107 protein-coding genes, 3 tRNA genes, 1 rRNA gene, 1 other RNA gene and 1 pseudogene are annotated in these 113,213 nt (G+C 60.4%); 78 read left to right on the top strand and 35 right to left on the bottom strand.

Annotated features, from left to right (window positions below; all coding sequences use genetic code 11):
- From rrf to HNR38_RS15720, 13 genes are all read left to right on the top strand, one after another.
- Positions 1–86: ribosomal RNA gene (gene rrf, locus HNR38_RS15660) — 5S ribosomal RNA — on the top strand; the annotation flags it as partial.
- A gap of 148 nt (positions 87–234) precedes the next feature.
- Positions 235–1,785, top strand: a complete 1,551-nt coding sequence (locus HNR38_RS15665) for a 2-isopropylmalate synthase (protein WP_183706056.1) — start codon at positions 235–237, stop codon at positions 1,783–1,785.
- A gap of 12 nt (positions 1,786–1,797) precedes the next feature.
- On the top strand, positions 1,798–2,592 hold the full coding sequence (locus tag HNR38_RS15670; protein WP_183706058.1) for a hypothetical protein: 795 nt from the start codon (positions 1,798–1,800) through the stop codon (positions 2,590–2,592).
- Positions 2,589–3,068, top strand: a complete 480-nt coding sequence (gene rimI, locus HNR38_RS15675) for a ribosomal protein S18-alanine N-acetyltransferase (protein ID WP_183706060.1) — start codon at positions 2,589–2,591, stop codon at positions 3,066–3,068. Before HNR38_RS15670 ends, rimI begins: the two co-directional genes overlap by 4 nt.
- Positions 3,069–3,126: 58 nt before the next feature.
- Complete coding sequence (prfC, locus tag HNR38_RS15680) at positions 3,127–4,707, top strand: peptide chain release factor 3 (RefSeq protein WP_183706062.1); 1,581 nt, start codon at positions 3,127–3,129, stop codon at positions 4,705–4,707.
- 20 nt (positions 4,708–4,727) lie between these two features.
- Complete coding sequence (locus HNR38_RS15685) at positions 4,728–5,525, top strand: TatD family hydrolase (protein WP_183706064.1); 798 nt, start codon at positions 4,728–4,730, stop codon at positions 5,523–5,525.
- Positions 5,526–5,730: 205 nt separating this feature from the next.
- Positions 5,731–6,159 (top strand): 50S ribosomal protein L13, encoded by a 429-nt coding sequence (gene rplM, locus HNR38_RS15690; RefSeq protein ID WP_183706066.1) that lies wholly within the window; start codon positions 5,731–5,733, stop codon positions 6,157–6,159.
- A gap of 12 nt (positions 6,160–6,171) precedes the next feature.
- Positions 6,172–6,564 carry a 30S ribosomal protein S9 gene (rpsI, locus tag HNR38_RS15695; protein ID WP_183706068.1) on the top strand — a complete coding sequence of 131 codons (393 nt, stop codon included), beginning with the start codon at positions 6,172–6,174 and terminating at the stop codon, positions 6,562–6,564.
- Between the two features lie 241 nt (positions 6,565–6,805).
- Entirely contained in the window at positions 6,806–7,399 is a 594-nt protein-coding gene (gene petA, locus HNR38_RS15700; protein ID WP_183706070.1) for a ubiquinol-cytochrome c reductase iron-sulfur subunit, read from the top strand.
- Positions 7,399–8,631: a cytochrome b gene (locus HNR38_RS15705; RefSeq protein ID WP_183706072.1), complete on the top strand. Its 1,233-nt coding sequence runs from the start codon at positions 7,399–7,401 to the stop codon at positions 8,629–8,631. The genes petA and HNR38_RS15705 overlap by 1 nt, the downstream gene beginning before the upstream one ends.
- Positions 8,631–9,386 carry a cytochrome c1 gene (locus HNR38_RS15710; RefSeq protein ID WP_183706074.1) on the top strand — a complete coding sequence of 252 codons (756 nt, stop codon included), beginning with the start codon at positions 8,631–8,633 and terminating at the stop codon, positions 9,384–9,386. The genes HNR38_RS15705 and HNR38_RS15710 overlap by 1 nt, the downstream gene beginning before the upstream one ends.
- Positions 9,387–9,493: 107 nt before the next feature.
- Positions 9,494–10,123: a glutathione S-transferase N-terminal domain-containing protein gene (locus HNR38_RS15715; protein ID WP_183706076.1), complete on the top strand. Its 630-nt coding sequence runs from the start codon at positions 9,494–9,496 to the stop codon at positions 10,121–10,123.
- A gap of 59 nt (positions 10,124–10,182) precedes the next feature.
- Positions 10,183–10,590: a ClpXP protease specificity-enhancing factor gene (locus HNR38_RS15720; protein ID WP_183706078.1), complete on the top strand. Its 408-nt coding sequence runs from the start codon at positions 10,183–10,185 to the stop codon at positions 10,588–10,590.
- A gap of 55 nt (positions 10,591–10,645) precedes the next feature.
- On the opposite strand, the gene HNR38_RS15725 is transcribed toward HNR38_RS15720, so the two are convergent.
- Genes HNR38_RS15725 through HNR38_RS15735 form a run of 3 tightly spaced genes read right to left on the bottom strand, consistent with a single transcriptional unit; the run spans position 10,646 to position 13,488 of the window.
- Positions 10,646–11,236 carry a D-sedoheptulose-7-phosphate isomerase gene (locus HNR38_RS15725; protein ID WP_183706081.1) on the bottom strand — a complete coding sequence of 197 codons (591 nt, stop codon included), beginning with the start codon at positions 11,234–11,236 and terminating at the stop codon, positions 10,646–10,648.
- Positions 11,237–11,245: 9 nt separating this feature from the next.
- Positions 11,246–11,611, bottom strand: coding sequence for a YraN family protein (locus tag HNR38_RS15730; RefSeq protein ID WP_183706083.1), 366 nt, complete (start codon positions 11,609–11,611; stop codon positions 11,246–11,248).
- Positions 11,612–11,628: 17 nt separating this feature from the next.
- Positions 11,629–13,488 (bottom strand): penicillin-binding protein activator, encoded by a 1,860-nt coding sequence (locus HNR38_RS15735; protein WP_183706085.1) that lies wholly within the window; start codon positions 13,486–13,488, stop codon positions 11,629–11,631.
- 145 nt (positions 13,489–13,633) lie between these two features.
- On the opposite strand from HNR38_RS15735, the gene rsmI reads away from it, so the two are divergent.
- The 18 genes and pseudogenes from rsmI (at position 13,634) to lpxC (ending at position 33,271) form a co-directional block, all read left to right on the top strand.
- The gene (rsmI, locus tag HNR38_RS15740; RefSeq protein WP_183706087.1) at positions 13,634–14,512 is read left to right on the top strand and encodes a 16S rRNA (cytidine(1402)-2'-O)-methyltransferase; all 879 of its coding nucleotides are present in this window, start codon (positions 13,634–13,636) and stop codon (positions 14,510–14,512) included.
- Between the two features lie 57 nt (positions 14,513–14,569).
- Positions 14,570–14,921: RNase P RNA component class A (gene rnpB, locus HNR38_RS15745), an RNA gene on the top strand.
- A gap of 298 nt (positions 14,922–15,219) precedes the next feature.
- Entirely contained in the window at positions 15,220–15,672 is a 453-nt protein-coding gene (mraZ, locus tag HNR38_RS15750; RefSeq protein ID WP_183706089.1) for a division/cell wall cluster transcriptional repressor MraZ, read from the top strand.
- Positions 15,669–16,628 carry a 16S rRNA (cytosine(1402)-N(4))-methyltransferase RsmH gene (rsmH, locus tag HNR38_RS15755; protein ID WP_183706091.1) on the top strand — a complete coding sequence of 320 codons (960 nt, stop codon included), beginning with the start codon at positions 15,669–15,671 and terminating at the stop codon, positions 16,626–16,628. Before mraZ ends, rsmH begins: the two co-directional genes overlap by 4 nt.
- A gap of 23 nt (positions 16,629–16,651) precedes the next feature.
- Positions 16,652–17,059: a cell division protein FtsL gene (ftsL, locus tag HNR38_RS15760; protein WP_183706093.1), complete on the top strand. Its 408-nt coding sequence runs from the start codon at positions 16,652–16,654 to the stop codon at positions 17,057–17,059.
- 25 nt (positions 17,060–17,084) lie between these two features.
- On the top strand, positions 17,085–18,827 hold the full coding sequence (locus tag HNR38_RS15765) for a peptidoglycan D,D-transpeptidase FtsI family protein (RefSeq protein ID WP_183706095.1): 1,743 nt from the start codon (positions 17,085–17,087) through the stop codon (positions 18,825–18,827).
- A gap of 4 nt (positions 18,828–18,831) precedes the next feature.
- Entirely contained in the window at positions 18,832–20,316 is a 1,485-nt protein-coding gene (locus tag HNR38_RS15770; protein WP_183706098.1) for a UDP-N-acetylmuramoyl-L-alanyl-D-glutamate--2,6-diaminopimelate ligase, read from the top strand.
- Complete coding sequence (locus HNR38_RS15775; RefSeq protein WP_183706100.1) at positions 20,313–21,710, top strand: UDP-N-acetylmuramoyl-tripeptide--D-alanyl-D-alanine ligase; 1,398 nt, start codon at positions 20,313–20,315, stop codon at positions 21,708–21,710. The genes HNR38_RS15770 and HNR38_RS15775 overlap by 4 nt, the downstream gene beginning before the upstream one ends.
- Entirely contained in the window at positions 21,695–22,780 is a 1,086-nt protein-coding gene (gene mraY / locus HNR38_RS15780) for a phospho-N-acetylmuramoyl-pentapeptide-transferase (RefSeq protein ID WP_183706102.1), read from the top strand. Before HNR38_RS15775 ends, mraY begins: the two co-directional genes overlap by 16 nt.
- A gap of 15 nt (positions 22,781–22,795) precedes the next feature.
- Positions 22,796–24,136, top strand: coding sequence for a UDP-N-acetylmuramoyl-L-alanine--D-glutamate ligase (murD, locus tag HNR38_RS15785; RefSeq protein WP_183706104.1), 1,341 nt, complete (start codon positions 22,796–22,798; stop codon positions 24,134–24,136).
- Positions 24,136–25,323, top strand: a complete 1,188-nt coding sequence (ftsW, locus tag HNR38_RS15790; RefSeq protein ID WP_183706106.1) for a putative lipid II flippase FtsW — start codon at positions 24,136–24,138, stop codon at positions 25,321–25,323. The genes murD and ftsW overlap by 1 nt, the downstream gene beginning before the upstream one ends.
- Entirely contained in the window at positions 25,320–26,405 is a 1,086-nt protein-coding gene (gene murG, locus HNR38_RS15795) for an undecaprenyldiphospho-muramoylpentapeptide beta-N-acetylglucosaminyltransferase (RefSeq protein WP_183706109.1), read from the top strand. The genes ftsW and murG overlap by 4 nt, the downstream gene beginning before the upstream one ends.
- Complete coding sequence (gene murC / locus HNR38_RS15800) at positions 26,398–27,843, top strand: UDP-N-acetylmuramate--L-alanine ligase (RefSeq protein ID WP_183706111.1); 1,446 nt, start codon at positions 26,398–26,400, stop codon at positions 27,841–27,843. The genes murG and murC overlap by 8 nt, the downstream gene beginning before the upstream one ends.
- A complete protein-coding gene (locus HNR38_RS15805; RefSeq protein WP_281380429.1) occupies positions 27,836–28,813 on the top strand; it encodes a D-alanine--D-alanine ligase in 978 nt (325 codons plus the stop codon). Before murC ends, HNR38_RS15805 begins: the two co-directional genes overlap by 8 nt.
- Entirely contained in the window at positions 28,806–29,645 is an 840-nt protein-coding gene (locus HNR38_RS15810; protein ID WP_183706113.1) for a cell division protein FtsQ/DivIB, read from the top strand. The genes HNR38_RS15805 and HNR38_RS15810 overlap by 8 nt, the downstream gene beginning before the upstream one ends.
- Positions 29,646–29,681: 36 nt before the next feature.
- A complete protein-coding gene (ftsA, locus tag HNR38_RS15815; RefSeq protein ID WP_183706115.1) occupies positions 29,682–30,917 on the top strand; it encodes a cell division protein FtsA in 1,236 nt (411 codons plus the stop codon).
- Between the two features lie 101 nt (positions 30,918–31,018).
- Positions 31,019–32,005: pseudogene (ftsZ, locus tag HNR38_RS15820) on the top strand (cell division protein FtsZ); the annotation flags it as partial.
- Positions 32,006–32,353: 348 nt separating this feature from the next.
- Positions 32,354–33,271: a UDP-3-O-acyl-N-acetylglucosamine deacetylase gene (gene lpxC, locus HNR38_RS15825; protein WP_183706119.1), complete on the top strand. Its 918-nt coding sequence runs from the start codon at positions 32,354–32,356 to the stop codon at positions 33,269–33,271.
- 11 nt (positions 33,272–33,282) lie between these two features.
- On the opposite strand, the gene HNR38_RS15830 is transcribed toward lpxC, so the two are convergent.
- Entirely contained in the window at positions 33,283–33,735 is a 453-nt protein-coding gene (locus tag HNR38_RS15830) for a DUF721 domain-containing protein (RefSeq protein ID WP_183706121.1), read from the bottom strand.
- 169 nt (positions 33,736–33,904) lie between these two features.
- Here HNR38_RS15830 and secA point away from each other — a divergent pair, with 169 nt between their 5' ends.
- The 5 genes from secA (at position 33,905) to ribA (ending at position 40,175) form a co-directional block, all read left to right on the top strand.
- Positions 33,905–36,661 carry a preprotein translocase subunit SecA gene (secA, locus tag HNR38_RS15835; protein WP_183706124.1) on the top strand — a complete coding sequence of 919 codons (2,757 nt, stop codon included), beginning with the start codon at positions 33,905–33,907 and terminating at the stop codon, positions 36,659–36,661.
- 100 nt (positions 36,662–36,761) lie between these two features.
- A complete protein-coding gene (gene argJ, locus HNR38_RS15840; RefSeq protein ID WP_183706126.1) occupies positions 36,762–37,979 on the top strand; it encodes a bifunctional glutamate N-acetyltransferase/amino-acid acetyltransferase ArgJ in 1,218 nt (405 codons plus the stop codon).
- The gene (locus HNR38_RS15845) at positions 37,960–38,949 is read left to right on the top strand and encodes a Nudix family hydrolase (RefSeq protein WP_183706128.1); all 990 of its coding nucleotides are present in this window, start codon (positions 37,960–37,962) and stop codon (positions 38,947–38,949) included. Before argJ ends, HNR38_RS15845 begins: the two co-directional genes overlap by 20 nt.
- Positions 38,950–38,985: 36 nt before the next feature.
- A complete protein-coding gene (moaC, locus tag HNR38_RS15850) occupies positions 38,986–39,468 on the top strand; it encodes a cyclic pyranopterin monophosphate synthase MoaC (protein WP_183706130.1) in 483 nt (160 codons plus the stop codon).
- A 95-nt stretch (positions 39,469–39,563) separates the two neighbouring features.
- On the top strand, positions 39,564–40,175 hold the full coding sequence (gene ribA / locus HNR38_RS15855; protein ID WP_183706132.1) for a GTP cyclohydrolase II: 612 nt from the start codon (positions 39,564–39,566) through the stop codon (positions 40,173–40,175).
- Here ribA and dxs read toward each other — a convergent pair.
- The 4 genes from dxs to HNR38_RS15875 all read right to left on the bottom strand — a co-directional run bounded on the left by dxs (position 40,154) and on the right by HNR38_RS15875 (position 44,190).
- On the bottom strand, positions 40,154–42,085 hold the full coding sequence (dxs, locus tag HNR38_RS15860) for a 1-deoxy-D-xylulose-5-phosphate synthase (RefSeq protein ID WP_183706134.1): 1,932 nt from the start codon (positions 42,083–42,085) through the stop codon (positions 40,154–40,156). The two genes, ribA and dxs, sit on opposite strands and share 22 nt — an antisense overlap.
- A 121-nt stretch (positions 42,086–42,206) precedes the next feature.
- Positions 42,207–43,103, bottom strand: coding sequence for a (2E,6E)-farnesyl diphosphate synthase (gene ispA, locus HNR38_RS15865; RefSeq protein ID WP_183706136.1), 897 nt, complete (start codon positions 43,101–43,103; stop codon positions 42,207–42,209).
- On the bottom strand, positions 43,103–43,360 hold the full coding sequence (locus HNR38_RS15870) for an exodeoxyribonuclease VII small subunit (RefSeq protein WP_183706139.1): 258 nt from the start codon (positions 43,358–43,360) through the stop codon (positions 43,103–43,105). The genes ispA and HNR38_RS15870 overlap by 1 nt, the downstream gene beginning before the upstream one ends.
- A gap of 56 nt (positions 43,361–43,416) precedes the next feature.
- Entirely contained in the window at positions 43,417–44,190 is a 774-nt protein-coding gene (locus tag HNR38_RS15875; protein ID WP_183706141.1) for an NRDE family protein, read from the bottom strand.
- A gap of 86 nt (positions 44,191–44,276) precedes the next feature.
- On the opposite strand from HNR38_RS15875, the gene HNR38_RS15880 reads away from it, so the two are divergent.
- From HNR38_RS15880 to HNR38_RS15895, 4 genes are all read left to right on the top strand, one after another.
- Positions 44,277–45,074 (top strand): sulfite exporter TauE/SafE family protein, encoded by a 798-nt coding sequence (locus tag HNR38_RS15880; RefSeq protein ID WP_183706143.1) that lies wholly within the window; start codon positions 44,277–44,279, stop codon positions 45,072–45,074.
- A 10-nt stretch (positions 45,075–45,084) separates the two neighbouring features.
- On the top strand, positions 45,085–45,870 hold the full coding sequence (lgt, locus tag HNR38_RS15885) for a prolipoprotein diacylglyceryl transferase (RefSeq protein WP_183706145.1): 786 nt from the start codon (positions 45,085–45,087) through the stop codon (positions 45,868–45,870).
- Positions 45,870–46,709, top strand: coding sequence for a thymidylate synthase (locus HNR38_RS15890; RefSeq protein ID WP_183706147.1), 840 nt, complete (start codon positions 45,870–45,872; stop codon positions 46,707–46,709). The genes lgt and HNR38_RS15890 overlap by 1 nt, the downstream gene beginning before the upstream one ends.
- A 408-nt stretch (positions 46,710–47,117) precedes the next feature.
- Positions 47,118–47,633 (top strand): dihydrofolate reductase, encoded by a 516-nt coding sequence (locus HNR38_RS15895; RefSeq protein WP_183706149.1) that lies wholly within the window; start codon positions 47,118–47,120, stop codon positions 47,631–47,633.
- A gap of 33 nt (positions 47,634–47,666) precedes the next feature.
- On the opposite strand, the gene HNR38_RS15900 is transcribed toward HNR38_RS15895, so the two are convergent.
- From HNR38_RS15900 to HNR38_RS15910, 3 genes are all read right to left on the bottom strand, one after another.
- Positions 47,667–49,175 (bottom strand): DEAD/DEAH box helicase, encoded by a 1,509-nt coding sequence (locus tag HNR38_RS15900; protein WP_183706151.1) that lies wholly within the window; start codon positions 49,173–49,175, stop codon positions 47,667–47,669.
- A 197-nt stretch (positions 49,176–49,372) separates the two neighbouring features.
- The gene (locus HNR38_RS15905) at positions 49,373–49,621 is read right to left on the bottom strand and encodes a hypothetical protein (RefSeq protein ID WP_183706153.1); all 249 of its coding nucleotides are present in this window, start codon (positions 49,619–49,621) and stop codon (positions 49,373–49,375) included.
- Between the two features lie 79 nt (positions 49,622–49,700).
- Positions 49,701–50,048, bottom strand: coding sequence for a hypothetical protein (locus tag HNR38_RS15910; RefSeq protein WP_379919272.1), 348 nt, complete (start codon positions 50,046–50,048; stop codon positions 49,701–49,703).
- Positions 50,049–50,187: 139 nt separating this feature from the next.
- On the opposite strand from HNR38_RS15910, the gene HNR38_RS15915 reads away from it, so the two are divergent.
- Positions 50,188–51,249 carry an AI-2E family transporter gene (locus HNR38_RS15915; protein ID WP_183706155.1) on the top strand — a complete coding sequence of 354 codons (1,062 nt, stop codon included), beginning with the start codon at positions 50,188–50,190 and terminating at the stop codon, positions 51,247–51,249.
- 58 nt (positions 51,250–51,307) lie between these two features.
- Here the strand turns inward: HNR38_RS15915 and ilvD are convergent, their stop codons facing one another.
- On the bottom strand, positions 51,308–53,143 hold the full coding sequence (gene ilvD, locus HNR38_RS15920) for a dihydroxy-acid dehydratase (protein ID WP_183706157.1): 1,836 nt from the start codon (positions 53,141–53,143) through the stop codon (positions 51,308–51,310).
- 145 nt (positions 53,144–53,288) lie between these two features.
- Here ilvD and HNR38_RS15925 point away from each other — a divergent pair, with 145 nt between their 5' ends.
- Positions 53,289–54,545, top strand: coding sequence for an HDOD domain-containing protein (locus HNR38_RS15925; RefSeq protein WP_183706159.1), 1,257 nt, complete (start codon positions 53,289–53,291; stop codon positions 54,543–54,545).
- Between the two features lie 24 nt (positions 54,546–54,569).
- Positions 54,570–55,163 (top strand): LON peptidase substrate-binding domain-containing protein, encoded by a 594-nt coding sequence (locus HNR38_RS15930; protein WP_183706161.1) that lies wholly within the window; start codon positions 54,570–54,572, stop codon positions 55,161–55,163.
- On the opposite strand, the gene HNR38_RS15935 is transcribed toward HNR38_RS15930, so the two are convergent.
- From HNR38_RS15935 to HNR38_RS15945, 3 genes are read right to left on the bottom strand one after another with little or no spacing between them, the layout of a single operon-like run.
- Positions 55,160–56,608 carry a bifunctional DedA family/phosphatase PAP2 family protein gene (locus tag HNR38_RS15935; RefSeq protein WP_183706163.1) on the bottom strand — a complete coding sequence of 483 codons (1,449 nt, stop codon included), beginning with the start codon at positions 56,606–56,608 and terminating at the stop codon, positions 55,160–55,162. The two genes, HNR38_RS15930 and HNR38_RS15935, sit on opposite strands and share 4 nt — an antisense overlap.
- Positions 56,605–57,603: a GGDEF domain-containing protein gene (locus HNR38_RS15940; RefSeq protein WP_183706165.1), complete on the bottom strand. Its 999-nt coding sequence runs from the start codon at positions 57,601–57,603 to the stop codon at positions 56,605–56,607. Before HNR38_RS15940 ends, HNR38_RS15935 begins: the two co-directional genes overlap by 4 nt.
- Positions 57,600–58,580: a GGDEF domain-containing protein gene (locus HNR38_RS15945; protein WP_183706167.1), complete on the bottom strand. Its 981-nt coding sequence runs from the start codon at positions 58,578–58,580 to the stop codon at positions 57,600–57,602. Before HNR38_RS15945 ends, HNR38_RS15940 begins: the two co-directional genes overlap by 4 nt.
- A gap of 131 nt (positions 58,581–58,711) precedes the next feature.
- Between HNR38_RS15945 and HNR38_RS15950 the strand changes: the two genes are divergently transcribed.
- From HNR38_RS15950 to lipB, 10 genes are all read left to right on the top strand, one after another.
- Positions 58,712–59,968, top strand: a complete 1,257-nt coding sequence (locus HNR38_RS15950) for a glutamate-5-semialdehyde dehydrogenase (protein WP_183706169.1) — start codon at positions 58,712–58,714, stop codon at positions 59,966–59,968.
- Positions 59,969–59,972: 4 nt separating this feature from the next.
- Positions 59,973–60,623 carry a nicotinate-nucleotide adenylyltransferase gene (gene nadD / locus HNR38_RS15955; protein WP_183706171.1) on the top strand — a complete coding sequence of 217 codons (651 nt, stop codon included), beginning with the start codon at positions 59,973–59,975 and terminating at the stop codon, positions 60,621–60,623.
- A 70-nt stretch (positions 60,624–60,693) separates the two neighbouring features.
- A complete protein-coding gene (gene rsfS, locus HNR38_RS15960; RefSeq protein WP_183706173.1) occupies positions 60,694–61,044 on the top strand; it encodes a ribosome silencing factor in 351 nt (116 codons plus the stop codon).
- A gap of 2 nt (positions 61,045–61,046) precedes the next feature.
- On the top strand, positions 61,047–61,517 hold the full coding sequence (gene rlmH / locus HNR38_RS15965; protein WP_183706175.1) for a 23S rRNA (pseudouridine(1915)-N(3))-methyltransferase RlmH: 471 nt from the start codon (positions 61,047–61,049) through the stop codon (positions 61,515–61,517).
- 8 nt (positions 61,518–61,525) lie between these two features.
- Positions 61,526–63,421: a penicillin-binding protein 2 gene (mrdA, locus tag HNR38_RS15970; RefSeq protein ID WP_183706176.1), complete on the top strand. Its 1,896-nt coding sequence runs from the start codon at positions 61,526–61,528 to the stop codon at positions 63,419–63,421.
- Positions 63,421–64,563, top strand: coding sequence for a rod shape-determining protein RodA (rodA, locus tag HNR38_RS15975; protein WP_183706177.1), 1,143 nt, complete (start codon positions 63,421–63,423; stop codon positions 64,561–64,563). Before mrdA ends, rodA begins: the two co-directional genes overlap by 1 nt.
- 116 nt (positions 64,564–64,679) lie before the next feature.
- Positions 64,680–65,585, top strand: coding sequence for a septal ring lytic transglycosylase RlpA family protein (locus HNR38_RS15980; RefSeq protein WP_183706178.1), 906 nt, complete (start codon positions 64,680–64,682; stop codon positions 65,583–65,585).
- A 54-nt stretch (positions 65,586–65,639) separates the two neighbouring features.
- Positions 65,640–66,803: a D-alanyl-D-alanine carboxypeptidase family protein gene (locus HNR38_RS15985; protein ID WP_183706179.1), complete on the top strand. Its 1,164-nt coding sequence runs from the start codon at positions 65,640–65,642 to the stop codon at positions 66,801–66,803.
- Between the two features lie 28 nt (positions 66,804–66,831).
- Complete coding sequence (locus tag HNR38_RS15990) at positions 66,832–67,101, top strand: HP0495 family protein (RefSeq protein ID WP_183706180.1); 270 nt, start codon at positions 66,832–66,834, stop codon at positions 67,099–67,101.
- Entirely contained in the window at positions 67,101–67,775 is a 675-nt protein-coding gene (gene lipB / locus HNR38_RS15995; RefSeq protein WP_183706181.1) for a lipoyl(octanoyl) transferase LipB, read from the top strand. Before HNR38_RS15990 ends, lipB begins: the two co-directional genes overlap by 1 nt.
- On the opposite strand, the gene HNR38_RS16000 is transcribed toward lipB, so the two are convergent.
- The gene (locus HNR38_RS16000) at positions 67,721–68,158 is read right to left on the bottom strand and encodes a YqaA family protein (RefSeq protein WP_183706182.1); all 438 of its coding nucleotides are present in this window, start codon (positions 68,156–68,158) and stop codon (positions 67,721–67,723) included. The two genes, lipB and HNR38_RS16000, sit on opposite strands and share 55 nt — an antisense overlap.
- 234 nt (positions 68,159–68,392) lie before the next feature.
- On the opposite strand from HNR38_RS16000, the gene HNR38_RS16005 reads away from it, so the two are divergent.
- Entirely contained in the window at positions 68,393–68,647 is a 255-nt protein-coding gene (locus HNR38_RS16005) for a GrxA family glutaredoxin (RefSeq protein ID WP_183706183.1), read from the top strand.
- A 66-nt stretch (positions 68,648–68,713) separates the two neighbouring features.
- Here the strand turns inward: HNR38_RS16005 and HNR38_RS16010 are convergent, their stop codons facing one another.
- Positions 68,714–69,976 (bottom strand): 6-phosphofructokinase, encoded by a 1,263-nt coding sequence (locus HNR38_RS16010; protein WP_183706185.1) that lies wholly within the window; start codon positions 69,974–69,976, stop codon positions 68,714–68,716.
- Between the two features lie 144 nt (positions 69,977–70,120).
- Between HNR38_RS16010 and mpl the strand changes: the two genes are divergently transcribed.
- Together mpl and HNR38_RS16020 are read left to right on the top strand one after the other, a co-directional pair.
- Complete coding sequence (gene mpl, locus HNR38_RS16015; RefSeq protein WP_183706187.1) at positions 70,121–71,515, top strand: UDP-N-acetylmuramate:L-alanyl-gamma-D-glutamyl-meso-diaminopimelate ligase; 1,395 nt, start codon at positions 70,121–70,123, stop codon at positions 71,513–71,515.
- Complete coding sequence (locus HNR38_RS16020; RefSeq protein ID WP_343068345.1) at positions 71,508–72,137, top strand: flavin prenyltransferase UbiX; 630 nt, start codon at positions 71,508–71,510, stop codon at positions 72,135–72,137. Before mpl ends, HNR38_RS16020 begins: the two co-directional genes overlap by 8 nt.
- A gap of 174 nt (positions 72,138–72,311) precedes the next feature.
- On the opposite strand, the gene HNR38_RS16025 is transcribed toward HNR38_RS16020, so the two are convergent.
- Positions 72,312–72,398 (bottom strand) — tRNA-Leu (locus HNR38_RS16025).
- A gap of 264 nt (positions 72,399–72,662) precedes the next feature.
- Here HNR38_RS16025 and rnr point away from each other — a divergent pair.
- From rnr to HNR38_RS16070, 9 genes are all read left to right on the top strand, one after another.
- Positions 72,663–75,134 (top strand): ribonuclease R, encoded by a 2,472-nt coding sequence (rnr, locus tag HNR38_RS16030; protein ID WP_183706188.1) that lies wholly within the window; start codon positions 72,663–72,665, stop codon positions 75,132–75,134.
- 22 nt (positions 75,135–75,156) lie between these two features.
- Entirely contained in the window at positions 75,157–75,894 is a 738-nt protein-coding gene (gene rlmB / locus HNR38_RS16035) for a 23S rRNA (guanosine(2251)-2'-O)-methyltransferase RlmB (RefSeq protein ID WP_183706190.1), read from the top strand.
- A 248-nt stretch (positions 75,895–76,142) separates the two neighbouring features.
- A complete protein-coding gene (gene rpsF, locus HNR38_RS16040; RefSeq protein WP_183706193.1) occupies positions 76,143–76,562 on the top strand; it encodes a 30S ribosomal protein S6 in 420 nt (139 codons plus the stop codon).
- 25 nt (positions 76,563–76,587) lie between these two features.
- Positions 76,588–76,818, top strand: coding sequence for a 30S ribosomal protein S18 (gene rpsR / locus HNR38_RS16045; protein WP_008937282.1), 231 nt, complete (start codon positions 76,588–76,590; stop codon positions 76,816–76,818).
- 26 nt (positions 76,819–76,844) lie between these two features.
- A complete protein-coding gene (locus HNR38_RS16050; RefSeq protein WP_183706195.1) occupies positions 76,845–77,711 on the top strand; it encodes a hypothetical protein in 867 nt (288 codons plus the stop codon).
- Positions 77,712–77,731: 20 nt separating this feature from the next.
- Positions 77,732–78,178, top strand: coding sequence for a 50S ribosomal protein L9 (gene rplI / locus HNR38_RS16055; RefSeq protein ID WP_183706197.1), 447 nt, complete (start codon positions 77,732–77,734; stop codon positions 78,176–78,178).
- Between the two features lie 187 nt (positions 78,179–78,365).
- Positions 78,366–79,772 carry a replicative DNA helicase gene (gene dnaB / locus HNR38_RS16060; protein WP_183706199.1) on the top strand — a complete coding sequence of 469 codons (1,407 nt, stop codon included), beginning with the start codon at positions 78,366–78,368 and terminating at the stop codon, positions 79,770–79,772.
- On the top strand, positions 79,772–80,845 hold the full coding sequence (gene alr / locus HNR38_RS16065) for an alanine racemase (RefSeq protein WP_183706201.1): 1,074 nt from the start codon (positions 79,772–79,774) through the stop codon (positions 80,843–80,845). Before dnaB ends, alr begins: the two co-directional genes overlap by 1 nt.
- Positions 80,846–80,884: 39 nt before the next feature.
- The gene (locus tag HNR38_RS16070) at positions 80,885–81,769 is read left to right on the top strand and encodes a sugar nucleotide-binding protein (protein ID WP_183706203.1); all 885 of its coding nucleotides are present in this window, start codon (positions 80,885–80,887) and stop codon (positions 81,767–81,769) included.
- Between the two features lie 40 nt (positions 81,770–81,809).
- On the opposite strand, the gene fnr is transcribed toward HNR38_RS16070, so the two are convergent.
- Complete coding sequence (gene fnr / locus HNR38_RS16075) at positions 81,810–82,559, bottom strand: fumarate/nitrate reduction transcriptional regulator Fnr (protein ID WP_183706205.1); 750 nt, start codon at positions 82,557–82,559, stop codon at positions 81,810–81,812.
- 220 nt (positions 82,560–82,779) lie between these two features.
- Entirely contained in the window at positions 82,780–83,658 is an 879-nt protein-coding gene (gene ylqF / locus HNR38_RS16080; RefSeq protein WP_183706207.1) for a ribosome biogenesis GTPase YlqF, read from the bottom strand.
- Positions 83,659–83,894: 236 nt separating this feature from the next.
- Between ylqF and HNR38_RS16085 the strand changes: the two genes are divergently transcribed.
- Positions 83,895–84,371, top strand: a complete 477-nt coding sequence (locus HNR38_RS16085) for a Spy/CpxP family protein refolding chaperone (protein ID WP_183706209.1) — start codon at positions 83,895–83,897, stop codon at positions 84,369–84,371.
- A 67-nt stretch (positions 84,372–84,438) separates the two neighbouring features.
- Here HNR38_RS16085 and HNR38_RS16090 read toward each other — a convergent pair whose 3' ends face one another.
- From HNR38_RS16090 to HNR38_RS16110, 5 genes are all read right to left on the bottom strand, one after another.
- Positions 84,439–86,910 carry an efflux RND transporter permease subunit gene (locus HNR38_RS16090; protein ID WP_183706211.1) on the bottom strand — a complete coding sequence of 824 codons (2,472 nt, stop codon included), beginning with the start codon at positions 86,908–86,910 and terminating at the stop codon, positions 84,439–84,441.
- Between the two features lie 46 nt (positions 86,911–86,956).
- The gene (locus tag HNR38_RS16095) at positions 86,957–88,177 is read right to left on the bottom strand and encodes a methyl-accepting chemotaxis protein (protein ID WP_183706213.1); all 1,221 of its coding nucleotides are present in this window, start codon (positions 88,175–88,177) and stop codon (positions 86,957–86,959) included.
- 8 nt (positions 88,178–88,185) lie between these two features.
- On the bottom strand, positions 88,186–89,235 hold the full coding sequence (gene lipA / locus HNR38_RS16100) for a lipoyl synthase (RefSeq protein WP_183706216.1): 1,050 nt from the start codon (positions 89,233–89,235) through the stop codon (positions 88,186–88,188).
- Positions 89,236–89,365: 130 nt separating this feature from the next.
- On the bottom strand, positions 89,366–90,643 hold the full coding sequence (locus HNR38_RS16105) for an O-acetylhomoserine aminocarboxypropyltransferase/cysteine synthase family protein (protein WP_183706218.1): 1,278 nt from the start codon (positions 90,641–90,643) through the stop codon (positions 89,366–89,368).
- A 66-nt stretch (positions 90,644–90,709) separates the two neighbouring features.
- The gene (locus HNR38_RS16110; RefSeq protein ID WP_183706220.1) at positions 90,710–91,924 is read right to left on the bottom strand and encodes a serine hydrolase domain-containing protein; all 1,215 of its coding nucleotides are present in this window, start codon (positions 91,922–91,924) and stop codon (positions 90,710–90,712) included.
- A 198-nt stretch (positions 91,925–92,122) separates the two neighbouring features.
- Between HNR38_RS16110 and HNR38_RS16115 the strand changes: the two genes are divergently transcribed.
- Positions 92,123–93,772 carry a methyl-accepting chemotaxis protein gene (locus HNR38_RS16115; protein WP_183706222.1) on the top strand — a complete coding sequence of 550 codons (1,650 nt, stop codon included), beginning with the start codon at positions 92,123–92,125 and terminating at the stop codon, positions 93,770–93,772.
- 530 nt (positions 93,773–94,302) lie between these two features.
- Here HNR38_RS16115 and HNR38_RS16125 read toward each other — a convergent pair.
- From HNR38_RS16125 to HNR38_RS16165, 9 genes are all read right to left on the bottom strand, one after another.
- Positions 94,303–94,379 (bottom strand) — tRNA-Met (locus HNR38_RS16125).
- A 104-nt stretch (positions 94,380–94,483) separates the two neighbouring features.
- Complete coding sequence (ychF, locus tag HNR38_RS16130) at positions 94,484–95,575, bottom strand: redox-regulated ATPase YchF (RefSeq protein WP_183706226.1); 1,092 nt, start codon at positions 95,573–95,575, stop codon at positions 94,484–94,486.
- A gap of 84 nt (positions 95,576–95,659) precedes the next feature.
- A complete protein-coding gene (pth, locus tag HNR38_RS16135) occupies positions 95,660–96,247 on the bottom strand; it encodes an aminoacyl-tRNA hydrolase (RefSeq protein ID WP_183706228.1) in 588 nt (195 codons plus the stop codon).
- 21 nt (positions 96,248–96,268) lie between these two features.
- Positions 96,269–96,913, bottom strand: coding sequence for a 50S ribosomal protein L25/general stress protein Ctc (locus HNR38_RS16140; protein WP_183706230.1), 645 nt, complete (start codon positions 96,911–96,913; stop codon positions 96,269–96,271).
- A 163-nt stretch (positions 96,914–97,076) separates the two neighbouring features.
- Positions 97,077–98,027, bottom strand: coding sequence for a ribose-phosphate diphosphokinase (locus tag HNR38_RS16145; RefSeq protein WP_183706232.1), 951 nt, complete (start codon positions 98,025–98,027; stop codon positions 97,077–97,079).
- A gap of 52 nt (positions 98,028–98,079) precedes the next feature.
- Positions 98,080–98,154 (bottom strand) — tRNA-Gln (locus HNR38_RS16150).
- Positions 98,155–98,173: 19 nt separating this feature from the next.
- Positions 98,174–99,037: a 4-(cytidine 5'-diphospho)-2-C-methyl-D-erythritol kinase gene (ispE, locus tag HNR38_RS16155; protein WP_183706234.1), complete on the bottom strand. Its 864-nt coding sequence runs from the start codon at positions 99,035–99,037 to the stop codon at positions 98,174–98,176.
- 3 nt (positions 99,038–99,040) lie between these two features.
- Positions 99,041–99,667: a lipoprotein insertase outer membrane protein LolB gene (gene lolB / locus HNR38_RS16160; protein WP_183706236.1), complete on the bottom strand. Its 627-nt coding sequence runs from the start codon at positions 99,665–99,667 to the stop codon at positions 99,041–99,043.
- A complete protein-coding gene (locus tag HNR38_RS16165) occupies positions 99,664–101,427 on the bottom strand; it encodes a tetratricopeptide repeat protein (RefSeq protein WP_183706238.1) in 1,764 nt (587 codons plus the stop codon). Before HNR38_RS16165 ends, lolB begins: the two co-directional genes overlap by 4 nt.
- A gap of 238 nt (positions 101,428–101,665) precedes the next feature.
- On the opposite strand from HNR38_RS16165, the gene hemA reads away from it, so the two are divergent.
- The 4 genes from hemA to HNR38_RS16185 are packed head-to-tail and all read left to right on the top strand — an operon-like array spanning position 101,666 to position 105,644.
- Positions 101,666–102,955 (top strand): glutamyl-tRNA reductase, encoded by a 1,290-nt coding sequence (gene hemA, locus HNR38_RS16170; protein ID WP_183706271.1) that lies wholly within the window; start codon positions 101,666–101,668, stop codon positions 102,953–102,955.
- Positions 102,952–104,040, top strand: coding sequence for a peptide chain release factor 1 (gene prfA, locus HNR38_RS16175; RefSeq protein WP_183706240.1), 1,089 nt, complete (start codon positions 102,952–102,954; stop codon positions 104,038–104,040). Before hemA ends, prfA begins: the two co-directional genes overlap by 4 nt.
- Positions 104,030–104,908, top strand: coding sequence for a peptide chain release factor N(5)-glutamine methyltransferase (prmC, locus tag HNR38_RS16180; RefSeq protein ID WP_183706242.1), 879 nt, complete (start codon positions 104,030–104,032; stop codon positions 104,906–104,908). The genes prfA and prmC overlap by 11 nt, the downstream gene beginning before the upstream one ends.
- On the top strand, positions 104,898–105,644 hold the full coding sequence (locus HNR38_RS16185; protein WP_183706244.1) for a molybdopterin-synthase adenylyltransferase MoeB: 747 nt from the start codon (positions 104,898–104,900) through the stop codon (positions 105,642–105,644). The genes prmC and HNR38_RS16185 overlap by 11 nt, the downstream gene beginning before the upstream one ends.
- A gap of 345 nt (positions 105,645–105,989) precedes the next feature.
- Here the strand turns inward: HNR38_RS16185 and phrB are convergent, their stop codons facing one another.
- Positions 105,990–107,387, bottom strand: a complete 1,398-nt coding sequence (phrB, locus tag HNR38_RS16190) for a deoxyribodipyrimidine photo-lyase (RefSeq protein ID WP_183706246.1) — start codon at positions 107,385–107,387, stop codon at positions 105,990–105,992.
- Between the two features lie 139 nt (positions 107,388–107,526).
- Here phrB and HNR38_RS16195 point away from each other — a divergent pair, with 139 nt between their 5' ends.
- The 7 genes from HNR38_RS16195 (at position 107,527) to HNR38_RS16225 (ending at position 113,163) form a co-directional block, all read left to right on the top strand.
- Positions 107,527–108,339 carry a hypothetical protein gene (locus tag HNR38_RS16195; protein WP_183706248.1) on the top strand — a complete coding sequence of 271 codons (813 nt, stop codon included), beginning with the start codon at positions 107,527–107,529 and terminating at the stop codon, positions 108,337–108,339.
- A 16-nt stretch (positions 108,340–108,355) separates the two neighbouring features.
- Positions 108,356–109,243 carry a mechanosensitive ion channel family protein gene (locus HNR38_RS16200; protein WP_343068346.1) on the top strand — a complete coding sequence of 296 codons (888 nt, stop codon included), beginning with the start codon at positions 108,356–108,358 and terminating at the stop codon, positions 109,241–109,243.
- Positions 109,224–109,715, top strand: a complete 492-nt coding sequence (locus HNR38_RS16205) for an ATP-dependent zinc protease family protein (RefSeq protein WP_183706250.1) — start codon at positions 109,224–109,226, stop codon at positions 109,713–109,715. The genes HNR38_RS16200 and HNR38_RS16205 overlap by 20 nt, the downstream gene beginning before the upstream one ends.
- Before the next feature lie 2 nt (positions 109,716–109,717).
- Complete coding sequence (gene rimK, locus HNR38_RS16210; RefSeq protein WP_183706252.1) at positions 109,718–110,623, top strand: 30S ribosomal protein S6--L-glutamate ligase; 906 nt, start codon at positions 109,718–109,720, stop codon at positions 110,621–110,623.
- Between the two features lie 4 nt (positions 110,624–110,627).
- Positions 110,628–111,689, top strand: a complete 1,062-nt coding sequence (locus HNR38_RS16215; RefSeq protein ID WP_183706254.1) for a succinylglutamate desuccinylase/aspartoacylase family protein — start codon at positions 110,628–110,630, stop codon at positions 111,687–111,689.
- A gap of 17 nt (positions 111,690–111,706) precedes the next feature.
- The gene (locus HNR38_RS16220) at positions 111,707–112,132 is read left to right on the top strand and encodes a secondary thiamine-phosphate synthase enzyme YjbQ (protein ID WP_183706256.1); all 426 of its coding nucleotides are present in this window, start codon (positions 111,707–111,709) and stop codon (positions 112,130–112,132) included.
- A gap of 71 nt (positions 112,133–112,203) precedes the next feature.
- Positions 112,204–113,163, top strand: a complete 960-nt coding sequence (locus HNR38_RS16225; protein ID WP_183706258.1) for a WCX domain-containing protein — start codon at positions 112,204–112,206, stop codon at positions 113,161–113,163.
- Positions 113,164–113,213 lie beyond the last annotated feature (50 nt).

Genomic DNA, 113,213 nt, shown 5'->3' on the forward strand with positions numbered 1-113,213 from the left:
TGATCCCATCCCGAACTCAGAAGTGAAACAGATCTGCGCCGATGGTAGTGTGGCATGGCCCATGCGAGAGTAGGTCATCGTCAGGCTCCTAATACCTAAAAGCCCCGACAGCGAAAGCTGCCGGGGCTTTTTTTATGACCGCAGAAATGCGCTCCGTCTCCAGGCCGCCGTGTGGTAAAGAGAAGTGATATACTGCCCCGAAAACCATTCCAACCTGCAGATGGGAGCCCTCCGATGGCCGCACAAGAACACCTGGTCATTTTCGATACCACGCTCCGTGATGGCGAGCAAAGTCCCGGCGCAACCATGAACAAGGCGGAAAAACTCCGTATTGCGAAGGCGCTGGAAAGGTTGCGCGTGGACGTTATTGAGGCCGGGTTCGCGGTCGCCAGTCAGGGCGATTTTGAAGCGGTCAAAGGTATTGCCGAGTCTGTCCGGGAGTCCACCATCTGCAGCCTGTCCCGGGCTCTGGACAAGGATATCGATCGGGCCGCCGAAGCCATTCAGCCTGCCGAAAGGGGCCGGATTCACACCTTTATTGCCACCTCCCCGATCCACATGAAGCACAAACTCCAGATGGCGCCGGACCAAGTGGTGGAGCAGGCGGTTCGGGCGGTCAAACGGGCTCGCAACCATGTCGATGACGTCGAGTTTTCCTGTGAGGATGCCGGGCGTTCGGACCTGGACTTCCTGTGCCGTATCATCGAGGCCACGATTGATGCCGGTGCCCGTACCATCAATATCCCGGATACTGTTGGTTATGCGATTCCCGAGCAGTTCGGGGAAACCATCCGGCAACTGATGACCCGGATACCCAATGCCGATAAAGCCATTTTTTCCGTTCACTGTCATAACGACCTGGGCCTGGCGGTGGCTAATTCCCTGGCTGCTGTGACCGGAGGTGCCCGTCAGGTGGAGTGCACGATTAACGGCCTGGGTGAGCGGGCCGGGAATGCGTCGCTCGAGGAAATTGTCATGGCGGTGCGCACCCGTCAGGATCTGTTCAATATCGACACCCGCATTGATACCCAGCACATCGTGCCGGCTTCCCGCCTGGTGTCGACCATTACCGGTTTCCCGGTACAGCCGAACAAGGCCATTGTCGGCGCCAACGCCTTTGCCCATGAATCGGGTATTCATCAGGATGGTGTACTCAAACACCGTGAGACCTATGAAATCATGCGGGCCCAGGACGTTGGCTGGCACACCAACAGCCTGGTGCTGGGCAAGCATTCCGGTCGGAATGCGTTCCGATCCCGCTTGCTGGAACTGGGGATTAAATTCGAGACGGAGTCCGAGCTCAACGAAGCCTTTACCCGTTTCAAGGCCCTCGCCGATCTGAAACATGAGATTTTCGACGAGGACCTGCAGGCCATTGCCAGTGATACACGGCAGAAGGAAGAAGACGGGCCCTATGAACTGGTCTGTATGAGAGTCTGTTCGGAAACCGGGGTGGTGCCCAAGGCCTCCCTGACCATCCTGATGGACGGCAAGGAGCATACCGTGGAAGCGGAGGGCAGTGGCCCGGTGGATGCAACCTTCTCTGCGATTGAATCGCTGGCAGATTCCGGCTGTAATCTGCAGCTCTATTCGGTTAACGCCATTACCAGCGGTACCGATGCCCAGGGTGAGGTGACCGTTCGGCTTGAGCGGGGCGGTCGCATTGTTAACGGTGTCGGCTCCGACACCGATGTCATCATCGCGTCGGCCAAGGCCTATATTGAAGCCCTGAACCTGATAACCCGGGGAGGCATTCGCCAGCATCCCCAGGTTGCAGACGTCTGATTGGGAGCGGTTGTGATTCGGACGGAAGCAGAACGACAGTTCTATCTCGGCGTGGCAGGTGTGCGTATGTGGTACGCCCGGGACCCGTTGCCGGGTGCCGCGCCCAGCCCCGAATTCGATTTTTCGGTCTCGGACACGGTAGCTGAGCCTGTGGCTGAGGCCCCGGTTGTGCAACCGGCTGCCCGGCAGCGCAAATCCGGGGAAAAGGCTGACGGCCGGGACCGCGACCGGATCAATCGCCTTCAGGCGCTGATGGATGAGAGTCGCGGCCCGTCTGAATCCCCGGTTCAGACGTCAGCAGCGGAGCCGGACCCGGTGGCGGAGGTCGCGCCCCCGGTCAATGAGTCCCTGGAACCGGAGCCGGTGTCGACGCAGGCTTCGCATTCGGAGACTGTGCCCGGCAAGCTGATACTGCAGGCCTGGGCCGGCGACAAGATCTTACTGCTTGGGTGTCTCTCCGAGGACAGCAGCGTCTCCCTTCAGGTGGCGCTTGCGCGGAACATCATGAAAGCGCTGGGAGAAGGGCAGCCGGAGGAGCTGGCCCCTCTGCACTGGCCTCTTTTTAACAACTCCCGCATTGAGCTGAACCGGTCATCCCATCTGATTGATCTGGCTTCTGAATATTTGGGTGACTGTACAGAGCGTTCCGTTGTCGTGCTGGGCGATCCCGGTGACTGGCTGTCCGGTGCGATCGCCAAACTGCCAGACGTGGCGTTTCCGGCCAATCTGGCGAAGCTGGCAGCGGATCCCGGGCTGAAGCGGGAGCTCTGGTCACGGATTCGGCCACTGGTTGATCATCGCCGATGAGCACTGCGGATGTCCGGAGTGTCGTCCTTGGAGGTTGTGATATCCGTCCTCTGGAGCGAGGCGATCTGCCTGCGGTTCTGGAGATTGAGCGTCGGGGTTATTCCCATCCCTGGTCGGAGGCGGTATTTCGGGACTGTTTCCGTAACGACTACCGCCTGTGGGCGCTGGATCACGGAGGGGAGCTGAAAGGCTACGCCGTGATCAGCTATGTGGTGGATGAGGCCCACCTGATGAATATCTGCGTGCATCCCGATTTGCGTGGTTATGGCGCCGGTCGGTACCTCCTGCGTCGGACCATGGCAGAAGCTCTACATGATGGCATTGTTCAGATGATCCTTGAGGTTCGCGAAAGCAACGACACTGCCGCACGCCTTTATGAGCGCGAGGGCTTTGAGGACATTGGACGGCGCCCTGGTTATTACCCCTCCGGCTCCCTGCGTGAGGATGCCCGTGTTATGGCGCTGAGGTTCACCTGAGTACCTCTCAGGCCTTATAATACTGTGTTTTCCACCCAATCACTGGTTACCATTGTTTATGTCTGACCTACCCCAGGAAGTGGCCAAACGCCGCACCTTCGCGATCATCTCGCACCCCGACGCCGGTAAGACCACGATTACCGAAAAGGTTCTGCTGTACGGGCAGGCTATTCAGAAAGCGGGTACGGTGAAGGGCAAGAAGTCCGGGCAGCACGCCAAATCGGACTGGATGGAGATGGAAAAGGAGCGGGGCATCTCGGTCACCACTTCCGTCATGCAGTTTCCCTATGGTGACAAGCTGGTCAACCTGCTGGATACGCCGGGGCACGAGGACTTCTCCGAGGATACCTATCGGACGTTGACCGCTGTGGACTCCTGTCTGATGGTGATTGACAGCGCCAAGGGTGTCGAGGACCGGACCATCAAGCTGATGGAGGTTACCCGCCTGCGCGATACACCCATCCTGACCTTTATGAACAAACTCGACCGGGACACCCGGGACCCGGTTGAACTCATGGATGAGGTGGAGGAAGTACTGAAGATCGCCTGCGCGCCCATCACCTGGCCTATAGGCATGGGCAAGGGCTTTAAGGGGGTGTATCACCTGCTCCGGGATGAAGTCATTCTCTATCAGTCCGGACAGGGCCATACCATCCAGGAGCGCCGGGTGATCTCGGGGCTCGACAACCCGGAGCTGGATGAGGTGATCGGCGCCTATGCCGGCGACCTCCGGGATGAGATCGAACTGGTCAAGGGCGCTTCCCACGAGTTTGACCAGGAAGCCTTTCTCGCTGGTGAGCTGACGCCTGTCTTCTTTGGTACGGCACTTGGTAACTTTGGTGTCGATCACATGCTCGACGGTTTGGTTGAATGGGCGCCCGAGCCACAGGGCCGCGAGACGGACAAGCGCAAAGTCGATCCTGTGGAAGACGGTTTTTCCGGGTTTGTGTTCAAGATCCAGGCAAACATGGACCCGCAGCACCGGGACCGGGTGGCCTTCCTCCGAATTGTCTCGGGACGTTACCGCCAGGGAATGAAGGCGCGCCATGTCCGGATTGGCAAGGACGTCCGGTTTTCCGATGCGCTGACCTTCATGGCGGGCGACCGCGAGCATGCCGACGAAGCGATCGCCGGCGACATCATCGGTCTTCACAACCACGGCACCATTCAGCTCGGTGATACCTTTACCGCCGGCGAAGACATGAAGTTCACCGGTATCCCGAACTTTGCCCCGGAACTGTTCCGGCGCATCCAGCTCAAGGATCCCCTCAAGGCCAAGCAATTGCAGAAGGGCTTGATCCAGCTGTCCGAGGAAGGGGCCGTACAGGTTTTCCGTCCGCTGAAGAACAACGATCTGATCGTGGGCGCGGTTGGCGTGCTGCAATTTGACGTTGTCGTCAGCCGCCTGAAAAGTGAGTACAAGGTTGAAGCGGTGTATGAGCCAATCAACGTGGCCACGGCACGCTGGGTGACCTGTGATGACGAGCGCAAACTGGATGAGTTCCAGCGCAAGAGCCAGGAAAATCTGGCCCTGGATGGGGCTGACCGGCTGGCTTACATTGCTCCCACCATGGTCAACCTGAATCTCGCCCAGGAACGGTATCCGGATATTCAGTTCCACAAGACCCGGGAGCACTGATCCCGGCCGGGAGCGATGCAATGACGCCTCTGGTGGATGCCCACTGCCATTTTGATTTTCCGCGCTTCGCCGATCACAGAGGCGCCGAGTGGCAGGAGGCCCGCAGACGTGGTTTGGGGGCGATGGTGATTCCCGGCGTTCGTCAGCATGACTGGGACCGGGTAAGCGGGGTTGCGAACCCGAAGAATGGCATCTGGTTCTGTCTGGGTATCCACCCCTGGTTTGTTCAGGAGCATTCGCCCAGCGATCTGGACCAGCTGCGGGACCGGCTTGCCCAACGCCCCCAGGGTTGCCTGGCGCTAGGGGAGTGTGGTCTGGACGCGATTCGGGGCGACCTGGAAGTGCAGAAAGAGTGGTTCCGGGCCCAGGTTCGTCTGGCGGCAGAACAGGACTGGCCGCTGGTTATCCACTCGGTCCGGACCCATGATCAGGTGCATTCGATCCTCCGGCAACTCAACTGGTCCGGGCCTGCGCTCGTTCATGGTTTTTCCGGCAGCTACCAGCAGGCAGTCAAACTGGTGGATATCGGCTGTTATATTGGTGTGGGCGGTGTTATCACCCATGACCGGGCGCGAAAAACGCGGGACGCGATCGCCCGGCTGCCCGCAGATGCGCTGGTTCTTGAGACTGATGCGCCTGACATGGCTCCCTCAGGGGTTGCAAAGGGCGAGAATTCGCCGGTCTACCTGCCCAGGATCTTTGACGCCCTGTGCCAGTTGCGGGACACTCCGGCAGAGACGCTTTCAGAAATCCTTCTTGCTAATACCTGCCGCCTGTACCGGCAGGGCCCGGAACGACTGGTGCCGGCCCTGACATAGGGGATAGGCGAAACACCGGATTATGGGGTTGGTTTTCCCGGGAGCTTCGAGTATACTTCGCGCCCTGGCTTTTCAAGGCGATGCCACTATCTCAGCCCCGAATGGTGTCAACGCCGCAACATTACAGGTATGACCTCCTCCGGATGCCTTGCATGTACCGGTGGTGGTTTTTAACGTTTCTTATATAGCGTTCAAGGCGGAATCAATGAAGACTCTGAGTGCGAAACCAGAAACAGTAAAACGTGACTGGTACGTTGTAGACGCAGCCGGCAAGACGCTGGGTCGTCTGTCAACCGAAATCGCCCGTCGTCTGCGGGGCAAGCATAAGCCTGAGTATACCCCTCACGTGGACACTGGTGACTACATCGTTGTAATCAATGCCAGCCAGGTGCAGGTAACCGGCAATAAGGCATCTGCAAAGATGTACTACAGCCACACCGGCTTTCCGGGTGGAATCAAGTCCATCAATTTCGAGAAGCTGGTAGACAAGGCTCCCGAGCAAATCGTTCAGAAGTCTGTCAAAGGCATGCTTCCGAAAGGCCCGCTCGGCCGTGCCATGTTCAAGAAGCTGAAAGTCTACGCAGGCGCTGAGCACCCTCACGCAGCCCAGCAGCCCAAAGAACTCGACATCTAACGGAAGGCGGATATGTCTGTAGCACAAAATTACGGTACTGGTCGCCGCAAATCATCCTCGGCTCGGGTTTTTATCAAGCCGGGAAGCGGTAACATCTCCATCAACGGTCGCACCATCGAAGATTTCTTTGGTCGTGAGACTCTGCAAATGATCGTTCGTCAGCCGCTGGTGGTTGCCGATTCCATGGATCGTTTCGATATCAAGATCACTGTTTCCGGTGGCGGTACCAGTGGCCAGGCTGGCGCTATCCGTCACGGCCTGACTCGCGCCCTGATGGATTATGATGAGACTCTGCGTCCGGCTCTGCGCAAGGCCGGTTACGTGACCCGCGACGCCCGTCGCGTTGAGCGTAAGAAAATCGGTCTGCGTAAAGCGCGTAAGCGTCCGCAGTACTCCAAACGTTGATCGGAACCCCGGTCATCGTTCCCAAAACCCGGCCTCAGTAGCCGGGTTTTTTTATATCCGTATGCTCCTGAAAAATTTTGATCTGGCGCAGTCTTGAGCCGGTGTCCGGACCTTTCCTGCTTGTAAGGACAGTGCAATTTCATTACCATTTCAGCGCTTACATTTTTGGGTTGTGAAGTCCTTTTCGAAGCGCAGTGCCGGCAAGCCGACTCTGTGCCTCGCCTGATGGGAGAAAACCATAATGAGTAATGGCGACGTGAGCCAAGGCCGGCGCCGATTCCTGATCGGTGCCACGTCCGTGGTAGGTGGTGTCGGCGTCGTCGGTGCAGCGGTTCCTTTCGTGGGTTCGTGGAACCCCAGCGCGAAAGCCGAAGCAGCTGGTGCACCGGTTACAGTCAATGTCGACAAGATCGAACCGGGTCAGCAAGTCACTATCGAGTGGCGGGGTAAGCCGGTCTGGATAATCCGGCGTACCGACACAATGTTGGAAAACATTGAGAAACTGAACGATGTGGTCAAGGATCCCCAGTCCGAAGAGCCGCAGCAGCCGTCCTACATCGACGGCCCTCTTCGCGCCATCCGGCCGGAGTTCGGTATCTATGTCGGTCTGTGTACCCATCTGGGTTGTGTGCCTTCCTATCGTCCTGAGGTGGCTCCTGCCGATCTCGGGGAAAACTGGTTGGGTGGTCTGTTCTGTCCGTGTCACGGGTCCCGTTACGACCTGGCAGGGCGGGTTTACCAGGGCCAGCCAGCGCCACTGAACCTTGAGGTGCCACCGTATCGTTTTGATGACGATTCGACCCTCACTGTTGGTCTGGATCCGGAGGCAGCGTAATGCAGAAACTGTTGAATTGGGTGGATGAACGTCTGCCAATCGTCGATGCCTGGAATAAACACCTGGCAAAGTATTACGCGCCCAAGAACTTTAACGTGTGGTACTTCTTTGGCTCCCTGGCCATGCTCGTTCTGGTTAACCAACTGGTAACCGGCATCTGGCTGACCATGAGCTACAACCCGACCGCTGAGGGTGCATTCAACTCGGTCGAATACATCATGCGTGATGTCGAGTGGGGTTGGCTGCTCCGCTACCTGCACTCTACGGGTGCTTCTGCCTTCTTCATCGTTGTCTATCTCCACATGTTCCGGGGCCTGATGTACGGCTCCTACCAGAAGCCGCGTGAGCTGATCTGGATCTTCGGCATGCTGATCTACCTGGTGCTGATGGCCGAAGCTTTCATGGGTTACCTGCTGCCCTGGGGGCAGATGTCTTACTGGGGTGCCCAGGTTATCGTCAACCTCTTTGGTGCCATTCCTGTCATTGGCGATGACCTGTCCCTGTGGATTCGTGGCGACTACCTGATTTCCGGTATCACCCTGAACCGCTTCTTCGCCCTGCACGTGGTGGCTTTGCCGATCGTTCTGCTGGGTCTGGTGGTGCTGCACATCCTGGCACTGCATGAAGTCGGTTCCAACAACCCGGACGGCATTGATATCAAGAAGAACAAGGACGAGAACGGTATCCCCAAAGACGGCATCCCGTTCCACCCGTACTACAGCGTGCACGACCTGGTCGGTGTTGCGGTGTTCTTCTTTATCTTCTTCATTGTGGTGTTCTACTTCCCGGAAATGGGCGGCCTGTTCCTTGAGAAACCGAACTTTGAACCCGCCAACCCGCTGAAGACCCCGGCCCACATTGCGCCTGTATGGTACTTCACCCCGTTCTACGCCATGCTGCGTGCGGTCACCGTGGACTTCCTTGGTCTGCCGGCCAAGTTCTGGGGCGTTGTTGTTATGGGTGGTGCCATTGCCATTCTGTTCGTCCTGCCCTGGCTGGACCGGAGCCCGGTTCGCTCCATCCGCTACAAAGGCTGGCTGAGCAAAATCTCCCTGACGGTATTCGCCATCAGCTTCGTTATCCTGGGGTATCTCGGTCTGGTTCCGGCCACTGAAGGTCGTACCATGGTGGCTCAGATCCTGACTGTGGTGTACTTCCTGTACTTCATTCTCATGCCGTTCTACACACGCATGGAGAAAACCAAGCCAGTACCAGAGAGGGTGACAGGATAATGAGAAAGCTGATTTTTGGTCTCGTTTTCGCGATCCTGCCGGCCATGGGGCTGGCAGCCGGCGGCGGAGCCGCACTCGACTCCATGGAGCCGGATCATACCAACAAGGAATCCCTGCAGCGTGGTGCGGCACTGTTCACCAACTACTGCATGGGCTGTCACTCGGCGGAATACGCCCGCTACAAGCGGGTGGCCGAAGACCTTGAGATCCCCATTGAGCTGTACGAGGAAAATCTCATCTTTACCGGTGCCAAGATCGGTGAGCTGATGAAGAATTCCATGAACAAGGATATGGCTGCAGACTGGTTTGGTGCGCCGCCACCCGACCTGACTCTGGAGGCCCGTCTGCGTGGTACCGACTGGGTATACTCCTATCTGCGCGGTTTCTACAAGGACGAGAGCCGGCCACTGGGCGTCAACAACGTTGTCTTTGACAAGGTGGGGATGCCGCACGTACTGGTTGGTCTTCAGGGCCTGTGTGCAGAAAAACCGCATATTGGCACAGAGCCGTCCATCGATCCGCTCAGCGGCAACGTAATGCACTCGGATGTCTGTGCAAACTACGCCATCGAAGGCTCCATGAGCGGCCCGGAATTTGATCAGGCCATGTGGGATCTGACCAACTTCCTGTCGTACATGGCCGACCCGATCAAGGTGGAGCGTGAGCGCCTTGGTTTGTTCGTGCTGATCTTTGTGGCTATCTTCTTCGTCTTTGCCTACCTGCTCAATCGCGAGTACTGGAAAGACGTACACTGAAGATTTGGGGTATAATCCCCTGCCGCTGATATCCAGCGGGCCCTATGGGTCCGCTGGTTTTTGCGTTTTCTGGAATGTTTCGGTTTTTAGAATCGTGAGGTAACTTTATGGGCGTTGTGACCAAACGGTCATCAATGACATTTTTCTCTGATCCCACCAGTCACTACAGCCACCGGGTGCGCATTGTGCTGGCAGAGAAGGGTGTTACCGTTGATATCGTGGATGTGGATCCGGATAACCCGCCGGCGGAGTTGGCGGATCTGAACCCGTACAACGCCCTGCCGACGCTGGTGGATCGTGATCTGGTTCTGTATGAGCCAAACATCATGATGGAATACCTGGATGAGCGTTTTCCCCATCCGCCGCTGTTGCCGGTTTATCCGGTAGCCCGGGCCAACAGCCGACTGATGATGCATCGGATCCAGAAAGATTGGTGCGGTCTGGTCGACCAGATTCTGGCTCAGCCCAATGCCAAGGCGTCGGAAGCGGCCCGGAAGGAATTCAAGGAAAGCCTGCTGGCCACCGCTCCGCTGTTTGGTGAGCTGCCGTTTTTCCTGTCTGAGGAATTCACCATCGTTGATTGCTGTATTGCCCCGATCCTGTGGCGTCTGCCGTCCCTGGGGATTGAGCTGGATGAAAAGCAGGCGAAGCCGATACAGAAGTACATGGAAAGCATCTTCGCCCGGGAAGGCTTCAAGGCGAGCCTCTCCGATCTGGAAGAGGACATTCGCAACTGACCGGTGCTTTCCCGGCAGGCGAAGTGGGAGTTTAGCCAGTGCCTGATATGACGATAACCATGACCTCCAGTCGGCCCTATCTGGTCCGCTCCCTGAATGAGTGGATTCTGGACAACGACTGCACTCCTTACATCGTGGTGGATGCCGGTGTCCAGGGAGTCCAGGTGCCGACGGAACACGTAGCCAATGGCCAGATTGTCCTGAACATCAGCCCCGGTGCGGTTCGTGGTCTGGTCATCGGCAATGGTGCGCTGGAATTCAGTGCCCGTTTCGGCGGTGTTCCCATGCAGGTGTTTATTCCGCTTCAGGCCGTCATTGCTATTTACGCCAAGGAGAATGGTGAGGGCATGGTATTCGGCAGTGAGCCGGGTTCGCCGGATCCGGAGGGACCGGGAGAAGGGCCGGATGATACCGATGGGCCAGAAGAAAGACCCAGCGGTCGACCCACACTCAAAGTGGTCAAGTAACAAAAAAGCCGGGAATTCCCGGCTTTTTTTGTATCTGAACGGCTGGTGGTATTGATCAGCCGCCGAAGAGCTTGTGGTCGATGAGGTCACAGATGGCGTTCAGGATCAGTAGTAGTATCGGTGTGGCCTCGTTGGGTGGCAGATCATTAAGCGCGAGCTCATGGTCATCCGGGTGCATCAGTGAGGTTATGTCGGATTTGGCCCGGGCACTGAGCACCACAATCATCATTTCCCGGTCATGGGCAGCTTGTATGGCCTGGATCAGGTTTGCCTTGTGGCCATCGTCCACCACAACAAGAAGCAGGTCGCCCGGCTTGCCAATAGCCCGTACCTGGCGGGAGAAGGTGTCGTTGAACCGGTTGTCCCGGCAGATGGCGGAGTAGGTGGTGGCATCCGCACCCAGGTTGATGGCCGGCAGGGCGGGACGCTCCTGGTCAAAGCGGGACAGTAGGGCGGTGCAGAAGTACTGAGCCAGCACATTGGCGTTGCCATTGGCGCAGGTGATGATTTTTCCATCCTGGAGCAGGGTGGCGACACAGGCATCGGCGGCCTTTTCGATGGCCGGGCTAACCGTGCTGGCGGCCTCGGCTGTATGCTCCATATGGCTGGCAAACCATTGACTGATTTTCTGTCCGGTGTCGGTCATGTCGTTGAATCAACTCGCTTGTATCGCGTTCTTTATCCAGTGTACCTGGTAGCGGCTGCGACGGCCTGGGCTGATGCCGACCACGTCAATACGGCTCAGGACGTTCCAGAGGCCGTTGCGGTGCAGATAATAGGCGGCGGCCCGCAGCAGACTCTTTTGTTTTTTCCATGAAATCGAACTGACTGGATCTACGAGTGCCTCCTGCTTGCGGTAGCGCACTTCAAAGAAGACCAGTACGTCGCCATCCATGCCGATCAGGTCAATCTCGCCGCCCCGGCTGAACACGTTGTGTTCCAGTATCCGAACGCCTTTTCGGGCCAGGTAGCGCGCAGCCACACCCTCGTAATGGTTTCCAATCTCTTTTCTGCCTTCCATGGCACTCCTGATGTCTCTTACTGAGTTTGGGTTTCGGTTTCCCGCTGTTCCTCCGCCGGCAATTCTGAACTGAGCAACTCGGGAACGCCGCCTTTTATCCTGGCCCAGAGTTGCTGGCGATGGATGGCGCCCTCGGGGGTCATGGTGAGGACGCCGGTCATGCCGTCAATGGAGGCATCGTCGATGCGTTGCAGCAGTACCAGGCGCTTGCTGAGCTGCCAGGCGTCAGCCCCCATGGCAAACAGTCGGCCAAGCTGGCCGTTTACTTTTCCGGGAAGGTGCTGGCTGGCTGCCGAGCGAAGCGGGAGCTCGGGTTCAAGTACCCATGGGATGTCAGTGAAAGTGATCCGGTTCAGGTCCCGGTCGCGGGTCGGGTTGGGGCTGCCCTCATAGATGATGGAGGGTGAATAAACCGGTAGGTCGCCGCCATAGTAAAACGCAAACAGAGGTTTGAACTGGCGGGCAATGGTTGGGGACGCCACCAGTACGATGCTCTGGGCATCCTGACGACGGCGCGGTTCGAATTCCACATTCATGCCGATGGTCCGTTCGACCCCAATGGCACGATCCCGGGACCGGGTAATGCCCAGCAGATCGGCCGTCACGGTGCGGAGGTTGTCCTCCCCCGAAAAGCGTTGAACATCCAGTAGCCGCAGTTGACGTTCGTTTGCTCGCGTTTGAAGGGCCTTCAATACCCGGTCGCCCCAGCCGCCCTCCGGGATCAGTACCAGAAGGTTCCGCAATTGCTTCTGTGCCAGCCGGTCAGCAATTTGCCTGGCTTCGTCTTCTGCCGAAAGGCCGTACTGATAGAGCCCGCTGGGCGGCTCCTTGTCCTCCGGGAGATAGTTCAGGCCAAGGACGGGAACGGGCAGGGTGTTCATCGCTGACAGTCCGGCCAGTGCTTCCTTTTCCAGAGGGCCAACAATCAGGTCAGTGCGGGTGTTGACCAGTTCCCGATAATGTTCCGCAAATGAAGCGTCGGAGGTGTCCAGAACGCGGATGTCGGTTTCCTCGCGGTCGACGGTTTCATCGCTGTAATAGGCTGCCAGGAAACCGTCCCGTATGGCCTTGCCGGCCGCGGACAGAGGGCCCTGGAATGGCAGTGCAAGGACAATGTGTTCTGGTCGGGACGTGGCGAGGTCAGCCAGTAGTGCCAGCTCGGTGGGCGGCACCTGGGCTGCCGGATGGCTGGGCCACTGATTCTGCCAGCGCCGGACGATACGCCCGCGGTCATCCAGACTGGTATCGGGAGCCTGCAGGTCTGATGCGAGTTTTAGCCAGCCTTCGGTTTCAAAGCCGATGGCCTGGTCGGCGGTCTGCTCGATGTCTGAGCGGCCGGCGCTTTTCAGGTATTGCCAGATCTGGTCATGCAGTGCCTGCGGCGCGATACCGCCATCGGTCTGGCCGAGCAGGATCAGGGTCGAGGCGGCGGCAACCGGTTCGCCAGCAAGTGCTTGGGTGTTTGCCTGCAGCCTGGCCGCTTTTGCCAGCAGGTTGTCCGGGTAGCGAAGAAAGTCATCCGCCGCCGCGTCGGCGGTCAGGGTCCGGGCCCAGTCCGCATCCTCCAGTTCGATGGCACTGGCCATCGCGAGCAGGCGCCGCTGATTTTCCAGGGGCTGGGGCAAGTTATCCAGTTGACTGCTGCGGAGCAGGGTTCGGGCTCCCTGGTGGTTGCCCCGGTCCTGGAACTCGCTGGCCATCCGTAGCAGAAAACGCTGGGCATTTGCCGGTTCGCTCTCGTCCTGTGCCAGTGCAAGGGCCTGCTCAGGCGTCTGGGCAACGTGTTGGTTCAGGTCGATGCCCGCGCAACCGCCCAGAAGCAGGACAATCAGGGTCACAATGGCCGGTTTGGGCAGGATGCTGCTTGATTTTGTCATGGCAGGCTCTTTGTCTCCGGATGATTGGGCTTGTGGTGCCAGGCATTAGCTGGCAAGTTTACCAGCTCCCGGCCCGATTCACATGACGCGGATGTCACAGCCAGTGTCTCGTGTCCCGTTTACCATCTGATTCCCGAGGCAGATCATGTCGGAGCAGCAATTATCCGGTTCTTCCGGTGGCGTTCTTTATATTGTCGCCACGCCCATTGGCAATCTGGGTGACCTTTCCGAAAGGGCCGGCCAGGTCCTGACCCGTGCAGATCGGGTGGCAGCCGAGGATACCCGGCACACCGGCAAGCTGCTCCAGCATCTGGGCATCAGCAAGCCGATGATCGCCCTGCATGATCACAACGAGCGGGACCGGTTTGTCCGGGTCATTGACGCGCTGCTCGCTGGCGAGGACGTTGCGCTGGTTTCAGATGCGGGTACACCCCTGATCTCCGATCCGGGCTATGTGCTCGTGCGGGAGGCGCGTGCTGCCGGTCTGCGTGTCTGTCCGGTGCCTGGCGCCTGTGCCCTGGTGGCGGGGCTGTCGGCCGCTGGTCTGCCGACCGATCGGTTCCTGTTTGCCGGGTTTCTGCCAGCCAAGCGGTCGGGACGCAAGGCTGCGCTGGAGGAATTTCGCGACCTGACGGCAACGCTGGTGCTGTACGAGTCCCCACATCGCATCCTGGATCTGTTGGCTGATCTGGTCGATGTTTTTGGACGGGAGCGTGAGTGCGTGCTTGGCCGCGAACTCACCAAGACCTTCGAAACATTTTATAGTGGGTCAGTCGCATCGGTGCTGGAAGACCTGAAGGCAGACCCCAATGGTGCCCGTGGCGAGTTTGTGGTGATGGTGCATGGTGCTGACCCGGTTGATCGGGAAGGTGCTGCAACACTGGACTCTGATCGCCTGCTGTCGCTTCTGATTCGCGAATTGCCAGTGAAAAAGGCCGCGCGGATTGTGGCTGAGGTCAGTGGTCTGGGCAAAAACGAGCTGTACCAGCGGGCGCTGGCAATCAAGGACGCGGGCGGGAATTAAAGAATGGCCGGTCACGCCGGGCTTGCATGGTGGCACCGGCCAGAGTATTGTCCCGATCGAGCTCGCCAGACAGTCGCCGCCGGTTTCGGCCGGGGGAGGAAAGTCCGGGCTCCACAGGGCAAGGTGCCAGGTAACGCCTGGGCGGCGCGAGCCGACGGAAAGTGCAACAGAAAGCATACCGCCTAAGCGCCTTCGGGCGCCGGTAAGGGTGAAACGGTGCGGTAAGAGCGCACCGCGTGGCTGGCAACAGTCCACGGCGATGGTAAACCCCACCTGGAGCAAGGCCAAATAGGAGTCCGATGGCGTGGCCCGCGCTGGACTCGGGTAGGTCGCTTGAGGTCTGTGGTGACGCAGACCCTAGATGAATGACTGTCCAAGACAGAACCCGGCTTACCGGCGAGCTCGATTTTTCCTTCCAATGACCGTCTATTCTCTTCGGGCGGTTTTTATATCCAAAAATTCTTGCATTCTAGACTCTGTCTTTAGAGTCTTTTGCAGGTAATTGTTTTTTCTCCCATTCTTTGTGAGGTTTTGCGCCTCCACTCGATCTCCCTTCTCTAAGTTGTTGTCCTGGAAAGAAGTTTTTCTCGTGTGACGCTGTCAGCGTCGCTTGCATTGTGATTTGCGTGTTTCTATAGTGTGCACAAGTGGGAAAAAGTGGTTTCTAGTGGTTAATAGTGGAATTTTCAGCCTTGGACACGGCATAAATGAGCAACTTTCTTGGCAGTCATGCCATCAATATGGACGCAAAGGGTCGCCTCGCGATCCCCGCAAAGGTGCGAGAGGAACTCGCACAGCTTTGTGGTGGCCGTATTGTTCTGACAGCCAATGCTGATGAAGAGCGCTGTCTGCTGTTGTACCCCGAGCCGGAGTGGGAAGAGCTTCGGCCGAAAATTGAAGCTCTGCCCAACATGAATAAAGCCGCCAGACGGTTGCAGCGTCTGTTGCTGGGGAATGCGGCACAGATGGAGCTGGATTCGGCTGGCCGTATTCTGGTGCCGCCGACATTGCGTGCCCACGCCCAGTTGGAGAAAAAGCTGATGCTGATCGGTCTGGGCAAAAAGCTTGAGCTCTGGAGTGAAGAGCGCTGGCTGGCATGGCTGGATGAGTCCTCGGATGACGAGGACATGCCGCCGGAAATGGAGGCCCTGTCGCTATGAGCGCGGCCGACAACGACCGGGAGCCGAAGCCTTTTGGTCATCGCTCGGTACTCCTGGATCTGGCTGTGGATTACCTCGTTACTGATCCGGCAGGGCGGTATGTGGATGCCACCTTCGGTCGGGGCGGTCACAGCCGGCTCATTCTGGAGCGTCTGGGCGCAGATGGACGGCTTATGGCCATTGATAAGGATCCTGAAGCCATTCGTGAAGCCCGTTCGATGGCATCGTCCGATGAGCGGTTCGTCTGGTTTCACGGGTCGTTTGCGGAACTCGGTGATGCTCTGGACGAGAAACAGTGGCCTGGGGTCGAGGGTGTGTTGATGGATCTGGGCGTCTCCTCCCCGCAGCTTGATGACGCTGCCAGGGGCTTTTCGTTTATGCGTGATGGTCCCCTGGACATGCGCATGAACCCGGAGCAGGAGCCCAGTGCCGCACGCTGGCTGGCGGAAGCCGACGAACAGGACATTGCGGGTGTGATCTGGCGATACGGTGAGGAGCGGTTCTCCCGGCGAATCGCCCGGCGGATTGTTGAGCGCCGGCAGGAGGAGCCGCTGGAAACCACCCGGCAGTTATCGGAACTGGTGGCCGAGGCTGTTCCGAAAAAAGAGAAACACAAGCATCCGGCGACCCGGACATTTCAGGCTATCCGGATATTCATCAACCGGGAGCTTGAGGATCTGGAGGTCGGTTTGAAAGCCGCGGTGGATCGTCTGGCGCCCGGTGGCCGGCTTGTGGTAATCAGTTTCCATTCCCTTGAAGACAGGCTGGTCAAGCGCTTCATGAGGGATCTGGCCCGTGGGCCGAAAATTCCCAAGGGCATCCCGGTGACGGCCGATCAGGAAGCTTCCGGGTACCGGCTTGTCAGCAAGGCGCTGAAAGCCGATGAACACGAAATTCAGGAAAATGTCAGGGCCCGCAGTGCAGTCATGCGGGTGCTGGAACGAACAGTCAACTAACGGATCGCGGGGAGTGCGACGCCATGGGCGCGGTAGCCATTGAACAACCGGTCAGGACCGGCCGGATAAACAAGCAGCGCGTAAGAGACGGTGTTGCCACGGCTGTGCGCCTGTCCAGGCAGGTGTTTGCGGCCCTGCGCGAGCCAAAGGTGCTGGTCACTCTGGCTCTGGTCCTGGTGCTGGCCGCATCCGCCATCGGTGTTGTCGCCAGCGCCCACCAGAACCGGGATCTGTTCAACAGCCTGACAGCGCTGCAGGAGCAGAGGGACGCCTATCAGCGTGAATGGAGTCAGTTGTTGCTGGAACAGAGCGCACTGAGTGCGCACGGGCGGGTGGAAAAGCTGGCAGCCGAACGCTTCGGCATGGTTGTGCCGGGACGCGAGGATATCGTGCTGGTGCCCCTGATGTCGCCGACGGCGGCAGGACAATAACGACAACCGACGCTCAGGGTGATCGATGACCGATCAGGGAAAGGGAACCAACAGCTGGAAGCAGCGTTTGGCGTCAGGCCTAAAGGCCTGGCGTTTTGCGTCTGTGCTGGGCGTGTTCCTGCTGGTTATGGCGGGCATCGGCTGGCGTCTGGTGGACCTTCAGGTTGTTGAAAATGACTTTCTGCGCAAGCAGGGGGATGTCCGTACCATCCGGATGGAGAGCATCGATGCTCATCGTGGAGTAATCACGGACCGTTACGGCGAGCCTCTGGCCGTGAGCACGCCGGTACAGACGATCTGGGCGAATCCCTCGCAAACCGACCCGGACGACCCCGGGCTGACCTCGCTCGCCGGCATGCTGGAGATGGATGAGGCCAGCCTCAGGCAGCGCCTGCGGGATTATTCCGGTCGGGAGTTTATCTACCTGCGCCGGAAGGTTCAGCCAGCGGTGGCGCGGGACGCGCTGGCGCTCGATATTGCCGGGATCTATGGCCGGCAGGAATACCGTCGCTATTACCCGGCTGGCGAAGTGACCGCTCACGTCGTCGGTTTCACCAACATTGATGAACATGGCCAGGAAGGCATTGAGCTGGCCTACAACCAGTGGCTGTCCGGTGAGCCTGGCCGCAAGCGTGTCATCAAGGACAACCGGGGCCGGGTGGTCAAGGACCTGAATCTGGTGCGTGATGCCCGTCCGGGCCGCGATCTGGAGCTGAGCATTGACCTTCGCCTGCAGTATCTGGCTTACCGTGAACTGAAGGCCGTGGTGGCGGCACACGAGGCTCGCGGCGGCACGCTGGTGATGCTCGACGTGGACAGCGGCGAGGTTCTGGCCATGGTGAATCAGGGCTCCTACAACCCGAATGACCGGTCGCAGCTGGTGGCGGAGAATCTGCGGAACAAGGCCATCACGGATCTGTTTGAGCCAGGCTCCACCATGAAACCCTTTACCGTGGCCGCAGCACTGGAGTCCGGCAAGTACAAGCCGGATACCATCGTCGATACTACGCCCGGTTATCGGCGGTTCGGTCGCTACACCATCCGGGATCACCGGAATTATGGCCCGATTGACCTGGGCGAAATCATTGTCAAATCCAGCAACGTGGGCGCCTCCAAGATTGCCAACGACCTTGGCGGCGAGGCTCTGCGCTCGTTCTATTCGCGGCTGGGACTGGGGCAGGCCACCGGTATCGGTTTCCCGGGTGAGGTTGTTGGCGTCCTGCCGGCGCGCATGAAATGGCGCCCGGTGGAAGAGGCCACGCTGTCCTATGGCTACGGCCTGAGCGTTAATGCCCTGCAACTGGCCCAAGCCTATATGGTGATTGCCAATGGCGGCATCCGCTATCCGGTCAGTCTGATTCGGGAAGAGGAACAGCCCCAGGGCCGGCGGGTCCTGTCCGAGCATGTGGCGGCCCAGGTCCGGGAAATGCTCAGGGGCGTGGTGGCCCGGGGTACCGGTGGCCGGGCCCAGCCGGGGCTGTACAGCGCCGGTGGCAAGACCGGCACTGTACACCTGGTGGGTGCCAGTGGCTACGAGGATAACGAGTACAAGGCCATATTTGCGGGCATGGCACCGATTGATCACCCGCAGATTGTAACGGTTGTGGCCGTTGATGCGCCGCAGTCCGGGCAATACTACGGCGGCGAAGTGGCCGCTCCGGTGTTTGCCCGGGTTATGGGTGACGCACTGCGACTGCTTAATGTGAAGCCCGAACTGGATGTCGACGGGGCGAAAGTGTCCCAGGCGTCATCCGGAGAGAGAGGTTAACGCCATGTGCATCACATCCATCAACGCGTTGCTCCAGGGGATTGTCGACGTCCCATCGGTATTCGATGTTGCGGTTCACGGTCTGCAGACGGACAGCCGGAACGTTGGGCCTGGCGATGCTTTCGTCGCGCTCTCGGGTGCAAACTCGCCGGCCGACCGGTACGTGGATCAGGCCATCGATGCCGGGGCAACGGCCATTATTCTCGAAGTGGACAGCGCCGGGCCCTGCTACGAACACCACAGTGCCCTGGTGGTTCCGGTTGAAGGCCTGAAAGGGCAGCTCGGGCGCATTGCCGCCCGTTTCTTTGAGCATCCCTCCCGGCACCTGAGAATGATCGGCGTCACCGGAACCAACGGCAAAACCTCGGTGACCCATTACATTTCCCAGCTTCTGAGAGACACGGGGACGCCTTGTGGCGTTCTGGGGACTCTGGGTTACGGCATGCCCGGTCATATGCAGCCGGCCAGCCACACCACGCCGGATGTGGTCCAGATCAATCGCGTGCTGCATCAAATACACGCTGATGGCGGGCGTGCGGCCGTAATGGAGGTTTCGTCGCATGCGCTGGATCAGGGGCGCATTGACCGGGTTCACATGACCGGTGCCGTTTTCACCAACCTGACTCGGGATCACCTGGACTACCACGGCAGCATGGCGGCCTATGGCGAGGCCAAGGCCCAGCTGTTTCTTCGTGAGGACCTTCACTTCGCCGTGATCAACGCGGATGACCCATTTGGGCGCCAGCTCCACGAGCAACTGGAAGGTCAGTGTGACCGGGTCCGCTACAGCCTGCACGAGGCCCAGGTTGAGCTCTGGTTGCGGGAATTCGAGCCGGTTGAAACCGGATTCCGGGCACAGGTGGATGGCCAGTGGGGACCGTTTGAATTGCAGGTGCCGCTGCTGGGCAGTTTCAACGCCTCGAACGTGCTTGCGGCGATGGCCACCGTTCTTACCCTGGGCGTTCCCCTGGAGCGGGCAACGGATGCCGCCACGCGCCTGGTGCCGCCACCGGGCAGGCTGGAACGCTTTACCGATAGTCAGGGGTGTCAGGTCGTGGTGGATTACGCCCATACGGCAGACGCGCTGGCCAATGCGCTGGCGGCGCTGCGCCCTCACGTGACTGGCAGGCTGATCTGTGTGTTTGGGTGTGGCGGCGATCGCGATACCGGCAAGCGTGCCGAAATGGCCCGTGAAGCCGAGCAGGGCGCCGATGTGGTGATCGTGACCGATGACAATCCACGCACGGAAGATCCGGAGCGCATCGTACGGGATATCGCCGCAGGCTTCTCAGGCCCGGGCGCCTACCAGGTGATTCATGACCGGGCCACCGCCATTGCCTGGGCGATTGACAGTGTTGAGCCGGGAGACCTTGTGCTGATTGCCGGTAAAGGGCATGAAGCCTACCAGGATGTTGGCGGCCAACGCCTGCCGTTCAGTGATGCCGAACAGGTGCGTAGCCGCTTGCACCTGAACGGAGGTGTGGCATGATGCGCGCCCTTTCGCTGACCGAGGTCCGGGAATGGCTGGCGGCGACGCTGGCAGGCCCGGCCCTGTCGGCGGACGAATGCCTGTTCGAAGGGATCAGCACCGATACCCGCTCGGTGGCACCGGGGCAGCTGTTTGTGGCGCTTCGGGGTGAGCGTTTTGATGGCCACCGTTTCCTGGCCCAGGCCAGGGCATCGGGGGCTGTGGCGGCCGTTGTGGATACCGCTGATGCGTCGGTGGATCTGCCACAGCTGGTGGTGGGCGATACCGTCGAAGCCCTGGCCGCACTGGCGTCAGCCAACCGGGATCAGAGCCAGGCGGAACTGGTCGCGGTGACTGGCAGCAGTGGCAAGACAACGGTGCGTCAGATGGCGGCTGCAATCCTGGCGCGTATGGGGCCAACCCTGGCGACGGAAGGCAATCTGAATAACCACATCGGAGTACCGCTGACGATGTTCCGGCTGTCACCGGAACATCGCTATGGCGCCGTTGAGCTGGGTGCCAGCGGGTTGGGCGAGATTGCGCACACTGTGGCTGTGGTGAAGCCGAAAGTGGCGATTCTGACCAATGCTGGCCAGGCCCATCTCGAAGGCTTTGGCAGCTATCAGAACGTTGTCCTGGCCAAGGGCGAGATTATTGAGGGTGTCGGCGTCGATGGCGTGGTTGTTCTCAACCGTGACGACCCCGCTTTCGATCAGTGGCGCCAGCGGGCCGGTGACCGGACCGTGCGCAGTGTCTCCTGCCAGGCTCATCCCGATGCGGATTACCGCGCGGAGCTGGTCGCCAGTACGGATCAGGGGCTGGAGATAAAGGCTGAAGGCCCGCAGGGGTGGCGCTGTCATTTCCGCGTGCCGTTGCCCGGCGCTCACAATGCCATGAACGCCATGCTGGCCGTCGCTGCCTGTCGGGCACTGGGTGCCGAAGATGATCAGATCCTCCAGGGCCTGGCTGGTCTGCAGCCGGTGGGCGGGCGGTTACAGGTGTTCAGGCTGACCGATGAGCTGACCGTGATCGATGACAGTTATAACGCCAACCCGGCATCCATGCGCGCGGCGCTGGATGTCCTGGCCGCCTATTCCGGTCAGCGGATAGCGGTGCTGGGTGGCATGGGAGAGCTGGGCGAACAGTCGGCTCTCCTGCATCGTGAAGTAGGCGCCTATGCCCGTGATAAAGGGATTGAGCGTCTGCTGACCGTTGGGGCCGGAGCCAGAGGTTACGCCGAAGGTTTCGGTAAACAAACAGAACAGTTGCAGAGTCATGAGCAGGCCGTTGCCGCCCTGGTTGAACAAACGACCGGGCCGATGACGATTCTGGTCAAGGGCTCCCGCAGTTCCGCCATGGATCTGGTGGTGGATGGGATTCGGAAGAAGGTGACAAGCACATGCTGCTCTGGCTGACAGAGGTTCTTTCTCAATATTTTTCCGCACTGACGGTGTTTCAGTACCTGACCCTGCGCGGAATACTGGGCATTCTGACCGCCCTGCTGATTTCGCTGCTGATCGGGCCCCTGATGATCCGCAAGCTCAGCCAGTACCAGATCGGTCAGGCGGTGCGGGATGACGGCCCGCAGACGCATTTGAGCAAGGCGGGTACGCCGACCATGGGCGGTGCGCTGATTCTGGTGGCGATTGCCATTTCCACCCTGCTGTGGGCGGATCTGAGCAACCGGTATGTCTGGGTTTCCCTGCTGGTCACCCTCCTGTTCGGTGCCATTGGCTGGATCGACGACTACCGCAAGGTCGTTGAGCGCAACCCCCGGGGGTTGCCGGGCCGATGGAAATACTTCTGGCAGTCAGTGATCGGGGCGACCGCGGCAGTGGTGCTCTATTTCAGTTCGGCGCTGCCCCAGGAAACCTCGCTGTATCTGCCGTTCCTGAAGAACGTGTCCCTGACCCTTGGCCCCGTGATGTTCATCCTGCTGACGTATTTCGTGATTGTCGGGAGTAGTAACGCGGTGAACCTGACCGACGGTCTGGATGGGCTGGCGATCATGCCTACCGTGATGGTGGCCGGAGCGCTGGCGATCTTTGCCTATCTCTCAGGCCACGTTCAGTTCGCCAATTATCTGCTGATTCCTCACCTGCCGGGCACCGGGGAACTGATTATTTTCTGCGGCTCACTGGTGGGCGCGGGGCTGGGCTTTCTCTGGTTCAACACCTATCCGGCTCAGGTGTTCATGGGGGACGTTGGCGCCCTCGCGCTCGGGGCGGCCCTTGGGGTGGTCTCGGTCATCGTCCGCCAGGAAATTGTGCTGTTCATCATGGGCGGTGTGTTCGTGATGGAGACCATTTCGGTGATTCTTCAGGTGCTGTCCTTCCGGCTCACCGGCCGGCGGATTTTCCGGATGGCGCCGTTGCACCACCATTTTGAGCTTAAAGGCTGGCCCGAGCCGCGCGTCATCGTGCGATTCTGGGTCATTACCGTTGTTCTTGTACTGATTGGCCTGGCCAGTCTGAAGATACGATAGGGCATTACGTCGGCTATGAGTGTCATTGTTTCGGATCGTCGCACATTGATCGTAGGGCTCGGTAAGACCGGGCTTTCCTGCGTGCGCCATCTGTCCGGACAGGGGCGGGAGGTGGCTGTAGCCGACAGTCGCCTGCAGCCGCCGGGGCTCGATGAGCTGCGCTCACGGTGGCCGGATGTGCCGGTTTACCTGGGGGAATTTGAGGCCGAACGGTTCAGCGGTTTCAACGAACTGGTGGTCAGCCCCGGCATCAGTATTGCCGAGCCGGCTATCAAGGCGGCAGCAGAGCAGGGCGCGCGCATTCGCGGCGATATTGATCTGTTTGCCGAGGCAGCGGACGCCCCGATTATTGCCATCACCGGTTCGAACGGAAAAACCACGGTAACCACACTGGTGGGCGACATGGCCCGGGCAGCCGGGCGCCGGGTCCAGGTGGGCGGCAACATCGGTACGCCGGCCCTGGACCTTCTGGGGCAGGGGGCGGATCTCTATGTTCTGGAGCTGTCCAGTTTCCAGCTGGAAACCACCGAGGAGCTGGGCGCGCTGGCGGCCACCGTGCTGAATGTCAGCGATGACCACATGGACCGTTATCCCGACAAGATGGCCTATTACCAGGCCAAGCAACGCATTTACCGGGGCTGCCGGAATGCCATCGTGAACCTGGATGACGCCCTGAGCACGCCCATGGCCATGGACAGCATCCGGTTCCTGTGTTTCGGCTTCAACCGGGTCAATCCCGAAACCTTCAGTACCCGGGATGACGAGCACGGCACCTGGATCACGTTCGGCCTGGACAACCTGTTGCTGGCCAGTGAGCTGAAGCTGATGGGGCTTCACAACCTCAGTAATGTCATGGCGGCACTGGCACTGGGGCATGCGGCCGGGTTGCCCATGGACGTCATGCTGGAGGTGGCCCGTGCCTTCCGGGGATTGCCGCACCGGTGTGAGTTCGTGCGCACCCTCAACGGGGTGGATTACATCAATGATTCCAAGGGTACCAATGTGGGCGCCACCGTGGCGGCCATCGAAAGCCTGGTGCCCGATCATGGCAGGATCGTGTTGATTGCCGGTGGTGAAGGCAAAGGCGCCGATTTTCATCCTCTGCAGGAACCGGTTGCCAGCTGCTGCCGGTCGGTTGTGCTGATCGGGCGTGATGCCGGGCTGATGGAACAGGCGATCGCGAAGCGCGTGCCGGTCACCCAGGCGGAGTCCCTCGCCGATGCCGTGTCGGCCGCAGCAGAGCAGGCCCATGAAGGGGATCGGGTTCTGTTTTCTCCGGCCTGCGCCAGCTTCGACATGTTCCGTGATTACGGTGAGCGGGGTGACTGTTTCCGTTCACTGGTGGAGGCGCGCTGATGGCCATGACCATGAATGCACACGGTCAGTTGATCCGGCGGGGCGAGATTCAGCCGCTGCCGGTACTGGTGGTGACGTCGGTGGCGTTGCTGGTGGTCGGCGTGGTGATGATTTCCTCGGCCTCCATGGATATGGCCGCAGCTACCGTCGACAACGCCTATTACTACGTCATTCGCCAGGTGATCTTCGCCTTGCTTGGCTGTCTGGCTGCACTGGTTGCCGTCAATGTGCCTATCGCCTGGTGGGAACGCAGTGGCTGGCTGCTTCTGGGCGTCGGCCTGCTGGTGCTGATTCTGGTGCTGACCCCACTGGGCCGGACCGTTAACGGCTCCACCCGCTGGATTCCCATGGGGCTGTTCAATGTCCAGGTATCCGAGGTGGCGAAGCTGTGCCTGATCGCCTATCTGGCCGGCTATGTTGTGCGCCGCCGCGAGGAACTGCTGAATACCTGGCCCGGTTTCCTGAAACCGTTGCTGGTGCTTGGTCTGGCCTCCATGCTGCTGGTGATTCAGCCGGACTTCGGCGCCACCGTGGTACTGGTCAGCGCCGCCGCCGGCATGATCTTCCTGAGTGGGGTCCGGTTGACCCGGTTCATGCCCCTGATCGCCATTCTGGCGGGGCTGGGAACACTGCTGGTCGTTACCCAGCCCTATCGTCTGAAGCGGGTGGTCAGTTATCTGGATCCGTGGAAAGACCAGTTTGACAGTGGTTACCAGTTGACCCAGTCGCTGATTGCCTTTGGCCGGGGTGAATGGTCGGGCGTGGGCCTGGGTAACTCCGTGCAGAAACTGTTCTATCTGCCGGAGGCCCACACGGACTTTATCTTCGCCATCATCGCCGAGGAATTCGGTCTGCTGGGTTCACTGCTGGTAGTGATGCTGTTCACCGCACTGGTGGTCAGCGGTTTCACCATTGCCCGTCGGGCAGAAAAAAACGGCATGCCCTTTGGTGCCTGCTTCAGCTATGGCATTTCCCTGCTGATTGGTCTGCAGGCCGGTATCAACATGGCGGTCAGCACCGGGTTGCTGCCGACCAAGGGGCTGACTCTGCCCCTGGTGAGTTACGGCGGCTCCAGCCTGATGGTGACCTGCGTGTGTATTGGTGTACTGGCACGGGTGGAAATGGAGCGGCTGGACCGGCTGCGGATGTCGGCGACAGCGCCCCAAAAACGGGGAGGTGCGTCATGACCACCCCCCGGCGTTTTCTGATCATGGCTGGCGGTACCGGTGGGCACGTGTTCCCGGCGCTTGCCACGGCCCGGGCGCTGCAGGCTCAGGGGCACGACGTGCATTGGCTGGGAGCCAGCGGCGGCATGGAAGAGCGTCTGATCGGCCAGACCGATATACCTCTGTCGCTGATTCATATTTCCGGGCTGCGTGGCAAAGGCAAACTGGCATTGCTGGCGGCTCCCTTCCGGCTGATGCGGGCGCTGGGCGAAGCCTGGACCCTGTTACGCCGGATCCAGCCGGATTGTGTGATTGGCATGGGCGGCTTCGTGACCGGCCCCGGAGGCGTCGCAGCCTGGATGCAGAAGCGGCCACTGGTGATTCATGAACAGAACGCCATTGCCGGCATGACCAACCGCTGGCTGACCCGTTTCGCCGGCACGGTGCTGGAGGCGTTTCCCGGCAGTTTTGGTGAACAGGTCGTGACCCGCTGTACCGGTAACCCGGTGCGCCATGACCTGGCCGCATTGCCGGAACCGGAGCAGCGTCTGGCCCGGCGCGAGGGGGCCATGCGGTTGCTGGTTGTAGGCGGCAGTCTGGGCGCCCGGGTGTTCAATGAGCAGGTGCCCGAGGCTCTGGCCCTGATGTCCCCGGAACAACGGCCGGAGGTGCGCCACCAGTGTGGTGAGAAAAATCTGGAGGATGCCCGTGCCGCCTACGAAAAAGCAGGTGTACAGGCGTCGGTCGAGCCATTTATTGCCGATATGGCAGAAGCCTACGAATGGGCGGACCTGGTGCTGTGTCGTGCTGGCGCCCTGACCATTTCCGAGCTGTGCGCCGTGGGCGTCGGGGCCATTCTGGTGCCTTTCCCTCATGCGGTCGATGACCACCAGACCCATAACGGTCAGCACATGGTGAAAGCCGGTGGCGCCCTGATGGTACCCCAGCCACAACTGACGCCTGAGGGTCTGGCCGAGAGTCTTGGGGAACTGTCTGGCAACCGTGAAAAAGTGATGAATATGGCGAAGGCCGCCCGCTCGCTGGCCCGCCCTGATGCAACGGAGAGAGTCGTGAATTACTGTCTGGAGGCCGCCAATGGCTGATGCAACCAATCCGCCACTGGTCTATCAGGTGCCCGAAATGCGCCGGATCCGCCACATCCATTTCGTGGGTGTTGGTGGCGCTGGTATGAGTGGTATTGCCGAGGTTCTGAAGAACCAGGGCTATGAAGTGTCCGGGTCCGATATCAAGGACAGTGCGGTCACCGGTCGCCTGCGGGCAATGGGCGTTGAGGTGCATATCGGCCATCGCGCCGGCAACAGCGACAAGGCGGACGTGGTCGTGGTTTCGTCCGCCGTTTCCGAGGATAACCCGGAGGTCTCGGCGGCCCGTTCCCGGCGTGTGCCCATTGTGCCGCGTGCCGAGATGCTGGCGGAGATCATGCGTTACCGTCACGGCATCGCGGTGGCCGGAACCCATGGCAAGACCACTACTACCAGCCTCATCGCCTCGGTGCTGGGCGAAGCCGGTCTGGACCCGACATTTGTCATCGGCGGCAAGCTGAACAGTGCCGGCACCAATGCCCAGCTGGGCGGCTCCCGGTACCTGGTGGCAGAGGCTGACGAGAGCGATGCGTCGTTCCTGCACCTCACGCCGGTGATCTCTGTGGTGACCAACATTGAAGCCGACCACATGGACACCTACGGCGGTGATGTCGAGAAACTCAAGCAGACGTTTGTGGAGTTTCTGCACAACCTGCCTTTCTATGGCGTGGCGGTGATGTGTGTCGATGATGCCTATGTTCGCGAGATCATCCCCCGTATCTCCCGGGCCATCATCACCTACGGCATCGATAACCCGGAGGCCGACTATCGGGCCGAAGAGATTGTCTCCGATGGCCTGAAAACCCGTTTTGTCGTCCGTCGCCCCGGTGGCCGCCCGGACCTGAGCGTTGAGCTGCGCATGCCGGGCCGGCATAACGTGCTGAATGCACTGGCCACCATTGCCGTGGCCACGGACGAAGGTGTCGATGATCAGGCCATCTGCCGGGGACTGGCCGGGTTTGCCGGCGTTGGTCGCCGATTCCAGATCTATGGCGAGTACCAGTTGTCGGAGGGCTCGGCGACCCTGGTGGACGATTACGGACACCATCCCACGGAAGTGGAAGCGGTTATCCGGGCGGCCCGTGAAGCCTGGCCCGGCCGCCGGCTGGTGATGCTGTATCAACCGCACCGGTATACCCGGACACGGGATCTGTACGAGGACTTTGTGCGAGTGCTGTCCGAGGTCGACGGCCTGCTGCTCATGGATGTGTATCCGGCAGGTGAGCCGGCGATCCCGGGAGCCGATGGCCGGGCCCTGTGCCGCAGTATCCGGCAGCGTGGCAAGGTGGAACCGGTGTTCGTGGAGAGTAATGACGGTATTGAACATCTGCTGGCGAACATCCTGCAGGATGGCGATCTCCTGATTACCCAGGGGGCCGGTGATGTCGGCGGTGTTGCTGCGCGGCTGGCCGCGGCGGGAGTGACAACCGATGAGTGAACCGATGCATACCGCCGCACAGGATTATCAGGCACCACCGGAACTGGTGAAGGCGCTTGGGCGTGTTGCTGTGTTCATGGGTGGCGATTCCGCCGAGCGGGATGTGTCCCTGAAAAGTGGCCGGGCGGTGCTCAGCGCACTTCAGACGGCGGGTGTCGATGCCCATGGGGTTGACGTCCAGGGCTGTCTTCTGCGGACAGTGGAGGCCCCCGATTTTGACCGGGTGTTCATTGCCCTGCATGGCCGGGGCGGAGAAGACGGTACCATCCAGGCAATTCTGGGGCAGGCCGACATTCCCTATACCGGCAGTCAGGTACTGGCCTCGGCCCTGGCCATGGACAAGCTGCGGACCAAGTACGTGTTTGAGGGCTGTGGTCTGCCGACACCGCCTTTCCGGGCCATGACGTCCGAGGCGGAAGCGGCTGACGTGGTGTCCGCGCTGGGCGTGCCGCTGAGTGTAAAACCGGCTCATGAAGGCTCCAGCATCGGTATCCGCAAGGTCTATAACGCGGCGGAGCTGGCTGAGGCCTACCGGGGCGCAGCGGAGCTCGATGACTTGGTGCTCGTGGAGAAGTGGGTTGAAGGCCCCGAGTTCACGGTCAGCCTGTTGCAGGACCGGGCGTTGCCGGCCATCGGACTGAGTACGGACCATGATTTCTACGATTATGACGCCAAATACCTGACTGACGACACCAACTACCGGATTCCCTGCGGCCTTGCGCCGGAGGATGAGCTGCGGCTGCAACAGCTGGCTCTGGAAGCCTTTCGGGTTGTTGGCTGCCGTACCTGGGGCCGGGTGGACATCATGCAGGACGCGGATGGCGAATTCTGGCTCCTGGAAGTGAACACCGTGCCGGGTATGACCGATCACAGCCTGGTGCCCATGGCGGCAAGAGCCGCGGGCATCAGTTTTGAGGAACTGGTGGTGCGCATACTCAGGGATACCCTGACGGAGGACGTGCATGCTTGAAACACTGCTGATCCGGAGTCGGGCGGTACCGCCCGAGCCGCCCCGGCGAAGGGGAGCAACCTCCCTGGAGCCAGGGCGGGACCGGTTCGGGGTGTTGAAAGCGGTGCTCTCGGCCGTGCCCTGGCTGCAGGTGGGCCTGGGGCTGACGGTGTTGTTGCTGGCGGCAATGCTGCCATGGGCCGGGGACCGGCTGCTGGCCGCGATGGATCAGCAGATCCTGGCGGTGGATGTCGATGGCAACTTTGTGGGTGAAAGCCGGGTCGGCATTGAACGGGCGGCCAGCGCCTGGATTGGTAAAAGCTATTTCGCCACCGACCTGGCGGAAATCAAGGCCGAACTGGAGCAGCGCCCATGGGTGGCCTCGGCTGCAGTCAAACGGGTCTGGCCGGGCCGACTGGAAATTGACATACGGGAACGCAAGCCGCTGGCGTACTGGACGGATGGTCGGCTGGTCAGCCGCTCGGGCGAGCTGTTTTCGCCCCCGAATCCGGAAGTGGCGGGAAGCCTGCCGCGACTGGCGGGGCCGGATGAGCGGGTCCGCGAAGTCATTGATATGGCGCGCAGCATGAGCGAGCGGCTGGTGGACTACGGGCTGGGGTTTGCCAGCCTGGAACTGGAACAGCGGGGCGCCTGGACCCTGAGCCTGAGCAACGGTATCGAAGTGGTGCTGGGGCGGGACCAGGTACAGAAGCGCTTCGAGCGGTTCATCACGGTTTATGAAGACCGTCTGGCTTCGAGAGTCGACGAAGTCAGCCGGATTGATGCCCGCTACTCCAATGGGGTGGCGGTGCAGTGGAAGGCGGATGCGGCCGGAGCCGCTCCGAAATCCTGATAATGATTAACTCGAACCTGGGGTTTGGTGAAACACATGTCATCGGTTGATACGGAAAACATGATTGTCGGCCTGGATATCGGCACCTCGAAAGTGGTGGCGATCGTCGGCAAACGCAAGATGGATGGCACCATCGAAGTGGTCGGTATCGGTTCCCATCCGTCCCGCGGTCTCAAGCGTGGCGTGGTGGTCAATATCGAAACCACGGTGCAGGCCATTCAGCGCGCGGTGGAGGAAGCCGAGTTGATGGCAGGCTGCCGGATTCATTCGGTCTATGCCGGTATCGCCGGTAGCCATATCAAGAGCCTGAATTCTCACGGGATCGTTGCGATCCGGGACCGGGAAGTGACTCAGGCCGACATTGACCGGGTGATTGACGCAGCCCAGGCGGTGGCGATTCCGGCGGACCAGAAAATTCTGCACATCCTGCCCCAGGAGTTTGTCATCGATAACCAGGAGGGCATCAAAGAGCCCATGGGCATGTCCGGGGTGCGCCTGGAAGCGAAGGTCCACCTGGTGACCTGTGCCGTCAATGCTGCCCAGAACATTGAAAAATGCGTCAAGCGCTGTGGCCTGGAAGTGGACGACATCATCCTGGAACAGCTGGCCTCCAGCCACGCCATCCTCACGGAGGATGAAAAGGAGCTGGGGGTCTGCGTGGTGGACATCGGCGGTGGCACCACCGATATCGCCGTGTTCACCGGCGGCGCGATTCGTCACACCGCGGTGATCCCGATCGCCGGTGATCAGGTGACCAATGACATCGCCATGGCGCTGCGCACGCCGACGCAGAACGCCGAAGAAATCAAGATCAAGTATGCCTGCGCGCTGACACAGCTGGCCGGCGCGGACGAAACCATCAAGGTGCCGAGTGTCGGCGACCGGGCGCCCCGGGATCTGTCCCGCCAGGCCCTGGCTGAGGTGGTTGAGCCCCGTTATGAAGAGCTGTTCACCCTGGTGCAGTCCGAACTGCGCCGCTCGGGATTCGAGGACATGATCCCGGCAGGCATCGTGATCACCGGCGGCTCGTCCACCATGGAGGGCGTGGTGGAGCTTGCCGAGGAGATCTTCCACATGCCGGTACGGCTTGCCAGTCCGCAGGCTGTCGCCGGTATGACGGAAGTGGTCAACAACCCGATTTACTCCACCGGAGTGGGCTTGTTGATTCACGGGTTCCGGCAAATGGATCTTGGCCAGGAACCGCCGCTCAAGGGTGAGGATGCTCCCTCACTGGTTGAGCGTATGAAAGCCTGGTTCACCGGTCATTTCTGATCGGTAATCAGGAAGCTGTACACGAAGGTATCTCGAAAACGACACAATGATCTGTACAACCGGTGCGGATAGACCGGTCACAGCACGAAGGAGTAGGGGAAATGTTTGAACTAGTTGATAATGTTCAGCAAAACGCAGTTATAAAAGTCGTCGGTGTTGGCGGTGGCGGTGGTAACGCCGTACGCCACATGCTCAACAGCGACGTGGAAGGCGTGGAGTTTATCTGCGCCAATACCGATGCCCAGGCACTTACTGACCTGGACGCTCGTCAGGTTATCCAGCTTGGCGGTGCGATCACCAAGGGGCTGGGCGCAGGTGCCAATCCTGAGATCGGGCGCCAGTCCGCTCTGGAAGACCGGGACCGTATTGCCGAGGCCCTGAGCGGTTCCGACATGGTCTTCATCACCGCCGGCATGGGCGGCGGTACCGGCACCGGCGCTGCGCCTATCGTGGCTGAAGTGGCGCGCGAACTGGGCATCCTGACCGTAGCGGTCGTCACCAAGCCGTTCCAGTTTGAAGGTGGCAAGCGCATGAGCGTTGCCGAAGCCGGTCTCCAGGAACTCGAAGAGAATGTCGACTCCCTGATCACCATCCCGAACGAAAAACTGCTGGCGGTGATGGGCAAGAAAACCAGCCTGCTGGATGCCTTTGCCTCTGCCAACGATGTTCTGCTGGGCGCGGTTCAGGGTATTGCTGACCTGATTACCCGCAACGGCATGATCAACGTCGACTTTGCGGATGTGAAAACCGTAATGTCCGAGATGGGCATGGCGATGATGGGTACCGCCCGCGCCACTGGCGAGAACCGGGCTCAGGAAGCCGCCGAGGCCGCCATTCGCAGCCCGCTGCTCGAGGACATCAACCTGCAGGGCGCCAAGGGCATCCTGGTCAACATCACTGCGGGTATGGATCTCAACCTGGGCGAATTCTCCGAGGTTGGCGATATTGTGCGCGAGTTTGCCTCCGAGTCCGCGACAGTGGTTGTAGGTACCGTGATCGATCCGGAAATGACCGACGAGCTGAAAGTGACCGTTGTGGCCACTGGCCTCGGCGGCGATCGGGAAAAGCCCACCAAGGTAGTGGACAACACCCGGACACTCGACGGCACCACCGACTACAACCAGCTTGACCGTCCGGCGGTACTGCGCAGGCGCGCCGTGTCCCAGGGCAATGTCGCGCTGGACCAGAGCAAGGAAAAAGAAGAGCAGGGCGTGGACTATCTCGATATTCCCGCATTCCTGCGTCGTCAGGCAGACTGATAAACTTTCGTCTTATTGCTCGAATTGAGATAAGGCGGACTGACCATAACCGATGACTATGTCACGTATTTAATGAAAGTCATTCTGGTTAAATGGTACTCAGTCTGGAATTCTGATATTCTCGCCGGCAAGATTTTTGTCGAGAATATCGCTTTTTTGTGACGGAATGATGAACCGATGATCAAGCAACGGACACTCAAAAACACCATTCGTGCGACTGGTGTTGGCCTGCACTCCGGGGAGAAGGTGTACCTCACCCTGAAGCCGGCTCCTGTCGACTCGGGGATCATTTTCCGCAGGGCGGACCTGGATCCGGTCGTTGAAATCCGGGCCTGCGCGGAGAATGTTGGCGAGACCATGCTGTCCACGACGCTGGTAAAAGACGGTGTCCGTGTGGCAACGGTAGAGCACCTGCTCTCTGCCATGGCGGGTCTCGGTATCGATAACTGCTATGTGGAACTGAGCGCGGCGGAAGTGCCCATCATGGATGGTTCTGCCGGTCCGTTCGTGTTCCTGCTGCAGTCGGCTGGTATTGCCGAGCAGGAAGCGGCCAAGCGCTTTATCCGCATCAAGCGGGAAGTGACCATCGAGGAAGACGACAAGAAAGCCACCTTCCTGCCGTTTGAAGGCTTCAAGGTGAGCTTTGGTATCGACTTCGATCACCCGGTCTTCAAGGGTCGGGCCCAGACAGCGACCGTGGATTTCTCCAGCACCTCCTTCGTCAAGGAAGTGTCGCGCGCACGGACCTTCGGTTTCATGCGTGACATCGAGAAACTGCGGTCGATGAACCTGGCGCTGGGTGGCAGTGTCGACAACGCCGTTGTTGTTGACGACTACAAGATCCTGAACGAAGACGGCCTGCGCTACGACGACGAGTTCGTCAAGCACAAGGTCCTGGACGCCATCGGTGATCTGTACCTGCTTGGTAACAGCCTGATTGGTGAGTTCCGCGGTGTGAAATCCGGTCACGACCTGAACAACAAGCTGCTGCGCAAGCTTCGGGCGGAAGAGGATGCGTGGGAAGTGGTCACCTTCGATGACGAAGCCACGGCCCCGATTTCCTATATGAAACCCGTGCTGGCGGCTCAGGCCTGAGGCAGGACGCCTCAGTCCCGGACGTGGCTTGCGAGTTTTTCGAGAACCTCGCGTAGAGCTTTATCCTTCGTGTGCCCGGCTTCCTCTTTGAGGAGCCGGGCATTTTCGTTACTGAGCGGTGCCTTTTCCGGCTTTCGGGTGTGTCGGAAGCGCGGCGGGCTCACTTTGATGCGGACCTTCCAGGCATACTGGAAAGGTTCATGCTGCCTCAGCGCCGCCATGATTTCGTGCTGGCGGAAACGCAGTTGCGTCGCCTTGCCGGCATTGTCGGTGGAGAGCACCAGTTCCCCTTCCCGATAACTGACAAAACGTGTGCCCGGGGCCAGTCCGTCCGGAATGGCCGACATCACCAACTGTTCTGCCCGGCTGTGCAGTTCCGCACGTTCAATCAGGCCCTGCAGGCGGGCGCCGGTACCGCCACCACCGGAACCGAAAACCTTTCTGTGATCGCTGTTGTCGTTCATTACCTGTCAGTTCTTCGTGCACCCAGAGAGTCCGGGTCAGGGTTTGCCTGCCCGGGAAATGACATCAGCATAACAGAAGCCTGTCTCTGCGGGCCTCTACCTTTTGTCCTGTCGTTAAATAAGGTTAGAATGCCTGCTTCACTCCGTTTAACTTAAGAAGCAGTGGTCTATGTTCACAAAGCTTGCAACGAAGATGTTCGGCAGTAAGAATGCCAGGGAAATCAAGAGGATGCGCAAGGTTGTTGCGCGCATCAATGACCTTGAGGAACAGTTTGGCGCATTGTCGGATACCGAGTTGCAAGGCAAGACGGCGGAATTCCGCCGTCGCCTGGACGATGGCGAGAGCCTGGATGCGGTGATGCCGGAGGCTTTTGCCACCGTTCGCGAGGCCAGTCGCCGGGTGATGGGCATGCGCCACTTCGACGTACAGTTGATTGGTGGTATCACGCTGCACGAGGGCCGGATCTCCGAGATGAAGACCGGGGAAGGCAAGACCCTGGTAGCGACCGCGCCGGTCTACCTCAATGCCCTGTCGGGTAAGGGCGTGCACGTTGTGACAGTGAACGATTACCTGGCCCGCCGGGATGCTGAATGGATGGGCCGTCTTTACCGCTTCCTGGGTCTCCAGGTAGGCGTCGTGGTTGCCGGTCAGTCAGCCGAAGAGAAAAAGGCCGCCTACCAGGCCGACATCACCTACGGCACCAACAACGAATTCGGTTTCGATTATCTGCGCGACAACATGGCGTTCAGCATTGAGGAGAAAGCCCAGCGTCCCCTCAACTTCGCCATTGTCGACGAAGTGGATTCCATCCTTATTGATGAGGCCCGCACGCCGTTGATCATCTCCGGCGCGGCGGAGGACTCCTCCAGGATGTATCAGGAGATCAACGCCCTGATTCCAAGCCTGGAAAAAGGCGAGGTTGATGAAGAAGGTGGCGAGCCCACCGGCGATTTCACCATCGATGAGAAATCGCGTCAGGTGGAGCTGACCGAAGCCGGCCACGAAAAAGTCGAAGAACTGCTGCTCAGCCGCGGCCTGCTGAAAGAGGGCGAGAGCCTGTATTCGGCCGCCAACCTGAGCCTGTTGCATCACGTTCATTCCGGCCTGCGTGCCCATCATCTGTTCCAGCCGGACGTAGATTACATCGTCCAGAACGGTCAGGTGGTGATCGTGGACGAGCACACCGGCCGGACCATGCCGGGCCGTCGCTGGAGTGAGGGTCTGCACCAGGCCATAGAGGCGAAAGAAGGGCTCAAGATTCAGGCCGAAAGCCAGACGCTGGCGTCCACCACCTTCCAGAACTACTTCCGCCTGTATGACAAGCTGGCGGGTATGACGGGTACCGCCGATACCGAAGCGTTCGAGTTCCGCCAGATCTATGGCCTGGACGTGGTGGTCATTCCGCCTAACAAGCCGATCCAGCGGATTGACTACAACGACCTGGTGTACCTGACCCAGGAGGAAAAATTTCACGCCATCATCGATGAGATCAAGGATGTCACCGCCGATGGTCGGCCGGTGCTGGTGGGTACGGCATCCGTTGAAGCCTCGGAACTGCTGTCGATGCTGCTGAAAAAAACCGGCATCGAGCACAAGATCCTGAACGCCAAGCAGCACGATTCCGAAGCCCTGATCATTGCCCAGGCCGGTCGGCCCGGCGCGGTGACCATCGCCACCAACATGGCGGGCCGTGGTACCGATATCGTGCTGGGGGGTAACTGGGAATTCGAGGTTGCCGCACTGGAAAACCCGACCGAGGAAGACATCGCTCGGGTCAAGGCCGAGTGGAGCGAACGGCACAACCAGGTGCTGGAGGCCGGCGGCCTGCACATTGTGGGTACCGAGCGCCATGAGTCCCGTCGTATCGACAACCAGCTGCGTGGCCGTGCCGGTCGTCAGGGTGACCCCGGTTCCTCCCGCTTCTTCCTGTCACTGGAAGACAACCTGATGCGGATCTTCGCGCCAGAGCGTGTGAAGAACCTCATGCAGGCCATGGGCATGAAGAAAGGCGAGGCCATCGAGCACCGGATGGTCACCAACGCCATCGAGAAGTCCCAGCGCAAGGTTGAAGGCCGTAACTTCGACATGCGTAAGACCCTGCTCGAATATGACGATGTCGCCAACGACCAGCGCACGGTGATCTACGACCAGCGTAACGAGGTCATGGCATCGGAGGACATCTCCGAAATGGTCGATACCATCCGTGCCGATGTGGTCGATTCCGTGGTCAGCGATTTCATCCCGCCGCAAAGCATGCCCGAGCAGTGGGACGTGGCCGGACTGGAATCCCACCTTCAGTCCGAGATGGCCATCGAGCTGCCGGTCCAGCAGTGGCTGGATGAGGACAATAAGCTTTACGAAGAGAAGCTGCGCGAGAAAATTCTGGACGCCATCGTGGCCGAGTACCGTTCGAAGGAAGAAATTGCCGGTGCCGAAGCCATGCGCAAGTTCGAGAAGCAGGCCTTCCTGCAGGTTCTGGATACCCTGTGGAAGGAACATCTCTCGAACATGGATCATCTGCGCCGGGGCATCCACCTGCGTGGGTATGCACAGAAAAACCCGAAGCAGGAGTACAAGCGCGAGGCGTTCAACCTGTTCGAGGACATGCTCGATACCATGAAGCGCGACATCACCCGGATTCTCTGCCATGTCCGGGTACAGAGCCGCGAGGAAATGGAGGAAATCGAGCGTCGTCGTCGCGAGGAGCTCGCCCGGGAAATGGCCAGAGCCAAGCTGCAGCATGAACAGACCAGCGCTGCCGCCAGAGAGCAGGCGGACGAGGACGATGAGCAGGGCAATGCCCAGGCCGGTTCTTCTGCCACGCCGGAGACCTTCGTCCGTCAGGAGCGTAAGGTTGGCCGCAATGAGCCCTGCCCCTGTGGCTCCGGCAAGAAATACAAACAGTGTTGTGGCAAGGTGAGTTAAACCCGGTCACCACGAGCTATACAGGAACCCGCAGACTGCCCCGGAGTGGCGGTCCTGCGGGTTTTGTCGTTCCAGTTCTGGAGAATGTGAGGAGGCAGTCATGGCGGTAGGTCCCGGAACCTTACCCGAATTTTTCCCGGTCAGTGGTGTCAGCCTTGGCATTGCAAGTGCCGGTATCAAAAAACCGGGCCGCAAGGATCTGGTGGTGTTTGAGCTGGCGCCGGGCACCCGTGTGGCCGGTATTTTTACCCGTAACCAGTTCTGTGCCGCACCGGTGGTTGTCAGCCGTCGCCATCTGGCCTCCGAAGCACCGCGCTACCTGCTGATCAATACCGGTAATGCCAACGCAGGCACCGGTGAGCAGGGCATGGCCGATGCCCTGCAGTGCTGTGAGTCCCTGGCCGGACAGGCGAAGGTGGCGACCGAATCAGTCCTGCCGTTCTCCACCGGCGTCATCGGTGAGCCCCTGCCGGTTGATCGAATTGTCAAAGCGCTCCCCGACGCGCTGGCCGATACCCGTGAGGACCGCTGGGCGGAGGCCGCAAGCGGCATCATGACCACCGATACCCGGCCCAAGGGCGCCACCCGCCGGGTGGACCTCGGCGGTCATCAGGTGACCATTTCCGGGATAAGTAAAGGCGCGGGCATGATTCGGCCGAACATGGCGACCATGCTCGGCTTTATTGCCACTGACGCTCTGATTGCTCCGGACGCTCTGCAGCGCCTGTCTTCGGAACTGGGGGAAAGCTCCTTCAATCGCATCACCATTGATGGCGACACCTCCACCAATGACGCCTGCATGCTGATGGCCTCGGGCCAGTATGGCGGCCCGGAAATCACCGCAGACAGCCCGTTGATGCCGGCGCTTCGCGCGGCGCTGAAAGAGGTCTACCTGGAACTGGCTCATGCCATTGTTCGTGACGGTGAGGGTGCCACCAAGTTTGTCACCATCGACGTCCATGGTGCCGCCAGTCAGTCGGAAGCCCTGGATGTTGCCTACACGGTCGCGCACTCGCCGCTGGTCAAGACGGCGCTCTACGCCTCCGACCCCAACTGGGGGCGTATTCTGGCAGCTGTGGGCCGGGCCGGTGTCGAGGGGCTGGACCTGAACGCGGTGACCATCCACCTGGGCGATGTCTGTCTTGTTCGTGAAGGAGGCCGTGCCGATGACTACACCGAAGCTCGTGGGCAGGCGGTGATGGACCGTGAAGAGATCACCATTGCCATTGATCTTCACCGGGGCGATGTCCATGAAACGGTCTGGACCTGCGATTTCTCCCACGATTATGTGACCATCAATGCCGAATACCGCACCTGACAGCAAGGCCCCGGCCGCCGGGGCGCAACGAGTTGTCCATGTGGCTGTCGCGGTGATTGTCCGCGACGGCAGGGTGCTGATTGCCAGGCGGCCCGAGCACGTGCATCAGGGTGGACTGCTGGAATTCCCCGGGGGCAAGGTGGAACCCGGTGAAACGGTCCAGCAGGCTCTGGTTCGGGAGATTGCCGAGGAAACCGGCCTTCGGGTGCCAGAGTCCGGGCTGGAGCCGGTCATCGGCATCCGTCACGATTACGGTGACAAGCAGGTGTTTCTGGATGTCTGGCAGACTGCCACGGCCACCGGGGAGCCCTTTGGCCGGGAAGGGCAGCCAATTGAGTGGCTGGCACCGGAAGACCTGGCGGACGCGGACTTTCCTGCCGCCAACCGGCCCATCATCCGGGCTCTTCGACTGCCCAACCGGTTGGCGATCACCGGTGACATGGAACCGGTTGCTGAGGCCGTCGGACATCTGCAGCAGCGATTGGCACAGGGCGCGCCCGAACTGTTGATGCTACGTGCCCCCGGTCTGTCTCCTGAGGGTTACCAGGTGCTGGCGCAGCAGGTGTTGCCCCTGGCCTCCGAGCGCGGTAGCCGGTTGATACTTCATGGCCGGCCCGAATTGCTGGAAGCCCTGCCGGGAGCTGCCGGGGTGCATCTTCCCTGGGCCGTGGCCAGGGAGTTTGATGAACGTCCGGTACCTGAGCATTTCCTGCTGGGGGTGTCCTGTCACGATGCCGGGCAACTCGAACAGGCGCAAAAACTGTCAGCGGATTACGCGGTGCTCGGCCCTGTGTTGCCAACGCCAAGCCATCCGGATGAGCCGGGAATGGGCTGGCAGGTCTTCCAGCAGCTGGTCGCTGGTGCCACTGTGCCGGTCTTCGCGCTGGGTGGCATGACCGCGGACCAGGAACTGCAGGCCCGGCAAATGGGCGGGCAGGGGATCGCCGGTATCGGTTTCTGGTGGCGCTGACGCCTTCAGGCAAGTTTTGTTTATCGGGAGAGGCCAATGAGTAAGCTGACGCATCTGGATGACCGGGGTGAAGCCCGGATGGTCGACGTGACCGACAAGGCCGTCACGGAAAGAGAAGCCAGGGCTCAGGCCGTGCTCCGGATGGAGCCGGAAACCCTGCGGATGATCATGGCGGGCGAACACCCGAAAGGGGATGTGCTGGCGACCGCGAGGATTGCCGGCATCATGGCGGCGAAGAAAACCTCCGAGCTGATTCCCCTGTGCCACGCCCTGAATCTCACGTCGGTCAAGGTCGACCTGGCACCTGGCGAGGACGGCCGATCGGTCAGGATTGTCGCCCGGTGCAAACTCTCCGGGCAGACCGGTGTGGAGATGGAAGCGCTGACGGCGGCCAGTATTGCGGGCCTGACCCTTTACGATATGTGCAAGGCGGTGGACCGTGGCATGGTGCTGGAGGCCGTCCAGCTGCTGGAGAAAACCGGCGGACGTTCCGGCCACTGGCGTGTACCCGAGGCCTGATGCAGAACAGCGGCGTAGGTGTTAACGGCGCTACGCCGTGCCGGCCCCCCGTGGTAGAATGCCCGCCCACATTGTCAGAACCACGAGGATGTACAGTGGCTGTTCGTTACATTGAGACCTGCCGTTTGCCCACCCCTTTCGGCGTTTTCGACATGCATGGCTTTGAAGAGCCCGACACCGGTAAAGAGCATGTGGCGTTGACCCTGGGGGATATCAGCGGCGATGAGCCTGTTCTGGCGCGAACCCACTCCGAGTGCCTGACCGGTGATGCCCTGTACAGCATGCGTTGTGACTGTGGTTATCAGTTGGAAGAGGCCCTGCGCAGCATCGCCCGTGAGGGCCGGGGCGTTCTCTTGTACCTGCGTCAGGAAGGCCGTGGTATCGGTTTGCTGAACAAGATCCGGGCCTACCGTCTGCAGGATGAGGGCGCGGATACCGTTGAGGCCAATGTACAACTGGGCTTCGCGGCCGATATGCGGGACTACAGCATGTGCCGTGACATGCTGGGGCACCTGGGCATTTCAGGCCTGCGGCTGATGACCAACAATCCCCGCAAGGTGCGCGCGCTGGAGGAATACGGAATCCGTATTGCCGAGCGGGTGCCGCTGCATGTGGGGCGCAACCCCCACAACGAACATTATCTGAATACCAAGCAGAGCAAGCTGGGCCACTGGCTGGAGACCCATCAGGACGACGATCCGGTCTGAGCCAGTGACTGGCTGTCCAGTTGCGCCAGGCGCCGGGCAATGGCGTCGTGGATGCCCTCGGCGTCCAGTCCGCATTCACGGAGCTGTTCGCCGTGCTTGCCGTGATCCACAAAGCGGTCTGGCAGGCCCAGTTGCAGTACCGGGATGCTGACCTGGCTGGCGTTCAGGAATTCCGTCACGGCACTGCCGGCACCCCCGGCCACGACATTTTCCTCCAGAGTGACCAGCAGCTCGTGCTGCTCGGCCAGTTCCATCACCAGCGCTTCATCTAGTGGTTTGACGAACCGCATGTCCGCCACTGTCGCATCCAGAGCCTCGGCTGCTTCCAGGGCCGGTGCCAGCAGGGTACCGAAGTTCAATACGGCAATCCGCCGGCCATCACGCATCCTGCGGCCCTTGCCAATGGGCATGGGAGTAAGGGCCGGCTCGATCCGGGCTCCAGGGCCGGTGCCCCTGGGGTAACGAACCGCTGCCGGTCCCTCGAAATGCAGGCCGGTCTGCAGTAGCTGACGGGTCTCGTTCTCGTCCGACGGGGTCATGACGAGCATCTTCGGGATACAGCGCAGGTAGCTGATATCAAAGGCGCCGGCATGGGTTGGGCCGTCTTCACCCACCAGGCCGGCCCGGTCAATGGCAAAGAGTACGTCCAGATCCTGTACGGCCACATCGTGAACGAGCTGATCGTAGGCCCGCTGCAGGAAAGTCGAGTAGATGGCCACCACCGGCTTGGCGCCATCACAGGCCAGTCCGGCGGCCAGGGTGACGGCATGCTGTTCGGCAATCGCGACGTCAAAGTAGCGGTCAGGGAAGCGTTTGGAAAAGGCCAGAAGGTCTGACCCTTCGCACATGGCCGGGGTGATGCCGACAATCCGTTCGTCCTGCTCTGCGGCGTCGCACAGCCACTGGCCGAACACGTTGGCATACTTGGGCGTTTTGGCTTTGGCCGGTCCAGACGTTGAGGCCGGCTGCGGCTCGATCTTGTTGATGGCATGGTAGCCCACCGGATCGGCTTCTGCCGGGGCGAAGCCCTTGCCTTTGGTGGTGACCACGTGCAGGAACTGGGGGCCCTCCAGTTCACGGATGTTTTCCAGGGTTTCCAGCAGCAGGGGCAGGTCATGGCCGTCCACCGGGCCGATGTAATTGAAGCCCAGTTCCTCAAACAGTGTGCCCGGTGCGATCAGGCCCTTGAAGTGCTCCTCGGTTTTCTTTGCCAGGGTCATCAGCGGTGTGCCGCGCAGAACCTTCTTGCCGCTGTCCCGGACCTGGTTGTAGGTGCGGCTGGACAGCAGCTTGGCGAAGTAGTTCGACAGTCCCCCGACGTTGTGGGAGATCGACATGTCGTTATCATTGAGGATCACCAGCATGTTGGCGTTCAGGTGCCCGGCATGGGTCAGCGCCTCAAAGGCCATGCCCGCCGTCATGGCGCCGTCACCGATCACCGCGATGCTCTTGCGGCCGGTATCCTGGAGCTTGGCGGCAATGGCCATGCCCAGTGCGGCGCTGATGGAGGTGGAGGAGTGGCCGACGCCAAAGGTGTCGTACTCGCTTTCGCTCCGTTTCGGGAACCCGGCCAGACCATCCTTGCGGCGAATGCTGTTCATCTGTTCCCGGCGGCCGGTGAGAATCTTGTGGGGATAGGCCTGATGGCCCACATCCCAGACCAGTCGGTCTTCGGGAGTATTGAAGACGTAATGCAGGGCCACGGTCAGTTCCAGGACGCCCAGGCCGGCGCCGAAATGACCGCCGCTCTGGCCAACCGACCAGAGCAGGAACGCACGCAGTTCCCTGGCCAGTTGCGTGAGCTGTTCGGCAGGCAGTTCCCGCAGCTGGGATGGCGTTTCAATTCTGTCGAGGAGCGGCGTCTGGGGCCGCTTCGACGGAATCTCCCGGAATATGTAGGTGTCCTGCATCGGCTCGGGTCTTCGTCGGAAAATAAGTTCTGGCTGGCATTATAAGGGATCAGGTGGGGCCGTTTCATACCCCTGTCTGTCCGGATGCCGCAAAATGCCGCGTTTTGGTAGATACGGGGTGTTAGTGGGTTCGGGCCACCACGTAATCCGCCATGGCGATCAGGGGCCCGGCTTCCGGGCCAAAGTCCTCCAGCGCCTGATGGCATTGGCCCAGCAGGTCGCTTAGTCGCTGCCGGGCACCGTCCAGCCCCAGCAGGGCAGGATAGGTCGGTTTCTCCCGGGCTGCGTCTGAGCCCTGGCGTTTGCCAATCACCTCGGTATCGCCCTCGATGTCCAGCAGGTCGTCCTGAACCTGAAATGCCAGTCCGAGTGCGCTGGCGAATCGGGCCAGCGCTTCGGTCCGGTCCCGGGTGATTTCGGGGTTGGTGAGCGCGCCCAGCCGAACGCTGGCTTCGATCAGTGCACCGGTCTTGTGTCGGTGCATGGTTTCCAGCTGCGCCACGGTCAGTTGCCGGCCAACCGATTCCAGATCAATGGCCTGGCCGCCGACCATGCCACTGTGGCCACTGGCGTCGGCCAGGGTCCGTATCATGGCGATGCGTTGGTTGTCGGACAGCGACGGTGCGTCAGATAGCAGCCGGAAGGCCAGTGTCTGCAATGCATCGCCGGCCAGGATGGCAGTGGCTTCGTCAAAGGCAATGTGGGTGGTGGGCCGGCCCCGGCGCAGGTCGTCGTCATCCATGGCGGGCAGATCATCATGGATCAGGGAGTAGGCATGCACCAGTTCCAGGGCACAGGCGGGCAGGGTGGCGGCCGTCTCACTGCCGGCCACCGCGCGGGCCGCAGCCAGGCACAGGGCAGGGCGAATACGCTTGCCGCCACCCAGGACGCTGTAGCGCATGGCCGCCTGCAGTCGCTCTGAGGCGGACGCGGCACTGATACTGCGATCCAGTTCGGCATCCACCTGCTTGCGGCATTGTTCGAGATAATCCTCGATGGCAAACGTCTGCTGGGCCATCAGTCGGCGTCGCTTTCGGAAAACGGCCGGGTTTCCAGTGAGCCGTCGCTGGTCTGGACCAGCTGTTCCACCCGTTGCTCGGCGGACTTCAGTGCGCTCTGGCATTGACGGGTCAGCTTGACGCCGCGTTCAAAGGCCGCCAGAGACTGCTCCAGGGACAGTTCGCCCTGCTCCAGGTCACGGACCAGCGTCTCAAGCTCGTCCAGGGATTTCTCAAAGTCGGCGATGGATGTGCGGCTGTTGTCTTGGTCCGCCATGGACGCCCTCCGGTTCGGGTTTTCAGTGTTGGCGCGAGTATATCAGAGTCCCCGGGCTATCGCTGCCAGTGGAACTGGCGTGTTTCCAGTGGCGCCGCTCCCGGTCCCCAGGACTGCTCGGTGACATGAATGGCGCCGTCCTGGCTCAGGGTAAACAGGGTGGTGGCCCGGGTGCCGTAGTCGTCACCCTTGATAAACGGCGACGACAGGAAGCGTTCGGTGGCCAGGCCCACTCCGGTGTCGGGCAACTGGTCATCAGGCGCCGGGGTTGTGTCCTGGAGCAGCTCGAGCAACTGTTCATGCAGCGCCTGCGGGGAGCCTTCGGCCTGCTCCAGGGTCTTGGTAAATGCCGAGCGCAGACGCAACAGCTTGGGCCAGGGGGTCTGTAGCAGGTGATTGCTCAGTCCGTAAATGCCCCGGTACAGATGGCGTCCGGGATGGGCGTCCCGGTTGCTGTAGTACCAGCCTCCGGTGGTGCTCAGGCGGACCAGGTTGAAGCCGGAGTAAGCGTTGGCTTTCTGGTCCAGGCTTGCCTGCAGGGTGTCCGTATCGGAGGCCAGCGCCCGCAGGGGCAATTCGCCGCGACTGCGCTGCCCGGGCTCCGCGCTGCCTTCGCGCACGTTGGTGACTGCGGTGACCTCTCCGCGGGGGGTGATGGCCAGCCAGGTGCCGCCGGATTCCAGGTCCCGGCCGGCCAGGACTGGTTCGCCCTGCGCTGGCGTCCACCAGTCCATGCCGGCGGTCGGGCGGCGGAAAAACTCATCCCGGTTGGCGGCAACCACCAGTGGAAAGTGGCGGTTCTGGTTGACCGAAAAGGCGATCAGGCACATAGGGGGTGGCCATCCTGTGTTGCAGTGACGAGCGAAGCAAGTGTGCGTATCATACCGGTTCATTTGCACCGGAAACGACCGACACCATGACTCTGTTTGGCGTAATTCTATTGTACCTGTTACTGGGCGCGCTGGCCGGTACCATGGCTGGCCTGTTTGGTATCGGTGGCGGCCTGGTCATTGTGCCGGTACTGATCTTCAGTTTTGGTCTGCAGGGTATCAGTCCCGATGTGGCGGCCCACCTGGCAGTGGGCACCTCCCTGTCAACCATCGTATTCACCTCCATCAGCTCTATACGAACCCATCATATGCACGGAGCGGTTCGCTGGGACCTGTTTCGGCCGATGACCGTTGGTGTGGTTGGTGGCGCCGTTCTGGGTGCCTGGACGGCTGCCCTGCTCAGTGGCGCGGCTCTGGAACTGATCATCGGCATCTTCGTGATCCTGGTGGCCACCAAGATGCTGCTGGAAGCCAATCCGAAACCCGGCCGCGATGTTCCGGGGCGTGCAGGGCTTGGTGTGGCCGGTGCTTTTATCGGTTGGGTGTCCGCCATTTTCGGTATCGGCGGGGGCACCATCACCGTGCCCTATCTGAGCTGGTGCAACGTGCGCATGCAACACACAGTCGCCACCTCGGCGGCCATCGGTTTTCCCATTGCCGCCTCCGGTGCCGCCGGTAATATCTGGGCGGGCTGGGGCCACGAGGGACTGCCCGACCTGAGCGTTGGTTTTATCTATGTGCCGGCTCTGGTGGGCATCGTTGCCACCAGCGTCTTTTTCGCCCGTTTTGGTGCCAGACTGGCGCACCGGCTGGATGCCCGCCTGCTCAAGCGGATATTCGCCTGTGTACTGATTCTGGTCGGACTCCGATTCCTGCTGAGCTGAGAGAGGCTTCATGCTGCAATACCCGCAACTCGATCCGGTGGCCCTGTCACTCGGGCCTATCCAGGTCCACTGGTATGGCCTGACCTATCTGGTTGGCTTTGCTGCCGGCTGGTGGCTTGGCCGCGTTCGCAGTCACAAACCCTGGTCGCCGCTTAACGAACAGCAGGTAGGGGATCTGCTGTTCTACATGGCACTGGGTGTGATCCTGGGCGGCCGGTTTGGCTACGTGCTTTTCTATAACTTCGATGTTTTCCTGGCGGACCCGCTCTGGCTGCTCCGGGTGTGGGAAGGCGGTATGTCCTTCCACGGGGGGCTGCTGGGGGTCATGCTGGCGTTCTGGTGGTACGGTCGCAAGACCGGTGCCGGGTTCTGGCGGATCGCCGACTTTGTCGCCCCGCTGGTGCCGGTCGGCCTTGGGGCTGGCCGCATCGGTAACTTCATTAATGGCGAGCTGTGGGGCAAACCGACGGATGTTCCCTGGGCGATGGTCTTCCCCCAGGCTCCGGACAGCCTGGCCCGGCATCCATCACAGCTCTACCAGTTCGCCCTCGAAGGCGTCGCCCTGTTCGCCATCCTCTGGTGGTTCTCCGCCAGACCCAGGCCCAGGATGGCCGTGTCCGGCCTGTTCCTGATTGGTTACGGTGTGTTCCGCTTCCTAGTGGAATTCGTCCGTGAGCCGGATCCCCAACTGGGCTACCTGGCCTTTGACTGGCTGACCATGGGGCAGGTGCTGTCCACCCCAATGATCGCAGCCGGCGTTATCCTGATGATCATTGCCTACCGGAGAAAGACCTGATGAAAGCCTACCTCGATCTCATGCAGGACGTGGTCGATAACGGAACCGACAAAGGGGACCGCACCGGTGTGGGCACCCGTTCGGTGTTTGGCCGGCAGTTGCGGTTCAACCTCCAGGAGGGGTTCCCGTTGCTGACCACCAAGAAAGTACATCTGCGCAGCATCATCTATGAACTGCTCTGGTTTCTGAACGGCTCCACCGATAACTCCTGGCTGAAAGAGCGCAAGGTGTCCATCTGGAATGAATGGGCGTTGGAAAACGGTGATCTGGGTCCGATCTACGGCAAACAGTGGCGTAGCTGGCAGTGTCCGGATGGCAGCACGGTGGATCAGATCAGCGAGGTGATCGAGCAGATCCGCACCAAACCGAATTCCCGGCGGCTGATTGTTTCAGCCTGGAATCCGGCGGAGTTACCGGATGAGTCCATTGGCCCCCAGGACAACGTACGCGAAGGCCGGATGGCGCTGGCGCCCTGCCATTGCCTGTTCCAGTTCTATGTGGCCGATGGCAGGCTGTCGTGCCAGTTGTATCAGCGCAGTGCCGATCTGTTCCTGGGCGTGCCCTTCAACATCGCCAGCTACGCCCTGCTGACCCATATGATCGCGCAGCAGTGTGATCTGGACGTCGGCGAATTCGTGCATACCTTCGGTGACTGCCATCTGTACCAGAACCACCTGACCGATGACATCGTCTTCGAACAGCTCAAGCGGGAGCCCCGGGGGCTGCCGAAACTGGTGATCAAGCGCCGGCCCGAGTCCATTTTCGATTACCAGCTCGAGGATTTCGAATTCGAGGGTTACGAGCCGCATCCTGTGATCAAGGCGCCGATTGCCATCTAGCGTCTGCTTTCCGCTCCAGACCTCTGGTTTGGCGCGATGCAGATGGGAGGGCAGGTCTTCCGGAAAACGCCTCAAGACGTCCATGTGCGGCTTGGGCTCCGCCATCCATGGCTCCGCACATTTCCGGAAGACCTGCCCTCCCATCCGCTGAGATACACTGTGCGGAGCGCCGGAACCGACAGGTCTGGCAGTTGAGGAGCTTGTCACGAAACGGCAAACGCCCAAGGGTTATCGAGATGGGTTGGAGACGGCTTTCCAAAAATCTGCGGAGCCAGGGATGGCGGAGCCGAAGCGCCCCAGGGATGGGCCGTAAGGAGCGTTTTTTGGAAAGCCGTCTTCAACCCATCGGTATTCGCAAGTCAGCAGTAATGCCGGAAAATGGAAGGCTGCAAAACAGGACGTAAACCGATGAGAAAAGCGTTGATCGTCGCCATGGCCCAGAACCGGGTCATCGGCCGGAACAACAAGCTTCCCTGGTACCTGCCGGGGGATCTGAAGTACTTCAAACAGGCCACCATGGGCAAGCCCATCATCATGGGCCGGAAAACCTGGGACTCCATCGGCCGGCCACTGCCGGGGCGCATGAACGTGGTGATCTCCAGAAATCCGGAATGGCAGGCCCCTGCCGGCACCATGGCCGCAAAGACCTTGCCCGAGGCGCTGACAATGGCCGAAGCCCAGGCCGAGCTGGACGGTGGTGAGGAAGTCATGATCATCGGCGGCGGGCAGATCTATGCCGAAGCGCTGCCCATGGTGGATCGCATGTACGTGACACTGGTCCACGCCGATGTTGAAGGGGATGCGTTCTTTCCGGAAGTGGACTGGGCCGAATGGGAGGAAATGGGCCGTGAGGATTTCACGGCCTCGGACAACAACCCGTATGACTACAGTTTTGTTGTCTACCAACGCCGCCAGCCGGCCTGACCGGCGGCGCTGATTGTTCGGCCCGGAGCGGGATCAGCCGCGCTTCGGGCCTTTGCCGGACGGCTTGCCACCGGGCCGACCTTTACCACCCTTGGCAAAGCCGCCGGGCTTACCACCTTTACGGGCGTTCTTGCCCGGAGGGCCCTTGCGGAAGTTTTTCTTGCCCTTGGGCGGCCCATTGCGATCGCGTCGCGGCTTGCTGGAGACCTCCGGCAGTGCTTCCGGTGCCTGCAGCGGCAGGGAGTCCGGTTGCGACGCCTCCACCCAGCAGGCCAGCGTGCCGGCAACCATGGCCATGTCCATGTCATTGCGTTCGGCAATGTCGTCCAGCAAAGCAATGGCTTTGCCCAGGCGAGGATCGTCCGCGAAGCTCATCAGTTGCTCTTCAAACTGCTGGACGCGCATCTTCTGGAGTTCAGCCGGTGACGGCAGCTCATACGGCTCCATGGGCGAGTTGGTCGCGCGCTCGAGAGTACGCAGCCAGCTGCGCTCGCGGGGCGTGACCAGCAGGATGGCCTTGCCCGACCGACCGGCACGGCCGGTACGGCCCACCCGGTGGATATAGGCTTCCGGATCGTAGGGTACGTCGTAGTTTATGACGTGGGTGATTCGGGGAACGTCCAGCCCGCGGGCGGCTACATCCGTGGCGATGATGATGTCGCGCTTGCCCCGTTTGAGTTCCTCAACGGTCTGCTCACGCTGCCGTTGGTTCAGGTCGCCGTTCAGGGGCGCAACCGCGTGGCCCCGTGCTGACAGCTTTTCGGCCAGGACGGTGGTTTCGGCTTTGGTGCGCACGAAAATAATGGCGCCGTCGAAGGGCTCGACTTCCAGAATCCGGGTCAGGGCGTCCAGTTTGCGCTCGGCATAGACCGGCAGCACGAACTGGGCGATGCGCTCGACGGTGCGGGACTCGCTCTCGATACGCACTTCTGTGGCGTTGCTCAGGTACGTCTGGGCCACCTTCTTGATCTGTGGCGGCATGGTGGCTGAGAAGAGCGCACGCTGGCAGTTTTCCGGGGTTTTCGACAGGATGGTTTCTACATCGTCGATAAAGCCCATGCGCAGCATTTCGTCGGCTTCATCCAGCACCAGTGCCTGCAGGTTGTTGAGCCTGAGCGTGCCTTTGCGCAGGTGATCCAGCAAACGGCCCGGCGTACCCACGATGACCTGGGCGCCCCGCTTGAGGCCCCGGATCTGGGGTGAAAAATCCTGACCGCCGTAAATGGGCAGTACATGGAAATCGCGGAACTTGCTGGCATAGGTGGTGAATGCCTCGGCGACCTGGATGGCCAGTTCCCGTGTGGGGGCCAGAACCAGGATCTGTGGTTCGGCGATGGAGGCATCAATGCGGCTCAGCAGCGGCAGGGCAAACGCGGCGGTTTTGCCGGTGCCGGTCTGGGCCACGCCCAGCAGGTGATTGCCGGCCAGCAGGGCCGGAATGGACTGTGCCTGGATGGGCGAGGGTGTTTCATAGCCGACAGAGGCCACAGCTTCCAGTACAACTGGATCGAGCCCCAGTTCGGCAAAAGACAATTCTGACATGAAATTACTCGGTATTCGGCGGGTAAGGCATTGCTGGCAACATCGACGCAATGCTTGGTTAGCGCCGATTATAGTCGCTTTCTGCCGCCGTTGATATGTTCATTACGGGAGAAGGGATAGGTAGTTGCCGGGGTTGGCCTGCCAGCGCCGGCCTGGGGCGCGGGCAATGCCCGCCGGGGCCGGTGGCAGCGTCCGCTTCAGGACGCGATGTCGAGCAGTTGCTCGGGGTTTTCCAGTTTTTCCATGGCTTCGTCGCAGCAATTCACGGCACGGCAGTCATCGGCAGAACACAGGCCGATGACCTGGCATTCGATGTCCTGGTGCTGGTCTCCCTCGTTCCGGAAGATCCGGGCCCGGGAGAGAATGGAATGGCAGTGGCCGCAAAGCAGTGTCGGCACCGCGCTACGTTCAGCCAGGATGGCGGTGTAGTAGTTGTTTTGTGTCATAGAAATCCTCCTGATTCGTACAACCCTAATTGCTGAGTGTTACAGTTCCGGGTCGTTACCCGGCTGGTTGCAGAAGTGTTTATACGTACTCGTCGTCAGGTCCGACCACTGGGCGACGGTTTGACCGTTTGTCGTCCCATTCCAGTTCCTTGGGGTCGTACCAGCCGATGGCATCAAGTACCCGTTGTCGGGTTGCAGGTGACAGCGTCGGCCAGAGTTCCTGAAAATCGTCCAGACCCTGATCGCGCAGACGTTGCTGTTTTCCGCCCAGACGACGGATAATTTTGGGCAATTGCAGTGCCTCACCCAACTGGCCGGGCACTTCGACTTCCTGCCCCATGACCTTGCGTCTGTGGGTGCGGGCAGCCAGAACCCGTTGCAGTTCAGTGGCGGCCTGCAATGCGGTTTCGACAGTAAAAGTCTCCAAAAGTTGCAACCCGATGGCTTAATTGGAAAACAATAACAGTACACTATAACCCGAAGCTGGCTTGGCTGGCCACGCCGCCTGCCGGGCTGTCGCGCCGTTAGCCGGTACTCAAGTCCCCCGAAACAGGACCCTGCGGAATATGTACGCAAAACTCGAGACACGGACCTTTCTCGCCATGCTGGTGGGCGTCTCCCTGGCCTTTGTACTTCTGATGAAGCCTTTTTTCGGGCCGATCTTCTGGGCGGTTGCCATCGCCCTGATCTTTCATCCGTTCGAGCGCATGCTGTCGCGCCGCCTGGGTGACCGGCCCAACATCAATGCCCTGATTACCCTGTTCCTGTGTATCACCATCGTTGTCATCCCGGTGTTGGGGCTGGGAGCCGCGCTGATTTCTGAAGGGGTGGGGCTGTACCAGAAAATCCAGGCCGGCGACATTCGCCCGGGCGAGTACATTGATCAGGTCAACCAGTCATTTCCTGCGATTCAGTCGTTTCTGGCCCAGTTTGATGTGAATTTCGGCGAATTGCGGGATAAAGCGGTCAATGCCTTCCTTGGCGGCAGTCAGATTCTGGCGAAGCAGGCACTGGGCATTGGCCAGAATACTTTTCAGTTTTTCCTGGCGCTGGCACTGATGGTGTATGTGGCGTTCTTCCTGATCCGGGATGGCCAGAAGCTGGTGGACCTGCTGATTCGCGCCCTGCCGTTGGGGGATGAGCGCGAGCGCCTGCTGTTTGCCAAGTTTGCGGAGGTGACCCGGGCCACGGTCAAGGGCAACCTGCTGATCGCCATTATCCAGGGTGCTCTGGGTGGGCTCATTTTCTGGATTCTGGGCATTACCGGAGCCTTGCTCTGGGGCGTGGTGATGGCGGTGGTGTCACTGCTGCCAGCTGTTGGCGCCGCCATTGTCTGGGTGCCGGCGGCCATCTACCTGGCGGCGGTGGGAGACACTGTGTCAGCGGCTGTGCTGACCGGTTACGGTGTGGTAGTGATCGGTCTGGCGGATAATCTTTTGCGCCCGATCTTTGTCGGTCGTGATACCAAAATGCCGGATTACCTGGTGCTGCTGTCCACCCTCGGCGGTATCGTGCTTTTCGGTATCAACGGGTTTGTCATGGGGCCTTTGGTGGCCGCGTTGTTCATGGCGTTCTGGGGCATCTTTATCCGGGAATTCGGGGAGGAAGCTCACGAGCATCAGGACTGAAAAAGCCCGCCGGAACGCATCCGGCGGGCTTTTTTTCAGGCTGAGCTGAATAGGCGGGTCAGTCCAGTTTTTCCAGGTCCCGGACCGCGCCCTTGTCAGCACTGGTGGCCAGCAGGGCATAGGCCTTGAGCGCTGCGGAAACCTTGCGGTCCCGCGGCAGTTCCGGCTTCCAGCCCTTGGCATCCCGTTCTTCGCGGCGCTTCTGCAGCTCCTCATTGCTCAACTGCACGTCAATGGTGCGGTTGGGGATGTCGATCAGGATGGTGTCACCGGTTTCGATCAGGCCAATGGCGCCACCGGCAGCTGCCTCCGGAGAGGCGTGGCCGATAGAGAGCCCGGAGGTGCCACCGGAGAAACGGCCATCCGTCAGTAAGGCACATTCCTTGCCCAGACCCTTGGATTTCAGGTAGCTGGTCGGGTACAGCATCTCCTGCATGCCTGGGCCGCCCTTGGGCCCTTCGTAGCGGATAATGACCACTTCGCCGGATTTTACTTCATCCTCCAGGATGCCTTTTACGGCCGCGTCCTGGCTTTCAAATACCCGGGCCTTGCCCTCGAACACCAGGATGCTGTCGTCAACACCGGCGGTTTTGACCACGCAGCCGTTGAGGGCAATGTTGCCGTAGAGAACGGCAAGGCCGCCTTCGCTGGAGTAGGCGTGGTCAACGGAGCGGATGCAGCCGTTTTCGCGATCACCGTCCAGCGACGGCCACCGGGTATTCTGGCTGAAGGCAGTCTGGCTGGGGATGCCGGCCGGCCCGGCCTTGTAGAACTCGACCACTTCCGGCGACGGCGAACGCATGATGTCCCAGGTCTCCAGAGCTTCCTTCATGGTTTTGCTGTGAACGGTCGGCAGGTTGGTGTTGATCAGTCCGCCCCGCTCGAGCTCACCCAGGATGCCCATGATGCCGCCGGCCCGATGGACGTCTTCCATGTGATACAGCGGCGAGTTCGGAGCCACCTTGCACAGTTGCGGCACATGCCGTGACAGGTGATCAATATGGGATACGGTGAAATCAACGCCGCCTTCCTGGGCTGCCGCCAGCAGGTGCAGGATGGTGTTGGTGGACCCACCCATGGCGATGTCCATCGTCATGGCGTTCTCGAAGGATTCGAACGAAGCGATGCTGCGCGGAAGGACGCTGGCATCGTTCTGCTCGTAATAGCGCTTGGCGTTGGCGACGATCTGGCGGCCAGCCTGCAGGAACAGGCGTTCCCGGTCTGCGTGGGTGGCCAGCATGGAGCCGTTGCCGGGCAGGGCCAGGCCGATGGCCTCGGTCAGGCAGTTCATCGAGTTGGCGGTGAACATGCCCGAGCAGGAGCCGCAGGTGGGGCAGGCGCTGCGTTCGTACTCTTCGACCTGCTCGTCGCTGGCGCCCGGATCCGCGGCGATGACCATGGCATCCACCAGATCAAGCTTGTGCTCGGACAGCTTGGTTTTGCCGGCCTCCATGGGACCACCGGACACGAAGATGACCGGAATGTTCAGTCGCATGGCGGCCATCAGCATGCCCGGTGTGATCTTGTCGCAGTTGGAGATGCACACCAGCGCGTCGGCGCAGTGGGCGTTGACCATGTACTCCACGGAATCCGCGATGATCTCCCGGGATGGCAGGGAATAGAGCATGCCGTCGTGGCCCATGGCGATGCCATCGTCCACGGCAATGGTATTGAATTCCTTGGCAACGCCGCCGGCAGATTCGATTTCGCGACAGACCAGCTGGCCAAGATCCTTCAGGTGCACATGGCCCGGCACAAACTGGGTAAAGGAATTGGCCACGGCAATGATCGGCTTGCCAAAATCCTCGTTCTGCATGCCCGTGGCGCGCCAGAGCGCCCGGGCACCGGCCATATTACGGCCGCCGGTCGAGGTGTGGGAACGATACTGGGGCATGGTTGCTGCTCTCTTCCAAAACAATGACTGTGAACCTGTCAGGATAACAGATTCAACGCCCGTCGCATGGCTGTTTTATCGCCGTGCGTTTACACTGTGTAACAATTTATCGGTGTATTCGTAAACCATTGATAGGGAGTTGCCTATGGGAGGCCGTCCAAGCCTGCCACTACGTCGTCTCAGGGCGTTCAAACCACTGGGACGCCTGACGGATGATCAACTGGTGCTGCTTGCAAGCCGTGCCGAACGGCGCAGTTATGGTGCCGGACAGCGCGTGATGGAGCGCGGCGTCAAGGACGGACTGGATTATTTCCTGATCTCCGGCGTGGTGGAACTCGAGTCCATGGACGGACGAAAAGACACGATTGAAGCTGATACCGACCGGGCCCTGACACCGGTGGCCCGGCTTCAGCCCCGGATGTATGACGTCAAGGCGGTTCAGCCCTGTGAGTTTCTGGTCATTGATCAGGACATTCTCAACGACCTGCTGGGCAGCGCGCCGGTGGTTCAGACAGAAGTGCACTCCGGGGACGATGGCACTGACGGAAGCGCCGAGCAGCATATGCTGATGGAGTTCTACTCCGAGTTGCGCTCCAACCAGGTTCGTCTGCCGAGTGTGCCCGATGTTGCCTGGAAGGTCCGGCGTGTGGTTGATCGGGAAAACTCCACAGCGGGCGATGTGGCCACGGCGGTGTCGGCCGATCCGTCCATGGCAGCCAAGCTGATACGGGCCTGCAACAGTCCGATCTACCGCGGTTACAACGATGTTCGGAATGTGCGCGAGGCTGTGGTGCGCCTAGGCACCCATACCACCCGGCAGCTGGTGACGCTGTTCGCCATGAGGGAGGTGTTCAAAACCCGCCAGCCGCAACTGCAGCGGGAAATGGATCGGCTGTGGCAGCATTCCCGGGAGGTGGCAGCCCTGTCACGGGTGCTGGCGGATCATCTGACCCGGATTGACTCGGAGGAGGCCATGCTGGCCGGTCTGCTGCATGATATTGGCGTGGTGCCGGTACTGGTTCATGCCGAGCACCATACAGCGCTGTTTGCCAATGAGGACAATCTTCAGCACGCGATCAACGAACTGCGTGCTGATATGGGCGGGGCGGTTCTGGATGCCTGGGCCTTCTCGGATGCCTTCGTGGAAGTGGCCCGCCATGCCTGGGACTGGCACTATGAAGGGAATCAGGCTGAGCCGTCTCTGGCCGATGTGGTGATTGTTGCACAATTGCATGCCTTGGGCGCGACCGACGAGCCCGGGGTCGCCGTGCCGGCCTTCGAGCAGGTGCCGGCCTGGCATCGGCTCGGGAAGCCGGACCTGCATGCCTCCAGCGGCCTGCAGTTGCTCAACGAAGCCCGTGAGCGGGTGGATGAGGTCAAAGCCCTGCTCTCCATACGATGAAAACAGCCGGAGTCTGAGTCTGCCGTGAGCCATAGCCCTAACGAAGTCCCCCTGTTTCCCCTTGGATCGGTAGTCCTGCCCGGCGGGCGTCTGCCGCTCCAACTGTTCGAGACCCGTTATCTGGACATGCTGACCCGTTGTTTAAAAGACGGCACCGGGTTTGTTGTGCTCCTGCTTCGGGAAGGGGCAGAGGCCGGTCGCCGGGCGACCTTCCACGATATCGGCACCTATGTCCGGATCATCGATTTTCAGCAGATGGACAACGGGCTGCTGGGGATTACTGTGGAGGGCGATGCCAAAGTCCGCGTTGAGAGCAGCCGGCAACAGGCTGACGGGCTGCATCTGGGTGTTCTGAGGGACCTGGAACCGGAGCCGGAGTCCGGTATTCCGCCCCAGTACCAGGATTTGCCTCCGCTTCTGGAGGCGCTGTGTCGCCATCCCGTGGTGGACGAGCTGCAGATGGCGGTGGATTTCACAGATGCGCGGGATGTCGGCTGGCGACTGACCGAACTGTTACCCCTGGACGCCGACCAGAAGCAGTCCCTGATGGAGTTGCAGGACCCCGTTGAGCGCCTGGACCGGCTTCAGGCTCTGGTTGAGGAACTGGAAGGCAACTAAAGTGGCGCGTAACGGGCCAGCGCCCCGACCCATTCGCTTCGGATATAGAGTAAAGCGAACAGCAGCCAGGCCAGCAGGGCCAGCCAGGTGCTAGCGTCCGCACGGATGGGAACGCGGTCAAAACGGCTGTAACTGGCTCGTGCCAGCCCGGTGATCGCCAGCCCCAGACACAGTCCCCCCAGCACATCCGTGAACCAGTGCACCCCGAGGTAAAGTCGGCTCAAGGCGACCGGCACCAGAGGCGCAGAGAGCAGAACGTAGGTCTGCCAGCGCTGGCGGTTGGTTCCCTCTGCGGCGATAAAGCTGGCCAGCAGGGTGGCGGCCACTGTTATACCGGTGGTATGGCCGCTGGGAAAGGCGCCGGATAAGGGCGGATGCAGCACGGCTTCCGGCCTTGGCACCGCGAAACCGGCCTTGAGTAACCACACCAGGATGGTGGTCACCGCAGCGGCGACAGCAATGTGCGCAGCGGCTGCGTAGTAGCCACGGAAGCCCAGACTCAGGGACGCCAGAATAGCGCCCGCGATCAGTACCGGGGGATCGCCCAGCATGGTGAGCAGGATCATGGGCGGATCAAGCAGGGGCTGTCTTAGCAGACTGAACCAGTTGAGTACCCGCTGGTCCAGTTGCTGCAGAAGATCACTGACCGGGGTCAACTGGCCCAGGATCAGGAACAGTGACAGTGCTGCGATGGCCAACATCAGCGAGGGCAGGGGGAATTCCCCACGGCGGCTTGGCCGTTCATTGGTATAGAGGCGCCAGAATCGGTGAGTGGCGTCATAGCCCGCCATGCGCTGCTCAAGCCATTGATAGAACGGACTGCCTTCGCCTACGCCCAGGCGCAGTCGCAACAGCAGGGCGTAGATCAATACCAGTACGGCACCGGCGGCAGCCAGGATCGGATAGAAGTGCGGCGGTGGCTGGACGCTTCCGGACATGGCCGAGCCAACAAAAAAACCAGGCAGTACGTAAGCCGGTGCCCAGGCCGTGGCCGAGAGCAGGTTGAAACCGACAAAACGTTGCCAGGGCATCTGCAGGGCACCTGCAACCAGGGGCATGACTGGCCGGATGGGGCCAACGAAGCGTCCGATCAGTATGCTCTTGCCGCCATGGGCCCGGAAAAAGGATTCGCCATTGGCGATCATGGCGGGGTAACGGCTGAATGGCCAGATTGCGTGCAGCCGGTCCTTCAGCCGTCGGCCGATAGCAAAGCTCAGCAGGTCGCCAACAATGGCCCCGAGCCCGGCCCAGAGCAGGGCTTCACCCAGGCCAATGCCGGTTTTTCCGGCCAGGGCCGCCAGTGCAAACAGGATGGCGACCCCGGGAACAATCAGTCCGGCAATGGCCAGGGATTCCACCAGCGCGGTGGCAAACAGGGCCATGATCAGCCAGTCCGGGTGGCTGCCCACCCAGGCGGTGAAGGTCTCCAGCCAGTCTCCGGTCATGCCCTGGATGTTTCTCCCTGGCTGAACCAGGCGGTATCGGCGTTGCGCTGGCGTGCTTCGGCCATGGCCTGCTCAGCCCTGGCTCTGAGCGTGTCGGCCCTGGTGTCTTCATCAATGCGTGTGGTGCAGCCAAGACTGATCGAGACGATGCCCACGGCCGGCCAGTCCTGCTCACTGATGATACGGCGGATTCGTTCGGCAATGACCCGCACGCCTTCCTCGGGAGTAAAGGGCAGGATCAGAAAAAACTCCGAGTCCGAGGTGCTGTACAGGGAGTCGCCGGCCCGGATGATGGCAAAGAGCTCCCGGGTCATGTTTCTTAACAGGGTTTGAAGCCCGCCGGTACCATGCAGTTTCTGGATTTCCGCGCTGTGGTCCAGGCCCAGACAGATCAATGAGAGCGGGTGCCCGGTTGTCATAGAACGACTGATTTCCTTTTGCAGGTTTTCGTCCAGAAATCGTGGATTCTGTGCGCCAGTGACCGGGTCAGTGAGCGCAAGGTCCTGAGCGGACTGGGCCATGTGGTCATAGTGCCAGACATACAGGGCTGTGACCGCCAGCAGGAGTATTAGTCCGGTGGTGGTGAACAGGGCGTCTGCAGCAGGGGAACTCTGCCATGCCAGGATTGCCGACGGAATGATCAGCAGGCATGAAAGCACTACGCCTCTGCGTAGGGGAAGGATCAGGAGGTTGAGCATGATCAGTGGCATGGACCAGTGACTGAGTCCGGGAGCCTTCATGACCAGGGCGGCAGCCACCAGCAGGCTGCTGGTGGCTGCCAGTATGATGGAATGGCCAGGTGCCGAGAGCTGCTGGCGTCGGGAAAACAGGGTATAGATCAGCCCGGCCAGCAGAAGCAGCGACATCACCAGAGCCAGGTAAAACAGATCATAGAACCCGTAACGCAGGTTCTGTAGTGCCAGTATCAGGACAAACAGGGCTGCCAATCCGTAACCGCCGGAATGGGTCCAGGTCCTCAAGCGGGTTTCTGTCATCGCTGGATGTCCTCCGGGCCCTGTGGCGCGGCGCGGTGATTGTTCTGCTGTCGGGCCCGTCGCAGGGCATTGCTGGCGTTGCTTTGCAGGCTCCGGGCGTCATCACCGATATTCAGGCCCGACACTCCGGTACTGACGTTCAGTCTCAGTCCCTGGGTGGTCATCATGGCGCTGACGCCCTTGCGGATCTGTTCTGCCGTGCGCTGGGCATCGCTGGTGTTGACGCCGGGCAGGATTGCCAGGAATTCGAGGCCATTGACCCGGTAGCAGGTGTCAAAATCGCGCAAATGCGAGTGCAGGTAACGGCCAACCCGCGGCAGCATGGCCTGGATGTCCTCATCCGGTTCGGCCTGGTCGGCCGAATTGTCCAGACCGATCATGATAACTGACAGATTGCTGCCCTCGCGTTCGCTGCGCTGTATTTCCTTGTGCAGGTCAGCAGAGAGGTATTCGCGGCTGGCGGCGCAGGTGAGCTCATCGGTCCGCCGCAGCGGCGCCAGCTGCCGGGCGCGATACTCCCGCAGGAAAACAAACAGAGTGGCAAGCAGGGCGGTGAGTGCGAATGCTGTCACCATCTGATGACGTTCTGGCAGAGTGACCAGCCATTGGGTCATGATCAATATCACCGCCACCAGCGCCGCCAGGGTTATGGCCGCAATACGTTCTGGCATGACGGCAAAGGTCACCAGCGGCAGCACGTACAGCCAGTGGCTCAGGGACCAGGGGCCGAGCCACAGGGCCATGAGCAGGCCGATGACCAGCACTGTGAACAGGGCAATGCGGACCTGGGGCCAGGGCCTGGAATGCCGGAACCGGTTGAGTGGCGTTCCGGTCAGACAAAGCCCGGCGCCAGCGGCAGCAACCGCAGCACTCAGTGGCTCACCCAGAAACAGGCACAGCCCGCTGGTTAGCGCCAGCAGTGCCAGGCCGGCTCTTGAAACCTGGTCGGGTAGTGTGTGTTCGGCCAGCTGAGGCATGGGGTCGTTCCCTGAAGGGCGATCATTGAATGTAGACCCCTATAATAGGCGTTTGGGGTGCGTACTTGAAACGGGAAAGGTAAAGTAGTCGCCCATCAATAAAAACGCTCGCGAAACTGAAAGGTAATCCAATGGATGTTGCAGCCTACATGGTAGAGCTTGGCCAGCAGGCCAGGGCCGCGGCCCGGGACGTCGCGCGATCATCAACGGCCGTGCGCAACCAGGCGCTCCTGGCAACCGCTGATCTGCTTGATGACTCCCGGGAGGAACTGGCTAGCGCCAATCATAAAGATCTGGAAAACGGCCGGGCCAATGGCCTTGAAGAGGCCATGCTGGACCGCCTGGAACTGACACCGGCCCGCATCGATACCATGATTGAGGGACTGCGACAGGTGGCTTCCCTGCCGGATCCGGTGGGTGAGATTACCGGCATGACCTATCGCCCGTCCGGCATCCAGGTGGGCAAGATGCGGGTGCCTCTTGGTGTTATCGGCATCATTTACGAATCTCGGCCGAATGTGACCGTAGAGGCGGCGAGTCTGTGCCTGAAGTCAGGCAATGCGACTATTTTGCGTGGGGGCTCCGAGGCCATTCACTCCAATCAGGCCATTGCTGCCTGCCTGGCTCGCGGTCTGGTCTCGGCCGGGCTGCCGGAGACGGCGGTTCAGGTAGTTAGCACGACGGACCGGGCCGCCGTGGGCGAGCTGATCACCATGCCGGAATATGTGGATGTCATCGTGCCCCGGGGCGGCAAGGGGCTGATCGAACGGATCAGCCGTGACGCCCGGGTGCCGGTGATCAAACACCTGGATGGCGTGTGCCATGTCTACATTGACAGTCATGCCGATCCTGAAAAGGCCCTGAAAGTTGCGGTCAATGCAAAAACCCAGCGTTATGGCACCTGCAATACCATGGAAACGCTGCTGGTCGATGAGGAAATCGCGGCCGATATCCTGCCCCTGCTGGCGCAGCAGTTTGCTGAAAAAGGCGTTGAGCTGCGGGGGTGCGACCGGACACGGCAGGTGCTTGAGGGGATAGACCAGGCCACGGAGCAGGACTGGCAAGCCGAGTATCTGGCACCGATCCTGGCGGTGCGGGTGGTTGAGGGCCTGGATGGCGCCATTGACCACATTGCCCGCTACAGTTCGCAGCACACTGAGAGCATTATTACCGAAAATTACACCCGGGCGCGCCGGTTCCTGACCGAGGTGGATTCCAGTTCAGTCATGGTGAACGCCTCCACGCGCTTTGCGGATGGTTTCGAGTACGGGCTGGGGGCTGAGATCGGCATTTCCACCGACAAGCTCCATGCCCGCGGGCCGGTCGGCCTCGAGGGGCTGACCTCGCAGAAATACGTGGTGTTTGGCGACGGCCATATCCGGACCTGATGCCATGCATGTTATTTACGGCGGCACCTTTGATCCGATTCACCACGGTCATCTGCGCCTGGCGCTCGAGGTTGGTGACAGCCTGGGCGTGGAGCGGGTTGATCTGGTGCCTTGCCATATTCCGCCACACCGGGGTGATACCGGTGCCGGCGCGGAGCAGCGACTGGAGCTGATCCGGCTGGCCATTGACGGTGAGTCGGCTCTTGGTCTTGATGAGCGGGAGCTGCGTAGGGCCGGTGCTTCCTATACGGCCGATACCCTGCGCCAGTTGCGCTCTGAGCTGGGGCGGGATGAACCCCTGGTGATGGTGGTTGGCACCGATGCCTTTGCCGCCTTCGACCGTTGGCGGGAGTGGCGGGATATCCCGGAGCTGGCCCATATCGTTGTGGTGCGACGCCCGGGGGCGGATCTTGCTCCCGGCAGCGAGGCGCAGCGACTCGTTCGGGAACGCCAGGCGCAAAGCCCGCAAGCCCTGTGGCAACAGCCTTCGGGCCTGGTGCTGGAGCTGGACCCGCCGCTGCTTGAGATCTCCGCAACCGGCATCCGTCAATGCATTGCGGATGGCCGCTCCCCCCGTTACCTGACGCCGGATGCCGTCTGGCAACGGATTCAGGCGCTGGGCCTGTATGGAGCCTGCCCCGACCGCAGGGTTTAGTGATACAATCGCGTCTGAATAGCAACTGGCGGGCAGCCGCAACGGCCATGTCCCGGAAAACAGGGTAATTATGCAGGCAGAAGAACTGAAAGATCTGGTGGTGAATGCGCTTGAGAATATCAAGGCCCAGGACATCAGTGTGATTGATGTCCGGGAGCGTACAAGCGTCACCGATTTCATGGTCATTGCCTCAGGCAACTCCAACCGGCACGTTAAGTCACTGGCCGATTCCGTGGTGTCCGAGGCGCAGGAAAACGGCGTGCGCGCCAGCAATATCGAAGGCGGTGGCGGCAGCGACTGGATCCTGGTGGATCTGGGCGATGTGGTCATTCATGTGATGATGCCAGCGACCCGTGAGTTCTATGATCTGGAGCGCTTCTGGCGTGATGCTCCAGACCTGGGTGTGGCAGGCCGCGAATAATCATGCGTCTGCGTCTGATCTGCGTGGGGCAGAAAATGCCCGACTGGGTCAGTGCGGGGTACAGTGAATATGCTCGCCGGATGCCGCCGGAGCTCCCCCTCGAACTGACTGAAATTCCCATGGCCCACCGAGGCAAAAACCCGGATATTGCCCGCCTGATGCAACGGGAAAGCGATGCCATCCTCAATGCGGTGGGCGAACGTGACCGGGTGATTGCGCTGGAGGTGGGCGGCCGTCCGTGGTCAACCGAAAAACTGGCGGGACAGCTGGAAAACTGGCAACTGGACGGCGCCGATGTGTGTTTTCTGGTCGGCGGCCCCGATGGTCTGGCCGAGGCCTGTCGGCAGCGTGCCGATCAGCAATGGTCCCTGTCGCCACTGACACTGCCGCACCCGCTGGTGCGGATTGTCCTTGCCGAGCAACTTTACCGCGCGTGGTCGATTACCCGTAATCACCCCTATCACAGGTCCTAGGAGGTTCCGTGGCCTGGGGAGAATTCAAGGATACCGCAGGGGAGCGTCGGCTGTTCCAGCGCCGGGCACTGGTCACACTGGCGTTCGTGGTGCTGATGCTGGGCAGCCTGCTGGCCCGTATGTACCAGCTCCAGATTGTCGAACACGACACCTATACCACTCTTTCCGACAAGAACCGGGTTCAGGTGCAGTCTGTGCCGCCTCCTCGTGGCCTGGTGTATGACCGTAACAATCAACTGCTGGCGGAAAACCGCCCGGTGTTCAGTCTGACCATTGTGCCGGAGCGCGTCGATGACATGCCTCGCACCCTGGAGCAGTTGCAGCAGATCATTTCAATCTCTGAGGAAGACCTGTCGAGATTCCAGCGTCGTTTGGAGGAGTATCGCCGGCCATTCGAAGAGATCCCGCTGAGCTATGACCTGAACGAAGAGGAAATTGCCCGCTTCTCAGTGCGCAGGCACCAGTTCCCGGGGGTCGAAGTGGAAGCCGAACTGGTCCGTTACTATCCCCACAGCGAGCTGACGGCCCACGTGCTGGGCTATGTCGGCCGCATCAACCGGGAGGAACTGCAGCGGATTGATTCGGTCAATTACGCCGGTACCAACTACATCGGCAAGTCCGGTATTGAGCGGTTCTATGAGCAACTGCTGCATGGCAGTGTCGGTTATCAGCATGTGGAGACCAATGCCCGCGGCCGTATCCTGCGTGTGCTTGAACGGGAAGCCCCGGTTCCCGGCGAGGATATCCAGTTGCAGCTGGATATGCGGTTGCAGCGCAAAGCCTATGAATTGCTGGAAGGCCGCCGCGGTGCCATTGTCGCCATCGAACCGTCCACCGGCGGCATCCTGGCGCTGGCCAGCGTGCCCGGCTTTGATGCCAATAAATTCGTGACTGGTATCAGCGTGGACGATTACCGGGAGCTGAGCACCAGTATCGACAAGCCCCTGTTCAATCGTGCCCTGCGTGGTCAGTATCCGCCGGGCTCCACCATCAAGCCGATGCTGGCGGTCGCGGCCCTGGACAGCGGCGCTACGACACGCAGCAAGAAAATCTGGGATCCCGGATACTTCCAACTGAAAGAAGGCGGCCGGCGCTACCGCGACTGGAAGCGCACCGGCCATGGCTGGGTGGACCTCAAGGACGCGGTGGCACAGTCATGCGACGTTTACTTCTATGAAATGTCGGTAGAGATGGGTGTGGACACCATGCACAGCTATCTCTCAGCCTTCGGTTTTGGCGAGGACGCCACTCTGGACGTCTCCGGGGCTCTGAGTGGCCTGCTGCCGTCAAGGGACTGGAAGCAGGCGTACCGTAACGAACCCTGGTACCCCGGTGACTCGGTAAACATGGGGATCGGACAGGGATTTTTCCTGGCGACACCGTTGCAACTTGCCACCGCCACGGCGTTGATTGCCAACCGGGGCACCTGGGTTGAGCCGCGTCTGCTCAAGGATATCAAGGGTGAGCGGTCGGTCGCTGAGTTCCTGCCGGAGGAAACCCATCAGCCGCTGACGCTGGAGAACCCGGAGGACTGGGAATTTGTGGTCGACTCCATGGAGGAAGTCATGCACGGTCGCCGGGGTACCGCCCGTCGGGTCGGGGCGAATGCCGATTACCGGATGGCCGGGAAAACCGGTACCGCCCAGGTGTTCAGCCTGGAGCAGGACGAAGAGTACGATGCCGAAGAGGTTCGGGAGCGGCTCCGGGATCACGCGCTTTTTGTGGGCTTTGCCCCGACGGACAAACCGGAAATTGCGGTGGCGGTGATTGTTGAAAATGGCGGTGGTGGCAGTGGTGTGGCCGCGCCCGTGGCCCGGGAGCTGTTTGATGCCTGGCTGAAAGAGTTTCCGGCCCAGGAAGAAGAAGCCCGCGCCGCCCAGGCCGGGACAGGAGGGGGGGACTGATGGCCCTGAACAGATTGACAGGCAGTTTTTCCACCGGCCGTCTGTCTCCGCCACAAACCATTTGGCGGGCGATGCATATTGATCCGGTGCTGCTTGGCCTGCTGCTGGTGTTGATGGCAGGCGGGCTGTTTGTCCTCTATAGCGGCGCCGACAGAAACCTCGACGTGGTAAAAGCCCAGGGCATCCGGTTTGCCGTCGCGTTTGCCACGCTGATCTTTTTCGCGCAGTTGGATCCCTCGGTGTTCCGTCGCTGGTCTCCCTGGCTGTATGGTGCCGGGGTCATCGCTCTGGTGGCGGTTCTGCTGGTGGGGGTCGGGGCCAAGGGGGCGCAGCGCTGGCTGGCATTGCCGGGATTGCCCCGATTCCAGCCATCAGAATTCATGAAGCTGCTGGTCCCGATGATGGCCGCCTGGTATCTGTCCCGGCATTATCTGCCGCCCACCTTCGGGCGAGTCATGGCTGGGCTGGCCATCGTGCTGGTGCCCATGCTGCTGATCATCCGGCAGCCGGATTTGGGGACCTCCCTGCTGGTTGGCATGGCCGGACTGTTTGTGGTGTTCTTTGCGGGCATCAGTTGGAAACTGATCACGGCGTTTCTCGGCCTGGTGTCGGTGTCGGCACCGCTGATGTGGTTTTTCGTTATGCGGGATTACCAGAAACAGCGGGTCCTGACCTTGCTGGATCCCCAGAGTGACCCGCTGGGCGCGGGCTGGAACATCATCCAGTCAAAAACGGCGATTGGCTCGGGCGGTTTTGATGGCAAAGGCTGGCTTCAGGGGACGCAGTCCCATCTGGAGTTCCTGCCGGAAAGCCATACCGATTTCATCGTGGCCGTGCTGGCCGAGGAGTTTGGTTTTGTTGGTATGTCGCTGCTGATCGGCCTGTACTTTCTGATCATTCTGCGTTGCCTGTATATCGCGGTCACGGCGCAGGATTCGTTCAGTCGCCTGGTGGCCGGTGCCCTGACCATGACGTTTTTTATCTATGTGGTGGTCAACATTGGCATGGTCAGCGGGTTGTTGCCGGTGGTCGGTGTGCCCCTTCCGCTGATCAGTTATGGGGGCACCTCCAGTGTGACCCTGATGGCGGCGTTCGGGGTGCTGATGTCGGTGCATACGCACCGACGGATGATTACCGCCTGACCGACATCCGGGATGATGGCCGGGTGTTAATGGTGACTCCATGGGGGAACCCGTTACAATATTGAGTGTCAGTGACCCCTGACAACAGGTTTTAACACGCGGGGTAAAAGCAGGGTATGGCGAAGAGTGTGCTGACAGGCGCCTTGATGGGGGCCGTTGTGCTGTTGCTTGCAGGTTGTGCGGGCTCGCCGGCGGTGGATCATTCGGCCCGCTATACTCTCAAGCAGGACAGGGCCCCGGCTGGAGATTTCGATGCCAGCGACCTGGCTAACGCCGTGCCTCAATATGAGCCGCCACGCTCTGGTGGTAACAAGTCCCCCTACTCGGTCTGGGGCAAAAGCTACCGTGTCCTCCCCAGCAATGATGGCTACGTTGCCCGGGGCACCGCCAGCTGGTACGGCGAAAAGTTTCATGGTCATCGCACGTCAAACGGCGAAGTATTCGACATGTACGCCATGTCGGCGGCTCACAAATCCATGCGGATTCCCGGTTATGCCCGGGTAACCAACCTGGATAATGGCCGGTCGGTCATTGTGCGGGTTAACGACCGGGGGCCGTTTCATGGTGACCGTCTGATTGACCTGTCCTACGCGGCGGCCAAGAAACTCGGCTACCAATCCCGTGGGACGGCCCATGTGGAAGTGGCTGCAATTACCGTAGAGCCGGATGGCCGGATGTTTCTGGCCGGTGAACCGTTCAATCCGAAAGGCGCGGCAGTGGCGGAAGCCGAGCCGGAGGTGCCGACCGAAGAAGCACCGGATGCCAGCACCGAACCTGACCGTGAAGGTCTGTTCGTTCAACTGGGCGCCTTCAGCAATCGGGATCCGGCCGAAGCGCTGCTGAACCAGGCTCGGGGGGCACTGGACCAGCCGGTCCGGCTGCGGGAAGTGACAACGGGCAAGGGCCGGTTCCACCGGGTACAGGTGGGACCTTTTCAGAACGAGGATGAGGCCCGCTACGCCCAGAACCTACTGGAATCACAGGGTTTCGGCCAGTCCATCGTATTGACCGATTCCCACTGAGCTGCCTGAACCCAGGCAAACAAGACCACCACCTGACGACAAACGACACAATCCATGGCTTTCAATATGATCACCCGCACGTTTCTCCTGGCGCTTTCACTGATTCTGCTGGCGGGCCAGGTGTCGGCCCAGCCGGCACTGATTCCGTCACCCCCGCAGATTGCCGGCAGTTCGTGGGTTCTGATGGACCCGCTCAGTGGCAGAATCATCATGGAAAGCAACAGCGATGAGCGCCTGCCGCCAGCCAGCCTGACCAAGATGATGACGGCCTACATTGTTGAGCGTGAACTCGACGAGGGCCGCATATCCATGTCTGACATGGTCCCCATCAGTGTCAACGCCTGGCGCACCGGCGGCTCCCGGACCTTTGTCCGGGAAGGCACCAGTGTTCCGGTGGAGACCCTGCTCAAGGGGGTGATCATCCAGTCCGGTAACGATGCCTCGGTGGCCCTGGCGGAATATATTGCCGGCAGTGAGGATGCCTTCGTGGACATCATGAACCAGCAGGCCCAGCAGTTGGGTATGAAAAACACCCACTTCATGAATGCCACCGGCCTGCCTGCCGAGGAGCATTACTCCACGGCTCATGACCTGGCTATCCTGGCGAGGGCCATTATCCGGGACTATCCCGATAACTATGACCTCTACGCCAAGAAGCACTTCACCTACAACAACATTCGCCAGCCCAACCGCAACAGCCTGCTGTGGCGGGATGACAGCGTCGATGGCCTGAAGACCGGCCATACCGAAGAGGCGGGATACTGCCTGGTGGCGTCAGCCAAGCGCGCGGACACCCGGCTGATTGCGACGGTCATGGGAACCAACAGTTCCGAGGCGCGCGCCCAGGAAGTGCAGAAGATGCTGAACTACGGCTTCCGCTACTACGAAACCGAGCGTCTGTTCCGGGCCGGCCAGGAGCTGGTGGAGGCCCGGGTCTGGGGTGGCGAGAGCGACCAGTTGTCGGTCGGCCTGCCGGAAGATGTCTATGTCACTATCCCGCGCGGCTCCCGCGAGCAACTCCAGTCCGTGGTTGATCTTGATTCCGTGATCAAGGCCCCCATTAAGGTAGGCGACGAGCTGGGTAATGTGACGGTGACCCTGGATGGCGAGACCCTGGTGGACGAGCCAGCCCTGGCACTGACCGAAGTCCCTGAGGGCGGCCTGTTCAAGCGCCTGTGGGACGCCATCAAGCTCTTTTTCGTACAACTCTTCAACTAAGGGCCAGTGGCCGGGAGACAGCGGCGGCATGACACAGCCGAAGGCACCCAAAATAGAATTCCCCTGTGATTACGTGATCAAGGTCATCGGGGACTCTGCCCCGGATTTCACCGAGTTTGTGGTGGAAGTGGTGGAGCAGCATGCACCGGGCATCGAGGAGACCGACATTTCGGTGACCGGAAGCAGCAAGGGGCGGTTCTCGTCTGTGCAATTGAAGATTGTGGCCACCGGCGAGGAACAGCTGAAAGCCCTGTTTGATGAACTCAAGGCCAGCGGCCGCGTTCACATGGTGCTCTGATGACCGATCTGGTTGTCCGCTCTCTTGGTCAGCAGCCCTACCTGGAAACCTGGGAGGCGATGAAAGATTTCACCGCCTCCCGGGATCGCTCGACCGTTGATGAAATCTGGTGCCTTGAGCATCCCCGGGTCTTTACCCAGGGCCAGGCTGGCAAGGCAGAGCACATCCTCCTGCCGGGTGATATCCCGGTGATCCAGGTGGACCGTGGCGGGCAGGTGACCTACCACGGGCCTGGCCAGTTGGTGGTATACCTGATGATTGATCTGCCAAGGCGCAAGCTGGGCGTGCGGGCACTGGTGGACACCATCGAACAGTCAATTGTGGGGGCTCTGGCACCGCTGGGTATCGACGCGGCTCCACGTCCGGATGCTCCGGGCGTCTACACCGATGGCGCCAAGATTGCCTCCCTGGGCCTCCGGGTTCGCCGTGGTTGTTCGTTCCACGGGTTGGCGCTGAATGTGAATATGGACATGGAGCCGTTCAGTCGCATCAACCCCTGTGGTTACGCCGGCATGCCCATGTGCCAGGTGCGGGATTTCCAGCCGGACGCCTCGGTTGACGACCTGGAACAGCGGCTGGTGGCACAACTGGTTGAGCGGCTCGGACGCACCCGCGTCGATTACCGTACGGATGCCCCGGTTGCCTCAAGTACCACCCAGAGTACGAAGGCGTAGCGCAACCCCTTGCCGATCGCCACAAGGATGACAAAGTTCAGCCAGGGTACCCGCATGATGCCGCCCACCAGAGTCAGCGCATCGCCACCAATGGGCAGCCAGCCAAGCAGCAGGGACCACTGACCGTATTTGTTGAACCGGTTGCGAGCCTTGTGCAACTGGATTTCGTTCACCGGGAACCAGCGTTTGTCCTTGAATCGGTCGACCTGCCGGCCGATAACCCCATTGACGACCGATCCCAGCGTATTCCCCAGCGTCGCCCAGAACCATAGCCAGAACAGTGGGTGTCCCTGATTCACCAGTGTACCGAGCAGGATTTCGGAGTACGCCGGCAACAGAGTGGCCGCCGCGAACGATGTCAGGAACAGGAACAGGTAAGACAATGGCAACTCCTCATGCCGGGTCAGGTTCAAGCCTCACAGGAAACGGCCCCCGTGTATATAACAACGGCATCATAGCCTAAAGGTTCTGTCGGGTGCCGGAAAGCGGCCCCCGGCATGGCCGGTTGCTATCAAGGTAATCGGCAGCTTTTATTTTCAATCACCGATGAGGATGACAAGATAGGGGCAATGAATTCGTAAGCGCTGAAGCGCCACTTTGGTATGTCAGGAGGTACCATGGAGCAAGTCACCATATATGGCCGGATGAGCTGCCCGTTCTGCGTGATGGCCAAAAACCTGTGTGAATCCCGGGGCATGCCTTACACCTGGGTGGATATGATCGAGAAGGGCATGAGCAAACAGGATATTGCCGAGGAGATCGGGCGCCCGGTACACACCGTTCCCCAGATTCTGGTGGGCCGGGAGTATATTGGCGGTTTTGATGAGTTCTCCGGCTGGGTCCGCCGGAATGAAACGGCCGACGCTCGCTGAGTTTCCCGCAGTGGTGACATAAAAAAAGCCCGGCACATGGCCGGGCTTTTTTTGTGGGCTGGCGGATCAGAGACTGAATTCGGTCTTCAGTTTCTTTTCGGTTAGCTGGTTTTTCAGCCGGGCGACACGGGGCAGGCCGTTGTCAAACGGGGGGAAACTCTCGCCGGAGATCAGCGGCTGGAGGTACTCCCTGCAGTCCTTGGTAATGCCGTAGCCATCGTCAGTGATGAAGTGGATCGGCATTTTCTTTTCCTGATTGGCCACCTCGCTCAGGTTAGCCTCGCCAATGCGCCACCGGTAGGGACTGGACTGTTCCCGAACGATGACGGGCATCAGCGCCTGTTTGCCGGCCAGCGCCATCTCGACAGCCGCCTGGCCGACGGCGTAGGCCTGCTCAACGTCGGTGGCGGAGGCCAGGTGCCGGGCGCTACGCTGCAGATAGTCGGCCACCGCCCAGTGGTACTTGTGGCCCAGGGCCTGTTTCACCATGTTTGCCAGAGCCGGAGCGACACCGCCAAGCTGGGTGTGGCCAAAGGCATCCTTGGCACCGGATTCGGCCAGGAAGCGGCCATCCTCGTATTGCGCGCCCTCGGAGGCAACCACGACACAGTAGCCGTGGTTTTTCACCGATTCATCCACCCGCTCGAGGAATTTTTCGCGGTTGAAGGGCACTTCCGGGAACAGAATGATATGCGGCGCGTCGCCTTCCTGTTCACCGGCCAGGCCACCGGCGGCGGCGATCCATCCGGCATGGCGCCCCATGACTTCCAGGATGAAGACCTTGGTGGAGGTGTCGCACATGGACTTGATGTCCAGGCTGGCTTCCAGCGTGGAGGTGGCAATGTATTTGCCGACGGAACCAAAGCCCGGGCAGCAGTCGGTGAAGGGCAGGTCGTTGTCGACCGTCTTGGGGACGCCGATGCAGGTGATCGGATAACCCATGCGCTCGGCCATCTGGGAAACCTTGTAGGCCGTATCCTGGGAATCACCGCCACCGTTATAGAAGAAGTAGCCGATGTCATGGGCCCGGAAGACTTCGATCAGTCGCTCGTATTCACGGGCGTTCTCGGAAATGTTCTTGAGTTTGTGACGGCAGGACCCGAAAGCACCGCCGGGGGTGTGGATCAGTGCTTCAATGGACTCGTCCGATTCCAGGCTGGTGTCGATCAGTTCTTCTTTCAACGCACCGATGATGCCATTACGGCCGGCATACACCTTGCCGATCTGGTCCGGATACTTGCGGGCGGTCTGGATAACGCCAGCGGCGCTGGCATTGATAACGGCGGTTACCCCGCCAGACTGGGCGTAAAATGCGTTTTTGATAGCCATCTCGGGCTAAAGCCTCCTGCTGGTTCAACAATGGCGCGAATGATACGCCAAACAGGCCGTTTTTTCATGAGGACAACCCGCCTCTTGACCCTGCGACAAGTATGGTAGAGGCTTGGCGGGTTTCAATTCAGAGGCGATTTGCGCATGCATATCCATATCCTGGGGATCTGTGGCACGTTCATGGGCAGTCTGGCAGTGATTGCCAGGGAGCTGGGGCATACCGTGACCGGTTCCGATCAGGGCGTCTACCCGCCCATGAGCACTCAGCTGGAGGCTCAGGGAATCACCCTGATGGAAGGCTATGGTGCGCAGAATCTCTCCCCGGCGCCGGATCTGGTGCTGATCGGCAATGCCATGTCCCGCGGTAATCCGGAAGTTGAGGCGGTGCTGAACAAGCACATTGATTACATGTCCGGCCCTGAGTGGCTGGCACGGGAGGTATTGCGTCACCGGTGGGTGATGGCTGTCGCGGGTACTCACGGCAAGACCACCACCACCGCCATGCTGCTGTGGATTCTGGAACAGGCAGGGTTTGATGCCGGTTATCTGGTCGGGGGCGTACCGAAGGACTTTCCCGTGTCAGCCCGGCTGGGCAGCAGTGACTTCTTTGTGATTGAGGCCGACGAATACGACAGTGCCTTTTTTGACAAACGCTCCAAGTTTGTCCATTACCGCCCGGATACCCTGATTCTGAATAACCTGGAATACGACCACGCCGATATCTTTGACAGTGTCGAGGCCATTGAGCGCCAGTTCCACCATCTGGTGCGGACGGTGCCAGGGCAGGGCCTGATTGTCCGGCCGGCCGCGGATGGGCATCTGGATAAAGCGCTCGAACTGGGATGCTGGACCCGGGTTCAGGACACCGCTGTGGGTAGTGAAGTGCCCCATACCACGGACTGGCGGGCCGAGTTGCTGTCCGAGGATGGCAGCCGCTTCATGGTGATCCATCACGAACAGCCGGTGGCAACCCTGAACTGGCAATTGACCGGGAAACACAACGTTCGTAATGCCCTCTCGGCCATTGCCGCTGCCCGCCACGTGGGCGTTACGCCCGATCATGCGGTGTCTGCGCTGTGCCGGTTTTCCGGGGTCAAACGCCGCATGGAGCTGCTGGCCGATGTGGGCGGAGTCCGGGTATACGATGATTTTGCCCATCACCCGACCGCCATTGCCAGTACGCTCGAGGGCCTGCGTCATCGGGTGGGCGATGAGCCGATTCTGGCCATCATTGAGCCCCGTTCAAACACCATGAAGCAGGGCGTGCATCGCCAGACGCTGATCCCGAGTACGGAGGCAGCCGACCGGGTGCTCTGGGGCAACCTTGGTGAAATGGCCTGGCTGGGGGAGTTGCTGGATGACTGGCATCAGGCCCATGGCGAGGCGGGTAATCACCGGATGGAGGCCTCGGTGGAGGCTCTGGTGGCCGCCGCACTCGATCAGTTGCCGGAAACCTGCCACATTGTGATCATGAGTAACGGTGGCTTCGGCGGTATTCACAGCAGACTGGTTGCAGAACTGGAGAAAGATCGTGGCTGATGTTCCGGTAATCAACCTTGCCTTTACCGGTGCTTCCGGCGCCCAGTACGGGCTGCGACTGCTGCAGTGCCTGGTGGCGCAGGGTTGCCGGGTCAACGTCATGGTCAGCAAGGCGGCCCAGGTAGTGATTGCCACCGAGACGGATTTCACTCTGCCAGGCAATACGCCGGCGATGGCCGAAGCGTTCCGGCAGTTCAGTGGTGCCCGAGAGGGTCAGGTTTGCGTGTTTGGTCGTGAGGAGTGGTTTTCGCCACCGGCCTCCGGCTCAGGAGAAAAAGCGCCGCTGGTTATCTGTCCCTGCAGCACCGGCACGCTGTCGGCACTGGCAACCGGTGCCAGCAATAACCTGATTGAGCGGGCAGGGGATGTCGCACTCAAAGAGCGCCGGCCCCTGATTCTGGTGCTGCGCGAATCCCCCTACTCGGAAGTGCATCTGGATAACATGCTCAGGCTGACCCGCATGGGCGCGGTGATCATGCCGGCCAGCCCGGGGTTCTATCACAAGCCGGAATCCATTGACGATCTGGTGGATTTCATGGTGGCCCGCATTCTGGATCATCTGGGTCTGGAGCAGAGCATGGTGCCGCGCTGGGGAGAATCTGGCCACGGAAGGGGCAACTAAGCTGGACGGAGCCAATCAGGTAGGCCTTTCTAAAACCGTGCGGAGCCATGGATGGCGGAGTAGTAACCAAGCAGACACAAGAAAACAGCACAATATCATCGCGCTGACGTGTGTAATCGTATGGGAGCTGTAATTGATTCGGGGAGTATCAAGGCCACTTCTTGGGGGAAGAAGTGGTGCCGAGGAGAGGACTTGAACCTCCACGGGGTTGCCCCCACTAGCACCTGAAGCTAGCGCGTCTACCAATTTCGCCACCTCGGCAGATGACTCGTAACCGCCTTTATCTTACTGAATTCCCGATTGAATTCAAGGCTGTTACTGGTCGGTGAGGAGTGCCCCTCAACCGATGGCGCGTACTTTAATAATTCCTTCGGGGGGTGTCAAACATTTTTTTGAAAAATATGAGGGCTGTATTTGTGCCTATTCGTTGGCCCCTTGTTAGCCAGCCGACTCATACCAACGTTATACTCAATTCAGACACGAATTCCGCCGCTCAGGTGAGCGGCCTTTAAAACAAGGATCCGAATGGTTTCCAGGAAGAAAAAAAGCAATGATCCTCACGCCGACCGTGAGGCGCAAAAATACGACAACCCCATTCAGAGCCGGGAGTTCATTACCCGTCACCTGAAAGAAAGAGGGGCGCCCGCCACTCACGAAACCCTGTGCCAGGAACTGGGCCAGAACTCGCCCGAAGGGATTGAGGCACTGCGGCGCCGGCTGATTGCCATGTGCCGGGACGGCCAGTTGATCTGTAATCGCCGGGGCGCCTATCTGCCCATTGACGAGGCGGAACTGGTGACCGGCCGTGTCATGGGGCACCGGGATGGCTTCGGTTTTCTCATCCCCGATGACGGCAGCTCCGACCTGTTTCTGACCGCCCGGCAGATGCGTCAGGTGTTTCATGGCGACCGGGTCGCCGGTCGGGTCGACCGTGTGGATGACCGCGGCCGCCGTGAGGGTGTGATTGTTGAAGTGCTTGAGCGCAAAACCGACCAGATTGTCGGCCGGTTTTTCCGGGAGAGCGGTATTGCGTTTTTGGTGCCCGAGAACGCCCGTGTGAGCCAGGAGATACTGGTGCCGGAGGAATACACCGGCAAGGCGGTGCATGGTCAGTATGTGGTGGTGGAGATCGTCCGGCAGCCGACGATTCGCATGCAGCCGACAGGTAAGGTGATTGAGATTCTGGGTGAGCATATGGCGCCGGGTATGGAAATCGATGTGGCCATCCGCTCCTACGATATTCCCCATAGCTGGCCACCCGCCGTCGGTCGTCAGGCGGCCGCGATACCGGAAGAGGTCACCGGGAAGGACAAGGAAAACCGGGTGGATCTCCGGGATCTTCCGCTGGTAACCATTGATGATGAGACCGCCCGGGATTTTGACGACGCCATTTATTGCGAGCGCCGCAAGCGTGGCGGGTACCGGCTGGTTGTTGCCATTGCCGACGTGTCCCATTACGTCCGCCCCGGCTCGCCACTCGACGAGGAGGCCATCCAGCGGGGCAATTCGGTCTATTTCCCGGACCACGTGGTGCCCATGCTGCCGGAGAAACTGTCGAATGGGCTCTGTTCGCTGAACCCGGATGTCGAGCGCCTCTGCGTGGTGGCGGATATGACCATTGGTCCGAACGGGAATATTGGCAGTTACACCTTTTACCAGGCGGTCATGCGCAGCCATGCACGGCTGACTTACAACAAGGTCAGCGACATACTCGAGCGGCCGGACAGTGAGCCGGGCTACCGTCTGAGCGAGCAGTACGCGGACCTGCTGCCGCACCTGCACGATCTCTATGATCTGTACAAACTGCTGCGTGCGGCCAGAACCGAACGGGGCGCCATCGATTTCGAAACCACCGACACCAAGATCGTCTTCGATGCGGACCGCAAGATTGAAGAGATTGTGCCGGTACACCGCAACGACGCCCACAAGATTGTCGAAGAGTGCATGCTGTGCGCCAACGTGGCGACCGCGCGCTTCCTCAAGAAGCACAAGGTGCCGGCGCTGTATCGGGTGCATGAAGGGCCTTCCGAAGAGCGCCTGAGCAATCTCCGGTTGTTCCTCGGCGAGCTGGGGCTGCAACTGGGTGGTGGCGACAAGCCCACTTCGGCGGACTACCAGGCGTTACTGCGTGAAGTGGCCGACCGTCCGGACGCCCACGTTATCCAGATGGTGATGCTGCGCTCGCTCAGTCAGGCGGTGTACAGCCCGGAAGAGCACGGGCACTTCGGCCTTGGCTTTGCCAGTTATGCCCACTTCACCTCTCCGATCCGTCGCTATCCGGACCTGATCGTGCATCGGGCCATCAAGTCCCGGATTCATGACAAGAAGGTCAAGAAAGACGTAGTTACTCCGTCAGTCACCGACAGTGAACTGGCGAATTATCCCTACGACTATGCCCGCATGGAGCAGTTGGGCGAACACTGCTCCATGACGGAGCGGCGCGCCGACGACGCCACCCGCGATGTCAATGCCTGGCTCAAGTGCGAGTTTCTGAAGGATCGCGTGGGTGAGGAATTCAATGGGGTGATTGCGGCGGTCGTGCCGTTTGGCTTCTTTGTTGAATTGTCCGGCCTGTTCATTGAGGGGCTGGTGCATGTGTCCACGCTCAATGGGGATTATTTCCATCACGATGCCGTCAAGCACCGGTTGATTGGTGAGCGCACGGCGGTCAGCTTCCGCCTGGGTGACGAAGTCCGGGTGCGGGTGGTCCGTGTGGATCTGGATGATCGCAAGATTGATCTGGAGCTGGTCAGTGAGCCCCAGCGCCGCCAGGCTGACCGGGAAGCGCTGGATGTCTCCCGCCGTCAGCAGAAGGATTCCGGCAAGCGTGGCAAGAACGCTCGTGGCGGCAAGTCAGGCGGGAAATCCCGCTCCGGTTCCTCCGGCAAGAAGGGCAGCGCCAAGGAGCGCCTGGCGGCCGAGGCCGCCCGGGATGCCGCTCGCAAGTCAGCCAAGGGCAAGTCCTCGGGCGGTAAAAAGCGGAAATCCGGAAACTAAGTACCTGTACAGGAAGCATTGAGTGTCTCAGGAATATGTCTTTGGGTGGCATGCCGTTGATGCCATCCTCAAGCGCCAGCCGGAGCGGTTGCAGCAGGTCTGGATTCAGACCGGCCGGCAGGATAAACGGGTAAAGGCCATCACGGATGCGCTGGATGGTCTGGGTGTGCGCTGGCAGGTGGTGCATCGCCGCGAACTGGACGACCGGGTGTCCGGTGTTCATCAGGGCATTGTTGCAGCCGTTGGCGAAAGCCGGGAATGGACCGAAGACGATCTGCTGGCCATGCTGGCGGCCCGGGAGCAGGCTCCGTTTCTCCTGGTTCTGGATGGCGTGACCGATCCTCACAATCTTGGTGCCTGCATGCGCACGGCCGATGCGGCCGGTGTCCAGGCCGTGGTTGTGCCCAAAGACAAATCGGCCTCCCTGACCCCTGTCGCCAGAAAGGTGGCTTGCGGCGCGGCGGAAACGGTGCCGTTTGTCCGGGTCACCAATCTGGCGCGCTTCCTCCGTGAAATCAAGGAGCAGGGGGTCTGGCTGATCGGGACCGCCGGCGAGGCCAAAGCCACCCTGTATCAGGCGGATTTCAAAGGGCCGGTCGCGCTGGTGATGGGCGCGGAAGGCAAGGGCATGCGCCGCCTGACCCGCGAACACTGCGATCAGTTGATCAATATTCCCATGGCCGGACATGTCGACAGTCTCAATGTCTCGGTCGCCACCGGGGTGTGCCTGTATGAGGCGGTCCGGCAGCGAACGGGATAGTTCCGGCAGGGCCTGTGAGCCTTGCACAAATCCTTCCATGCGCCTAGAATACTGCACCCCTTTTTGAAGGGGCGCTTTTTTATTGCCCGAAAAGGCGCAGGGAAGAAGCGTTGTTTTCGGCAGGTCTTTGTTTGCAAAGCCTTTGCCCGGAAGCAGAACCGAAGCAGGCAGCCTGGCTGTCAACTCCTTGCTTTCATGCCTTGGGTCCATGCCCGGGAAGAAAGCTGTTCAAACCGTAGGGAGAACTCATGCGTCACTACGAAGTCGTATTCATGGTACATCCGGATCAGAGCGAGCAGGTGCCCGCGATGATCGAGCGTTATACCAATGTCATCACCGAAGATGGTGGCAAGGTACATCGCCTGGAAGATTGGGGCCGTCGTCACCTGGCCTACCCGATCAACAAGATTCACAAGGCTCACTATGTCCTGATGAACATCGAATGTTCACAGGCCGCTATGGACGAGCTGACTCATAACTTCCGGTTCAACGATGCCATCATCCGTGACCTGATCCTGCGTCGCGACGAGGCTGTTACCGATCTGTCCCCGATGAAAGCCGCCGAGTCCCGTGAGGATCGTCGTTCCGGCGGAGGCGATGAGCGCCCGCGTCGTTCTGCCGAGTCTGACTCTGCCCCCAAGGCACAGGCCGAGAGCGAAGAAGAGTAATCAACCGGAGTTAAGGAGTTAAGTAATGGCTCGTTTTTTCAGACGTCGTAAGTTCTGCCGCTTCACGGCAGAAGGTGTTAAAGAGATCGATTACAAGGATCTGGACACCCTGAAAGGTTACATCACTGAAACCGGCAAGATCGTGCCCAGCCGCATCACCGGCACCAAAGCACGTTATCAGCGTCAGCTGGCCACCGCTATCAAACGCGCCCGCTACCTGGCACTGCTGCCGTATACGGATAGCCACGATCACTAAGCACAGATAGACAAGGACCCGGGACCATGCGTGCACTGGCACAGTATGTAATGCGCGGTCCCCTGCAGGCCGGCGGGGTTGCGGCAGTAACGACTGCCTTGCCCCTGCTGTTCTGGATTGGCGCAGCGGTAGTCGGCCTGGTCATACTCAGGCTTGGGCTCCGTCAGGGGCTGAACATTGGCCTCTGGGCATTGCTGCCCTCCTTGGGTTGGGCGCTGTACGGCCAGGACCCAACGGCACTGGTGGTGGTGCTTGAGGTCATGCTGATGACCGCCATCCTGAGAGCCTCAATGTCCTGGGAGAAGGCCCTGTTATCGGGAGCCTTCCTGGCGATACTGACCGGGCTGATGATGCCCCTGATGTATCCGGCACTGCTGAACGATCTCGTTCAGGCTGGTGTGGAATTCTACCAACAGTACAACGCAGAAGTGGCCCGGGAACTGGGCGGCGACCTGGAGCAGATAATCCGGGATACCATGAACGCGAGCATGGCGGGGACCTACTTTGCCACCGCCGTGGGCATGGTGATGCTGGCCAGAGCCTGGCAGGCGGGGTTGTACAACCCCGGCGGGTTCCGCAAGGAATTCCACAGCCTGCGGCTGTCACCGGTGATTGCCATTCTGTGTGCGGTCACCATGGTGATCGGGCCGGTACTGGGCCTCAACTCGTTGTTGCTGGCCTGGGCCGCCGGGACGCCGCTGTTCATGGCGGGGCTGGGTCTGGTCCACGGTGTGGTTGGTAAGAAACAATGGAGCGGGCAGTGGCTGGTGGTTTTCTACATTGCCATGCTGTTGCTGGGTCCGAGTCTGATGATGCTGTTGTTGGTCATGGCTTTTGTGGATAGCTGGCTGGATATCCGGAGGCGTATAACCCCCGCCGGGTCGGCTGAATAAAGCACGAAGAGGTTAACGAGATGGAAGTTATTCTGCTCGAGAAAGTAGCAAACCTTGGATCCCTGGGTGACAAGGTAAAGGTTAAGGCCGGTTACGGTCGTAATTTCCTGCTGCCGCAGGGCAAAGCTGTGCCTGCCACAGCAGACAACGTCAAGGCGTTCGAAGAGCGTCGTGCCGAGCTGGAAAAAGCCGCTGCTGAACGGCTGGCTGCTGCCCAGGCCCGTGCCGAAGCTCTGGAAGGCGCGACCTTCACCATCACTTCCAAGTCTGGTGAAGAAGGCAAACTGTTCGGTTCCATCGGCGTTCGCGACATCGCTGACGCGGTTACCGCCGGCGGCACTGAAGTCGAGAAGAGCGAAGTTCGTCTGCCGGAAGGCCCGATCCGGGTTACCGGTGAGTACGAAATCGAACTGCAGCTGCACACCGATGTGGCCGCTACCATCAAACTGGCCGTGGTTTCCGAGTAAACCCGACGCCAGTTAGTGGTGCATCCCAAGGCGTCCGGGGCATTCGTCCCTGGCGCCGGTAAACGGGCCCGGACCGGAGACGGTTTCGGGCCCGTTGCTTTCTGGTATTCTTGTATCCCGATATTCACCTCAAGCCTGATCGGAGCAGGAACCCTGTCCGGTCGGCCGTAGCCGAAGACGTGTGCCCATGGCCAATCCGAACCTGAAACCCGCCTCTTTTGACCCGGAAACCAGCCGTATCAAGGTTCCGCCGCACTCGGTGGAAGCAGAGCAGGCGGTGCTCGGTGGCCTGATGCTGGATAACCGCCGTTTTGACGAAGTGGCGGAGATGATCGGGGCGGTGGATTTCTACCGTCAGGATCATCGGCTGATCTTTGGCGCGGTGGAGCGCCTGGCTGCCGAGAGTGAGCCTCTGGACGTGGTGACGCTCTCGGAATTCCTGGACCGGGCAGGGGATCTTGAGGATGCCGGTGGCCTGGCCTACCTGGCTGAGCTGGCGGAAAAAACGCCGGGCGCCTCCAATATCAAGGCCTATGCCGAGATTGTCCGGGAGCGGTCGGTACTGCGCCAGTTGCTGGATGTTTCCGGCGAAATCACCGACTCTGCGTTCAATCCCCAGGGACGTAACAGTACCGAGATTCTGGACGAAGCCGAGCGCAAGGTATTCCAGATTGCCGAGTCCCGTAACAAGGAGGGCTCCGGCCCCAAGGCCATCAATCCGATCCTGGCCAATACCCTGAGTCGCATCGAGGAGCTGTTTGAGTCCGGGGAGCCGACCACGGGTCTGACCACCGGCTTCACCGATCTGGACGAGAAGACCTCCGGCATGCAGCCGGCGGATCTGATCATCGTGGCCGGCCGTCCTTCCATGGGTAAGACCACCTTCGCCATGAACATCGTCGAAAACGCCCTGATCAGCGCCAGTGTGCCGATCCTGGTGTTCAGTATGGAGATGCCGGCAGATGCCCTGGCCATGCGGATGCTGTCGTCGCTCGGGCGTATTGACCAGACCCGTATCCGGAGCGGCAAGCTTGAGGAAGACGACTGGCCGCGCCTGACCTCGGCGGTCAGCCTGCTCAAGGACAAGCCGCTCTATATCGATGACACGCCTGGCCTGAGCCCCACGGAAATGCGGGCCCGTGCCCGTCGGGTGGCCCGGGAAAATGGCGGTGAGATTGGCCTGATCATGGTCGACTACCTGCAGTTGATGCGGGTGCCGGGCAACACCGAGGGCCGTACCGCGGAAATCTCCGAGATCTCCCGGTCCCTCAAGGGCATTGCCAAAGAGCTCAACTGTCCGGTGGTGGCCCTGTCACAGCTCAACCGCAGTCTGGAGCAGCGTCCGAACAAGCGCCCGGTCAACTCGGATCTTCGGGAATCCGGGGCCATCGAGCAGGATGCGGACGTGATCATGTTCGTGTACCGGGACGAGGTTTACAACGAGGACACCACCGACAAGGGCATAGCCGAAATCATCATCGGCAAGCAGCGTAACGGTCCTATCGGCACCACCCGCCTGGCCTTCATTGGTCACCTGACGCGTTTTGAGGATCTCGCTCATGGCGATTACACCGACTACGGTGATGATTACTGATGTCCCGTCCCACCCTGGCCAGAATCAATCTCGAAGCCCTGCGGCATAACTTCCGTCTGGCGCAGTCCCGCGCCGGCCAGACCCGGGCCATGGCTGTGGTCAAAGCGGACGGCTATGGCCACGGTATTGCCGACGTCGGTCGGGCCCTGGCGGACGAGGCTGGTAAATACGCCGTGGCGTGTATTGAAGAGGCCCGGGCGCTTCGTGACGCCGGTCTCAGGCAACCGGTTGTGCTGTTGCAGGGTGTGCACGAGCCGGGCGATCTCGCCGAGTGCCGTCATCAGGGCTTTGTGCCGGTTCTGCATGGCCCGGAGCAGCTCCAGTGGCTGGCCGGAGACGGCCAGTCAGGGCTGTCATTCTGGCTGAAGGTGAATACCGGCATGAATCGCCTGGGTTTCCGCCCGGAGGCGTTGCCCGGGGTGGTGGCCGAGCTTGAGCCGTTCCGGAAGGGCCTGCTTGGGTTTGTGACCCATTTTGCCTGTGCCGATGATCTGGACAGCACCATGACCGAGCGCCAGACCCGGTGCTTCGCAGACGCCGTGGCGCCCTGGCCGGAGCTGGCACGCAGTGTCGGTAATTCCGCCGCCCATTTCCGCCCCGGCCAGCCACTCTATGAGTGGAGCCGCCCCGGGATCATGCTCTACGGCGCCTCGCCATTGATCGGCAGGACCGGCCCGGAGTTGGGGCTCAGGCCCGTGATGACTCTTGAGGCGCCGCTGATTGCTGAGCGTACAGTCAGGGCCGGCGAGTCCATCGGTTATGGTGCCAACTGGGTAGCGGACCGGGAGACCCGCATGGGTATGGTTGCCGTGGGTTATGGTGACGGTTACCCCCGTCATGCCGGAACGGATACGCCGGCAGCCATCAATGGCCGTCGTATCCGGTTGCTGGGCCGGGTGTCCATGGATATGCTGGCGGTGGACCTGAGCGCCGCGCCCGAGGCCAATGTGGGCGACCGGGTGGAACTCTGGGGCGAGACGGTCAGTGTCGATGAGGTGGCCGCCTGCGCCGGCACCATTGGTTACGAACTGCTGACAGGGGTCACCGCCCGGGTGCCCCGCGTTTATCGTTAATTCCAACTCTCAGTGATTGTCCGGAGGCATTGAATCCACGTGCATGTACTTGTTGTTCATGATTATGGTCCCCTTGGCAAGGTGCTCCTGGAGCGTCTCCGGCAGACCCATCTGCGGGTCAGCCCCCTGCTGGTGAGCGACCCGGCCAATGCGGATCTGGACAGCCTGGACAACTGGATTCCCGAAGACACGGACCTGATCGTCAATGCGCTCTGGCTGGATGATCCGGAAGTGGCGGAAGTGCATCGGGAAGTGGTTCATGAAGCGGCTTTCTCGCTGCCTCTGGCGCTGGCCAGGTACGCTTCCGAGCGGGACATGGCCATGTTGCAGCTGTCGTCCTGTTACGTCTTTGACGGGCGCAAGCAGGGCGCTTACATCGCATCCAATCCCGGACAGCCGGTCAATGAGCTGGGGCGCTGGCAATGGGAATGCGAGCAGGCGCTGAGGTCCACCTTGCCGCGCCATATCCTCCTGCGCACCGGCTGGAGTCTCGGACGTTTTGTGCGCAAGCTGCATGACAGCGTCGGCAAGGTGGATTCTCTGGCTTTACCGGGGCGCTGCCTTGGTCAGCCGGTGGCAGTGCGCGATCTGGCCCGGGTGATGGCCGCGATCGTGCTGCAGTTGGATTGTGGTGCTGAAGTCTGGGGTACCTACCAGTATGCGGGGTCGGAAGAGGTAAACCTGTACGAACTGGGGCTGGCGATTGCCGGCATGCCGGGCATCCCCGAAAGCATCCGGGTGGTGGATGAATTGCCGGACTGGGGCCACCTGGAGCCGGTCAACACCACCATGGTGTGCACCAAGATCAAGAACACCTTTGGTATCAAGCAACTGCCCTGGCGGACCTGGCTGTCAGAAGAAGTGGCGATGTCAAAGGAAGGAAACAGTACAAAGCAGAAGAATGGCGCTTCGGCGGGACTCTAGCCTTCCGGCTGTGTGAGTCCCGCCCGGTGATGTCAGATACTTACTGGCAGCCCTGGCGGGCAAAATCCCGGGTTACCACCTGCAGTGCTTCCACGTCCAGAAGTTCGACCTCCCGGCCACGGGCCCGGATGATGCCCTGATTCTGGAACCGGGTGAATACCCGGCTGACAGTCTCTACGGCCAGCCCCAGGAAGTTGGCGATGTCGTTTCGCGCCATCGGCAGGCTGAAGTTGGTTGGGGACATCCGGCGGCGACGGAACCGGCTGGACAGCGACAGCAGCAGCGCGGCAATCCGCTCCTCGGCGGTATTCTTGCTCAGCAGCATGGCCAGTTGATGGCTGTTCTGGATCTCCTGGCTCATCATCCGGTACATGTGGTGCTGCAGCTCCGGCAGCTTGCCGGTCAGTTCCTCAAGCTTGTCCACCGGAAATTCGCAGACGCTGGTGCGTTCAAGGGCCTTGGCGGTGCAGGCGTAGGTCTCACTGCTCATGCTGTCCAGACCCACCAGTTCGCCGGGCATGAAAAAGCCGGTCACCTGTTCATCACCGCCTTCGGTAATGATCGAGGTCTTGATGGAGCCGCTCTTCACCGCAAAGCAGGACCGTACCGGTGTGCTCTGGTCGAATACATGCTCGCCCCGGTTATAGATCTTGCCCTGCTGGACGATGTCTTCAAGACTGTCGAGATCGTTCTCTTCAACTGCCAGGGGAAGACACAGATTACTGAGACTACACTGGTTGCAGGAGGCCTTGAGAGGAGAAGCTTGCTGGAGTCGAATTGCCTGGGCCATAGTCGATGAACCATCCGGTTGATCCATAAAGCGCCGTACCGGTCATGGTGCGGTGCGTTCACATTCCGGCATAACAGAAAGAAGCTGTGCGCGGGATGTGACACCCTGAGTCTCCGGATATGAGGCCATACTGCGGAATCCCGAAGGTGCCAATGCTGTAACATTTTGCCCCTGTTACATTGACTGGTGTCAAGTATAACAAAAAACAGGTGTGCTCTGACTAGTCCTTGTCTGAAGGCATTTTTTCGTTCTCCTGCCGTTCCTTTTCCACCATTGACGGGGTTTCCAGGGAGATACGGCCAAGCTTGCCGGCCCGGAACTCATTGAGCAGTATTTCGGAAACCTTGTATAAATCGGGCACGCCACCCCGTCGCAGAAAGTTGCGTTTTCGGGCGATGGCATCCATCAGGGCCAGGCCATCCTCCGGCACCGAGTCCAGGCTGTATCGGGCTGTGATCAGCGCAGGGTAGGCGTCCACCAGGTAGTCCGCCTCGAACAGGGCCACATCTTCAAAATCCAGCACCGCGCTACGAATAGCCCCGGTAATCGCCAGCCGGTAACCGCAGGCCTCCGGCGACAGCTTGGGCCAGAGAAAGCCGGGCGTGTCATACAGAAGAACGTTGCCAGGCAATTTGATGGCCTGCTGTGCACGCGTTACTGCCGGCTCGTTGCCGGTTTTGGCAGCAGGTCGTCCGGCGAGCGTATTGATCAGGGTGGATTTGCCCACGTTTGGGATGCCCAGGATCATGACCCGCAGGGCGCTTTTCTGGCGGTCGTGGTGAGGTGTCAGCTCTTCGGCGAGGCTCAGTATATTCATGGCCTCCTGACGCTGATTGTGGGTCAATGTGAGGGCTCTGACGCCGCGCTCCTGTTCCAGCCATGCCAGCCACTGATTGGTGACTTCAGGGTCGGCCAGGTCACGCTTGTTGAGCACCTTGATCAGTGGTGTGTCGCCACGCAGGGAAGGCACCAGCGGGTTCTCGCTGCTGAACGGGATCCGGGCGTCCACCACCTCGATGATCAGGTCCATCTGTGGCATGACTTTACGGATCTCTTTCCGGGCCTTGTGCATATGCCCGGGGAACCAGTTGATGGCCATGAATGTGCTCCGGTGTCGTTTGAAAAGCGCCATTATGCAGGGGAATGACCAAACTTTCATACTCGCCATAAGCCGCCGGTGTCGCGGGCTGACGCCGGATGGCTGTGCACAGCCCCGCTGAGCCCTGATATGTCGGGGTGAAAGACACCCCCGGATTGTTTTAGGGTGTGGGGCCGATAAACGATTAATACATTCCGGCGGTTTTGGTGCCGTCAACGTTGATTCTGGAGAAACGCATGCAACTGAAGAAAATTATCGGTTCTTTCCTTGTCGCCACGACTCTGTCGCTGCCGGCGTTTGCCCAGCAGGCAACCCAGGGTGGTCAGCCTGACCAGGTATCCCAGTTGGCCCAGATGGTTGGCCTGTCTGATGACCAGCAGGAAGAAATTCGTGGCATCGTGGATGAAATGCAGGGCGAAATCGGCGAGCTTCGCCAGGAAGCCCAAAGCCTGCAGCAGGATCTCCAGGGTGAGATCAAGGCGGATTACGATGAGGACGCTATCCGTGATACCGCGGAAGAGCTGGGTAATGTCACCGGTGAAATCGCGGCCCTGTCTGCCCTGATGCAGGCGAAAGTGGACTCTGTGTTTACCAAGGAGCAGCGTGACGAACTGGACCGTCGCATGGAGCAGATGCAGAAGCAGCGTCAGATGATGCAGCAACAGCAGCGCCAGATGATGCAGCAGCAAGGCCAGGGCCAGCAGGCTCAGTAACCTTCTCCGTCAGCCCCGCCGGTTCAGGCGGGGCTGCGAGTTCCCCTCCCGATATTTCAATCCCCGCCTAGCCAAATGCGCGAACCGCAATAATCAGCCGTGGCAGGAGTGTCAGCGCTCCCAGTAATGCCATGAACATGGCAAAACCGGTAAACAGTCCGAAATAGATGGTCGGAATGAAATTCGACAGCACCAGGATGGAAAAGCCGGAAATGATCGTCAGCGAGGTATAGAACATGGCCCGGCCAATGCTCCGGTGACATCGGTGCATGGTGGCAATGTAGTCACCGTCTTTGGCGAACTCGGTCCTGAACCGGTGAATATAGTGGATGGTGTCGTCCACGGCGATACCCACGGTAATGGCCGCCACAGTAATGGTCATCATGTCCAGCGGAATGCCCAGCCACCCCATCAACCCCAGGACTGACCCGGCCGCAATCAGGTTCGGTGCAATGCCTACCAGGGCCAGCTTCACGGACCGGAAGAGGATCAGGAACATGATCGCGATGGCCGCGAACACCACCCCGATGGTCTTGATCTGTGAATCAAACAGGCTCTGGAGCATGTTGTTGTACATCACCGTCATGCCCGAGAGCAGGACCCGCTCCCGCTCATAGCCGAAGTTTTCCGTCAGATGGTTGCGGATGCGGTCCAGCAGCTCCTGCCGGCGCAGGTCCGGCATGGTTTCCAGGATGCGGATGCTGAACCGTGCCTTGTCGGCCTCCTCCGAGATGTAGGGGGTCAGCAGTATGTCTTCCAGGTCCGACGGTACGGCCGCCGGGACAAACGCCAGTTCCAGGGCATTGAGAGGTTCACCGCCGTTCACGCGGGCCAGGATGTCGAGGGTGGTGGCAATGGACAGGACCTTGCCGGTCTCCGGCAGGCTGTCCAGGTAGTCGTGTACTTCCCGGAGCTGGCGCATCTTCTGATAGGTGTACCAGGTGTCGCGGTATTCGTCGTCGCCACAGTCCTGCACAAACGGGTCGCAGTCGCTGGCGAAGGGGTCACCGCCGCCGGCCTCCGGAGCCGGTTCGTCCGTAATCACCACGTCCAGCGGCGTGGTCCCGCCAAGACGGTCATCAATGGTCACCATGCCCTGGTGAATTTCGGTCGAGGATTTGAAGTAATCAATGAAGCTGTTTTCCACCGTCAGCCGGTTCAGCCCGATCACGCACAGGACCGCAATGGCGCCGGAGCCCAGCAGGACGGCGCCGCCGGATTTTTCGGTGAACCGGGCAAAGGCATCGGTGAATGGAATCCGGTCCGAGCTTACGCGGCTGTCCAGGGGTGGGGGCAGCAGTCGAAGCAGGGCAGGGAACAGCAGGAAGGTGATCAGGAAGGCGACGGTCAGCCCCAGGGTCATCATCCAGCCAAAGTCGATCACCGGCCGGATGCCGCTGAAGGTCAGTGAGCCGAAGGCAACAATGGTCGTCAGGGCCATATAGAAGCATGGCTTGATCATCGCCAGCAGCGTGTTTCTCAATACCAGGCGAGCATCCGCCCGGGGTTCGTCATGCTGGAATTCCCGGTAACGCACAATCAGGTGGATGGTGAGTGACAGGGTCATGATCAGCAGCAGCGAGATGAAGTTGGAGGAGATGACCGTCACCGGCCACTGGGTCCAGCCCAGAAAGCCGATCATCAGCCAGACCGTAGTGCCGCAGCAGACCAGGGGAACCGCCACCCAGCGCCACTGGCGGAAGATGATGGCCAGTGTCAGCAGGAGAAACGCGAGCACACCCAGGCCAAAGGTGGACAGGTCGTTGCCGATGAAGCGGATCATGTCGGCCACGATCATGGGCACGCCGCCCAGGTGGATGGTGGCCTGATCGCGATAGGGCTCCAGAATGCTGCGCACCTCGCTGATGGTGCGGTCCCGGGTGGCGCCGAGTTCTTCGGTATAGCGGATGAACTCGTCGCTGACCTGCTCGTACGCCTGCTGTTCGGCGGCACTGGCCTGACCGCTGTCGACCGCCTCGCGGAGCTGGTTGCGCTGGTTCAGGAGGTCAAAATAACGGGACGGTGTCGGCAGGTTCAGTTGTATGGCGGTGGTTTTTCCGTCCTCGCTGATCAGCAGATTCGGGTACATGGGGTTGGCCAGCAGGGCCTGGCGGGCGGTGGCCGGGTCAACCGGATCCTCATCCAGCGTCTTGATCTCGGTGTCCACGGTGTCGAGGGTGAGGTCCGGACTATGCAGCAACGGGATATTGAGAATGCTGTTGGTGGAACCAACGGCTTCCAGGGCTGCCAGTTCGTCCCGCAGACCGGCCAGGCGGCTCAGGCCGGCGTCGGTGAACAGTTCGCCATCGGGTGTATAGGTCACCACCAGGAAATCGTCCGAGGTGGTGAAGGTGCGGTTCACCTGCCGGTATTCCTCCAGGGACTGATCGTTTTCCAGCACCAGGGATTCGGCGGAGGCGTCCAGCCGGAACTGGTCAAACCTCAGGGCTGCCAGAACCATCAGGGCCGCAAAAGCCAGCAGGACAAGCCAGGGGTGGGCGAGGATTATCCGGTCGTAAAAGGCGCCAATACGGTTCATGCACTACTACCCTGCAGTTTGGAGAGTGCAGAGTGTGCCACAAACCTCAGTCGACTGTGACCTCGGAGGCCGCCTCTTCCAGGGATTCGATCAGTTGCTTGAGGCGACGGGCCATGTCTGCACTCTCCGAGAGCTGGGTCACCATGCTCTGGGTGGTATCCCGGATGCCCTGGACATTGGCCAGCACGTCGTCGGTGCCAGCGGTCTGTTCGGCTGACAGGTTGGCGATTTCCTCGTTGGTGTGATCAATCCGGCCAACCACCTCGTTGATGGCCTCCAGCGCCTGACGACCCTGTTCGGATTCGGCCACACAGCGGTCGGCGTCCTCGGAGCTGCCGGTCATCTGTTCGACCGCGGTGTTCATGGCCGCAAGCAACCGGTCCAGTGTGGTCTGGATCTGATCGGTGGAGTCCTGGACCCGTTGGGCAAGGCTACGCACCTCATCGGCGACCACGGCAAAGCCCCGGCCCTGCTCACCGGCCCGGGCAGCCTCAATGGCGGCGTTGAGGGCCAGCAGGTTGGTCTGCTCGGCGATGCCTTTGATCTCGGTGATGGTGTGGCCGATTTCCTGGCTGTTCTCGGCCAGGGATTCCACGCTGTTGGCCGAAGTCCGGACGATATCGGCCAGCCGGCGGATGCTGTCGGCGCTCTGGCTGACCTGCTGGCCACCGGCAATAGCCGTGTCCCGGGCTTCGTGGGACAGGGTCTTGGCAATGCCGGCCTGCTCGGCAATGCCGACAAAACTCTGGAGCATGGCTTCGACCACTTCCGAGGATCGGTCCGCGCCGGCCTGCTGCCGTGCCAGATCATCCCGACGGGCCTCGGCGGCCTCGGTCAGTTCCCGCACTTCCCGGTTCAGGTGGTCCATGGCGGTTTTCATGCTTTTGACTACCGATTCGGTCCGGTCCTGCATGGCATTGAATGCCGAGGCCATTTCACCGATTTCGTCGGTGGAGTCGACATGGGCGCGCCGGCTCAGATTGCCGCTGGACTGAACGGACACCATGGTGTCCTTGAGCCGGTTCATGTGGCGCTCAATGAATGAAATCAGCAGCTGCGAGCCGGCCATTTCCAGCAGCATGAGCACCGCCACCACCACGGCGAAGCCCGAGGCTGTCTCGGAAAACACCTGGGCGAAGGGCGTGCTGGTGTAGTCGGCAATAACCTGCATGGCATAAAGCACCAGCAGGCAGAGCACTGCAAACACCACAATATTCAGCAGCCAGAATTTGTACTTCAGGCGGATATTGCGAAGCAGGGTCAGCATGGAACGTCTCAGTCGATGGCTTTGACCGGGATCTGCATGGCGTCAGAGGGTTTGGGCACCTCGGGTACAGCCAGGCCCAGGTTGTTTTTGTCAAATACCCGGTCGGCGCGGTAACTGGACCGCACCATGGGACCGGAGGGCACTTCCATGAAGCCTTTTTCCAGGCCGATATCTCGGTATCGGTTAAATTCCTCCGGCGTTACGTAACGCTCCACGGGCAGGTGGTTGGAGGTGGGGCGCAGGTACTGGCCGAGGGTCAGTATGTCCACGCCGATGGCGCGGAGGTCATCCATGGTTTCCAGGATTTCCTCCTCGGTTTCTCCGAGGCCCAGCATCAGGCTGGTCTTGGTCAGTACGTCAGGCCGATGCTGCTTGGCGTGGGCCAGTACGTCGAGGGTTTTCTGGTAGCCGGCTCTGGGGTCCCGCACCCGGCGGGTCAGGCGCTTGACGGTTTCAACGTTCTGGGCGAAGACGTCCAGACCGGAATCCACCACCTGTTCGACCAGGGGCATGACGGCATCAAAATCCGGAGTGAGTGCCTCAACGGCCACTTCAGGTGTGCGCTGCTTGATGGCAGAGACGCAGGCCGCGTAGTGGCCGGCCCCGAAGTCGTCGAGATCGTCCCGGTCGACGGAGGTCAGCACGATGTAACGCAGGCCCATCAGCTCAACGGATTTGGCGGTGTTTTCGGGTTCGTCCGCGTCCAGCCAGCCTTTGGGGTTGCCGGTATCCACCGCGCAGAACTTGCAGGCGCGGGTGCACACCGAGCCCATCACCATGATGGTAGCGGTGCCGGCGGTCCAGCATTCCCCGATGTTGGGGCAGTGGGATTCCTGGCACACGGTGCTTAGCCGGTGCTCACTGACGTTGCGGCGCACGTCCTCGTAACGTTCGCCGCCGGGCATCCTTGCTCTGAGCCATTTGGGTTTGCGCTCCTGTGGTTTGTCTTCCGTGTTGGCGGCGCGGGATTGCTTGACCCCGTCCTTGATGGCGGAAAAGCCGTGTTCGCTACGGAATTTGGAACCACTGGTGACGCGTGGTTTTGCGCTTTCGCTCATTGGCCAGAGACTCTCGGATTAAAGCATGGAGGACTTTAAAGGGTAATCCTCAGGCTGTGCAGATACAAGACGGGTACGGGCAATCACAGGGGTACCGGGCACGACTTTCGTCGTACCCGGTTGAGCAATATCAAGCCTGGGACTTGTCCAGGGCCTGGGTGATATCAGCGATGATGTCGTCCACGTGTTCAATGCCGATGGACAGGCGCACCAGGTCTTCACTCACGCCGGCGCTCTTGAGCTCGTCAGCGTTGAGCTGGCGATGGGTGGTGGTGGCCGGGTGGCAAGCCAGGGATTTGGCATCGCCAATGTTCACCAGTCGCAGGATCATGTCCAGGGCGTCGATGAACTTCGCACCGGCCTCGCGGCCGCCTTTAATGCCAAAGCTCAGGATGCCGGAGGCCTTGCCGCCACAGATTTTCTCGCAGGTGGCCTTGTAGGGGCTGTCGGCCAGAGCCGCGTAGTTCACCCACTCCACCGCAGGATGATCCTGAAGGAACTGCGCCACCTTTTCGCTGTTCTCGCAGTGACGCTCCATGCGCAGAGCCAGGGTTTCCAGGCCCTGCATGATCAGGAAGGAGTTGAACGGGGACAGCGCCGAGCCGGTGTTGCGCAGGGGCACTACCCGGCAGCGGCCGATGAAAGCGGCTTCGCCCAGGGCCTCGGTATAGACCACGCCGTGGTAGGACGGGTCCGGTTCGTTCAGCATCGGGAACTTGTCGGCACTGGCTTTCCAGTCGAACTTGCCGGAATCCACCACCACGCCGGCGACGGTGGTGCCGTGGCCACCGATGTACTTGGTGAGCGAGTGGATCACGATGTCGGCGCCATGCTCGAACGGCCGGCACAGGAAAGGCGTGGCCACGGTGTTGTCCACCATCAGGGGGATGCCGTGCCGGTGGGCGATCTCGGCCCATTTCTGGATGTCGACCACGTTGCCGGCCGGGTTGCCGATGGACTCACAGAACAGGGCGCGGGTCTGGTCGTCGATGGCTTTCTCCACCGCGTCGAAGTCGTCATGGGCGACCATCCGGCAATCGATGCCCTGGTTGGGCAGGGAGTGAGCGAACAGGTTGTAGGTGCCGCCGTACAGCTGGCTGGTACTGACGATGTTGTTGCCCACCTTGCAGATGGTCTGCAGGGCATCGGTGATAGCGGCCATGCCGGAGGCAACGGCCAGCGCGCCAACGCCACCTTCCAGCGCTGCCATGCGTTCTTCCAGAACACTGTTGGTCGGGTTCATGATCCGGGTGTAGATGTTGCCCTGAACCTTCAGGTCAAACAGATCGGCACCGTGCTGGGTGTCGTCGAACGTGTAGGACGTGGTCTGGTAAATCGGCGTGGTCGCGGCCTTGGTGGTGGGGTCACTCTTGAAGCCGGCGTGCAGCGCGAGGGTTTCGGCCTTCATGACGATCTTCCTTGTTAAGGGTTGTTGTTGGAGGTCAGGGAATCGAGTATGCCACAAGCTCTGGCGTCAGGTCAGGGCGCCGTAAACCATGGCGCGGAACTCCTGTCGCACCGGATAGGAGGACGAGGGCATTAACTGGGTCAGGAAGATCATCACCAGGTCTTCGGTGGGGTCCACCACGAAACTGGTGCTGGCCAGACCGCCCCAGCCAAAGTCCCCTTCGGAACCGACCGAGTGGGACCGGGCGACGTCGGTCTTGACGGAAAAGCCCAGACCGAAACCGGTGCCGGCGTAGGGCGTTTCGGTGAATCCGCCAATGGAGAGGGCGGGCAGGTCCTTGCCGTCCGGCAGATGATTCCGGCACATGAATTCGAGCGTTTTGCGCCCGATGATGCGCTCGCCCTGGTATTCGCCGCCCTGGCAGAGTGCCTGGGCAAAGCGGAAATAGTCGTCGATGGTGGAGACCAGGCCGCCACCGCCCGAGAGGAACCGGGGCGGTTTCAGGTAGCGGGAACGTTCCGGGTCGTCCTGCAGTTTCAGGGTATCCCCCGGCTGGTATAGATAGCAGGCGGCGAGCCGGTCCTGCTGATCGGGCCGCACGTGGAAGCCGGTGTCGGTCATCCCCAGTGGGTCCAGGATGTGTTGCTGGAAGTACTCATCCAGCGGCTGGCCCGAGAGCAACTCAACCAGGTAGCCCAGTACATCCGTGGACACGGAGTAGTTCCAGGCGGTGCCGGGGTGGAATTCCAGGGGTAGCTCCGCCAGTCGTTCCACCAGTTTGTCCAGTGACAGGATCGGGCTGCCGTCCAGTTTCAGCTTGCGGTAGGCCGCATCCACCGGGGTCTTCTCGGTAAAGCCGTAGGTCAGGCCGGAGGTGTGGGTAAACAGATCCCGGATGGTCATGGTGGTGCTTGCCGGTTCTGTCTCGAAATCCGGATACTCGCCACCTTTATACACCTGCAGGTTGCGCCAGGACGGGATGTACTTGTGTACCGGATCGCTCAGCAGAAAACGGCCCTGCTCGTACAGCTGCATCATGGCGATGGCCGTGAGCGGTTTGGTCATGGAGTAAACCCGGAACAGCGTGTCGCGCTGCATGGGTCTGTCCCGCTCCCTATCCATGAGGCCCTGGGCCCGGGTCCAGACCACTTCCCCTTTCCTGGCCACCAGAGTAACGGTGCCGGCCAGTTTTCCGGGGGCCAGGTAGTTGTTCTCGATATGGGTGCTTATACGTTCAAGCCGGTTCAGGCATAGGCCTGCGGTAATCCGGGATTCTGGCATTGTTGGCTATCCAAAATAGGCATCAGACTGTGAAGGTTAACGGTTTCCGGCAGTGTCAGAAAGTGCACCTGTCTGCAGGCGGAAGGTGCTTAAGATATAACCAAATTTAGGTTACGGAGTTGTAATGCTGTGGTTATGCTGTGCGCCAAAGACGTAATGCGAGAAGGAGTTCGCTGTTCAACCGGAGCCACCACCATTATGAATGTCCTGAACCAGGTTTCCCTGAAAGTCCGTTTTTTCACTCTTGTCCTTGTTCCCCTGACCGCGATCGCGGGCCTTTCTATCTATGCTTTGACTGTTTTTTCTGACATCAATCGAGGTGTCTCCAGCATTTATAATGATCGGATTGTGCCACTGAAAGACCTCAAAGAAATTTCGGATGATGCTGTGTTTGTGGTTGATGCCATCAACAAAGCCAATGCCGGTGTGATCTCCTCAAAAGAGGCGCTGAAACAGCTTGAAGAGGCGGAGGCCTCTATAGAAGCCAGTTGGCAGAAATATACCGCAACCAATCTTACCGAAAGGGAGCGTGAACTTGTCGCGGAGGTCGAAGCGCTGTTCGTCCAGGCCAATAAAGCCATTGCGGAAGCCAAGAGTCTGTTGAAGTTCATGCCTTCGAATGCCAAGGGGCAGTTGAATACCATTGACGGCCCCCTGTACGGTGCGATTGACCCTGTGGCTGAAAAGATTGGTGAACTGATTGAGCTTCAGCTTCAGGTTGCTGCCTCGGAAAGGGAGTCCGTTGGTGAGTTATACTCGCATAGCCTGGTGCTCTATCCATCAATTGCCGCCGGTGCGGGGCTGCTGGCGATTATTGCCAGCCTGCTGATCATCCGCTCAATCACCCGCCCGATCCACGCCATGCGCCGGGTGATGGACATCATCGCGGACAAGTCCGACCTGACCCAGCGCCTGAATGTCGAGGGCAAGGACGAGCTGGCCCATCTTGGCCGCTCCCTGAATGTCATGCTGGAGGAATTTGATCAGGTGGTGACACGCTTGTCTTCTGTGGCCGATGAAGTGGCAACGGCCTCCGAACAGTTGTCCGCCACCAATGCCAGCGTTGAGAGAAACATTGAGTCCCAGTCTGATCAGACTGACCAGGTTGCCACGGCCATGAACCAGATGAGTGCCGCGTCTTCTGACGTGGCCCGCAGCGCTGACGAAGCTCAGTCTGCGGCCCGATCCGCGAAAGAAAAGGGCGCCCAGGGGCGCACTGGTGGTGAGCGGGGGCGTGAAGCCCTGAGTCAGCTGTCGGAGGATATCCGGAAAGTGGCCGAGCGGATACAGTCCCTTGAGGCCAAGAGTGCCGATATCCAGAAGGTCACTGTGGTGATCAATGACATTGCCGACCAGACCAACCTGCTGGCCCTCAATGCCGCCATCGAAGCCGCCCGGGCAGGTGAGCACGGGCGTGGCTTCTCTGTGGTGGCCGATGAAGTCCGGTCCCTGGCTCAGCGCACCCAGTCTTCAACCGCTGAAATCGGTGGTGTGATTGATAGCCTGACCGAGGAGAGCAAGGCTGCGGTGTCCGTTATGCAGTCCGGCCTGGAGCGTGTAGAGGAAAACCGGCAGTTGATTGAGGACATCGCCAGCACCATAAACGCGGTGGATGACGCCATTGACCATATCGTCCAGATGGGCGAGCAGATTGCCAGTGCCTCCGAAGAGCAGTCCGTAGCCGCAGAGCAGGTGAGTGGCAACCTGACCCACATTGTCGAGCTGTCCAGTCAGAACCTTTCGGGTGCGAAACAGTCCTCTGAGGCCAGTCACGAGTTGGCACGCCTGGCGGCGGAAATGAAAGACCGGGTTTCGGCCTTCAAAACGACGGCCACCGGCCCGGCGTGATTGTTAGTAGGGTATGCCCAGGCTGAAGGGGCGCCATGGATGGTGCCCGGTCATGTTTGGGTCACTGAGAGCCGGGCTTAAAGGACGTTGATCCGACGCTTGGCGTCACAGAATCGATCTTTAGCCTGTTTGATCAGTTCGCGGTGGGCGCCACTCGCTTTTCGGAGTTCGTACCGGTAGTCTCAGCATTTTTTCGCGAAAACCCAGTTTGCATACCTCCGGCATCCCTTCCAGTCCATTCCGCTGTAACGGCTACACACCGAGCTTTCAACAATGCGGTTTTGCTGGGTTTGATAGCTGAAGTAGTAATGCTTCGGTTCGGGATCATTGAAGGATGTGGCCTGGATGGGACCGGCCATGGCCAGAAAAACCAGTGTGCAGATTGTCCTTTTCATTACGGCTCCTTGATAAGTGGCGGGGTATCCAGGGAATCATACCGTCGGGGCGGCCGTATGACCACGGAGTCTACAGGTGGGGTGGGGCAGGCAATAAAAAAGGGCCCACGCTTGCGCGAGGGCCCTTTCCAATTCTGGTAGCAAGGGGCGGAGTCGAACCGCCGACCCCGGCATTATGAGTGCCGTGCTCTAACCAACTGAGCTACCTTGCCATTTCGCTCTGGGCATCGCCCCAAACGAGGCGCGTATTTTCGGTATTTGGGCGTAAGGTGTCAAGGCCTGAACGCCAAAATTCCCCGAAATTTTAGGCGCCTCCTTAAACGTTAAAACGGAAGTGGATAACGTCACCGTCCTGGACGATGTAATCCTTGCCTTCCAGGCGCCATTTGCCGGCATCCTTGGCGCCCTGTTCGCCGTTGTACTGAACAAAATCCTCGTAGCTGACCACTTCCGCCCGGATGAAGCCGCGTTCGAAGTCCGTGTGGATGACAGCCGCCGCCTGGGGCGCGGTGGCGCCGATTCTGACCGTCCAGGCGCGGACTTCCTTGACGCCGGCGGTGAAGTAGGTCTGCAGGCCCAGCAGGTTGTAACCGGCGCGAATCACGCGGTCCAGGCCCGGTTCCTCCATGCCCATCTCATCAAGGAACATGGCTTTTTCGTCGTCCTCAAGCTCGGAAATTTCCGCTTCCAGCTTGTTGCAGATCGGTACCACCACGGCATTCTCCGAGGCGGCGATTTCCCGTACCTGGTCCAGGTAGGGATTGTTCTCGAAGCCATCCTCGTTGACGTTGGCGATGTACATGGTGGGTTTGACTGTGAGCAGGCAGAGCTCCCGGATCAGGGCCATGTTGTCATGGTCGAGGTTCATGCTGCGCACCGGCTTGCCTTCGTTCAGTACCGGCAGCAGTTTCTCGAAGATTTCCAGCTGGGCTTTGGCTTCCTTGTCGCCGCTCTTGGCAACGCGCTGGACGCGTTTGATGGCTTTCTCGACGGTTTCCAGGTCGGCCAGGGCCAGCTCGGTGTTGATTACCTCAATATCGGCAACCGGGTCCACCTTGTTGGCAACGTGGATGACGTTGCCGTCTTCAAAGCAGCGAACCACGTGGGCGATGGCGTCGGTCTGGCGGATGTTGGCCAGGAACTGGTTGCCCAGGCCTTCGCCCTTGGAGGCACCTTCCACGAGGCCGGCGATATCCACAAACTCCATGGCGGTGGGCACCACGCGTTCGGGGTTGACGATCCCGGCCAGCTTGTCCAGACGGGGGTCCGGCATGGGAACGACGCCTGCGTTGGGTTCAATGGTGCAGAAGGGGAAGTTTTCCGCGCCGATACCGGATTTGGTCAACGCATTGAACAGGGTGGATTTGCCGACGTTGGGAAGGCCGACGATGCCGCAGTTGAATCCCATGGAGTGCCTCTGCTGGAACTGGAAAATTTGCGCGGATTATACCGGGGTAAGGGTACAGGTGCGAGTAGGGGGAGGCCGGGGGTGTCAGGCCGGCTTGAAGCTGTGCAGGCGGTTCATGGCCTGGGCCAGATTGCCGCTGGCGGCTTCCGGCAATACCCGCAGGATCTCATCGATCACCGCGTTGAGTTGTTCGGTTTCCTGCTTGCCCAGTCGGCCCAGAACGTAGCCGGTTACCCGTCGGCTGTCGCCAGGGTGGCCAATGCCGATGCGCAGGCGCTGGAAATCCTTGGTGCCCAAATGGGCGATGGTGTCCCTGAGCCCGTTGTGGCCGCCGTGGCCGCCACCTTTTTTCAGTTTGGCGGTGCCCGGGGGAAGGTCGAGTTCGTCGTGGGCAACCAGAATCTGCTCGGGGGCGATTTTGAAAAAATCTGCCAGGGCCTTGATGGCCGTGCCGCTGCGATTCATGAAGGTGGTGGGGTTCAGGAGGTGCAGGTCGAGTCCCTGCCACTGAATGCGGGCGTAGAGCCCGTGGTACTTTTTGTCGGGGCGCAGCGCCTGACCCGCTTCGCGGGCCAGGGCTTCGACGAACAGGGCGCCGGCGTTGTGGCGGGTATTCTCGTAGTCGGAGCCGGGATTACCCAGTCCGACCACCATGACAATATCCTGTGCCATACGCCAGTGCCCCCGGAGCGATTACTCCTCGCCGCCTTCCTCTTCACCGCCTTCTGCGTCTTCGGCATCATCAGCCTTGGCGCCTTTGGGCTGGTGAATGGACAGTACCGGCTGGTCGTGGTCTTCGCCTTGCTGCAGGGCGGCAATGCGAACGCCTTTCGGCATCTGCAGATCGCTCAGGTGAACAACCTGGTCCATGGCGATATCGGTCAGATCGATCTCGATGAACTCAGGCAGATCCTGCGGCAGACAGATCACTTCCACTTCGGTGATCTGGTGGGATACCACGCCACCTTCCAGTTTGACTGCCGGAGCGGTCTCTTCGTTCAGGAAGTGCAGCGGTACGTTGACGTGGATCTCGTGATCCTTGTCGACACGCAGGAAGTCAGCGTGGGTCAGGATCGGCTTGTACGGGTGACGCTGCAGATCCTTCAGGATGACACTTTCTTTCTTGCCATCGAGTTCGATGGTCAGAATGTGAGAGAAGAAAGCCTCGTTTTCGAGGGACTTCTTCAGCTCGTTGTGCCAGATCGAGACCGGAGTCGCATCTTTGCCGCCACCGTAGATGATGGCCGGGATTTTACGCTCCTCGCGACGCAGGCGGCGGCTCGCACCTTTCCCCTGGTCGTCACGAGGAAATGCTTCGATGACAAATTCCTGAGACATGGTAATTACCTCGTTTTTCATCTGAGCGGCCCGCGACCAGGCTCGGTACAGATGAGTTCCTGATAAAGGCCGGAGTTTTCCGACCGACGAAAACAGCCGGGAGCCCTGTTGGGCTCCCGGCCGGATATACGGTTATCTTGAGTAAAAGCCGCTGGCTGGCGGTTTACTCGGCCTCGAACATGGCGCTGATGGACTCTTCGTTGCTGACGCGACGAATGGATTCCGCCATCAGGCCGGCCATTCCGAGGACGCGGATTCTATCACACTTGCGCACTTTGTCATCCACCGGGATGGTGTCGCAGACCACCAGTTCGTCCAGCTGTGAGGCATTGATGTTATCAATGGCCGGGCCGGAGAGTACCGGGTGGGTGATGTAGGCCACCACGCGGGAAGCGCCGTGCTCTTTCAGGGCGTTCGCGGCTTTGCACAGGGTGCCTGCGGTGTCGATGATGTCGTCCACCAGGATGCAGGTCTTGTCCCGGACGTCACCGATAATGTGCATAACCTGGGATACGTTCGCCTTCGGGCGACGCTTGTCGATAATGGCCAGATCCGCGTCGTCCAGGCGTTTGGCAACGGCCCGTGCGCGCACCACGCCGCCCACGTCCGGTGATACCACGACAAAGTTGTCGAAGCGCTGCTTCTCAATGTCTTCGAGCATGACCGGGGTGGCGTAGATGTTGTCCACCGGGATGTCGAAGAAACCCTGAATCTGGTCCGCGTGCAGGTCAACGGTCAGTACGCGGTCAACGCCAATGCTGGAAATCATGTCAGCGACCACTTTGGCGCTGATGGCTACCCGTGTGGAGCGAACCCGGCGATCCTGACGGGCGTAGCCGTAATACGGGATAACGGCGGTGATGCGCGTGGCGGATGCGCGGCGCAGGGCGTCGGCCATCACGATCAGTTCCATCAGGTTGTCGTTGGTGGGGTAGCAGGTGGGCTGGATGATGAAAACATCGTGGCCACGAACGTTTTCGTTGATCTCAACGGTGGTTTCACCGTCGCTGAAGCGACCAACAGTGGCCTGGCCCATGGGAATATGAAGCTTCTGTGCAATCGCCTTGGCCAGTTCAGGGTTGGCGTTGCCAGCAAAGATCATCAATTTGGACACGACAGCATCCTTCTCAGTATCGGCGTTTGATTCAGAGGAAGCGGGAGAAAGGTGGCTGGGGTGGCAGGACTCGAACCTGCGCATGACGGGATCAAAACCCGTTGCCTTACCACTTGGCGACACCCCAGTATCGTGCTTCTTTGGCATCATTTCAGCTCTGTCAGCTTTTGGTGTAGAGGTGATTGGTTCACCCCTTTAGCTACGAACCCCGTGATGCCGGAGGGTTTGCTTTCCCAGATAATCCGGGCTGCGGATTCTGTCGGGAAACGTCCAAAAATGCAAGCCCCGGTTCCGGTTAATCTTGCAGGTCCGAATTGTGAAAGCCATTCCAGGCTCTGGTTAACCTCCGGATACAGTTTTCGAACTACATCCTCACAGTCGTTTCGGTACCTCGAGGCGTCTCCCTCAAAAGCGGGGCGTATTTTGATTTTTGGGGTGTCCCTTGTCAACCCTTCGTGGCAAAAAATCTCACGGGTACTGATTTCGCAGGCTGGTTTCAGTACGAGATACCAGTCTTCCGGCGGGGTGGCAGGTGTCAGTTGCTCACCCACGCCTTCAGCGAAGGCCGCGTGGCCGCGGACAAAAACGGGCACATCGGCGCCCAGCGCCAGCCCGATATCGGCCAGTGTGTCTATGTTGAGGTTCAGTCTCCAGAGCCGGTTCAGTCCCAGCAGGGTGGTGGCGGCGTTGGAGCTGCCCCCGCCAAGACCGCCACCCATGGGCAGGCGCTTGTCGATGTCGATGACGACGCCGGGCAGGGGGCCGCTGGCCTTGTCGGCTAACAGTTCCGCTGCTTTGAGGATGAGGTTGTCAGCATCCGACACTCCGGGCAGTGAATGGGCCAGTCTGGCGCCATGCTCACCGGGCACAGAGGTGAAATGGAGATCATCGCCATAATCCAGGAACTGGAACAGGGTCTGCAGTTCATGGTAGCCATCAGCCCGCCGCGCGGTGATGTGCAGGAACAGGTTGAGCTTGGCGGGCGAGGGCAGGGTCAGGGTGTCGGTCACCGGTTATTCCTCCCGGCGCCAACTGGCAATCACAACCCGAACCCGTTTGTCGCCCTTCAGGGCGGTGATCCGGGAAGGCAGTTCGGGCATGCCGTCCAGAAAGCCGTGCCAGCGGTCATAGCGGATTTCCCAGCCGTCCTGTTCAAGGATGGCGAGTTTCTGCTGCTGGTTGAACAGAAGCCGTGGCTGGCCGTCCGGGGCAGGCAGACCGCGAATCCACCAGGCCAGGCTGTCGATGGGCAGTTGCCAGCCGGTGGCGGCCTCGACCAGATCGCCGGGATCGCTGGAGCGATAGGTGTCACCGCCGGATGTGGTCAGTTCGATCATGCCCGGTACGCCTTCCAGGCGGGTGCGGCCCATGCCCATGAAGGATGAGGACAGGTCCAGTTGGTAGGCAGGGCCCTGCTGAGTCCAGCGATTGATAACGGCAGTGCCACTGTCGCTGGGCTGTCGCACGGCCAGCTTGCCGGAAAGGGTCCAGTGGCTGAACTGCCGCAGGGTTTGGGTGCGCTTGTCCCAGTCTGCAGGCGGCTGGTCGGTCATGCCTTCCGGAAGCGGTTCCAACTGGATGCTGGTACAGCCTGAAAAAACGATCAGTGGGAAAAGCAGTACAAGCAGGGCGCGGGTCATTCATCGCTCCCGGCAGTCAGGCGGTCGATGGTCTCCCTCAGAATGCCGTGATCCGGCGCCTGCTCCAGCCCCTGTTCCCAGATAAGACGGGCCTGTTCGCGGTTGCCGGTGACCCAGAGCGCCTCGCCGTAGTGAGCGGCCACTTCCGGGTCGGGGTAGGATTCCCAGGCCTGTGACAGGTAATGCAGCGCGCCCTCGGTATCGCCCTGGCGGAACAGTACCCAGCCCAGGCTGTCGAGGATGGCCGGGTTATCCGGGTCCAGGCGTAGTGCTTCCTCTATATAGCCCCGGGCTTCCTCCAGACGATCCGTTGAGGTGGTCAGTATGTAGCCCAGCGCATTCAGGGTGACCGCATTATCCGGTTGCTGCTCAAGAATGGCTTCCAGATCCTGTATGGCACGGTCCGTTTTTCCTTCGCTGTCCAGCAGCATGGCCCGGGCGTAGCGCAGCTCGACGTTGGCGGGGAACCGGGTCAGCGCCTGATTGACGGTGGTCAGTGCCGGTTCCGGCATGTCCTGCTCCAGGAGCAGGTTGGTTTCCAGCAGCCACAGGCGTTCGGCCTGCTGCGGGCGCTGGTCCCGGAGTCGTTGCAGGTGAGCCAGGGCGTCATCAAGCCGCCCGGTGTCTGCCTGCAGAGCGCTGGCGCGGGCCAGTGCCGGGAAAAACAGGTCGCCCTGACTGACGCTGTGGTAATAGTCAATGGCATCATCGGCGTTGCCGGCGTCTTCTTCCAGTCGGCCCAGGTAGTAGCTGGCCTGGTTGCTGTGCCGTCCCCGCTCCAGCAGCCGCTCCAGTTCGCTTCTGGCCAGCTCCGGCTGATCATTGTCCAGTGCGACCAGCGCGTGGGACAGACGCAGATTGTCGTCGTCAGGGTAGCGCTCGAGAATACGGTGAAATTCGTCCTGGGCAGCCTGCAGTTCGCCTTCGCTGACCAGCATGCGGGCATAGAGCGTGCCCATCGGCCGGTTTTCCGGGAACCGACGGGTATGGGTGGTCAGATAATCCAGCGCCTGGCCGGGCTGGCCGGTCTGGTAAAGCAGGTCGCCGCGCAGCACGATGGCGGGTTGGAAGTCTGGTTGGCGTTCCAGCAGGTTGTCGACTCTCGCCAATGCCTGCTCCGGCTCGCCGGTAATCTTCAGGAGCAGAGCAATGCTGTAATCAATCTCTGCGGAGTCAGGGTGACGTTCTGCCAACTGGCGGTAGAGCTCCAGAAGCTCCTTTTGCTGGCTTTCCGGTAGCCCTGCGGCCATGGCGGCCAGGCTGTCGAAATCGGCGTCTTCGCCCTGGTTCATGATGGTTTCCATATGGTCCAGAGCGGTTTTCAGGTCACCGTTCTTGATCGCCTGAATGGTGGCTATCCGGTGGGGCTGCAGGTTCTCAGGTTCCAGTTCCAGCCATAGGGCAGCCATCTCCTGCAGGGCCTGGTCCACATTCAGTGACTGGGCAATCCGCATGGCCCGGGTGACAACACCGACATCACGGGACTGTCGGGCGGCCTGAAGGTAATTGGCCAGGGTAATGTTGTAATGACCACGCTGGGCTGCAATCTCGGCGGCCAGCAACTGGTAGAGAACGTCCGGCTCGAAATCCCCGTAGCGGGCCTCCGGCGTCACAACATCGGAGGCCTGTTGTTGAGGGCTCTCGGTGTCGGGTGCGGACGATTCGTTCTCGTTCTGGCCGGAAAGGCTGGCACAGCCCGGAAGCATTGCCAGTGTGAAGGCCAGCAGGCAAATGGCCGGGTACGACGCTGGTTTCTGCATGCAACTTCCCGTAAATGGTCGGCGGTACGTCTGGAGAGACCCCCTGAAAATGGCCATGGAATTGAGATGGATCGGGTTGTCGCCATAGCCAGGCTTCTATAATGGCATAAGCTCCCGGACTTGCCCAACCTGTCAGCAGTTGCCGAAGGCTCTGTGTTTTCGGGTGGCAGGGAGCAGTTCTCGCCGTTAGAATGGCGAGTTAGTATCCATGACTGGCACAGGGTTTCTCGACCGCACGATGGCTTTGCTGACACTGGGAATCAATCACCGAACCGCCCCCGTTGAAATCCGGGAGCGTGTGGCGTTTACGCCGGAACGGATGGCGGAGGCTTTCTCGGAGCTGCGGGCAACGTCCGGCGCCACCGAGGCTGCAATCCTGTCCACCTGCAACCGCACTGAACTCTATCTGGCGGGTGACGACGACTGCGCGCCCTCGGTACTGCGCTGGTTGTCAGGGTTCCATGATCTGGAAGCCGCCGAACTCGAAAACGTACTCTACGTGCACCGGGATTCGGACGCCGTCCGCCATATGATGCGGGTGGCCTCAGGGCTGGATTCCATGGTCCTTGGCGAGCCGCAGATTCTCGGCCAACTGAAGGATGCCTATGCTCTGGCACGTGAGCATGGCGCCACCGGATCATTCCTGTCGCGGTTGTTCGAACATACCTTCTCTGTGGCCAAGCGCGTGCGCACCCAGACGGCGATCGGCGAAAACCCGGTCTCTGTGGCCTACGCGGCGGTCAGTATGGCTCACCACATTTTTGCCGACATGTCCCGCAACAAGGCGTTGCTGGTCGGAGCCGGCAAGACCATTGAGCTGGTGGCCCAGCATCTCTCGGAAGCCGGTGTGAACCAGTTCCTGGTAGCCAACCGCACCCTGGAACGGGCCCAGGCCCTGGCTGAGCAGTATGGCGGCAAGGGTATTCTGCTGTCGGAAATCCCCGAGCATCTGGCGGATGTCGATATCGTCATTTCGTCCACTGCCAGCCCGCTGCCCATCCTGGGCAAGGGTGCGGTGGAACGGGCCCTGAAACAGCGCAAACACCGCCCCTATTTCATGGTCGATATTGCGGTGCCCCGGGATATCGAGCCCGAGGTATCCTCGCTGGCCGACGTTTATCTGTACACCGTGGACGATCTGCGGCTGGTGATCGAGGAAAACATCCGTTCCCGCGAAGGTGCGGCCCGTGAGGCCGAGAACCTGGTCAGCAGTGGTGTGGATGATTTTCTTGAACAGCTCCGGGCTCTGGATGCGGTGTCCACGCTCAAACTTTTCCGCCAGCGCGCGGAAGTCATGCGTGACAGTGAGACCGAAAAAGCGCTCCGGGCATTGCGCAACGGTGGCGATCCGGAGACGGTTCTGCGAGGCCTCGCCCGTGGCCTCACCAACAAATTGCTGCACCAGCCATCGGTGCAGGTCCGCAAGGCTATGGTTGATGGTCGTGCGGAAGTCACCGAGTGCCTGAGGGAGCTCTATCAGCTGGACGCCCTGGAAGCTGACGAGCCCACCACCACGGAAAAACTATGAAGCCTTCCATTCAATACCGCCTCGAACAGCTGGTAGAGCGGTTCGAGGAGGTCAGCGCGTTATTGAGCGACGCCTCCATTATTGCCGACCAGAACCGGTTCCGGGATCTGTCCCGGGAGTTTGCTGAGATCGAGCCGGTAGTCCAGTGCTTCAATGCCTGGCGTACCTCGCTGGACGATATTGAAGCCGCCCGGGAACTGGCGAAGGATGGCGATGCCGACATGCGCGCCATGGCCGAGGAAGAGCTGGCCAGTGCCGAGAGCCGCAGTGAGGAACTGGACGAGGAACTGCAGCGGCTGATGCTGCCCAAGGATCCCCACGACGGCAAGAACGTGTTCCTGGAAATTCGCGCCGGCACCGGCGGTGACGAGGCGGCTATCTTCGCCGGTGACCTGTTCCGCATGTATTCCCGCTACGCCGAAAAGCACCGCTGGCAGATCGAAGTGCTGAGCGAGAACGAAGGTGAGCATGGCGGCTATAAGGAAGTGATCGCACGGGTGACCGGCGAAGGTGTCTACGGTTCGCTCAAGTTCGAATCCGGCGCCCATCGTGTCCAGCGGGTTCCGGAAACCGAATCCCAGGGGCGTATTCATACCTCCGCCTGTACCGTGGCCGTCATGCCGGAAGCCGATGAAGCGGAAGCGGTCGAAATCAACAAGGCCGACCTGCGGGTGGACACCTTCCGGGCCTCCGGTGCCGGTGGTCAGCACGTTAACAAGACGGACTCCGCCATCCGGATTACTCATTTGCCCACCGGTATTGTGGTGGAGTGCCAGGAAGAGCGCTCCCAGCACAAGAACCGGGCCAAGGCGATGAGCTTCCTGGCCTCCCGCCTGCAGAACATGGAGCGGGAAAAGCAGGACCGGGACCTGGCGGAAACCCGCAAGAGTCTTGTTGGCAGTGGCGATCGTTCCGAACGCATCCGCACCTACAATTTCCCCCAGGGACGGGTGACGGATCATCGCATCAACCTGACGCTGTACAAGCTGGATGAGGTCATCGGCGGTGATCTGGACGCGGTGATTGTGCCGCTGCAACAGGAACACCAGGCCGAACTTCTGGCTGAACTGGCCCATGAACACTGAGCCGGTCGCCACCGTAGACTCCCTCCTCAAAGAAGCCGTAACCGCCATCGGTGGCGAATCGCCCCGACTGGATGCCGAGCTGTTGCTGGCCCATGCCTCGGGGCTGACCCGAACCGGTTTTCGCGCCTGGCCCGAACGGGAAGTGCCGGCGCAGGCCTCAGAGCATTTTCGAGAGCTGGTGGCCAGGCGGGCCCAGGGCCAGCCGGTTGCCTACCTGCTGGGTGAGCAGGAATTCTGGTCTCTGCCGTTGCAGGTGAATGAAACCACCCTGATTCCACGCCCGGATACCGAGTGTCTGGTGGAAGTGGCACTCTCCCTGCCGTTGCCGGAGCAGGCGTCGGTTCTGGATCTGGGTACCGGCACGGGCGCCATCGCCCTGGCTCTGGCCAGTGAACAGCCGAACTGGCGGATTCTGGCGAGTGATCGGGTTGCCGGGGCGGTCGAGCTGGCCCGCCGGAACAGTGAGGCGCTCAAACTGCCCGTCACCGTGCTGGAAAGTGACTGGTTCAGCCAGATCCCCCGGCAGCGGTTTGATCTGATCATTTCCAACCCGCCCTATATTGCCGACAATGATCATCACCTGAATGAGGGCGATGTGCGTTTCGAGCCTTCGTCGGCGCTGGTCTCCGGTGCCGACGGTCTGGATGACATCCGTTTCCTGATAACACAGGCGCCTGGGTGGCTGGCTGACGATGGCTGGCTGATGCTGGAACATGGCTATGACCAAGGCGCGGCGGTTCGGGCGTTGTTGGTCTCGGATGGGTGGCGCACCATTGAAACCCGGCAGGATTATGGCGGTAACGACCGTCTGACCCTGGCACAGAAACCCCTCGGGTTATCCGGACAGGAGGCAGCTCATGCTGAGTGATGAAGAACTGCTGCGCTACAGCCGGCAGATCCTGTTGCCACGGTTTGATGTGGCCGGCCAGCAGGCGCTCAAATCCGCGCGGGTTCTGGTTGTGGGCGCCGGTGGTTTGGGGTGTCCCGTTGCTCTTTACCTGGGCGCGGCCGGTGTTGGCGAGCTGACGCTGGTGGATGACGATAGCGTGGAACTGGCGAACCTCCAGCGCCAGATCGGGTTCCAGCAGGACTGGCTGGGAGACTCCAAGGCGGAGCGCCTGGCGGACCGGGTGAAAGCGTTGAATCCGGGGGTTTCGGTCACGTCAATCTGTCAGCGCCTGGAGAAAGCGGACCTGAACCGGCAGGTGGAACAAGCGTCGCTGGTGGTGGATTGCACGGACAATTTCAGTACCCGCTTTGCCCTGAACCGGGCCTGTCAGGCTGCCCGAGTGCCGCTGGTGTCTGGTGCGGCGATCCGGGGGGAGGGGCAGTTGTCGGTCTTTGATGCCCGGCGTGAGGACAGCCCCTGTTATCACTGCCTGTACCCGGAAGATGGCAACGAGGAGCTGACCTGTTCCGAGGCCGGCGTGATTGCCCCGCTGGTGGGTATGATTGGTTCTGCCCAGGCCATGGAGGCCATCAAGGTGATCAGTGGCGTTGGCGAGCCGCTGGTGGGGCGCCTGCTGATTCTGGATGCCTGGCAGATGCGGTGGCGTGAGATGAAATTGGCGAAAGACCCTGGCTGTCCTGTTTGTTTCCGCTGATTTATCCGTTTCTTCTTTAAAAAAACTAGCCTGCAAGTGCGGTGGAGACAGGATTGGGAATGCCTTTCCAAAAAGCGCTCCTTGCGGCACATCCCTGTGGCGCTTCGGCTCCGCCATCCATGGCTCCGCAGATTTTTGAAAAGGCTTCCCCAACCCTGTCGTTTTGACTTATTAGGATGGCCGTCTTTGGGAATGTTTAGGCCGCTACAAAGTAGGGGCGTGTCAGGAAGGACTGACCAAAAATTTTGAGGGCCAAGGATGGCCCGAAATAAGCGCACATGGATGTGCTCGTAGCGGTTTTTGGACAGTCCTTCCTGACATGCCCCGGCAATCCCTAGCAACAAGTTAACCGTCTTTCAAAGCCTGAAAGCGCGCAATAGCCTCCTTCCGGCTCTCCTTCAGGTCCACAATGGGCCGTGGATACCCCTTCGGGATGACTCCACCCTTGCGCGAAGGCTCGTGAATCCGCTTGCTGTCCAGCTTCGCCAACTCCGGCACCCAATGGCGGATGAATTCGCCGTCGGGATCAAAGCGCTCGCTCTGGGTGACCGGGTTGAATACCCGGAAATAGGGCGCGGCGTCTGTGCCGGTCGAAGCACTCCATTGCCAGCCGCCATTGTTTGACGCCAGAAAGCCGTCCACCAGGTTCTGCATGAACCAGGCCTCGCCCAGTCTCCAGTCGATAAACAGGTTTTTGGTCAGGAACATGGCAGTAATCATCCGCAGGCGGTTGTGCATCCAGCCCGTGGCCCGTAGCTGGCGCATGGCCGCATCGACAATCGGTATACCGGTGCGGCCTTCCTTCCAGGCGTCAAAAGTCTCGCCCGGGTGGTTCCATTCCAGCCGTTCGGTTTCTGTTTTGAACGCCCGGTTCATGCTCACCCGCGGGTAGTGGTAGAGGATGTGGATGTAAAAATCCCGCCACGCGATCTCGTTCACCCAGGTGGCCAGTCCGTCGCTGCCGCCGCCGGCTTCCTTCGCTGCCTGAACGCATTGCCGACCAGACAGGACACCATTGGCGAGGTAGGGCGAGAGCAGGCTGGTGCCGTCACGGGCGGGGAAATCCCGTTCGTCCTTGTAGCGGGCGGCCTGCTCTGAAACGAACGCCTGGAGTTGATCGTGCGCGGCGTCCTCGCCGGTGGCAACCAGAGGCTCCGGGGCAGACTCAAAAGGCTTGGGCAGGGTGTCGGTCTGCTCCGCTTGCACTTCCGGCCCCACGGCTGCGGGGACCGGGTAGACCGGGGGCTGGTGATCGGCCAGCCAGCGCTGCCAACTGCGGGAAAAGGGGGTAAACACGGAGTAGGGCCCGCCCTGCTGGGTCAGAACCTCGCCAACGGGTGCGGCGCACTGGTCCCGGTATTTGTTGACCTTTATGCCAAGGCCGCCCAGCCGATCACGAAGCTGTTTGTCCCGGCGGCGTTCGTTGATGCCGTATTCCTCGTTGAAATGCACCTGCTTGATGCACTGTTCCCGGCAGAAGGCGGTGAGCTCATCCAGGCTCTCGCTGAACCAGTGGCAGTGAATGAAGGTCAGCGGAATGCCCAGGCGTGCCAGGGCGCGGGCCAGGGCATTGGCGTGTTCGAGCACAAAGCGGACCCGGGCGGGGGACCAGTCGTGCTGCTGCCATTGCTCCGGAGTGATAACGAAGCAGGCGCGGACCGGGTCGCCGGTTTTGCAGGCGGCGGTCAGGGCAGGGTTGTCCGCCAGGCGGAGGTCATTGCGGAACCAGACCAGTTGTGTCATTGCATCGTCCGTGTTGTCTGTACGGTGAATAAGGGTAATTACAGCCGAAAAATCATTGGTTTGTATATTCGCTGACTTTGCCGGATTGGATTATAGTGAATGGTTGAAAGCCAAACATAAAAGGAGTCAGCCCCTGGGCATGACGGATTCATCCGGGAGTCAGAACACGGGTTGCTGGGCCTCTCCCTACCAGCTGGTGTCCGGTCAGACACAGCAGCATCAGTTGGGGCATGTCAGGTTCTGGGTTACCCTGCTGGACGTGGAATGGCAGGTCCGTCAGATGGCTTACGACCCGGAGGCCGAGGCGCCGGACTGGCTGGCTCATACCGGTTACAGCCTGCCGTCGTCGGAGGTGGCTGTCGAACGGTTTATCCGGAGCCCGGATGATGACGGCCTGGTGCACTATCTGCCTGCCATGGCGGGCAGGCCCACGGTGATTCGTCCCTATCAGCCACTGACCATCCCGGCCGGGCAGCGCTGTGTGCTCTATGTGGGAACTACGCTCTGGCTAAAGGTCTGTGTGGGCAATGAGCAGAACGAGCTTACCGAGTTTCCTCTGGCGCCGCCCTCAATGACCTGGCTGGGCCGGAACACCATGGAGGGTGAGCTCTGTTTTGCCTCCGCCACCTATGGCCGGTTGTCGCTGGAGGCTGTACCCAAGCGCCCCTGGCGGGCGGTGACACCCGTCACCATTATTAACCGGCGCGAAGAAGCGCTGCTTCTGGAGCGTTTCAGTCTGCCCACACCTTTGCTCTCGCTCCATCGCAATCAGGCCGGCCAGCTGTGGACACCGGGAGTCACGGTGGAGTGTGATACGGACATGGGATCGGCAAGCCTGCGTATTGATGCCGCGGTGATTTCCGATGCCGGTCATTGTGAGCCGGTTGCGCCCGCCCGTGAAAAACTGGTGAAAGGTCGGCTGGTCCGTGCCTTTGACCACCTGTTCGGTTGATCCGGGAGTATCGGGAGTGTTTGAAGCCATACATGCAACCATGACTGAGATTGTTGGTGATATTCCCTGGGGCCAATGGCTGTCTGCCGGTTTTCTTCTGATTCTGGGCGGGCTGGTCGGTGGTCTGTTGGCCCGGAGCGCGGGCCGACTGGTGTCACGGCGTACATCGTTGCATCACCAGGCGATGATCCGCCGCCTGGTTTTCTATCTGGTGTTCCTGCTGTTCGCCATGGCCGCGCTGCGTGAAGCGGGATTTTCCCTTGAGGTGGTACTGGGGGCTGCTGGCATACTGACGGTCGCGGTGGGGTTTGCCTCGCAGACATCCGCTTCCAATATCATCAGCGGGTTATTCCTGGTGATGGAAAAGCCCTTTGAGATCGGTGACATGATTGAGGCAGACGCGGTCCTCGGTGAGGTGGTCGGCATTGATCTGCTGAGTGTCAAACTGAGGACACCGGACAACCTCTACGTTCGGATCCCGAATGAGACGCTGATCAAGACGACGGTGGTGAACCGCTCTCGGTTTCCGATCCGCCGTATCGATCTGGTGATTGGCATCGCCTACGCCGAGGACGTTGAGCGGGTCCGGGACCTGCTGCTGAAACTGGCGGAACAGAATGCGGTCTGTCTGGAAGAGCCAGCGCCTTTTGTACTGGTGACCGGTTTCGGCCCCTCGTCGGTGGATCTCCAGTTTTCTTTCTGGGTAGCCAGTGAGGATTTCCTCGAAGGCAAAGGCGGCATGATGATTGTCATCAAGAAAGCGCTGGACGAACACGGCATAGAGATTCCGTTTCCTCATACCAGCGTTTATGCCGGCAGTCATTCCGAACCCTTCCGGGTGGAGTTGCTTGGCCCGGATACAATCAATAAAAAGGACGATCCGGATGTCGACTCCCAAAAATAAAGTGATTAAAACCACGCCGCCGACGCCTGCGGATAACAAAGTGTCTCTCGGGTGGCGGGAATGGGTGGGGCTGCCGGACCTTGATATCAGCCGTATCAAGGCCAAGGTGGATACCGGGGCCAGAACATCGTGCCTGCACACTTTCCGTATGGAACCCTATACTGACAACGGAGAGCGCCGTGTCCGTTTCTGGGTTCACCCGGTTCAGAACAACCTGCACCAGATGGTGGAATGTGATGCCCGGGTGCTGGACGAGCGCAACGTGTCAGACTCCGGCGGCCACCGCGAGTTGCGGTTGGTCATCCAGACCACCATTGTGCTGGGCGAGCAGAGCTGGCCCGTGGAAATGACCCTGACCAACCGGGACTCAATGCGGTTCCGGATGCTGCTGGGACGAACGGCCATGGCCGGCCGCTCCATTATTTATCCTGAAGCTTCCTATCTTGCCGGGGAACCGGCACTGAGGACCTGATTATGAAAATTGCTGTACTGTCCCGAAACCGACACCTCTACTCAACCCGTCGTCTGGTTGAAGAGGGGCTCAATCGCGGACACGAGGTGCAGGTGATCGACTGCCTGCACTGCTCCATGAACATTACCTCCGCCGACCCCCGGATCAGTTACCACGAGGAGTATCTGGAAGGGTTCGATGTGGTGGTTCCGCGCATTGGTGCTTCGGTGACTTTCTACGGTACAGCGGTCCTGCGGCAGTTCGAAATGATGGGGGTGTTCCCGGTCAACGAATCCGTGGCCATTACTCGTGCGCGGGACAAACTGCGGTCGCTGCAGTTGCTGGCGCGCAAGGGCCTGGGCATGCCGGTGACCGGCTTTGCCAACAAGCCGGATAACGTACCCGAGTTGCTCAAGATGGTGGGCGGCGCGCCGGTGGTGATCAAGCTGCTGCAGGGCACTCAGGGCATTGGCGTTGTGCTGGCGGAAACCCGCAAAGCCGCTGAGAGCGTGATCGAAGCGTTCATGGGCCTGAAGGCCGACATTCTCGTCCAGGAATTCATCAAGGAAGCCGGTGGTGCCGACATCCGCTGTTTCGTGCTGGGCGACAAGGTGATCGCGGCCATGAAGCGCCAGGGCGCCGAGGGCGAGTTCCGGTCCAATCTGCACCGGGGCGGTTCGGCCAGCCTGGTGCGGATCACCCCGGAAGAGCGCAAGACCGCCATCATGGCCGCCAAGGCCATGGGCCTTAACGTGGCGGGTGTGGACCTGCTTCGCTCCAGCCGTGGCCCCCTGGTGATGGAAGTGAACTCCTCCCCGGGTCTGGAAGGTATTGAGAATGCCACCGGCAAGAACGTGGCCGGCATGATCATCAACTGGACCGAGAAAAACCACAAACCCTGGAAGACCCGCACCCGGGGCAGGGGCTGAACCCATGGCCAGAGCCCCTTTCGAAATCGCCGGCGTCAAAGTCCAGCCCGGCACCCGGGAAACGGTGGAAGTGCCGGTGGCGAAGCTCTATACGCATACGCCGCTGCACATTCCCGTGGAAGTGGTGCACGGTCGCCGCGACGGGCCCGTGCTGATGGTGTGTGGCGCCATTCACGGCGATGAGATCAACGGCGTGGAGATTATCCGTCGGGTACTGAAAAACTCCGCGCTGCGCCACCTGCGGGGCACCCTGGTGGCGGTGCCCATCGTCAACATTTTCGGGTTTGTGCAGCGCACCCGCTATCTGCCTGACCGTCGGGATCTGAACCGGTGCTTCCCGGGGTCGGAAACCGGTTCTCTGGGTGGCCGGATTGCTTACCTGCTGCGCACCCAGATCATGGAAAACGTCAGTCACATCATCGATCTGCACACTGGCGCCATCCATCGCTTCAACCTGCCCCAGATCCGTGCCGAGCTGAAAAACCCGGAAACCATCCGCATGGCCGAGGCCTTCGGGGCGCCGATTATCATCAATGCCAGCCTGCGGGAGGGCAGTCTTCGCGCCTACGCGGATTCCCAGGATATTCCGGTGATCACCTTTGAGGGAGGTGAGGCCCTGCGTTTTGACGACGTGGTGATCAGCAGTGGCGTCAAAGGCGTGATCCGGGTCATGCGCGAGCTGGCCATGGTGCCTGCCAAAAAAGGGCCGCGGGCGCCGAGGAAACGCTCCGAAACCGCCGCCAACTCGCAATGGGTGAGGGCGGATCTTGATGGCATCATGCGCCCGGTTGCCCGCCTGGGGCAGAAAGTGCGCAAGGGCCAGCGGTTGGCCATGGTGGCGGACCCGTTTGGTGAAACCGAAGAGGCGGTGACCACGCCCTGCTCCGGCATCGTGATCTGTGTGAATAACCTGCCCCTGGTGAACGAGGGCGAGGCCATTTACCACGTGGCCCGCTTCGATGAACTGGGTGAAGCCGAGAAAGCCATGGACTATTTCCGCAGCTCCTATGAAAACCAGCTGGCGGATGACGCAGTGGTGCCGGTGCATCCCTGGGACGAAGGCTAACGGAAATGGGAGTTTGAATGATCTGGCATCAGAACCTGATAGAACTGGCCCCGTCTCCACGGGGCTTTCACCTGATCACCGACCAGGTGCTGGCCAAGGGCCCGGAACTCACCAACTGCGAAGTGGGTATACTGCATCTGTTTATCCAGCACACCTCAGCCTCCCTGGCGATCAATGAAAACGCCGACCCGGATGTGCGGGGCGATCTGGAGCGCCACTTCAACGTGATGGTGCCGGAGAACGCGCCCTACTACGAGCACACCCTGGAAGGGCCGGACGACACCACCTCCCACATCAAGAACGTGGTGATCGGCCCCTCGCTCACCATCCCCGTCAGCCACGGCGAGCTGGCACTGGGCACCTGGCAGGGCATCTACCTTTGCGAGCATCGTAACCGGGCGGGCAGCCGGCAGGTGATGGCGACACTGCAGGGACGCTGGTAGTAAGAAGGGCACAGTTTTAGTAGTGTAGCGGGAAGTTACATTTCGGAAGAGCAGATTGGCAGGGAGTGCCGGTGAGCCGATTTGACCGCATCTACAGAATCCACGACCTGCTCAGGAATGCCCGCAGGCCCGTTCCCATGCGGGTGTTCATGTCCGAGTTGGAAGCCAGCCGAAACACCATTACCCGCGATTTTGAATTCCTGCGTGACTCACTGGGCGCGCCACTCGAATATTGCCGGGATGACAACGGCCACCGGTATAACCCCCACGCCCCGGTGTTCGAGCTACCCGGTTTCTGGATGAACCCGGCCGAACTCTACGCACTGCTTGCGTGTGAATACCTGCTGGAAAACGTACAACCCGGCCTGGTGGCCCCTCGCCTGGCGCCATTGAAGCAGAAAATCCAGCAATTATTGGGCGAATCCGGCCACGACGCCGAAAAGGTCAGTGAGCGCATACGCATCCAGCCCATTCAAACCCGGAGTGCTAGCCACCAGACCTTTGACCCGGTCGCCCAGGCAACGCTCTCAGGCAAAGGGTTGCGGTTTCTCTACCAGGCCCGCAGTGGCAGTGGTGAGAAAGCCCGCCTTGTTCATCCCCAAAGACTGCTCCACTACCGCTCCAACTGGTATTTGCTGGCCATGTGTGAAACCGCCAATGAACTCCGCCTGTTTTCCCTGGATCGAATAATCGATCCGGAAATACAGTCCACCCCCGCCAGATCAGTCAGCCCCGATCAACTGGACGCCTTCACTACCTCCGGTTTCGGCATCTTTGGTGGCGCTCCGAAAGCCACCGCCCACCTGCGTTTTTCCGAACACGCCGCGCAATGGGTAGCCGAGGAAACCTGGCACCCGGACCAGACTGGACAGTGGCAACACGACGGCTACCACCTAACGTTTCCCTATTCCGATTCCCGGGAGCTGGTGATGGATGTGCTGCGGTATGGCCCGGATGTGGAAGTGCTGGGGCCGCCGGAGTTGCGGGCAGAGGTTGCGGATCGGGTTCGGCGGATGGCGGGGATTTATTGAAAAACTGTGTTTGGGTGATGCAGTTGTTGGGGCAGCACATGGTGTACGGT

It is taken from the genome of Marinobacter oulmenensis (genome assembly GCF_014201735.1).
Lineage (GTDB): Bacteria > Pseudomonadota > Gammaproteobacteria > Pseudomonadales > Oleiphilaceae > Marinobacter > Marinobacter oulmenensis.

Excerpts from the sequence above, each read along its gene's own strand:
- HNR38_RS15665 (WP_183706056.1), top strand. The coding sequence starts at position 235 with ATGGCCGCACAAGAACACCTGGTCATTTTCGATACCACGCTCCGTGAT.
- rimI (WP_183706060.1), top strand. The coding sequence starts at position 2,589 with ATGAGCACTGCGGATGTCCGGAGTGTCGTCCTTGGAGGTTGTGATATC.
- prfC (WP_183706062.1), top strand. The coding sequence starts at position 3,127 with ATGTCTGACCTACCCCAGGAAGTGGCCAAACGCCGCACCTTCGCGATC.
- HNR38_RS15685 (WP_183706064.1), top strand. The coding sequence starts at position 4,728 with ATGACGCCTCTGGTGGATGCCCACTGCCATTTTGATTTTCCGCGCTTC.
- rplM (WP_183706066.1), top strand. The coding sequence starts at position 5,731 with ATGAAGACTCTGAGTGCGAAACCAGAAACAGTAAAACGTGACTGGTAC.
- rpsI (WP_183706068.1), top strand. The coding sequence starts at position 6,172 with ATGTCTGTAGCACAAAATTACGGTACTGGTCGCCGCAAATCATCCTCG.
- petA (WP_183706070.1), top strand. The coding sequence starts at position 6,806 with ATGAGTAATGGCGACGTGAGCCAAGGCCGGCGCCGATTCCTGATCGGT.
- HNR38_RS15705 (WP_183706072.1), top strand. The coding sequence starts at position 7,399 with ATGCAGAAACTGTTGAATTGGGTGGATGAACGTCTGCCAATCGTCGAT.
- HNR38_RS15710 (WP_183706074.1), top strand. The coding sequence starts at position 8,631 with ATGAGAAAGCTGATTTTTGGTCTCGTTTTCGCGATCCTGCCGGCCATG.
- HNR38_RS15715 (WP_183706076.1), top strand. The coding sequence starts at position 9,494 with ATGGGCGTTGTGACCAAACGGTCATCAATGACATTTTTCTCTGATCCC.
- HNR38_RS15720 (WP_183706078.1), top strand. The coding sequence starts at position 10,183 with ATGACCTCCAGTCGGCCCTATCTGGTCCGCTCCCTGAATGAGTGGATT.
- HNR38_RS15725 (WP_183706081.1), bottom strand. The coding sequence starts at position 11,236 with ATGACCGACACCGGACAGAAAATCAGTCAATGGTTTGCCAGCCATATG.
- HNR38_RS15730 (WP_183706083.1), bottom strand. The coding sequence starts at position 11,611 with ATGGAAGGCAGAAAAGAGATTGGAAACCATTACGAGGGTGTGGCTGCG.
- HNR38_RS15735 (WP_183706085.1), bottom strand. The coding sequence starts at position 13,488 with ATGACAAAATCAAGCAGCATCCTGCCCAAACCGGCCATTGTGACCCTG.
- rsmI (WP_183706087.1), top strand. The coding sequence starts at position 13,634 with ATGTCGGAGCAGCAATTATCCGGTTCTTCCGGTGGCGTTCTTTATATT.
- mraZ (WP_183706089.1), top strand. The coding sequence starts at position 15,220 with ATGAGCAACTTTCTTGGCAGTCATGCCATCAATATGGACGCAAAGGGT.
- rsmH (WP_183706091.1), top strand. The coding sequence starts at position 15,669 with ATGAGCGCGGCCGACAACGACCGGGAGCCGAAGCCTTTTGGTCATCGC.
- ftsL (WP_183706093.1), top strand. The coding sequence starts at position 16,652 with ATGGGCGCGGTAGCCATTGAACAACCGGTCAGGACCGGCCGGATAAAC.
- HNR38_RS15765 (WP_183706095.1), top strand. The coding sequence starts at position 17,085 with ATGACCGATCAGGGAAAGGGAACCAACAGCTGGAAGCAGCGTTTGGCG.
- HNR38_RS15770 (WP_183706098.1), top strand. The coding sequence starts at position 18,832 with ATGTGCATCACATCCATCAACGCGTTGCTCCAGGGGATTGTCGACGTC.
- HNR38_RS15775 (WP_183706100.1), top strand. The coding sequence starts at position 20,313 with ATGATGCGCGCCCTTTCGCTGACCGAGGTCCGGGAATGGCTGGCGGCG.
- mraY (WP_183706102.1), top strand. The coding sequence starts at position 21,695 with ATGCTGCTCTGGCTGACAGAGGTTCTTTCTCAATATTTTTCCGCACTG.
- murD (WP_183706104.1), top strand. The coding sequence starts at position 22,796 with ATGAGTGTCATTGTTTCGGATCGTCGCACATTGATCGTAGGGCTCGGT.
- ftsW (WP_183706106.1), top strand. The coding sequence starts at position 24,136 with ATGGCCATGACCATGAATGCACACGGTCAGTTGATCCGGCGGGGCGAG.
- murG (WP_183706109.1), top strand. The coding sequence starts at position 25,320 with ATGACCACCCCCCGGCGTTTTCTGATCATGGCTGGCGGTACCGGTGGG.
- murC (WP_183706111.1), top strand. The coding sequence starts at position 26,398 with ATGGCTGATGCAACCAATCCGCCACTGGTCTATCAGGTGCCCGAAATG.
- HNR38_RS15805 (WP_281380429.1), top strand. The coding sequence starts at position 27,836 with ATGAGTGAACCGATGCATACCGCCGCACAGGATTATCAGGCACCACCG.
- HNR38_RS15810 (WP_183706113.1), top strand. The coding sequence starts at position 28,806 with ATGCTTGAAACACTGCTGATCCGGAGTCGGGCGGTACCGCCCGAGCCG.
- ftsA (WP_183706115.1), top strand. The coding sequence starts at position 29,682 with ATGTCATCGGTTGATACGGAAAACATGATTGTCGGCCTGGATATCGGC.
- lpxC (WP_183706119.1), top strand. The coding sequence starts at position 32,354 with ATGATCAAGCAACGGACACTCAAAAACACCATTCGTGCGACTGGTGTT.
- HNR38_RS15830 (WP_183706121.1), bottom strand. The coding sequence starts at position 33,735 with ATGAACGACAACAGCGATCACAGAAAGGTTTTCGGTTCCGGTGGTGGC.
- secA (WP_183706124.1), top strand. The coding sequence starts at position 33,905 with ATGTTCACAAAGCTTGCAACGAAGATGTTCGGCAGTAAGAATGCCAGG.
- argJ (WP_183706126.1), top strand. The coding sequence starts at position 36,762 with ATGGCGGTAGGTCCCGGAACCTTACCCGAATTTTTCCCGGTCAGTGGT.
- HNR38_RS15845 (WP_183706128.1), top strand. The coding sequence starts at position 37,960 with ATGCCGAATACCGCACCTGACAGCAAGGCCCCGGCCGCCGGGGCGCAA.
- moaC (WP_183706130.1), top strand. The coding sequence starts at position 38,986 with ATGAGTAAGCTGACGCATCTGGATGACCGGGGTGAAGCCCGGATGGTC.
- dxs (WP_183706134.1), bottom strand. The coding sequence starts at position 42,085 with ATGCAGGACACCTACATATTCCGGGAGATTCCGTCGAAGCGGCCCCAG.
- ispA (WP_183706136.1), bottom strand. The coding sequence starts at position 43,103 with ATGGCCCAGCAGACGTTTGCCATCGAGGATTATCTCGAACAATGCCGC.
- HNR38_RS15870 (WP_183706139.1), bottom strand. The coding sequence starts at position 43,360 with ATGGCGGACCAAGACAACAGCCGCACATCCATCGCCGACTTTGAGAAA.
- HNR38_RS15875 (WP_183706141.1), bottom strand. The coding sequence starts at position 44,190 with ATGTGCCTGATCGCCTTTTCGGTCAACCAGAACCGCCACTTTCCACTG.
- HNR38_RS15880 (WP_183706143.1), top strand. The coding sequence starts at position 44,277 with ATGACTCTGTTTGGCGTAATTCTATTGTACCTGTTACTGGGCGCGCTG.
- lgt (WP_183706145.1), top strand. The coding sequence starts at position 45,085 with ATGCTGCAATACCCGCAACTCGATCCGGTGGCCCTGTCACTCGGGCCT.
- HNR38_RS15890 (WP_183706147.1), top strand. The coding sequence starts at position 45,870 with ATGAAAGCCTACCTCGATCTCATGCAGGACGTGGTCGATAACGGAACC.
- HNR38_RS15895 (WP_183706149.1), top strand. The coding sequence starts at position 47,118 with ATGAGAAAAGCGTTGATCGTCGCCATGGCCCAGAACCGGGTCATCGGC.
- HNR38_RS15900 (WP_183706151.1), bottom strand. The coding sequence starts at position 49,175 with ATGTCAGAATTGTCTTTTGCCGAACTGGGGCTCGATCCAGTTGTACTG.
- HNR38_RS15905 (WP_183706153.1), bottom strand. The coding sequence starts at position 49,621 with ATGACACAAAACAACTACTACACCGCCATCCTGGCTGAACGTAGCGCG.
- HNR38_RS15915 (WP_183706155.1), top strand. The coding sequence starts at position 50,188 with ATGTACGCAAAACTCGAGACACGGACCTTTCTCGCCATGCTGGTGGGC.
- ilvD (WP_183706157.1), bottom strand. The coding sequence starts at position 53,143 with ATGCCCCAGTATCGTTCCCACACCTCGACCGGCGGCCGTAATATGGCC.
- HNR38_RS15925 (WP_183706159.1), top strand. The coding sequence starts at position 53,289 with ATGGGAGGCCGTCCAAGCCTGCCACTACGTCGTCTCAGGGCGTTCAAA.
- HNR38_RS15935 (WP_183706163.1), bottom strand. The coding sequence starts at position 56,608 with ATGACCGGAGACTGGCTGGAGACCTTCACCGCCTGGGTGGGCAGCCAC.
- HNR38_RS15940 (WP_183706165.1), bottom strand. The coding sequence starts at position 57,603 with ATGACAGAAACCCGCTTGAGGACCTGGACCCATTCCGGCGGTTACGGA.
- HNR38_RS15945 (WP_183706167.1), bottom strand. The coding sequence starts at position 58,580 with ATGCCTCAGCTGGCCGAACACACACTACCCGACCAGGTTTCAAGAGCC.
- HNR38_RS15950 (WP_183706169.1), top strand. The coding sequence starts at position 58,712 with ATGGATGTTGCAGCCTACATGGTAGAGCTTGGCCAGCAGGCCAGGGCC.
- nadD (WP_183706171.1), top strand. The coding sequence starts at position 59,973 with ATGCATGTTATTTACGGCGGCACCTTTGATCCGATTCACCACGGTCAT.
- rsfS (WP_183706173.1), top strand. The coding sequence starts at position 60,694 with ATGCAGGCAGAAGAACTGAAAGATCTGGTGGTGAATGCGCTTGAGAAT.
- rlmH (WP_183706175.1), top strand. The coding sequence starts at position 61,047 with ATGCGTCTGCGTCTGATCTGCGTGGGGCAGAAAATGCCCGACTGGGTC.
- rodA (WP_183706177.1), top strand. The coding sequence starts at position 63,421 with ATGGCCCTGAACAGATTGACAGGCAGTTTTTCCACCGGCCGTCTGTCT.
- HNR38_RS15980 (WP_183706178.1), top strand. The coding sequence starts at position 64,680 with ATGGCGAAGAGTGTGCTGACAGGCGCCTTGATGGGGGCCGTTGTGCTG.
- HNR38_RS15985 (WP_183706179.1), top strand. The coding sequence starts at position 65,640 with ATGGCTTTCAATATGATCACCCGCACGTTTCTCCTGGCGCTTTCACTG.
- HNR38_RS15990 (WP_183706180.1), top strand. The coding sequence starts at position 66,832 with ATGACACAGCCGAAGGCACCCAAAATAGAATTCCCCTGTGATTACGTG.
- lipB (WP_183706181.1), top strand. The coding sequence starts at position 67,101 with ATGACCGATCTGGTTGTCCGCTCTCTTGGTCAGCAGCCCTACCTGGAA.
- HNR38_RS16005 (WP_183706183.1), top strand. The coding sequence starts at position 68,393 with ATGGAGCAAGTCACCATATATGGCCGGATGAGCTGCCCGTTCTGCGTG.
- HNR38_RS16010 (WP_183706185.1), bottom strand. The coding sequence starts at position 69,976 with ATGGCTATCAAAAACGCATTTTACGCCCAGTCTGGCGGGGTAACCGCC.
- mpl (WP_183706187.1), top strand. The coding sequence starts at position 70,121 with ATGCATATCCATATCCTGGGGATCTGTGGCACGTTCATGGGCAGTCTG.
- rnr (WP_183706188.1), top strand. The coding sequence starts at position 72,663 with ATGGTTTCCAGGAAGAAAAAAAGCAATGATCCTCACGCCGACCGTGAG.
- rpsF (WP_183706193.1), top strand. The coding sequence starts at position 76,143 with ATGCGTCACTACGAAGTCGTATTCATGGTACATCCGGATCAGAGCGAG.
- rpsR (WP_008937282.1), top strand. The coding sequence starts at position 76,588 with ATGGCTCGTTTTTTCAGACGTCGTAAGTTCTGCCGCTTCACGGCAGAA.
- HNR38_RS16050 (WP_183706195.1), top strand. The coding sequence starts at position 76,845 with ATGCGTGCACTGGCACAGTATGTAATGCGCGGTCCCCTGCAGGCCGGC.
- rplI (WP_183706197.1), top strand. The coding sequence starts at position 77,732 with ATGGAAGTTATTCTGCTCGAGAAAGTAGCAAACCTTGGATCCCTGGGT.
- dnaB (WP_183706199.1), top strand. The coding sequence starts at position 78,366 with ATGGCCAATCCGAACCTGAAACCCGCCTCTTTTGACCCGGAAACCAGC.
- alr (WP_183706201.1), top strand. The coding sequence starts at position 79,772 with ATGTCCCGTCCCACCCTGGCCAGAATCAATCTCGAAGCCCTGCGGCAT.
- fnr (WP_183706205.1), bottom strand. The coding sequence starts at position 82,559 with ATGGCCCAGGCAATTCGACTCCAGCAAGCTTCTCCTCTCAAGGCCTCC.
- ylqF (WP_183706207.1), bottom strand. The coding sequence starts at position 83,658 with ATGGCCATCAACTGGTTCCCCGGGCATATGCACAAGGCCCGGAAAGAG.
- HNR38_RS16085 (WP_183706209.1), top strand. The coding sequence starts at position 83,895 with ATGCAACTGAAGAAAATTATCGGTTCTTTCCTTGTCGCCACGACTCTG.
- HNR38_RS16090 (WP_183706211.1), bottom strand. The coding sequence starts at position 86,910 with ATGAACCGTATTGGCGCCTTTTACGACCGGATAATCCTCGCCCACCCC.
- HNR38_RS16095 (WP_183706213.1), bottom strand. The coding sequence starts at position 88,177 with ATGCTGACCCTGCTTCGCAATATCCGCCTGAAGTACAAATTCTGGCTG.
- lipA (WP_183706216.1), bottom strand. The coding sequence starts at position 89,235 with ATGAGCGAAAGCGCAAAACCACGCGTCACCAGTGGTTCCAAATTCCGT.
- HNR38_RS16105 (WP_183706218.1), bottom strand. The coding sequence starts at position 90,643 with ATGAAGGCCGAAACCCTCGCGCTGCACGCCGGCTTCAAGAGTGACCCC.
- HNR38_RS16110 (WP_183706220.1), bottom strand. The coding sequence starts at position 91,924 with ATGCCAGAATCCCGGATTACCGCAGGCCTATGCCTGAACCGGCTTGAA.
- HNR38_RS16115 (WP_183706222.1), top strand. The coding sequence starts at position 92,123 with ATGAATGTCCTGAACCAGGTTTCCCTGAAAGTCCGTTTTTTCACTCTT.
- ychF (WP_183706226.1), bottom strand. The coding sequence starts at position 95,575 with ATGGGATTCAACTGCGGCATCGTCGGCCTTCCCAACGTCGGCAAATCC.
- pth (WP_183706228.1), bottom strand. The coding sequence starts at position 96,247 with ATGGCACAGGATATTGTCATGGTGGTCGGACTGGGTAATCCCGGCTCC.
- HNR38_RS16140 (WP_183706230.1), bottom strand. The coding sequence starts at position 96,913 with ATGTCTCAGGAATTTGTCATCGAAGCATTTCCTCGTGACGACCAGGGG.
- lolB (WP_183706236.1), bottom strand. The coding sequence starts at position 99,667 with ATGACCCGCGCCCTGCTTGTACTGCTTTTCCCACTGATCGTTTTTTCA.
- HNR38_RS16165 (WP_183706238.1), bottom strand. The coding sequence starts at position 101,427 with ATGCAGAAACCAGCGTCGTACCCGGCCATTTGCCTGCTGGCCTTCACA.
- hemA (WP_183706271.1), top strand. The coding sequence starts at position 101,666 with ATGGCTTTGCTGACACTGGGAATCAATCACCGAACCGCCCCCGTTGAA.
- prfA (WP_183706240.1), top strand. The coding sequence starts at position 102,952 with ATGAAGCCTTCCATTCAATACCGCCTCGAACAGCTGGTAGAGCGGTTC.
- prmC (WP_183706242.1), top strand. The coding sequence starts at position 104,030 with ATGAACACTGAGCCGGTCGCCACCGTAGACTCCCTCCTCAAAGAAGCC.
- HNR38_RS16185 (WP_183706244.1), top strand. The coding sequence starts at position 104,898 with ATGCTGAGTGATGAAGAACTGCTGCGCTACAGCCGGCAGATCCTGTTG.
- phrB (WP_183706246.1), bottom strand. The coding sequence starts at position 107,387 with ATGACACAACTGGTCTGGTTCCGCAATGACCTCCGCCTGGCGGACAAC.
- HNR38_RS16195 (WP_183706248.1), top strand. The coding sequence starts at position 107,527 with ATGACGGATTCATCCGGGAGTCAGAACACGGGTTGCTGGGCCTCTCCC.
- HNR38_RS16205 (WP_183706250.1), top strand. The coding sequence starts at position 109,224 with ATGTCGACTCCCAAAAATAAAGTGATTAAAACCACGCCGCCGACGCCT.
- rimK (WP_183706252.1), top strand. The coding sequence starts at position 109,718 with ATGAAAATTGCTGTACTGTCCCGAAACCGACACCTCTACTCAACCCGT.
- HNR38_RS16215 (WP_183706254.1), top strand. The coding sequence starts at position 110,628 with ATGGCCAGAGCCCCTTTCGAAATCGCCGGCGTCAAAGTCCAGCCCGGC.
- HNR38_RS16220 (WP_183706256.1), top strand. The coding sequence starts at position 111,707 with ATGATCTGGCATCAGAACCTGATAGAACTGGCCCCGTCTCCACGGGGC.